Origin of the sequence: Methanogenium sp. S4BF (assembly GCF_029633965.1) — an archaeon.
GTDB lineage: Archaea > Halobacteriota > Methanomicrobia > Methanomicrobiales > Methanomicrobiaceae > Methanogenium.
This window is the reverse complement of sequence record NZ_CP091277.1, coordinates 979,449-1,094,791: the sequence shown is the minus strand read 5'-3', so window position 1 is coordinate 1,094,791 and position 115,343 is coordinate 979,449. Positions and strand designations below refer to the sequence as shown.

105 protein-coding genes, 6 tRNA genes and 3 rRNA genes (1 of these 114 only partly in view) are annotated in these 115,343 nt (G+C 49.2%); 69 read left to right on the top strand and 45 right to left on the bottom strand.

Annotation, left to right across the window (positions count from 1 at the left end; translation table 11 throughout):
* Positions 1-21: 21 nt before the first annotated feature.
* Genes L1S32_RS05370 through L1S32_RS05330 form a run of 9 tightly spaced genes read left to right on the top strand, consistent with a single transcriptional unit; the run spans position 22 to position 4,075 of the window.
* Positions 22-663: an RNase P subunit p30 family protein gene (locus tag L1S32_RS05370; RefSeq protein ID WP_278156786.1), complete on the top strand. Its 642-nt coding sequence runs from the start codon at positions 22-24 to the stop codon at positions 661-663.
* On the top strand, positions 660-1,142 hold the full coding sequence (locus L1S32_RS05365; protein ID WP_278156784.1) for an Rpp14/Pop5 family protein: 483 nt from the start codon (positions 660-662) through the stop codon (positions 1,140-1,142). The genes L1S32_RS05370 and L1S32_RS05365 overlap by 4 nt, the downstream gene beginning before the upstream one ends.
* Positions 1,142-1,885 carry an archaeal proteasome endopeptidase complex subunit alpha gene (gene psmA, locus L1S32_RS05360; protein ID WP_278156782.1) on the top strand — a complete coding sequence of 248 codons (744 nt, stop codon included), beginning with the start codon at positions 1,142-1,144 and terminating at the stop codon, positions 1,883-1,885. The genes L1S32_RS05365 and psmA overlap by 1 nt, the downstream gene beginning before the upstream one ends.
* Before the next feature lie 16 nt (positions 1,886-1,901).
* A complete protein-coding gene (locus L1S32_RS05355) occupies positions 1,902-2,603 on the top strand; it encodes a ribosome assembly factor SBDS (protein WP_278156780.1) in 702 nt (233 codons plus the stop codon).
* Positions 2,604-2,650: 47 nt separating this feature from the next.
* A complete protein-coding gene (locus L1S32_RS05350; RefSeq protein ID WP_278156778.1) occupies positions 2,651-2,941 on the top strand; it encodes a 50S ribosomal protein L37ae in 291 nt (96 codons plus the stop codon).
* 10 nt (positions 2,942-2,951) lie between these two features.
* Complete coding sequence (locus L1S32_RS05345; RefSeq protein WP_165074561.1) at positions 2,952-3,083, top strand: DNA-directed RNA polymerase subunit P; 132 nt, start codon at positions 2,952-2,954, stop codon at positions 3,081-3,083.
* On the top strand, positions 3,080-3,526 hold the full coding sequence (locus L1S32_RS05340; RefSeq protein ID WP_278156774.1) for a hypothetical protein: 447 nt from the start codon (positions 3,080-3,082) through the stop codon (positions 3,524-3,526). Before L1S32_RS05345 ends, L1S32_RS05340 begins: the two co-directional genes overlap by 4 nt.
* Positions 3,498-3,716, top strand: coding sequence for a KEOPS complex subunit Pcc1 (locus L1S32_RS05335; protein WP_278156772.1), 219 nt, complete (start codon positions 3,498-3,500; stop codon positions 3,714-3,716). Before L1S32_RS05340 ends, L1S32_RS05335 begins: the two co-directional genes overlap by 29 nt.
* The gene (locus L1S32_RS05330; RefSeq protein ID WP_278156770.1) at positions 3,713-4,075 is read left to right on the top strand and encodes a prefoldin subunit beta; all 363 of its coding nucleotides are present in this window, start codon (positions 3,713-3,715) and stop codon (positions 4,073-4,075) included. The genes L1S32_RS05335 and L1S32_RS05330 overlap by 4 nt, the downstream gene beginning before the upstream one ends.
* On the opposite strand, the gene L1S32_RS05325 is transcribed toward L1S32_RS05330, so the two are convergent.
* Positions 4,076-5,608, bottom strand: coding sequence for a 2-isopropylmalate synthase (locus L1S32_RS05325; RefSeq protein WP_278157053.1), 1,533 nt, complete (start codon positions 5,606-5,608; stop codon positions 4,076-4,078).
* A 163-nt stretch (positions 5,609-5,771) separates the two neighbouring features.
* Here L1S32_RS05325 and L1S32_RS05320 point away from each other — a divergent pair.
* Both L1S32_RS05320 and L1S32_RS05315 read left to right on the top strand, forming a co-directional pair.
* A tRNA-Tyr gene (locus tag L1S32_RS05320) sits at positions 5,772-5,878 on the top strand.
* Positions 5,879-5,901: 23 nt separating this feature from the next.
* Positions 5,902-5,974, top strand: a tRNA-Asp gene (locus L1S32_RS05315).
* 455 nt (positions 5,975-6,429) lie between these two features.
* Here L1S32_RS05315 and L1S32_RS05310 read toward each other — a convergent pair.
* On the bottom strand, positions 6,430-8,142 hold the full coding sequence (locus L1S32_RS05310) for a hypothetical protein (protein ID WP_278156768.1): 1,713 nt from the start codon (positions 8,140-8,142) through the stop codon (positions 6,430-6,432).
* A 132-nt stretch (positions 8,143-8,274) separates the two neighbouring features.
* Here L1S32_RS05310 and L1S32_RS05305 point away from each other — a divergent pair, with 132 nt between their 5' ends.
* Entirely contained in the window at positions 8,275-8,850 is a 576-nt protein-coding gene (locus L1S32_RS05305) for a HEAT repeat domain-containing protein (protein WP_278156766.1), read from the top strand.
* Between the two features lie 9 nt (positions 8,851-8,859).
* Complete coding sequence (locus tag L1S32_RS05300) at positions 8,860-9,399, top strand: hypothetical protein (RefSeq protein WP_278156764.1); 540 nt, start codon at positions 8,860-8,862, stop codon at positions 9,397-9,399.
* On the opposite strand, the gene surE is transcribed toward L1S32_RS05300, so the two are convergent.
* A complete protein-coding gene (surE, locus tag L1S32_RS05295; protein ID WP_278156762.1) occupies positions 9,381-10,172 on the bottom strand; it encodes a 5'/3'-nucleotidase SurE in 792 nt (263 codons plus the stop codon). The two genes, L1S32_RS05300 and surE, sit on opposite strands and share 19 nt — an antisense overlap.
* Positions 10,173-10,257: 85 nt before the next feature.
* Between surE and L1S32_RS05290 the strand changes: the two genes are divergently transcribed.
* Together L1S32_RS05290 and L1S32_RS05285 are read left to right on the top strand one after the other, a co-directional pair.
* Entirely contained in the window at positions 10,258-11,142 is an 885-nt protein-coding gene (locus L1S32_RS05290; RefSeq protein WP_278156761.1) for an ATP-grasp domain-containing protein, read from the top strand.
* Positions 11,139-12,071, top strand: a complete 933-nt coding sequence (locus L1S32_RS05285; protein ID WP_278156760.1) for a hydantoinase/oxoprolinase family protein — start codon at positions 11,139-11,141, stop codon at positions 12,069-12,071. Before L1S32_RS05290 ends, L1S32_RS05285 begins: the two co-directional genes overlap by 4 nt.
* 77 nt (positions 12,072-12,148) lie before the next feature.
* Here the strand turns inward: L1S32_RS05285 and L1S32_RS05280 are convergent, their stop codons facing one another.
* Positions 12,149-12,748, bottom strand: coding sequence for a hypothetical protein (locus L1S32_RS05280; RefSeq protein ID WP_278156758.1), 600 nt, complete (start codon positions 12,746-12,748; stop codon positions 12,149-12,151).
* Positions 12,749-12,912: 164 nt separating this feature from the next.
* Between L1S32_RS05280 and L1S32_RS05275 the strand changes: the two genes are divergently transcribed.
* Positions 12,913-13,092: a hypothetical protein gene (locus L1S32_RS05275; RefSeq protein ID WP_278156756.1), complete on the top strand. Its 180-nt coding sequence runs from the start codon at positions 12,913-12,915 to the stop codon at positions 13,090-13,092.
* Entirely contained in the window at positions 13,092-14,270 is a 1,179-nt protein-coding gene (gene pscS, locus L1S32_RS05270; protein WP_278156754.1) for an O-phospho-L-seryl-tRNA:Cys-tRNA synthase, read from the top strand. Before L1S32_RS05275 ends, pscS begins: the two co-directional genes overlap by 1 nt.
* Before the next feature lie 200 nt (positions 14,271-14,470).
* On the opposite strand, the gene L1S32_RS05265 is transcribed toward pscS, so the two are convergent.
* Positions 14,471-15,682, bottom strand: a complete 1,212-nt coding sequence (locus tag L1S32_RS05265) for a THUMP domain-containing protein (protein WP_278156752.1) — start codon at positions 15,680-15,682, stop codon at positions 14,471-14,473.
* Positions 15,683-15,832: 150 nt separating this feature from the next.
* Between L1S32_RS05265 and L1S32_RS05260 the strand changes: the two genes are divergently transcribed.
* Together L1S32_RS05260 and L1S32_RS05255 are read left to right on the top strand one after the other, a co-directional pair.
* On the top strand, positions 15,833-16,459 hold the full coding sequence (locus tag L1S32_RS05260; RefSeq protein WP_278156750.1) for a DUF2150 family protein: 627 nt from the start codon (positions 15,833-15,835) through the stop codon (positions 16,457-16,459).
* Positions 16,456-16,911, top strand: coding sequence for a DUF5814 domain-containing protein (locus tag L1S32_RS05255; protein ID WP_278156748.1), 456 nt, complete (start codon positions 16,456-16,458; stop codon positions 16,909-16,911). The genes L1S32_RS05260 and L1S32_RS05255 overlap by 4 nt, the downstream gene beginning before the upstream one ends.
* A 429-nt stretch (positions 16,912-17,340) precedes the next feature.
* On the opposite strand, the gene L1S32_RS05250 is transcribed toward L1S32_RS05255, so the two are convergent.
* From L1S32_RS05250 to L1S32_RS05235, 4 genes are read right to left on the bottom strand one after another with little or no spacing between them, the layout of a single operon-like run.
* Positions 17,341-18,429, bottom strand: coding sequence for a DNA topoisomerase IV subunit A (locus L1S32_RS05250; RefSeq protein ID WP_278156746.1), 1,089 nt, complete (start codon positions 18,427-18,429; stop codon positions 17,341-17,343).
* Positions 18,416-20,224: a DNA topoisomerase VI subunit B gene (locus tag L1S32_RS05245; RefSeq protein ID WP_278156744.1), complete on the bottom strand. Its 1,809-nt coding sequence runs from the start codon at positions 20,222-20,224 to the stop codon at positions 18,416-18,418. The genes L1S32_RS05250 and L1S32_RS05245 overlap by 14 nt, the downstream gene beginning before the upstream one ends.
* Positions 20,215-21,444, bottom strand: coding sequence for a histidine--tRNA ligase (gene hisS, locus L1S32_RS05240; RefSeq protein ID WP_278156742.1), 1,230 nt, complete (start codon positions 21,442-21,444; stop codon positions 20,215-20,217). Before hisS ends, L1S32_RS05245 begins: the two co-directional genes overlap by 10 nt.
* A 4-nt stretch (positions 21,445-21,448) precedes the next feature.
* On the bottom strand, positions 21,449-21,793 hold the full coding sequence (locus L1S32_RS05235) for an ABC transporter permease (RefSeq protein WP_278156740.1): 345 nt from the start codon (positions 21,791-21,793) through the stop codon (positions 21,449-21,451).
* A gap of 46 nt (positions 21,794-21,839) precedes the next feature.
* Between L1S32_RS05235 and larB the strand changes: the two genes are divergently transcribed.
* From larB to L1S32_RS05215, 4 genes are all read left to right on the top strand, one after another.
* Positions 21,840-22,622, top strand: coding sequence for a nickel pincer cofactor biosynthesis protein LarB (gene larB / locus L1S32_RS05230; RefSeq protein WP_278156738.1), 783 nt, complete (start codon positions 21,840-21,842; stop codon positions 22,620-22,622).
* Positions 22,609-23,124: a nicotinamide-nucleotide adenylyltransferase gene (locus L1S32_RS05225; RefSeq protein WP_278156735.1), complete on the top strand. Its 516-nt coding sequence runs from the start codon at positions 22,609-22,611 to the stop codon at positions 23,122-23,124. Before larB ends, L1S32_RS05225 begins: the two co-directional genes overlap by 14 nt.
* 65 nt (positions 23,125-23,189) lie before the next feature.
* The gene (locus L1S32_RS05220) at positions 23,190-24,488 is read left to right on the top strand and encodes a hypothetical protein (RefSeq protein ID WP_278156733.1); all 1,299 of its coding nucleotides are present in this window, start codon (positions 23,190-23,192) and stop codon (positions 24,486-24,488) included.
* A gap of 44 nt (positions 24,489-24,532) precedes the next feature.
* A complete protein-coding gene (locus L1S32_RS05215) occupies positions 24,533-25,879 on the top strand; it encodes an MATE family efflux transporter (RefSeq protein WP_278156731.1) in 1,347 nt (448 codons plus the stop codon).
* Positions 25,880-25,891: 12 nt separating this feature from the next.
* Here L1S32_RS05215 and L1S32_RS05210 read toward each other — a convergent pair whose 3' ends face one another.
* Positions 25,892-26,212 (bottom strand): hypothetical protein, encoded by a 321-nt coding sequence (locus L1S32_RS05210; protein WP_278156729.1) that lies wholly within the window; start codon positions 26,210-26,212, stop codon positions 25,892-25,894.
* A 130-nt stretch (positions 26,213-26,342) separates the two neighbouring features.
* Positions 26,343-27,509 (bottom strand): redox-regulated ATPase YchF, encoded by a 1,167-nt coding sequence (locus L1S32_RS05205; RefSeq protein WP_278156727.1) that lies wholly within the window; start codon positions 27,507-27,509, stop codon positions 26,343-26,345.
* A 117-nt stretch (positions 27,510-27,626) separates the two neighbouring features.
* On the opposite strand from L1S32_RS05205, the gene L1S32_RS05200 reads away from it, so the two are divergent.
* Together L1S32_RS05200 and L1S32_RS05195 are read left to right on the top strand one after the other, a co-directional pair.
* Positions 27,627-28,217 carry a pyruvate kinase alpha/beta domain-containing protein gene (locus tag L1S32_RS05200; protein WP_278156724.1) on the top strand — a complete coding sequence of 197 codons (591 nt, stop codon included), beginning with the start codon at positions 27,627-27,629 and terminating at the stop codon, positions 28,215-28,217.
* Positions 28,218-28,262: 45 nt separating this feature from the next.
* Complete coding sequence (locus L1S32_RS05195) at positions 28,263-29,078, top strand: hypothetical protein (protein ID WP_278156722.1); 816 nt, start codon at positions 28,263-28,265, stop codon at positions 29,076-29,078.
* A gap of 329 nt (positions 29,079-29,407) precedes the next feature.
* Here the strand turns inward: L1S32_RS05195 and L1S32_RS05190 are convergent, their stop codons facing one another.
* Positions 29,408-30,613, bottom strand: a complete 1,206-nt coding sequence (locus L1S32_RS05190; protein WP_278156720.1) for a TIGR00297 family protein — start codon at positions 30,611-30,613, stop codon at positions 29,408-29,410.
* A gap of 159 nt (positions 30,614-30,772) precedes the next feature.
* Between L1S32_RS05190 and L1S32_RS05185 the strand changes: the two genes are divergently transcribed.
* Positions 30,773-33,373 carry a valine--tRNA ligase gene (locus tag L1S32_RS05185; protein ID WP_278156718.1) on the top strand — a complete coding sequence of 867 codons (2,601 nt, stop codon included), beginning with the start codon at positions 30,773-30,775 and terminating at the stop codon, positions 33,371-33,373.
* Here the strand turns inward: L1S32_RS05185 and tmk are convergent.
* Positions 33,351-33,950, bottom strand: coding sequence for a dTMP kinase (gene tmk, locus L1S32_RS05180; protein ID WP_278156716.1), 600 nt, complete (start codon positions 33,948-33,950; stop codon positions 33,351-33,353). The two genes, L1S32_RS05185 and tmk, sit on opposite strands and share 23 nt — an antisense overlap.
* Before the next feature lie 162 nt (positions 33,951-34,112).
* Here tmk and L1S32_RS05175 point away from each other — a divergent pair, with 162 nt between their 5' ends.
* The 4 genes from L1S32_RS05175 to L1S32_RS05160 are packed head-to-tail and all read left to right on the top strand — an operon-like array spanning position 34,113 to position 37,314.
* Positions 34,113-34,799 carry a (5-formylfuran-3-yl)methyl phosphate synthase gene (locus tag L1S32_RS05175; RefSeq protein WP_278156714.1) on the top strand — a complete coding sequence of 229 codons (687 nt, stop codon included), beginning with the start codon at positions 34,113-34,115 and terminating at the stop codon, positions 34,797-34,799.
* Between the two features lie 5 nt (positions 34,800-34,804).
* Positions 34,805-36,271: an IMP dehydrogenase gene (gene guaB / locus L1S32_RS05170; protein ID WP_278156712.1), complete on the top strand. Its 1,467-nt coding sequence runs from the start codon at positions 34,805-34,807 to the stop codon at positions 36,269-36,271.
* Positions 36,272-36,314: 43 nt separating this feature from the next.
* A complete protein-coding gene (locus L1S32_RS05165) occupies positions 36,315-36,944 on the top strand; it encodes an ArsR family transcriptional regulator (RefSeq protein WP_278156710.1) in 630 nt (209 codons plus the stop codon).
* Positions 36,922-37,314 carry a CS domain-containing protein gene (locus tag L1S32_RS05160; protein WP_278156708.1) on the top strand — a complete coding sequence of 131 codons (393 nt, stop codon included), beginning with the start codon at positions 36,922-36,924 and terminating at the stop codon, positions 37,312-37,314. Before L1S32_RS05165 ends, L1S32_RS05160 begins: the two co-directional genes overlap by 23 nt.
* A gap of 19 nt (positions 37,315-37,333) precedes the next feature.
* Here the strand turns inward: L1S32_RS05160 and L1S32_RS05155 are convergent, their stop codons facing one another.
* Together L1S32_RS05155 and L1S32_RS05150 are read right to left on the bottom strand one after the other, a co-directional pair.
* Positions 37,334-38,320 (bottom strand): mechanosensitive ion channel family protein, encoded by a 987-nt coding sequence (locus tag L1S32_RS05155; protein ID WP_278156706.1) that lies wholly within the window; start codon positions 38,318-38,320, stop codon positions 37,334-37,336.
* Between the two features lie 3 nt (positions 38,321-38,323).
* Complete coding sequence (locus tag L1S32_RS05150; RefSeq protein WP_278156704.1) at positions 38,324-39,031, bottom strand: DUF432 domain-containing protein; 708 nt, start codon at positions 39,029-39,031, stop codon at positions 38,324-38,326.
* 120 nt (positions 39,032-39,151) lie between these two features.
* Here L1S32_RS05150 and L1S32_RS05145 point away from each other — a divergent pair, with 120 nt between their 5' ends.
* The 7 genes from L1S32_RS05145 to ppcA all read left to right on the top strand — a co-directional run bounded on the left by L1S32_RS05145 (position 39,152) and on the right by ppcA (position 47,380).
* Positions 39,152-39,589: a NusA-like transcription termination signal-binding factor gene (locus tag L1S32_RS05145; protein ID WP_278156702.1), complete on the top strand. Its 438-nt coding sequence runs from the start codon at positions 39,152-39,154 to the stop codon at positions 39,587-39,589.
* 13 nt (positions 39,590-39,602) lie between these two features.
* The gene (gene hisE, locus L1S32_RS05140) at positions 39,603-39,881 is read left to right on the top strand and encodes a phosphoribosyl-ATP diphosphatase (RefSeq protein ID WP_347403375.1); all 279 of its coding nucleotides are present in this window, start codon (positions 39,603-39,605) and stop codon (positions 39,879-39,881) included.
* Positions 39,882-40,435: 554 nt separating this feature from the next.
* A 16S ribosomal RNA gene (locus L1S32_RS05135) occupies positions 40,436-41,903 on the top strand.
* Positions 41,904-41,962: 59 nt separating this feature from the next.
* A tRNA-Ala gene (locus L1S32_RS05130) sits at positions 41,963-42,035 on the top strand.
* A gap of 173 nt (positions 42,036-42,208) precedes the next feature.
* A 23S ribosomal RNA gene (locus L1S32_RS05125) occupies positions 42,209-45,128 on the top strand.
* A gap of 65 nt (positions 45,129-45,193) precedes the next feature.
* Positions 45,194-45,315: ribosomal RNA gene (gene rrf / locus L1S32_RS05120) — 5S ribosomal RNA — on the top strand.
* The 16S, 23S and 5S rRNA genes sit together here with 1 tRNA gene alongside, the layout of an rRNA operon.
* 589 nt (positions 45,316-45,904) lie before the next feature.
* Entirely contained in the window at positions 45,905-47,380 is a 1,476-nt protein-coding gene (ppcA, locus tag L1S32_RS05115; RefSeq protein WP_347403371.1) for a phosphoenolpyruvate carboxylase, read from the top strand.
* A gap of 684 nt (positions 47,381-48,064) precedes the next feature.
* Here the strand turns inward: ppcA and L1S32_RS05110 are convergent.
* The 9 genes from L1S32_RS05110 to L1S32_RS05070 form a co-directional block, all read right to left on the bottom strand.
* The gene (locus L1S32_RS05110; RefSeq protein WP_278156700.1) at positions 48,065-49,300 is read right to left on the bottom strand and encodes a Coenzyme F420 hydrogenase/dehydrogenase, beta subunit C-terminal domain; all 1,236 of its coding nucleotides are present in this window, start codon (positions 49,298-49,300) and stop codon (positions 48,065-48,067) included.
* Positions 49,301-49,302: 2 nt separating this feature from the next.
* Complete coding sequence (gene fdhF / locus L1S32_RS05105) at positions 49,303-51,369, bottom strand: formate dehydrogenase subunit alpha (RefSeq protein ID WP_278157046.1); 2,067 nt, start codon at positions 51,367-51,369, stop codon at positions 49,303-49,305.
* 267 nt (positions 51,370-51,636) lie between these two features.
* Positions 51,637-51,972, bottom strand: a complete 336-nt coding sequence (locus L1S32_RS05100; protein ID WP_278156699.1) for a hypothetical protein — start codon at positions 51,970-51,972, stop codon at positions 51,637-51,639.
* A gap of 145 nt (positions 51,973-52,117) precedes the next feature.
* Positions 52,118-52,618 carry a nucleotide-binding protein gene (locus L1S32_RS05095; protein WP_278156697.1) on the bottom strand — a complete coding sequence of 167 codons (501 nt, stop codon included), beginning with the start codon at positions 52,616-52,618 and terminating at the stop codon, positions 52,118-52,120.
* A gap of 8 nt (positions 52,619-52,626) precedes the next feature.
* A complete protein-coding gene (locus L1S32_RS05090) occupies positions 52,627-53,493 on the bottom strand; it encodes a formate/nitrite transporter family protein (protein WP_278156695.1) in 867 nt (288 codons plus the stop codon).
* Positions 53,494-53,660: 167 nt separating this feature from the next.
* Positions 53,661-54,602, bottom strand: a complete 942-nt coding sequence (locus tag L1S32_RS05085) for an IS5 family transposase (RefSeq protein WP_278156677.1) — start codon at positions 54,600-54,602, stop codon at positions 53,661-53,663.
* 400 nt (positions 54,603-55,002) lie between these two features.
* Complete coding sequence (locus tag L1S32_RS05080) at positions 55,003-55,587, bottom strand: carbonic anhydrase (RefSeq protein WP_278156693.1); 585 nt, start codon at positions 55,585-55,587, stop codon at positions 55,003-55,005.
* A gap of 129 nt (positions 55,588-55,716) precedes the next feature.
* Positions 55,717-58,128, bottom strand: coding sequence for a heavy metal translocating P-type ATPase (locus L1S32_RS05075; protein WP_347403370.1), 2,412 nt, complete (start codon positions 58,126-58,128; stop codon positions 55,717-55,719).
* Positions 58,129-58,222: 94 nt separating this feature from the next.
* Complete coding sequence (locus L1S32_RS05070; protein WP_278156691.1) at positions 58,223-58,459, bottom strand: heavy metal-associated domain-containing protein; 237 nt, start codon at positions 58,457-58,459, stop codon at positions 58,223-58,225.
* 120 nt (positions 58,460-58,579) lie between these two features.
* On the opposite strand from L1S32_RS05070, the gene L1S32_RS05065 reads away from it, so the two are divergent.
* Entirely contained in the window at positions 58,580-59,791 is a 1,212-nt protein-coding gene (locus tag L1S32_RS05065; protein ID WP_278156689.1) for a YcaO-related McrA-glycine thioamidation protein, read from the top strand.
* Positions 59,792-59,812: 21 nt separating this feature from the next.
* Here the strand turns inward: L1S32_RS05065 and L1S32_RS05060 are convergent, their stop codons facing one another.
* Positions 59,813-60,415, bottom strand: a complete 603-nt coding sequence (locus L1S32_RS05060) for a hypothetical protein (RefSeq protein WP_278156687.1) — start codon at positions 60,413-60,415, stop codon at positions 59,813-59,815.
* Positions 60,416-60,694: 279 nt separating this feature from the next.
* Between L1S32_RS05060 and L1S32_RS05055 the strand changes: the two genes are divergently transcribed.
* Positions 60,695-61,873 (top strand): hypothetical protein, encoded by a 1,179-nt coding sequence (locus L1S32_RS05055; RefSeq protein WP_278156685.1) that lies wholly within the window; start codon positions 60,695-60,697, stop codon positions 61,871-61,873.
* 526 nt (positions 61,874-62,399) lie between these two features.
* Here L1S32_RS05055 and L1S32_RS05050 read toward each other — a convergent pair.
* Both L1S32_RS05050 and L1S32_RS05045 read right to left on the bottom strand, forming a co-directional pair.
* Entirely contained in the window at positions 62,400-63,254 is an 855-nt protein-coding gene (locus tag L1S32_RS05050; RefSeq protein WP_278156683.1) for an alpha/beta hydrolase, read from the bottom strand.
* A 155-nt stretch (positions 63,255-63,409) separates the two neighbouring features.
* On the bottom strand, positions 63,410-63,652 hold the full coding sequence (locus L1S32_RS05045; RefSeq protein ID WP_278156681.1) for a hypothetical protein: 243 nt from the start codon (positions 63,650-63,652) through the stop codon (positions 63,410-63,412).
* A gap of 254 nt (positions 63,653-63,906) precedes the next feature.
* Between L1S32_RS05045 and L1S32_RS05040 the strand changes: the two genes are divergently transcribed.
* Positions 63,907-64,311, top strand: a complete 405-nt coding sequence (locus tag L1S32_RS05040) for a HEAT repeat domain-containing protein (RefSeq protein ID WP_278156679.1) — start codon at positions 63,907-63,909, stop codon at positions 64,309-64,311.
* A gap of 436 nt (positions 64,312-64,747) precedes the next feature.
* On the opposite strand, the gene L1S32_RS05035 is transcribed toward L1S32_RS05040, so the two are convergent.
* The 3 genes from L1S32_RS05035 to L1S32_RS05025 form a co-directional block, all read right to left on the bottom strand.
* Positions 64,748-65,689 carry an IS5 family transposase gene (locus L1S32_RS05035; RefSeq protein WP_278156677.1) on the bottom strand — a complete coding sequence of 314 codons (942 nt, stop codon included), beginning with the start codon at positions 65,687-65,689 and terminating at the stop codon, positions 64,748-64,750.
* A 276-nt stretch (positions 65,690-65,965) separates the two neighbouring features.
* A tRNA-Thr gene (locus tag L1S32_RS05030) sits at positions 65,966-66,037 on the bottom strand.
* 70 nt (positions 66,038-66,107) lie between these two features.
* Positions 66,108-66,269 (bottom strand): hypothetical protein, encoded by a 162-nt coding sequence (locus tag L1S32_RS05025; RefSeq protein ID WP_278156675.1) that lies wholly within the window; start codon positions 66,267-66,269, stop codon positions 66,108-66,110.
* 69 nt (positions 66,270-66,338) lie between these two features.
* Between L1S32_RS05025 and mmp10 the strand changes: the two genes are divergently transcribed.
* The gene (gene mmp10, locus L1S32_RS05020) at positions 66,339-67,574 is read left to right on the top strand and encodes a methyl coenzyme M reductase-arginine methyltransferase Mmp10 (RefSeq protein ID WP_278156674.1); all 1,236 of its coding nucleotides are present in this window, start codon (positions 66,339-66,341) and stop codon (positions 67,572-67,574) included.
* 25 nt (positions 67,575-67,599) lie between these two features.
* Here mmp10 and L1S32_RS05015 read toward each other — a convergent pair whose 3' ends face one another.
* Positions 67,600-67,830 carry a hypothetical protein gene (locus L1S32_RS05015; RefSeq protein ID WP_278156672.1) on the bottom strand — a complete coding sequence of 77 codons (231 nt, stop codon included), beginning with the start codon at positions 67,828-67,830 and terminating at the stop codon, positions 67,600-67,602.
* 108 nt (positions 67,831-67,938) lie between these two features.
* Here L1S32_RS05015 and L1S32_RS05010 point away from each other — a divergent pair, with 108 nt between their 5' ends.
* The 8 genes from L1S32_RS05010 to L1S32_RS04975 all read left to right on the top strand — a co-directional run bounded on the left by L1S32_RS05010 (position 67,939) and on the right by L1S32_RS04975 (position 76,170).
* Entirely contained in the window at positions 67,939-68,601 is a 663-nt protein-coding gene (locus L1S32_RS05010) for an SOS response-associated peptidase (RefSeq protein WP_278156670.1), read from the top strand.
* 57 nt (positions 68,602-68,658) lie between these two features.
* Complete coding sequence (locus tag L1S32_RS05005; RefSeq protein WP_278156668.1) at positions 68,659-69,849, top strand: PLP-dependent aminotransferase family protein; 1,191 nt, start codon at positions 68,659-68,661, stop codon at positions 69,847-69,849.
* A 109-nt stretch (positions 69,850-69,958) separates the two neighbouring features.
* Complete coding sequence (locus L1S32_RS05000; RefSeq protein WP_278156666.1) at positions 69,959-71,647, top strand: cache domain-containing protein; 1,689 nt, start codon at positions 69,959-69,961, stop codon at positions 71,645-71,647.
* A gap of 243 nt (positions 71,648-71,890) precedes the next feature.
* Positions 71,891-72,397, top strand: a complete 507-nt coding sequence (locus L1S32_RS04995; protein WP_278156664.1) for a hypothetical protein — start codon at positions 71,891-71,893, stop codon at positions 72,395-72,397.
* Positions 72,369-72,857 (top strand): hypothetical protein, encoded by a 489-nt coding sequence (locus L1S32_RS04990; RefSeq protein ID WP_278156662.1) that lies wholly within the window; start codon positions 72,369-72,371, stop codon positions 72,855-72,857. Before L1S32_RS04995 ends, L1S32_RS04990 begins: the two co-directional genes overlap by 29 nt.
* Before the next feature lie 399 nt (positions 72,858-73,256).
* Positions 73,257-75,032: an SLC13 family permease gene (locus tag L1S32_RS04985; protein WP_278156660.1), complete on the top strand. Its 1,776-nt coding sequence runs from the start codon at positions 73,257-73,259 to the stop codon at positions 75,030-75,032.
* Positions 75,033-75,283: 251 nt separating this feature from the next.
* The gene (locus L1S32_RS04980) at positions 75,284-75,436 is read left to right on the top strand and encodes a hypothetical protein (protein ID WP_278156658.1); all 153 of its coding nucleotides are present in this window, start codon (positions 75,284-75,286) and stop codon (positions 75,434-75,436) included.
* A gap of 167 nt (positions 75,437-75,603) precedes the next feature.
* Positions 75,604-76,170, top strand: a complete 567-nt coding sequence (locus tag L1S32_RS04975) for a tyrosine-type recombinase/integrase (RefSeq protein ID WP_278156657.1) — start codon at positions 75,604-75,606, stop codon at positions 76,168-76,170.
* Between the two features lie 246 nt (positions 76,171-76,416).
* On the opposite strand, the gene L1S32_RS04970 is transcribed toward L1S32_RS04975, so the two are convergent.
* From L1S32_RS04970 to L1S32_RS04960, 3 genes are all read right to left on the bottom strand, one after another.
* Entirely contained in the window at positions 76,417-86,328 is a 9,912-nt protein-coding gene (locus L1S32_RS04970; protein ID WP_278156655.1) for a kelch repeat-containing protein, read from the bottom strand.
* 1,726 nt (positions 86,329-88,054) lie between these two features.
* A tRNA-Thr gene (locus L1S32_RS04965) sits at positions 88,055-88,126 on the bottom strand.
* A gap of 151 nt (positions 88,127-88,277) precedes the next feature.
* Positions 88,278-88,574, bottom strand: a complete 297-nt coding sequence (locus L1S32_RS04960) for a DUF3467 domain-containing protein (RefSeq protein ID WP_278156653.1) — start codon at positions 88,572-88,574, stop codon at positions 88,278-88,280.
* Positions 88,575-88,633: 59 nt separating this feature from the next.
* Here L1S32_RS04960 and L1S32_RS04955 point away from each other — a divergent pair, with 59 nt between their 5' ends.
* Positions 88,634-89,311: a Dna2/Cas4 domain-containing protein gene (locus L1S32_RS04955; protein ID WP_278156651.1), complete on the top strand. Its 678-nt coding sequence runs from the start codon at positions 88,634-88,636 to the stop codon at positions 89,309-89,311.
* Between the two features lie 68 nt (positions 89,312-89,379).
* On the opposite strand, the gene L1S32_RS04950 is transcribed toward L1S32_RS04955, so the two are convergent.
* The 3 genes from L1S32_RS04950 to L1S32_RS04940 are packed head-to-tail and all read right to left on the bottom strand — an operon-like array spanning position 89,380 to position 91,565.
* Positions 89,380-90,306, bottom strand: coding sequence for a nucleotidyltransferase domain-containing protein (locus L1S32_RS04950; RefSeq protein ID WP_278156649.1), 927 nt, complete (start codon positions 90,304-90,306; stop codon positions 89,380-89,382).
* Between the two features lie 6 nt (positions 90,307-90,312).
* Positions 90,313-90,888, bottom strand: a complete 576-nt coding sequence (locus L1S32_RS04945) for an L-threonylcarbamoyladenylate synthase (RefSeq protein ID WP_278156647.1) — start codon at positions 90,886-90,888, stop codon at positions 90,313-90,315.
* Complete coding sequence (locus L1S32_RS04940) at positions 90,888-91,565, bottom strand: DUF5612 domain-containing protein (RefSeq protein WP_278156645.1); 678 nt, start codon at positions 91,563-91,565, stop codon at positions 90,888-90,890. The genes L1S32_RS04945 and L1S32_RS04940 overlap by 1 nt, the downstream gene beginning before the upstream one ends.
* A 398-nt stretch (positions 91,566-91,963) precedes the next feature.
* On the opposite strand from L1S32_RS04940, the gene L1S32_RS04935 reads away from it, so the two are divergent.
* Positions 91,964-92,764 (top strand): ABC transporter substrate-binding protein, encoded by an 801-nt coding sequence (locus L1S32_RS04935; RefSeq protein ID WP_278156643.1) that lies wholly within the window; start codon positions 91,964-91,966, stop codon positions 92,762-92,764.
* Between the two features lie 126 nt (positions 92,765-92,890).
* Entirely contained in the window at positions 92,891-93,973 is a 1,083-nt protein-coding gene (locus L1S32_RS04930; protein WP_278156641.1) for a DMT family transporter, read from the top strand.
* A 118-nt stretch (positions 93,974-94,091) separates the two neighbouring features.
* On the opposite strand, the gene L1S32_RS04925 is transcribed toward L1S32_RS04930, so the two are convergent.
* Positions 94,092-94,162: transfer RNA gene (locus tag L1S32_RS04925), tRNA-Gly, on the bottom strand.
* Positions 94,163-94,520: 358 nt separating this feature from the next.
* On the opposite strand from L1S32_RS04925, the gene L1S32_RS04920 reads away from it, so the two are divergent.
* The 5 genes from L1S32_RS04920 to L1S32_RS04900 are packed head-to-tail and all read left to right on the top strand — an operon-like array spanning position 94,521 to position 97,303.
* On the top strand, positions 94,521-94,979 hold the full coding sequence (locus L1S32_RS04920) for a 30S ribosomal protein S15 (RefSeq protein ID WP_278156639.1): 459 nt from the start codon (positions 94,521-94,523) through the stop codon (positions 94,977-94,979).
* Positions 94,980-94,988: 9 nt separating this feature from the next.
* Positions 94,989-96,203 (top strand): DHH family phosphoesterase, encoded by a 1,215-nt coding sequence (locus tag L1S32_RS04915; RefSeq protein WP_278156637.1) that lies wholly within the window; start codon positions 94,989-94,991, stop codon positions 96,201-96,203.
* Entirely contained in the window at positions 96,167-96,427 is a 261-nt protein-coding gene (locus L1S32_RS04910) for a KEOPS complex subunit Pcc1 (protein ID WP_347403369.1), read from the top strand. Before L1S32_RS04915 ends, L1S32_RS04910 begins: the two co-directional genes overlap by 37 nt.
* Positions 96,406-96,564 (top strand): hypothetical protein, encoded by a 159-nt coding sequence (locus L1S32_RS04905; RefSeq protein ID WP_278157129.1) that lies wholly within the window; start codon positions 96,406-96,408, stop codon positions 96,562-96,564. The genes L1S32_RS04910 and L1S32_RS04905 overlap by 22 nt, the downstream gene beginning before the upstream one ends.
* Before the next feature lie 28 nt (positions 96,565-96,592).
* Positions 96,593-97,303 carry a 30S ribosomal protein S3ae gene (locus tag L1S32_RS04900; RefSeq protein ID WP_347403368.1) on the top strand — a complete coding sequence of 237 codons (711 nt, stop codon included), beginning with the start codon at positions 96,593-96,595 and terminating at the stop codon, positions 97,301-97,303.
* Between the two features lie 475 nt (positions 97,304-97,778).
* Here L1S32_RS04900 and L1S32_RS04895 read toward each other — a convergent pair whose 3' ends face one another.
* Positions 97,779-98,369: a hypothetical protein gene (locus tag L1S32_RS04895; protein WP_278156635.1), complete on the bottom strand. Its 591-nt coding sequence runs from the start codon at positions 98,367-98,369 to the stop codon at positions 97,779-97,781.
* A gap of 189 nt (positions 98,370-98,558) precedes the next feature.
* On the opposite strand from L1S32_RS04895, the gene L1S32_RS04890 reads away from it, so the two are divergent.
* From L1S32_RS04890 to L1S32_RS04880, 3 genes are all read left to right on the top strand, one after another.
* On the top strand, positions 98,559-99,407 hold the full coding sequence (locus L1S32_RS04890; RefSeq protein ID WP_278156633.1) for a polymer-forming cytoskeletal protein: 849 nt from the start codon (positions 98,559-98,561) through the stop codon (positions 99,405-99,407).
* Positions 99,401-100,234: a hypothetical protein gene (locus tag L1S32_RS04885; protein WP_278156631.1), complete on the top strand. Its 834-nt coding sequence runs from the start codon at positions 99,401-99,403 to the stop codon at positions 100,232-100,234. The genes L1S32_RS04890 and L1S32_RS04885 overlap by 7 nt, the downstream gene beginning before the upstream one ends.
* A gap of 269 nt (positions 100,235-100,503) precedes the next feature.
* Complete coding sequence (locus tag L1S32_RS04880) at positions 100,504-103,134, top strand: U32 family peptidase (RefSeq protein WP_278156629.1); 2,631 nt, start codon at positions 100,504-100,506, stop codon at positions 103,132-103,134.
* A gap of 4 nt (positions 103,135-103,138) precedes the next feature.
* On the opposite strand, the gene L1S32_RS04875 is transcribed toward L1S32_RS04880, so the two are convergent.
* From L1S32_RS04875 to fdhD, 3 genes are read right to left on the bottom strand one after another with little or no spacing between them, the layout of a single operon-like run.
* Positions 103,139-103,426 carry a DUF1894 domain-containing protein gene (locus L1S32_RS04875; protein WP_278156627.1) on the bottom strand — a complete coding sequence of 96 codons (288 nt, stop codon included), beginning with the start codon at positions 103,424-103,426 and terminating at the stop codon, positions 103,139-103,141.
* The gene (locus L1S32_RS04870; protein WP_278156625.1) at positions 103,414-103,905 is read right to left on the bottom strand and encodes a DUF1890 family protein; all 492 of its coding nucleotides are present in this window, start codon (positions 103,903-103,905) and stop codon (positions 103,414-103,416) included. Before L1S32_RS04870 ends, L1S32_RS04875 begins: the two co-directional genes overlap by 13 nt.
* Positions 103,906-103,921: 16 nt before the next feature.
* Positions 103,922-104,662, bottom strand: a complete 741-nt coding sequence (gene fdhD, locus L1S32_RS04865) for a formate dehydrogenase accessory sulfurtransferase FdhD (RefSeq protein ID WP_278156623.1) — start codon at positions 104,660-104,662, stop codon at positions 103,922-103,924.
* 110 nt (positions 104,663-104,772) lie between these two features.
* Between fdhD and L1S32_RS04860 the strand changes: the two genes are divergently transcribed.
* From L1S32_RS04860 to L1S32_RS04840, 5 genes are all read left to right on the top strand, one after another.
* The gene (locus tag L1S32_RS04860) at positions 104,773-105,921 is read left to right on the top strand and encodes an LL-diaminopimelate aminotransferase (RefSeq protein WP_278157041.1); all 1,149 of its coding nucleotides are present in this window, start codon (positions 104,773-104,775) and stop codon (positions 105,919-105,921) included.
* Positions 105,918-107,225: a diaminopimelate decarboxylase gene (gene lysA, locus L1S32_RS04855; protein ID WP_278156621.1), complete on the top strand. Its 1,308-nt coding sequence runs from the start codon at positions 105,918-105,920 to the stop codon at positions 107,223-107,225. The genes L1S32_RS04860 and lysA overlap by 4 nt, the downstream gene beginning before the upstream one ends.
* Before the next feature lie 15 nt (positions 107,226-107,240).
* Positions 107,241-108,527 carry a hypothetical protein gene (locus L1S32_RS04850; protein WP_347403367.1) on the top strand — a complete coding sequence of 429 codons (1,287 nt, stop codon included), beginning with the start codon at positions 107,241-107,243 and terminating at the stop codon, positions 108,525-108,527.
* Between the two features lie 90 nt (positions 108,528-108,617).
* Positions 108,618-109,592 carry a DNA repair and recombination protein RadA gene (radA, locus tag L1S32_RS04845; protein WP_278156619.1) on the top strand — a complete coding sequence of 325 codons (975 nt, stop codon included), beginning with the start codon at positions 108,618-108,620 and terminating at the stop codon, positions 109,590-109,592.
* A gap of 16 nt (positions 109,593-109,608) precedes the next feature.
* Entirely contained in the window at positions 109,609-110,322 is a 714-nt protein-coding gene (locus tag L1S32_RS04840; RefSeq protein WP_278156617.1) for a phosphoglycolate phosphatase, read from the top strand.
* Here L1S32_RS04840 and L1S32_RS04835 read toward each other — a convergent pair.
* On the bottom strand, positions 110,311-110,562 hold the full coding sequence (locus tag L1S32_RS04835; protein ID WP_278156615.1) for a PRC-barrel domain-containing protein: 252 nt from the start codon (positions 110,560-110,562) through the stop codon (positions 110,311-110,313). The two genes, L1S32_RS04840 and L1S32_RS04835, sit on opposite strands and share 12 nt — an antisense overlap.
* 102 nt (positions 110,563-110,664) lie before the next feature.
* Positions 110,665-111,543 (bottom strand): CBS domain-containing protein, encoded by an 879-nt coding sequence (locus L1S32_RS04830; RefSeq protein WP_278156613.1) that lies wholly within the window; start codon positions 111,541-111,543, stop codon positions 110,665-110,667.
* A gap of 48 nt (positions 111,544-111,591) precedes the next feature.
* Between L1S32_RS04830 and L1S32_RS04825 the strand changes: the two genes are divergently transcribed.
* Positions 111,592-112,554, top strand: a complete 963-nt coding sequence (locus L1S32_RS04825; protein WP_278156611.1) for a GTPase — start codon at positions 111,592-111,594, stop codon at positions 112,552-112,554.
* Here the strand turns inward: L1S32_RS04825 and L1S32_RS04820 are convergent.
* Positions 112,502-113,413, bottom strand: coding sequence for a presenilin family intramembrane aspartyl protease PSH (locus L1S32_RS04820; RefSeq protein WP_278156608.1), 912 nt, complete (start codon positions 113,411-113,413; stop codon positions 112,502-112,504). The genes L1S32_RS04825 and L1S32_RS04820 overlap by 53 nt on opposite strands.
* Before the next feature lie 129 nt (positions 113,414-113,542).
* On the opposite strand from L1S32_RS04820, the gene L1S32_RS04815 reads away from it, so the two are divergent.
* The 3 genes in view from L1S32_RS04815 to cofG are tightly spaced (at most 55 nt apart) and all read left to right on the top strand, a layout consistent with a single transcriptional unit that may run on beyond the window.
* Positions 113,543-113,857, top strand: coding sequence for a hypothetical protein (locus L1S32_RS04815; RefSeq protein WP_278156606.1), 315 nt, complete (start codon positions 113,543-113,545; stop codon positions 113,855-113,857).
* A 25-nt stretch (positions 113,858-113,882) separates the two neighbouring features.
* Complete coding sequence (gene fen / locus L1S32_RS04810; protein ID WP_278156604.1) at positions 113,883-114,884, top strand: flap endonuclease-1; 1,002 nt, start codon at positions 113,883-113,885, stop codon at positions 114,882-114,884.
* A gap of 55 nt (positions 114,885-114,939) precedes the next feature.
* Positions 114,940-115,343, top strand: partial view of a 7,8-didemethyl-8-hydroxy-5-deazariboflavin synthase subunit CofG gene (gene cofG / locus L1S32_RS04805; protein ID WP_278157037.1) — the 5' end (the start) only. The gene runs 610 nt beyond the window's last position; 404 of the gene's 1,014 nt are visible here — the first part of the coding sequence; the start codon lies at positions 114,940-114,942; the stop codon falls past the right edge of the window.

The window sequence follows — 115,343 nt, the reverse complement described above, 5'->3', positions numbered from 1 at the left end:
TCTGCCGCAGGGGCGTTTTTGATGAAGACTGCTGATGCATGTATCTATCCATACCCGGCCGGGGATGTCTCTCTCCGGAGAGTTGCCGATGAGCTTGAGCTGCGGGGTTTTACCGGAGCAATTGCTGTTGGCATTCCTGCGGGCTGTACGGTTGGAACTGTCCGCTTCCTCTCGGGAGCCGAGATTGCAGCGAATTCCGTCAAGTCCTGCAGGGATGCACTCCGGAATGCGCCAAAGACTGATGTTGTGATGGTGCATGCCGGTGATGCCGCTTTCAACCGGGCGATTCTGGGGAACATCTCTTTCCATATCCTCCGCGGCATCCAGCATACGGACAAGCGGGCGTTTGATCATGTAAGTGCCCGGATGGCTGCTGACCGGGGTATTGCTGTGGATATTGATCTCTCACGTATCATCTCAGAATCCGGCCCGCGAAGACAGCGGGCACTTGAACGGTACCGGGAAATCAGTCGTCTGTCCCGGAAATACGGGTTTATGCTGACGCTCTCATCTGGTGCGCGTTCCCTCACCGGGCTGCGGTCTGTCCGTGCGTTTACCCTTCTGGGAGCGGTTGCGGGGCTTGATGAAAGCCAGATTCGTGAGGCTCTCGCCACCCCTGCAGCACTGATGTCACCTCCCCGGTCTGTGGAGGTTCTGGAATGAAACCCCTCCCACCGACACAGCGGCCGGACTGGCGCTATATTGCTGCTGAGATGGTGCCGCAGTGGTGTCCGGCCTCAGCACGGGATATGCATTATGCCATTCTGGGGTGTGAGGCCTCCCTGTTTGGGGACAGCACAGCCGCGTCAATGCGCACCAGTGTAATCTCCTGTGACGGCGGTGTGGTCATCGTCCGCTGTATCCGGGGGACGGAACGGGATGTGGAGACCGTTCTTGCAACTGTGACTGAGGCAGGGGGTGCCCGGGTGGCACTGCACCCGTTTGCCACCTCCGGTACCATCCATGGACTAAAGAAAAAGATCCGGCCCGGTTCGTTGCCTTCTGATGAAGGAAGTTGTAAAATCGGCGAAAATACCTACCGAATTCTCAGGATTTCAGGTCAAAAGGTTGATTTAGTTCAACAGGGTATTAAACAAACAACAGCACTGTACTTAAATACAGATGATTTGGAGGATTTCTGATGCAGCCAATGCAGGCACAAATGGGATATGACAGGGCAATTACTGTGTTCAGCCCTGACGGCAGACTGTACCAGGTAGAGTATGCCCGTGAAGCAGTAAAGAGGGGGACAACCGCCGTCGGCATCAAATGCAAAGACGGAGTTGTTCTCATTGTGGATAAGCGGGTCAGCTCCCGTCTCCTTGAACAGACATCCATTGAGAAGATATTCAAGATTGACGGTCACGTTGCTGTCGCTTCCTCGGGTCTTGTCGGGGATGCACGGGCACTTGTGGACCGGGCGCGGGTGGAATGCCAGATTAATCGTGTCTCATATAATGAGTCAATCGATATCGAGACGCTCTCAAAGAAACTCTGCGATCATATGCAGACATATACACAGTTTGGCGGCGCCCGTCCGTACGGCACTGCTCTTCTGATTGCAGGTGTGAGTGATGGTATCCCCCGCCTCTTTGAGACTGATCCGTCCGGCACCCTGCTGGAATACAAGGCAACGGGAATCGGCACCGGCCGTCCGGCTGTGATGAAGGTGTTTGATGAGAAGTACAGCGATGAGATGGGATGTGCTGAATCCATTCAGCTTGGCCTTGAGGCTTTGTATGCTGCAACGGAAGGCAAATTTGACGTGGACAATGTGGAGATTGGCATCATACCTCTCGAAACCGGCATGTTCAGAAAGATGACCAAATCCGAAGTCAGTGAATATACCACCACGTTTGAGCCGGTGCAGGCTACAGAAGAGTAGGCGGTGAACCTAAGATATGATTCCGCTTGAACAGGCAGTTGTTGCACGGCTTGAGAGCCATGGAGAACGGTTTGAGATCCTCGTTGATCCTGAGATGGCCGCTGATATCCGGCATGGGGGGGATACTCCGATAGAGGATGCTGTGGCAGCACTCTTTGTCTTTGAAAACTCCTCAAAAGCTGAAAAATCACCCGATGAGATGCTGAAAAAGGTGTTCGATACGGTTGATTTTGAGACCATTGCCGAGCGTATTATCCGGAAAGGGGAGATACACCTCACCGCTGAACAGCGGAAGCGGATGACCGAGGATAAGCGGAATCAGATTGTGACATTCATCTCCCGGAATGCCATCAACCCACAGACAAAACTTCCCCATCCGCGCAAGCGCATTGAGATGGCAATGGAAGAGGCGAAGGTCAATGTGGACCCGTTCAAACATGTTGATGAACAGGTAAAGGATGTCGTAAAGGCATTGCGTCCTTTAATTCCGATTAAATTCGCTGAAATGAAATTTGCTGTAAAAATTCCTGCTGATTTTGCGCCAAAGGCGTATGGGGAAATTCACACAGCAACAACCGTTGAGCGGGAACAATGGCAGAATGACGGATCATGGATCTGTGTTGTGCGCATCCCTGCGGGTATCCAGGAGGAATTCTACTCCCTCATCAATCGTCTTACAAAAGGTGATGGTGATGTGAAGATTCTTGATCAGGATTAATAAAGGTTGAGAGTAAATATATACAGACATATCAGGGGCAATATTACATGGCTAAAAAGAGAAACCAGAGAGCAAAAGGACGTATTACAGGTAGTGCAGGCAGATTCGGTCCACGCTATGGAAGATTTATCAGAAAGCGTGTAAACGAAGTCGAGACCATTTCACGCGCGAAGCATGTCTGTCCGCGCTGTGACACGCAGGCTGTTGCCCGCAAGGGTACCGGCATCTGGGAGTGCCGCAAGTGTGGCTTCAAGTTTGCCGGTGGTGCATATGTGCCGCAGACACCAAACCTGAAGGTTGCACTTCGTACCATTGAACGTTCATTGATCAAGGAGTAGTGACTCCGTCGTGTCTGGATACAAGTGTGCCCGGTGCAAGCAGAAGGTCGAGGTGGACGTCAATGTCCGTTGTCCCTATTGTGGCCACCGAATTCTCTTTAAAGAGCGTGGGGCAGGGATAAAATCCCTCAAGGCCCGATGAAGCTTGTTACAACGTCACGGAAACCGGCTCCGGAACTGAGGACTCTGGGAAAGGATCTTGCATTTGCACTGGGGGGAAAATATTCCCCCCGTGGAAAAGCAGGGGTTGATGAAGTATTATCCTGGGGAGATACCGTTTTGGTAATCTCACGAAGGGGGAGAAAGACTCTGATTGAGACGTATTCCTCCGATGATCTCGTATCGGCAATCTTTCTCTCAGGATTTTCCGTTTCCCGCCGGGATGTACCTCTTGAAAGGGGACTTCGTACCGGCAATGAGAGGGTGTATAATGAACTGGCAGAATGCCTGGATATCACCCTTGTCGATGCCGGTGTGAATGAAATCCTGTTCCACGGAACACAGGGGAAGGGATATGTCCTCAGAATCGCAGAGAAACCACAGGGAACACAGGGCAGTGTTTCGCATCAGGACAGCGCGTCCTGATGTGGTGTATGCAGCTGCACTTCCTGAGATGGGGGATATGGGGCGTTCATGCGCCTCGCTCTTTCGGGAAGCAGATGGGAGGCTCCTTCTGTCTGTGGAAGGGGGGGATCTCTCCTCACTCAGGGCGGCAGTGAATTCATATCTTCGGATAATTATGATTGCAGAAGAGATGCAGGAAGTATTGAAATGAATGCAGTTTCACCTAAAATTCAGAATCAGATCGCAATGATCCAGCAGGTCCAGCAGCAGCTCGGGACCGTTATTCAGCAGAAAGCACAGTTTGAGATGATGGCAAAAGAGACTCGCAAGGCAGAAGCTGAGCTTGGCGGCATCTCTGATGACTCCGATGTATATGTGACCATCGGGACTGTGATGATGAAGCAGGATCGCGAGAAGGTCCTGGCTGATCTGGCAGAGAAGACTGAGACATTTGAACTCAGAATAAAATCACTTGAGAAGCAGGAAAAAGCTCTTACTACAAAGTTTGAGCAGCTCCAGGCTCAGATAAAGGGTGCGCTCGAAGGTGCCGGAGCACCTTCAGCAAACTGATCATTCCTCTTTTTTCAGTCTGTACACGAGATTAAGGGCATTTATCATCGCTTCTGCTGATGCAAGGACTATATCGTCCGATGAAGCACCTGCATCATACACCCTGCCTTTGCTGTCCTCGACAGCAATTGATACATGGCCGATGGCGTCACTCCCTCCGGAGATGGCGGATACTGAAAACTCCTTTAATGTTAGTTGTTCCGGGACAATTCCGACGACTGCTTTCATGGCAGCGTCTACCGGTCCGTTTCCAATTCTGCAGCAGGTGGTTTCCTTCCCTTCCACACTTGCCCTGACGGTGGCGGTTGCCATCACATGATTTCCGTTGATAATGGTGATGTCATGGAGGATGACGGTCTTTTCGATACCTGCCTCGCCGATTATTGTCTCTGCAATCTCAAAGAGATCGTTTTCCGTTACTTTTCTGCCGCGGTTTGAGATGTCCTTGACCCGTACGACAATCTCATCCAGTTCACTTTCTTTTGCAATGATATGTGCATCAGAGAGCATCTGTGCGACAGCATGGCGGCCGACATGTTTGCCCAGTCTCAGCCTTCTGCGGTGTCCGACCATCTCCGGCGTCATAATGCCGGGTTCGAAGGTGCTTGCTTCCGAGAGGACTCCCTGTGAATGGATGCCGCTTTCATGGGCAAAGGCATTGTCTCCCACGACGGGCTGTGTGGGGCCTACAGAGATGCCTGAGAAGCGTGAAACCATCCGTGAGGTCTCAACCAGTCTTTCCGTGCTGATCCCTGTTCTGATGCCGTATATCGACTCCAGTGCCATTACTGTCTGTGCGATATCAGCATTGCCCGCACGTTCGCCGATCCCGTTGACCGTCACCTGCACCTGGGATGCTCCCGCCTCAACGGCTGAAACGGTATTGGCGACTGCCATGCCGAAGTCATTGTGGCAGTGCACATCTATCGGGCAGGCGATGGTCTCATGCAGTGAGGATACGAGTGCTCTCATAGATGACGGGGAAGCTACTCCTACGGTGTCGGGGACGTTGATGATCGTTGCCCCTGCGTTCACTGCCGTCCGGTATGCTTCAGTGAGTTCGGTTATCCCGGTACGTGTCGCATCCATCGCCGAGAACATCACCTGGTCTGCATGACTGCGGGCAAACCGGATCATTGACTCTGTGATGGAAATGACCTCTTCGTGGGTTTTTTTGATGGTGTGCACTCGCTGCACTTCTGAGGTCGGAATAAAGACATGGATCATGTCCACTCCGCAGTCGGCACATGCCTCTATGTCTGATTGCGTTGCCCGTGCGAGACCGCAGATGATGCTCTCCAGTCCCTCTGATACGATATCTTTTACAAACCCTTTCTCATCAGCAGACGATGCAGGAAATCCTGCCTCGATGACGTGGACGCCGATGTCTGAAAGCTGATGGGCGATGCTAATCTTTTCATCACGGGTAAATGACACGCCTGGTGTCTGTTCACCATCCCTGAGGGTGGTGTCAAAAACGGTTACTCTATTCTGATTGCGTTTCTGATCGCCGAAGAAGGCGACCTGCCGCATCTCCTGCGACTGTCCTGGTCTCGTATTGTTTCTGAGACATGATCTAACCATATGTCCGGCGCGGATATAATGGTTGGTGCTGGTGCGTAGACCTCGTTTCAGAAGCAAATCACAAACTTTAAGTCAAACAGAGTCCTATATTGTAGAGCACCACGGCGCAATGCCCGCCTTAACTCAGACTGGTAGAGTGCGCGGCTGTAGTTTAGTTTGCCGGTTGACGGTAACTGCGCGGCTACCGCGATGTCCCCGGTTCGACTCCGGGAGGCGGGACTTGTCCTTTGTGTGTGCGAAATGCCCAGGTAGTGTAGGGGCCTATCATGCAGCCCTGTCACGGCTGCGACACGGATTCGAATTCCGTCCTGGGCGTAACCGTTTTTTGGTACGTTCTGTAAATCAGTGTCTGTTTTTCTCCCTGTCGGGTTGGTCTGTCCACATTGTTTTGCTCTGATGATTCCGTTATTTCCTGTTTGGATACGGGAACGATGCCCGATGCAGGATTACGTGATGATACGGGGATTCGAGAACCCCGGGTGCCCGCGGTCTTTTTTATCTGAAAGGATATCTCTCTGCCTCTCTGTTATCATTTTAGGTAACGCCTCCCGTCAAAGACCGTATCAGGAGAGGGCAAAACAATTTGAAAAGGATTCAACCTGGTCCTTTTCAGGTGATCATTTGTCATTGGCCCCTTTGAATCCAGCTCTTTCTTCATGCTTAGGGTGTATGGCAGGGGAGCTGAAACTCCTGTGACTGACCGCTGCTGCTATGCTTCCTTCAGGAGTGCAGGTTTAAGGTAGAAAAAAAAGGTGTCACTGATTGGGTGGTTAATACGGCACCATGTGCCATACTGCTACTTCACTGCCAAGGTCAAGCTTCAGGTATGCCTTTGCGGGATCAAAGTCCTGTGGGACCAGGAAGATCAGCACACCCTCAAATTCTCCCTTTCGGTCCAGTTTCACCGAGTAGTAAGGGTAACCAATCGGGTCGATATAGGTTGTTTCATCCAGCGTCCGCCCGACATATGGCGAGGGCGTGAGGTCTGAGTACTCCTCTCCATTGTAGATGATGGCGAAATCCTTCGTTGCTGGTGTGGTTATGCGTGAGGATCCACTTCCGCGGTATCCGAGGTGGTGGAACTCCACAACAGGGAATATATACTTGTATCCATATCCTGCAACATTTCTCTCTTTATTCCCGTCCTGTATCAGGGTGTACATATTGGTACAGCTGAATGAACTGAGCTTGGCTGAGATATCGTTTCTCTTACTGCTGTCCTGGTATTCGTAATTTTCATACATATATTTCGCATCGGGGAAGATACGCCCGTTGGGCAGATCAAAAACATCCGTTTCGATGGTTTCCATATCCAGTGCAGCAAGTGCATCGTTATTGTTTGCAAAACCCTGCTGGACATAGTTATTACCTGTTTTGACGGGTTCAGTCTCGGTAAATGTCGCACCATACCAGAAATAGGTCCCTGCATATTGATAATTTCTCATGCCTTCCAGGAAATTGTCTGCCACGTCCGTGTACTGGGGGGGGATCGGAATCTGTGTTATCTCATCTTCAATCTCTGCTGCACGGTTTATCATATCTTTTGAGGCATCTGCCATCCCGCGGAAATCTGAATCAGCTGAATACGTGGAAATTAACTGGATCTGATTCTGCATCTCAGTACTGTATCGCCCGAGAAGGTCTTTTAGGTCATCTTTGGATATGTAGAGTTTGTATTCGTCGGTCACGCCACCAGATGCTGCTGCATCTGAGGAGAGGCTATTGATTCCCCTGGACGCCGGAAGGGCCGTGTCGATGTTTTCATAAGGGGCAATATCTGCGGATTTGTCTATGGTCACTGCGGACCAGGCAGACAGGGGCAGATATGTATCTTCTGTCCAGTCTCTGCTGAATGCTTCTGCTTCCTTAGCAGTGAGGGATACCTGAAACCGCGGTGACTGTTTGCCGTCAGTCATATAGGAGATAGTAACATATCCGGTATCCTTGCCTGTTGTGCTGCCGTATATTTCATATGCAATGACGGAGGCATCAGTCAGATGTCCCCAGTAGGTGTTTTCCAGCACACCCGGTGAACTGTTATAGACTATCGATGCCTTTACTCCTTTCTCCCGGCCAAGGAATGAGGGTTCTGCAAAATCAGGGTCTGTCAGCAGGTCAAACGTTTCAATCTTATAGGTTTCCATCCCTGCTCCTGCTCCGGAAAAATGTTCTGCTGCCTCGAGGAATGAATTTAAGACAGCTTCCTCATACTCTGAAGAATTTCCGTTCCCATTGGACAGGACTGTCCCTTCCACCTTGGGGATCCGCTGAATATCCTCTGCGGTAATCTCAACTTCTGCAGGCCGTGTCAGATTTGAGATGATGTAAGAAATCGGTTCACCTGGATCTGATGAAATTTCTTCATTGGTAGAATTATTAAACAGTGCAATCCCTGCTTTGCCCTCGATCGCAAGACCCAAAAAGATGAGGACTGCAATCACTGCAAATATTGCACCAATCTGCGTTAATTTTTGCCCGTTCATTTGCGACACTCCAGTATATAGTATTCGGGTGACCTCTGGATAATATTGGGGAAATAAATATATAGGGATGATGTTTGTCCCTACAGGAACCAAGGTCTTTTGTCCGTAATTGATCAAATGGTATCTGTATACATGATTCCGGAAATGCCTGTCGGCACTCTCATAGCAGATCTGCTCTCTGAAGATGATACTCTCAGGATATCGGCTGAATCCACTTTGAAGGATTTATCTCCCGAAGCAGTGCTCCCGGAGATTTCTGCTCTGCTGCGTTCACATGAAAAACGCATCCGAAATCGGGGGATGGAACTATTCTGTTGCATGGGGTGTGTGTCTGTCCCCTCACTTTCTGTGCTCCTCAGCGATGATGAATGGACGGTCCGCTACCGTGCTGCAGAATCCCTTGGCATTATCGGGGGCGATGCCGCATGTGCCCTTCTTGTACCCGTCCTGCAGGACGAAAGGGACCATGTGAGATATATGGCCGCAAAAGGCTTGGGTCTCTCGGCATACATACAATCTGCTGATGCGGTGGCATGCCTCCTGAACGATGAGAATGAGTTTGTTCGTGCATCGGCCGCCCGTGCCCTGGGGCTGATGAATCTTGCGGCATATGCACCCGCCATTGAATGTGCACTGGCGTGTGAAGAATACGAAAAGACCCGTGATGTGATGGCAGAGGCTCTGGTATGTCTTGGCAGGACAAGATAGGCGTGTTGTATGAGTCCTGAATCACCTGAAATGCGTGGGTGGGTCCTTGCGGGTCTTACTGGCCTGATCCTTTGTGTGCCTGTATCTGTCTATGTCATCGGGTCGATGCTGGGTGCCGGGGTGCAGTTTCCTCTCTTCCGGTACCAGAATACATATATGGGTACGAATGTTATCACGATCGTTCGTGACCTTCAGTATGTACTGGAAGGGACTATATCCGGCAGAAGTGCGCTGATGCCCGTATTTTGGGCTGCAGGAATTTTTTCAGGGATTGCCGGGCTTGTATCTGTAGCCGTCGGGCCCCGGATGCATGGGCTCTATTCTCCCCGCAGGGGTGGAATCTGTATCATGGGTGCCGGATTACTTTATCTCGTAGCTCTCATTGCCCAATATGGGCCCACCTTTTCATCGAGCGGAGGGTTTGCTGTCCCTGTCGGTGTCCCGGTGATCGCCGCGGCAGGCTGGCTTGTATGGTCAGGCACCCTCTTCCCGGATGCCGGTGAAACAGATGAATGTGGACCTGAAAAATCTCAGGACAATTCATCATAAAACAGTTTTTCAAGGCCGGTTTTTCCTGAATACGCGGTGCAGTCCAAGGTGATGGGAGTGATTGAAATGCGTCCCTCATGGACCGCGTGGACGTCAGTGCCCTCCTCCGCATCCGAACAGAGGGGTCCGTTGATCCAGTAATACGGGCGTCCCCGCGGGTCGGCGCGTTCTTCGACACCGGTAAAGAAGAGTTTCTCTGCAAGATGGGTGATCTCGTATCCGCCTTTGACCCTCGCCGGGATATTAACGTTTATGACATCCGTGCTCTGGGGGAACCCGTCTTTCAGGAGCCGTGTGCAGATGTCTGTGATTGCCGTTTTTGCGGCTCCAAAATTCTGTTCGGAATACCGCGGGTCGTCGAATTTCTTACCCTGATCCTCTACTTCCAGAGAGAAGGCAATGGACGGGACACCCTGGTTGGATGCCTCCAGTGCTGCCCCGACGGTTCCTGATGTCATGATGGATTCATAGGAGAGGTTTTCCCCGATATTGATGCCGCTTACTACCAGATCAGGCTTCAGGTTGAGTGAATAGATACCAATGATCACTGCATCTGTCGGTTTTCCGCCGACTGAGTAGGCCTCAGTGGTGTGCATCGGTATTTTTGTGACCCTGATTGGTTCAAAGATTGATATGGAGCGCCCGACTGCACTCTGCTGGGTTGAGGGGGCCACAACGGTTACATCTGCAAAAGGGGTGAGTGCATCATAGGCTGCCCACAGGCCTTCTGATGTGACACCATCATCGTTTGTGAGGAGTATTTTTGGTCTCATTTGTCTGGATGAAAATGAGGTATTGTGGCTACAAAAAGAGATCGATCGGCACTCTCTTCTTTTCCGGGGACGCATACTGTATACAATGCTGGCACTTCTCGCAGAGTATACGGTATTTCATAATCCTGCACTTGCACCGGAAGGAAATGCAATGCTCTCTGTCTTAAAAGAGAGTTTTCTCCGGTCGGGATATGACGTGATAACCCCGGAATCCGGGGATTTTGAAGCAGAGCTCAGGCGCCTCTCCCCGCTTGCCGATGTGGGGCTCGTTATTGCGCCGGACCATCTGCTCGGAAAATATTCAAAGATTATTGAAGAAAACTGCCATACCATCGGCTGCGGCAGCCTCAACTGCGCTCTTTGCTCAAATAAGCCGCATGCAGGAGCTATTCTTACTGCACAGGGTATTGCTGTGCCAAAGGATGTCACAGAAGGTATCCGTGTGATAAAGGAAAAGAAGGGGGCCGGTGCTCTGAATATGCGTATTGCCGATGAAGAGCCCGGACCCGGTGAATTTGGTCAGGAGTTCATCGAAGGCGAGCACATGAGTGTAAGCCTTGTCATAGGCCGGTATGTGGGGGATGCATGCTCATTCTACAGCGGGCGTCCACCGCTGGTACTTTCCCTGAACCGCCAGTATATCCGTTTTGATGACGGGCTGGTGGTTTTTGAGGGCGGTGAGGTTGGCGTGGATCATCCCCGCAGGGATGAGATCATTGCAACGGCAATTAAAGCGGCCACGGTCCTTGGCTGTCAGGGCTATGCAGGTGTTGATGTAATCGTTGGTGATCAGGTCTACGTCGTTGATGTCAATCCCCGGCCCACTTCAAGTCTGACCGGTATCGCTGCGGTGATGGAAGAGGAGATCGCTGACATACTTGTGGCTGCATCGAAAGGGGATGTACCCGAATCTGTCCGTCTCACGGGAAAGGCACGGTATGACAAGAACGGGACGGTGACGGTGCTGTGATCGGCATTGATGTTGGTGGAGCAAACCTGAAGATCGTGGACGGGGATGACGTCATCATTCATTACTGCCCCCTCTGGCAGGAATCGCCGATTACAAAACTGCTGAAGCCCTATGCGGGGCGAAAGGCTGCGGTGGTGATGAGCGGGGAGCTTGCGGATGGCTTTTCCTCCAAGGAGGCAGGTATTGCCTTTATCGTCAATGCGGTCCGTGCTGCCATCCCGGATGCCCGGTTCTACGGGACTGACGGGGCGTTTCATACCGAACCCTGCATGTCTCTTGCGGCAGCCAACTGGCTGGCATCAGCAGATTATCTGCGGACCCGATTCCCTGAATCGGTCTTTGTCGATATGGGAAGCACCACAACAGACATCATTCCCCTCTCGCCGTTTGACCGCCTGTTATCCCTGCGTGATCTCGACAGACTGCAGCAGGGTATGCTGGTCTATACCGGCCTGCTGCGGGCACCTGTCGCATCGCTGTTGCGGGAGGTCTGTCTGGACGGAGGTGCCACACGCACACTGGTCGCAAACGAACTCTTTGCCATCAGCGCTGATGTACATCTCGTGATGGGGCATATCAGCAAGGTCAATTATGCAGTGCCCACACCGGATGGTGCGGGTGTCATGATTACCGAGTCTTTGCAGCGGCTTTCACGGATGGTCTGTTCCGATCTTTCAGAGATCGGGGAGGAGAATGCGCGTGCAGTGGCTGCTGCATTCTGGGATGAACAGCGGTCAGTTATTGAAGCGGAGATCATGCGCGTCTCAGGCAGTGGGACAATGCCGGATCTGATCTGTGCCGGCATCGGGTCAGCACTTCTTGCAGAGACATTTGGCGGCAGAAATCTGTCGGATATCTTTGGGATTATGACGGATGCATTTCCCGCATTTGCTGTGCGGGAGGTGGCAAAACGAGACGCAGAAGCCTGAGCATTCTTCTGCTTGCAGGCTCGCTTGCGGTTACCCTGGGGTGTTATATCGCTGGATATCCGTTTTTCTTCTTTCTCTTATTTATTCCGCTGATTCCGTTTGCCACTCCCTCCCATCGAAAAAAGAAATGCCCGTGCTGCGGGTGGGAGACCACCGGGGCCGAAGACTTCTGCCCCTGGGACGGATCCGCTCTCCTTCCCCCTGAATGACTGTTCGTTCATGTTAAGGATGGAGATCGGAATCGGCACGCCATACATCTCAATTACATCGGGTGGCGGAAATGAGCGCTGTGCATAATTTCTGAGTGTCCCCCTGTCAACCACAATTTCAAGAGCTGCAAGGATACGGGCGGCATGATGATAGGGGTGTTTTTCAATGAGGGCATTGCAGAGATCAACGATGGGTATTCCCAATCGTGTATCAGGATAAAACGGCGATTCTGCATAACAGAGTCTTCCGCATTGCTCGCAATGATAGCGTTTTACAAATACATGGACCGTCTTTTTTCCATTTTTGGTTCGGATAGTTGCAAACCGTTTGCGGCGCATGTCATGCCCCTTCACCGGTCCGCCGCAGTATGAACAGGCATCAAGACTGGTAAAGGTAATGCCTTCAACTGACAGTATCGCTGATGAGACGAGATCTCTGAGCATTGAAGGGATCTGAACCGTGCGCATCTACACTTATCTCCTGTCGGGATAATTACCTGCAAATATTTCTTAAGGGTATGCATTTTCTTTCTCCGGTAAGGGAGTGTCTATGATTTCAGGCATGTAAAGTGGGCTTTCTTTTCTGTCTGGTTTATTATGCATTAAAAAAAGAGGAATAGGCAGGTTAGCTGATGTCAAGACGTGCGGTAGATGCCCTGTTTCAGGCGCTGTATCTTCTCACAGATATCCGATTTATTCTGCGGGAGACAGCACCTGTCCACGAACTCGATGATGAGCAGAAGGTTCGTGCCGGAAAGGCGATTGAAAAACTGAAAAAACAGGTGACAATTCTTGAGGAGGAACTGATCTGATGAAATGCACCGCTGATATTGATACCCGTGATGTGGAAGAACTCTATATTAATATCGACCCCATCCAGGCAGGCGGCCGTCTGACCATTGATGCTCAGAAGGCGGCAATGGCATATTCAGACGGATATTCGGTCTGCGACAACTGCAGAAAACCGTTCCGCCTGGACTACATCAATAAACCTCCGATAGCAGAGTTTCACCGTGACTGTGCAGAATGGCTGAACATGGATGCGGTCCGGCTTGTTCCCGGTGCCCGGCGCGGATTTCAGGCTGTGGCAAGTTCAATGGTTGAGAAAGGTGACCCGGTCCTCCTGACGGCCCTTTCGCATTATACGGAATTTGTCTCACTGGAACAGGCGGGTGCTGATATTCATGAGATCCCAAAGGATGAATACAATCACATCACTGCCGATAACGCTGCAGCACGGATTGAGGAAGTTACCCGTATGGCCGGAAAGGCGCCATCCATTCTCTTTGTCGAGCATGTGGATTACCAGTACGGCAATATCCATGAGATCGCGGAAATCGCAAAGGTGGCGCACCAGTACGACATCCCGGTGCTTTTAAACGGTGCATACAGTGTTGGTATCATGCCCGTGGATGGAAAGGCACTGGGTGTGGACTTTGTCATTGGATCGGGCCATAAGAGTATGGCTGCACCCGCCCCGTCAGGACTGGTTGCGACAACCAGCGAGTATGCTGACATTGTCTTCCGGACGACACAGGCGAAAGGTGACATCACCGGGCGGACGTTTGGCATCAAGGAAGTGGAGATGATGGGATGCACGCTGATGGGCGTAACCGTAGTCGGGCTCATGGCCTCATTTCCTGCGGTAAAAGAGCGTGTCCTTCACTGGGATCATGAAGTGGAGAACAGCAACCGTGTTGTTGATGCACTCTGCTCCATTGAGGGCACCTCTGCAGAGAGTGACATGCCGCGTGAACATACGCTCACGAGAATCAATACGGTGGATTCCTTTGACCGGGTGGCTGAAACCCACAAGAAAAAGGGATACTTCCTCTCACAGGAGCTCAAGAAGAAGGGGGTCATTGGCGTTATCCCCGGGTCCACCCGTGTCTGGAAGTTTAATACCTATGGGCTGAACGATGCACAGATATCTCATCTGTGCCGTGTATTTCAGGAGATTGCCCGTGAAAACGGGCTCACGGTCTCATAATTTCCTGTTGTGACTAAATGGGGGATTCAGAAGGAGAATCCACCTCCCAAATCTATGAACTCTTCATTTCTCCTTCTTTTGGTTTCCGTTAAAATTCCCGTTTTGTCCTGAGGGTGTCCGGCGAAAAAGAGATGGTTCTTTTTGTTGATTGGGATTGAAAATCCGGAAATCAGCAAATAATATCAGCAAATAGGGTGTCTTTAAATCGACGAATCCTCGATGATTTTTCCATTGTATGCCTGCACTACTGTGGCATGCGCAAGGGCTTCTTTAAGGATTTCATCGAGTGCAATGCAGGATTCATCCTCACGTATCTCATCAGGCTTTGCCGCAGTGGAGGGATGCTTAGGTACGACGGCGCACCCGAGATCTCCTGCATTGTCCCGGAATGTTCCGATCATCCGGGCACGAAGGACGATCTCTTCTTTATCATAGGTCAGAAGCGGACGCAGAAGTGGTATCGATTGTGGCACCACATCCTGTATCACGCCGAGGTTTACCAGTGTCTGGGTTGCTACCTGGCCGATGTTGTCACCCGTCATGATGGCGGCCACTTCTTCCCGGAGGGCAAATGCTGCGGCCGCACGAAGCATAAATCGTTTGCAGAGGATACAGCGGGTTCTGAGTATGCCGGACGCAACAAGTGCATCGTAGAATGGCTCAAGGGGGACAACGGTCATCCGGACTGTCCGTCCCGGGCACCAGGCAGAGAGGGCTGCAAGGTTCTTTTCTGTGGTATGGCGGACATCTGCTCCGGCATACCGGCCGCCGTCACAGTGGAAGAAGACAGGGACGCATCCGCGGCGCATCATCATCCAGGTGGCAACCGGAGAGTCCAGTCCTGCAGAGAGGAGGGAGAGAAACTTTCCCTGGGTGCCGAGAGGCAGTCCCCCTGGTCCGGGTATCTGGCTGTCATATACGATTCCCCCGAATGTCCGTGCTTCAGCAAACACCTCGTAGTCAGGTGATGTCAGATCGACACGGATGCCGGGGCAGCGTTCAAAGATCCGTGCGCCCGTTGAGGCTCCCAGCTCCTGGCTGGAAAATCCTTCCATACCGGAGCGTTTTGCGCGGACCGCAAATGACATGCCGGGGGTGAGCTTCTCTGCTGCAAGCCGGGCGGCGGTCTCCTCGATTATTTCCCGGTCCGGTGGTGTCAGGATGCACCTGCTGACCCCGACAATGCCAAATACCCGTGATGCGGCCTGCGCAATCCGGTCAGGTTCATCGCCCCTGATGATGATTCTCCCCCTGTGCTGTTCAACAGAACATTCCATGCCTTCTGCTTCAATTGCTGCTGTCAGGTTTCGTGTCAGGGTATTGATATAGTATTTCATAACTGGTTCGCTCTTTAAAAAAAGCTCACCAAAACGCACCATTACAGCCTCGTGTATCTCCATACTTCCTTCCATTCTTCATCTCCCTGCTTTCTGCAGGCCGGCAATAACCGGAGGATACATTGGTACCGACGGGTAAAGTAGATTGTCACCCTCCCGGAGGGGGAGATGAGAAAGGGCAACGCGAAAACACTAATAGCGCAGATATACAATTGAGTACTTACTATGGCGAAGAGTAAAAAGGAGAAAGTGGAGCCACAGTCAGTCCTGTATTATTTTTATACACAGGAGCGATGGGATAACTGGATTAAGACGCTTGAGGAGATGAGTTTTGACTATGACGAGGATTCAGAGGATATGCCGGAAGGCCTGCAGTCGCTCAATAATTTTACCGAAGATATTAATGTCTCTGTCCTGAAAATAATCAAGCTCTTCATCCTTGGCAATTATAACGGGGAAACGGCCAAACAGAAGATTGAGGAAGTTGAGGAGATTGTCATGGGGCCGCTGCCGGATAGTGACATTGCTGATATCATCTCCGGTGTCCAGATGCGCTTTTTGGTGCTCTTTGCTGCATGTAAGACAGTCATTGACGGCACTGCTGACGGTGATATAAAAGACCTTGTCAAATACGGAAAGACGCTTGGGGATGACCAGGCGGAAGAGGCTCTGAAGACGGCTGCGACAATAGGCGCACTCGTCATCCAGGGTGGTTCGTGCTGTGGGAAGTATCTCCGTGGAGATATCGATGAACCCCTGCTCTTTGACGACTGGCTGATTGAGGTGGATGATATGGGCAATGCACTCAAGAGCCTCAAGAACTTTGAAGAGCAGTTTGGAGAAGGTATTTGATCGCCGCAAAGGCCAGATTCCGGTTTTCAAAAAAGCTTCAGAATATTGCAGGATATCGTGTCCCTGATTTTGCCTTCAACGGGGCATTCATGGATATCCTGGTTTCATCTCTGGACTATGACTCTCTGGACCGTACCATGCGGTCACAGATCATTCAGTTTTATAAGGATTTTCTTGAATGCGGGTGCAGGGAATCGCCCCAGTGCGGATGTCCGGAGAGGAAATTTGCCTTAAAAATTCTCGAACTCCGCAGCCTTGGGCTTGACCACCGGCAGATCAGTGAGGTGCTGGTGGATGATTATGGCGTGGAGATTTACCCTGCCGATATCCTGAGTTTTCTGGAAGATAGTGTGCATACCCTTGAAGCTATCCGTGACGTGGCACGGATTGAAGGGAAAGAGGCCCTTCTGCAGAAAACGATTGATGCAATTGCTGAGATTGAGGGGAAGTGAAGGTATTCCTCTCTGTGATAACACAGGCGATTCCGATGAAATGGATGGGTATGCCATTGATGACGCCTGTGAATCACCGGTGATAATCCTCTGGATGCAATTAATATCTCCGAATAGGCTACTCTGTTCCGAATGACGGTATGGTGCCGGTAAAGACAGACACCGGGTATACTGATGGCAGTAATCACTGTTCGGAATTCTGATTGAGAATCATCATCATTTTTTTTTGCATTTACCCTTCATTCAAAGCACGATCATTTCATCAGCAATTGATATGCATGGCAATTGAAAGAAAATTGAGAACGTGACTGAGGTACTTTATCCCTTTGCATGCAACGGCACACGGGAAGCATCCTGTCGGTTTAGTGCCCCAATCATTATTTTGGATGGATGGGGATTTTTATAAAAATAAATTTTCCTGAGCCATCCTCAGATAATCCCCATTTCTCCCAGTCTTGACGGGAGATACTCTTTGGTGACAAAGTCCAGTCCCCTGCTTGCAAATGCCTGCTGTTCTGATTTCAGGCCCATGTCGAGCTGAAGTTTGATCTGTTTTTTCCAGTAGTCGGTATCAAACCTCGGGTCGGTGAGTTCTGCTTTCAGGGCAGCGATATCTCCTTCGGTGAGCTTATCTGACGGCAGGTTATAGTCACTGATATCACTTGGCTGGACGCCGATGAACTGTGCGGTTGGTGTGACCAGCAGGTCTGACATATGTGCTGCCTTGATTGACCCATAAGCGATGCTTGCAAATATGCGGTATGACCAGGGATCACCATCCGTAAAGACCACAACAGGGATGCCAAGCTCATTATTTATCCGTCTGAGCATGCGCCGTGTGGAGCGTGCGGGCTGTCCCTTGAGATGCAGGAGTATGGCGTTATGCTCTTCATCAAACCCGTTTTCCATTAACCGGGCGTACATACCACCTGTCTCCATGGCGATGACAAAGGAGGCGTCATGATCAAGGAATTCGATATTCTCCACATTTGATGGGATCGGGTATCCTGCCTCTCCCACATCCTCCTGGCAATGAATATCCCGGTTTCCGCGTCTGGTCTGTTCCCGGAGACGCAGTGGTCCGTAAATTGATGCACCATCCTCCTCCGGGCGCAGGTGAAACGCCTCCCGTGAGAGTTCGGTGACAATCTCCAGATCCTCCACCAGCATGTTGCTCTCATCCTGTGCCGCAAACTTCGCCCGCTTCCATCCTTCTGAGATGTAATACATCTCCCTGAGCGTTGATGAGCGGGACTCGATGAGCTGCTGCTTCAGAAACCCGACGACATATGCCATCTTCAGGATATGCAGAGCGCTCTTTGCGGAATTTGCCGTCCGTGTTGTTCCTTTGTCCCCGTACTTCCAGACCTCGCTCGTTGCATTGTACTCAATGTTCGCTTTTGTCCGTGTAGGAAGTGTGATTGAGGGCACGCGTCCCTCAGTCATCTGCCCGTACCAGTCTGCAGCGATTGATACCAGCCGTTCCTGTGTAATTCTGTCCTTTTCAGTATTCGCCATCGAGGTCCACCACCACTTTCATCTTCTCATCCACACCACGGATATCAATAGAGCCCTGGCCTTTTCCGGGATAGGCGGCCTTCCACACAGAATCCGGTTCTATGGTAGTCCTCCAGACCGCATTGAATTCTGTCCCGATGGTATCGATGAAATCCGGCTTTGGCACTGCCTCTTCCGGGTTGTCTTCAGAGAGGCTGTACACCATCACCTCTATCGGGTTCCGGGTGTAGTTTACAACCGAGATCCCGACGATCCCGTCTTCTGTCTTCTTCTTTGCCACAACCCTGCGCATGATCTGCCCCTCAATCGGTGAGATATCAGGTGTGGGGAGTTCAACGATTTCTGCGACCTTCTCTGCAATCTCCGGGATGATGGAGCAGACCGCACGTGCACGGTCTTCTGCTATTTTATTCCTGTCCCGTTTGCTGATGAAGTTCTTCAGTTCCCTGCCCAGGTCCTGCAGGGCGAGGGTAATCTCCTTTTCTATCTCAGGGATGGCTGCTATTGCATCCTTTGATTCAGAGGTGAAGGGCACATTTGTCGAGGCTACATGGACCAGCAGGAGGATGGGGCCAACCGGGAGGGACTGCTGGGAGAGGTTATATGCCCGCCAGTTTATCCCTGTGACTGCCGTAGTTACGGCACAGGCGCCCTGCTGGTATAACAGCGGCACCCGGTTTGCAAACCTCAGGAGCTGGGCCTGCCCCTCCTGTTCGAGTTTGCCACCATACCCGATTGCCGCTTCCACGATGAACGGGTGGCCGGAGAATACCTGTGACTTTCTGGTCCGTGCCTTCACAAAATCAAGACTAAACTCTTTTTCCAGTCCCTGCACGATCATCTCTTCGCCTATCGGAGAGAGGCAGATGGATGCAGGGGGCGGGGGTACAGCCACCTCCTGCATGGCAGCCAGGAGCTCCTTGAGCTGTTCTGCGCTGAGTCCTTTTGCCTTTCGGGTATCCTTAATTCCCGCTATCCCCAGCATCTGCTCTGCACTCTTCGTGCCAACGCGTGAGAATCCGTTCACGAGGAAGTCATGGACATTGTCCGTCGACAGGGCGGCCATTCTCTTCAGGGTACCAAATTCAATGCCATGCGGGTGCGGCGCAATGGCCTGCGGGGGGACTATTACCTCATCACTGACCCGTTCAAATGAAAACCATTCACCATCGATATCAGCCTGAATCCGAGCATGCGGATTTACCACTGCTGTATACTTCAGGTAATCGATGAGCCGGCGTTTGGCAGCAAGCGTGCCGGTGAATTCAAGCTCGATCCTGGTGCCGTGTGTCCGGTCCCAGTCACACTCCTCCTTTCGGATGATCTCCGGCTCATTCTTCTCTGTCCGGATCATCAGATCAAAGATATAGGCGGGTTTGTCTGCACCGGTTCGTGAGATGACACGCGCCGGGACGCCGGTTGTCAGCTGGGCGAAGAGGACTGCCGCTGATATTCCGATGCCCTGCTGCCCCCTGCTCTGGCGTATCTGATGAAAGCGAGAGCCATAGAGAAGTTTTCCGAAGACGTACGGCACATTGTCCGGGACAATCCCCGGCCCGTTATCCTCAACGGTTATCCGGAGTGTCTCCTTGGTGAGTTTTGTGATGGACACCCAGATGTCGGGCAGGACTTCTGCCTCTTCACAGGCATCAAGGGAATTGTCCACTGCCTCTTTGATGGTGGTGATGATCCCGCGTGTGGGTGAATCAAATCCAAGCAGATGTTTGTTTTTTTCAAAGAACTCTGCAACACTGATGCTCTTCTGCTGTGATGCCAGCGTTTCGGCTATTGCCACCCCTGGCTCACCCCGTGTATCGCCTCAGCAACACCGCATTCTCTCTGGTTTCCTGACTGCATATTCCTGAGGGTCAGTGTGCCGCCGGCCATCTCCCGCTCGCCTGTGAGAACAGCGTACCGGGCAGTCTTTGCCGCATGCTTCATCTGTGCGCCGATGCCGCGGTTCAGCAGGTTCATCTCCGTCCTGAACCCGGCATCCCGGAACTGCCGTGAGAGGGAGAATGCGTATTCGCGTGCCTCTGCAGTATACAGAACAGCGACCACGGTGTCCTCAGGGACAGGCACCTCTCCGAGAGAAACCATTACCCGGTCAAATCCGATGCCGAATCCGCATGAGCCGACATCGTCGCCGCCAAAGAGGTGAGCAAGGCGGTATGCACCGCCGCCGATGATCTGGTTTTCCGCCCCGAGGTTTTCTGCAAATCCTTCAAAGACCATGCCGGTGTAGTAATCCAGCCCGCGGACGATGCCATAGTTCTGGCGGAATGCGGTGCCTTCGGTCTCCAGCACATTGACCATTGACTCAATGCGTTCCTGTTCGGGAATAGATCCGGTGATAGCAAAGACTTCATCTGTCGTCTTTGCCTCAAGCAGGCCTTTCAGGGAATATTCGAGGTCCTCCAGGTGCCATGAATCGAGGGTCTCTTCCAGTCCTTCCATGTTCTTCTTATCCAGAAGGGCCATGATTATTCTCTTCCGCTCTTCGGGTACATCCCGGAGAATGGCCCGCATCGGGGAGAGATGGCCGACATGAAGGTCATAGGTGACACCTGCTGCCCGCAGGATGTCATCTGCGAGAAGGATAACTTCAGCATCTCCTTCAGCTGTGTCAGCACCGATGAGCTCTGCACCAAACTGCCAGAACTGACGGTAACGCCCTTTTTGGGGGCGTTCATACCGGTAGCAGTCAGAGAGATAACACCAGCGCAGAGGCTTTGCAAGCACCTTTGCTTCATTCACATACATCCGCAGGACAGCGGCGGTGCCTTCGGGACGCAGTGCCAGTGCCCGCCCGCCTTTGTCTTCGAAGGTATACATTTCATTGACGATCCCCTCCCCTGAACGGATGGTGTAGAGCTCCTGCGTCTCAAATGTGGGTGTACAGACTTCACGATACCCCCACCGGCGTGCTGCCTCCCGCATCTTCATCTCGGTATTCCTGCGGAATTCCATCTCGTCGGGAAGAAAGTCCCGTGTGCCTCGCGGTCGCTGTATCATATATCTATTTCTCTCCTTTTTTTGGGGTTTTACTCCCGGATTTCTTAACCGGCACTGTTCCCAGCAAGCGGTCTGTTGCGGTGGCATCAGGGCCAAAGAGCTTCGTCCTTTTCACTCTTCCCTGCAGGTATAATGCGATGAGAACAATGCCTAATCCAAGAAATTCGGCTTCCTGGTATGCAAAATAGATCCCCATCGACGCTAATGCAGTGAAGAGCACCCCCATATACGCAGCCTTCCGGTACGTCTGGTCACCGGTCCGGTAAAAAATCCGTGCATCACGCAGCCAGAGGAATGCCACCCCGAGGACTCCGAAGATGGTTACATAGAGAAGGTATGTTGATGCCATGCAATACGTAGTTATTTCACGTATACCAATATGATAATTATCAGCCATGAATCCGCATCCGACACTCAGGGATGTTCTGAACGCCTATAAATCAGGAGATATTTCTCTCAGTGATTGTGAAGAAGAGATCCAGGGCTTTCAGATAGAAGCACTTGGAGAGATTGCAAGGATTGATACCGGTCGCACGGTACGGTGCGGAATGCCTGAAGTTGTGCTGGGGGAAGGGAAGGACCGTAACCATCTGATAGAGATTATTCTCACACTGGTCCGGAAAACCGGGAAGTGTATTGCTACCCGGGTGCCGGAAGATGTCAGTGATGAGATCGGGAGGGCTGCAGCAGACGAAGGGTTTTCCTGTACATACCATCCTGCAGCACGGGCACTGGTGGCCTCCCGCCTTCCGTGCCCGTCCCTGCATGGGGGCACAGTCGGAATCGTCACTGCCGGCACATCAGATATCAGAGTGGCAGAGGAGGCCCGGATAATTGCAGAGGAGATGGGATGCCGGGTAATTACCGCATATGATGTCGGAGCTGCAGGGATACACCGCCTCTTTCCTGCACTCAGGATGATGCAGAGTGCAGATGCCTATATTGTCGCCGCCGGGAGGGAAGGGACCCTGCCTGCCGTGGTTGCGGGGCTTGTCAGCCGTCCGGTTATAGGTGTGCCGGTCTCTACCGGATACGGGTATATGGGAAAGGGGGAGGCCGCGCTTGGCAGTATGCTGCAGTCCTGTTCGGTGATTGCTGTCGTTAATATTGATGCCGGGTTTACGGCGGGTGCGTTTGCCGCACAGATTGCACGGGGGGCACAGAATGGAAAAGATTAGGGGGTTTTACATTGGCCGCTTCCAGCCATATCACTATGGTCACCAGTCGGTGATTATGCATATCGCAGAAGAGGTGGATGAGATTGTCATTGGCATCGGCAGTGCCCAGCTGAGCCATACCCCTAATAATCCCTTTACCGCCGGTGAACGTGTCCTGATGATCACCCGTGCACTGGAGAAGTCTCTTTCTCTGCCGTTCTATGTAATACCCATTGAGGATATCCAGCGAAACGCACTCTGGGTCTCACATGCACGGGCCATATCACCTCCCTTTAATGCGGTGTATTCATCAAATCCTCTCGTAGTCCGCCTCTTTAGCGAGAGCGGTACCGACGTCATATCGCCGGAGATGTACAAACGGAAGAATTACAGCGGGACAGAGATCCGCAGGCGCATGCTGGCAGAGGAAGACTGGCGGTCACTTGTCCCGCCTGAGGTGGCTGATGTTATTGATGAAACGGATGGTGTCCGACGCCTGCATGATGTGTCCGGGAGTGACTGATCTGCATAGATGTCGGCTGTGATTTGTGAATGAGAGATCAATAGCGAAAAATTGTGGAGAGGAAGATGGGTTTTCTTGACAAACTACTGGGGCGCAGTGTAGAACCGGAAGAGACTGAATTTGTATTTGGAGAGATTCCTGCATGGCTCGCAGAGAAAGAACGCGCCATTCACGAAGAGGCAGACAATGTGGTCCGTGAATCACGCCCCCGTGTATGTGCGGCACTTCGTGAGATGCAGGAGACGGTTGATGCACTGAAAGGTGCTAAACCTGATGAGAATGTTGTTCTCCATCCCAAACTGCTCCGGGTGGTTGAACAGGGCGTGCCCCGCTATGCAGCGGCGATGGAGAAGACACTTGCCCTTTCGGTTTCAGAAGTTCCCGGAGAATATTATGATGACTGTATTGAACTGATCTCACAGATCGCAAAGAACACCAAAGGGCCCGGCCGTTATATTGCAAATGTGTTTCCTGCACAGATGAAGGAGATCCGGCTTCAGACCGATGTTATCGGACGTGAAATAAATGCTCTCTCAGGTGTCCTTTCACAGTCACGGGAACAGTCGGCTTGGGTCGATGCGGCGGCTGAGACGCATGCGCTCCTGCTGACAAATCAGAATCAGCTGCGCGAAGTCCAGCATACTGCTTCCCATATGGCAGAGGAAAACGAGGCACTTGCTGCAGAGCTTTCTGCCCTGAAACATGATCTTCAGGCACTCATGGAGGGGTCTGAAGCGATGGAGTATGATGAACTCATAGCACGGCAGGCAGTCTGCGGGGGTAAATTGCATGAGGCAGATGCCGACTATAAACGGATACTTTCCCGGTCTGCAAATGTATTCAGAAAGGCTGTCCATATCTGTGAGCTTTCCGGCGATACAGAGACACTTGAACTCCTGAAGACGGTCAGAAACGGACTCGAATCACCCTCATCTGCTGAACGGGCACGGGGGCTTGCTGCCTATCCGTCCCTCTTCCCCCGGCTTGCCCGGATGATCAGTGAGAGTGATACCCTCATTAAAAACAAGGATGAACAGGCGTTGTTCTCTGAACAGGATGCATTTCTTATTCCCCTGACTGAAGCCATCGCACGGACAGAAGATCTGCATGCGGAGAGTGCCGCGGTGGCAGATGCCCTGGGTGATCTTTTGTATGTCGGAAAAAAAGCGGGAATGGAAGAGAAAATCAAAAAGCTGAATGAACAAATTGTTCGGAATGCTGCCCAAATCAACGATATTCAGGACATCACAGATGAGATCCGTGCTTCAGCACCAGAGATGGCGGAAAGTCTCAGGCTGAACCTTGAACATCTTGCAGGGGAGGGCGTTCATGTCAGCCTCATTCAGGTGCCGGATTTCTCCTGATTTCCGGGATGAATCCATGTCCGAACTCACCCGGTACACAGGATATGAGATCCGTTGATCTGACAAAAGGCCCGATTACCCGCTCTCTTCTCACCATAGCAGCACCCATCGTGGCAGGCAATATCCTCCAGTCCCTGGTGGAGGTGGCCGACCTCTTCTTTGTCGGACGGCTCAGTCCCGCGGCGATCGGTGGTGTGGGTCTTTCAATCTCAGTTATTTTTGTTCTGATGACACTGATTATCGGGCTTTCCGGAGGGACAACTGCATTTGTCTCCCGGTATTATGGGGAAGGAAATTTTCCATATGCCGGGCGTGTGCTTATTCAGGCACTCATTCTTGGTGTCATCTTTTCTGCGGCAATATCTCTGGTTGGGGTTATCTTCGCCGATGAGATGCTGTCCCTTTTCGGGGCGCCGGAGGAGGTGGTAACAGAGGGTGCCGCTTATCTGAGGGTGCTTTCTCTTGGTATTGTGACACTTGTTGAATTCTGGATTGTGTCAACCTTCTTCCAGAGTATTGGTGACACAAAAACACCGCTTCTCATCATTCTGGCCATTAACGTGCTCAACATCATTCTCAATCCTGTCCTCATATTCGGGATAGGAATTGCACCGGCGATGGGGGTTTCCGGTGCCGCGGCGGCGACTGTCATTACCCGGGCTATAGGGCTTGGGATTGGCGTTTTTTTGCTCTTGCACCGTCTGAATCCGCAAATGGAGTTTACCCGTCAGGCAGAACCGGATCTCTTCCTGATGCGCCGCATCCTTAGGGTGGCAGTGCCGAATATGGTCCAGTCAGGGGTGAGGAGTGTGAGCTATCTCATCATGTACATCATTATCGCGTCATACGGGACCCTCGCCCTCTCAGCATTTGGGATTGTCAGCCGTATTGAGATGCTTGCACTAATGCCGGGGTTTGGCATCGCAACCGCAGCAGCGGTGATGGTCGGACAGAATCTCGGTGCAGGAAACCCGGACCGGTCAGAAGCATCTGCATGGAGGGCGCTTGAATTATATGGTGTTTTTATGGCCGCAATTACCTTGGTATTCCTGGTGTTTGGTGCAGGTTTTACCGAATTCTTTGATCCGAGCGGTCTGTCGAATGCATATGCAGTTTCGTATTTCCTTATCGTATCGCCATTTTATGTGTTGATTGCTGTTGCGATTGTCCTCTCGTTTGCCCTGAACGGCGCAGGTGATACGAGAAAACCGATGTATGCAACTATTCTCTCATATTTTTTAATACAGGTACCGCTTGCGCTTATTGTCCCCGAATATACCGGGACAGGCATCGTGGGTGTGTGGTATGCAATGTCGATTGGTATTCTGGTTCAGGCCGTTGCACTCTACCTGATGTTTCGGTCCGGAAAATGGAGACAGATTAAGATTTAGGGTCCTTGTGTGTCAGAGGGAATTAAAACTGATGTCGCCTATTTCATCGGCGATTCCGGCCACTTCCTGTGCTCCGAATGCCGTCATCACGGATGTGAGGTCGATGTCGATTGCTGCCTCGCACATATAATCAATGATATCAATGGAGAGTTCACGCTTCTGTTTGGATTTTTTAATCTGATCCACAAGGAATGTGATCCGCTCAGGCGGTTCCATCCGGAGTTTTGCCGTACTGACAACGCACATGAAGATCCGTGTCATGTTTCGGTCAGGTCCGGTGATCGTCTCGAAGAAATTTTTGATCACCTGAGCCTGATAGATCTCTCCGCCCATAATTAAGAGAATCTTTTGACTGATGGGTTATATATGTTGTGGAAAAACGAGCGCGTATCAGATGGTTCAGGCACTGGCTGATGAGAAATCAGGATGTGATTTCTTACAAAAAAGAGTAAATTGGGCTTCTCTATTTGGTTGAGACGATTTTGATGACGTCCCCGGTATGCAGTTCGTGTGTCTCTTTGATCCTCATCTTTGTCTTTGCATCAACCGCATACAAAAATCCGTCCCCGATATCGGAGTGTACCTGGTATGCGAGGTCATGAGGTGTTGAGCCACGTTTCATAAGGAATGCATCCGGCAGTATCCTGCCCTGCCCGTCACAGTATTTGTTCTCATCTACTACCGGATAGACAACGATCATATCCAGGAGATCAAAGACGGATCCGTTGATCGCCTGCTGAACGCCTGTTCCACCGAATGTGTCCATAACAGCCTGAATGGCCATGAGACCTTTCTTCTGGGCATCGCTGAGGTTTGACTCCGGTGGGATGGTGAAGGTGGGGTCTCCGGGCAGATAGGTGATGAACTTGCCTTCTGCTGCCTTTCTGAGTGCCAGTTCACTTGCTGCAGAGGCAAATGAGATGCCGGTCGCCTTCAGCTGGCTGCGCATCTCCTCAGATGCGAGATCAGCCTTGTTTGCCACCACGACCATCGGCTTGCTCAGGGGGACAAGGATGGAGCAGAATTTGATCAGTTCTTCTCTGGAGCAGGTCTTCAGGTCAATTTCTGCCTCGCGTTCGGCATCGCGGACATGCTCATAGGTAATTTTGAGGCCTGCCAGTGCCTCGGCGATGGCATCAAGGATGTCAAAGTTCCGCTGCTGGGTTGAACGCTGCATCTTTGCCCAGTTCTTATCAAGAATCCCATAGATCCACATGGACATCTCGTATTCAATGAATCCGATATCCTCGCGGGGGTCGTGAGAACCCGCATCAACCGGGTTTCCTTCACTGTCTGTATTGCCACTTCCGTCAATGATGTGGATTATGGCATCCGCTTCCCTCAGGTGGTCCAGAAACTGGTTGCCCAGTCCCCTGCCCTGATGTGCATCAGGCACCAGCCCAGCGACATCAATCAGTGCCACCGGGATGAACCGGACACCGTTTGTGCAGTGGCCGCACTGGATGCCCAGTTCCTGGCACGCGCATGGAACACGCAGATAGGCAACGCCTGTATTCGCGTCAATCGTTGTAAACGGATAATTTGCAATCTCCACAGGTGCGAGTGTGGATGCGGTAAAAAACGTTGATTTTCCACAATTTGGTTTTCCTGCAATAGCAATTGTCAGCATTATAGTTCTCCTCTCATTTTCAATATTGATGCATATCTCCGGCAATCCTGGTGCCTTTGTATATGGTATCTGATTGTCGTACCAGAGTATAAATGATAAGATGCAAAAAACGTTATCATGAGTTTTTCTGAAAAAACGGTATTTTACTTTGATCGGCCGGGAAAAGATAATTCACACGACGCAGCGGATATTGCAGTGAAGCGTGCACAGGATCTGGGAATATCCACTATTGTTGTCGCAAGCACTACCGGAGAAACGGCGAAGATATTCGCCGGGGCAATGAAAGGCACCGGAATCCACCTTGTTGTGGTGACTCATGTGGTCGGGTTCCGGGAGCCGGGGGTCTGGGAATTTGATACGGGACTCCTGCCGTATTTCAAAGAGCAGGGTGCAGATGTGATCACGGGGACGCATGTCCTGTCGGGCCTTGAACGCGCATTATCGGCAAACCCGAAGGTCGGCGGCGGATCGCGTACCGATGCTGTTGCAGAGACCCTTCGGCGGACGATTGCGATCGGGCTGAAGGTGGCTGTAGAGTGTACACTTATTGCCGCGGATCAGGGCAAAGTTCCGGTTGACAGGGAAGTGATTGCAGTGGGCGGCACGGCACAGGGTGCTGATACGGTATGTGTGGTGCTCCCGGCAAATACTGCCAGGTACTTTGACCTGCAGGTTCGTGAGATAGTTGCTATGCCCCGGAACCGCTGATACACCATGGTTCTTCATTCACTCAGAGAAACATTCAGCTGTCTCATGCGATATCCCCTTCTCCTGTTGTCAGGAGTCTGGGCCGGATGTGTTGTCGCAGCTCTTGAATACTGCATCTTTAATGGTTTGAATTTCTATGCGGAAGCTATCGGCTTCTTTGGAGGTATCGCCCTCCCGTTTTTTGTGGGGGCATCCTATGAAATAATACACCGGAATGACGGGTCACTCTCTGCATATGCTTCGGGTGGTCTTTCCCGGTATTTTGCGATCCTGCTTCCGGGAGCATTTGTGGCATTCTTTGGCGCTCTTGGAGTTTTCATTCTCACTCTCATCTTTACGGCATTCGGAGGTGGGCAGGATGATATCCTGATGGCTATAGGTGTATTCTGGGTTTTTATCCCTCTGGTGTTCTTCTTTTTCTTTTATGACACCGCAGCGGTTCTGGAAGAGAAGAAGGTCTTTGCATCCCTGCTAAGGAGCGTAGCATTTGTTCGTTCCCGCCCCTTCGAGGTTATTGCATTCTATTGCGCCTGTTTTATCCTTCTCTTAGTGCTGTTTGTGGTCGGCGCCTTCATTGGTTCACTGGTCCTTGCAGGTTCAATGGTCTTTGATCCGTCGCTCGACATAAACACTCTTCTGAATATGACTGCAGAAGAGCAGCAGGCTCTGATTGGAAAGGATGGGGTGGATCTTGTCATTGTCCTGTATGCAGTGGTGACTGGCCTGTTTACTGCCATTCTTCTTCCGTTTAAGGCCGTTTTTTACCGGCGTCATGTGCAGGGCGTCGCTGAAAGGCAGCAGGAGGCGATGATGCAGGAAGGGGTCTATGATGAGAAGGGACGCTGGTACAAATACTCCTGATTATTCTCTTTTTTATTTTGGATTTAATCGTCCTTATCCGGGTGAATACGGGTTTTTTATGCATCTGCTGTTCAGGAAACTATTTTGTCGTACCCCCGTGTTTAACCGGGGAAACGTTTCGAACGCGATAACAATCAATCGCTAAAACGTCACTGCACGAGTATTGTTCGTTCTCTTCAGTGAGAAGCAGGGATAAAAGGATCAGGTTCTTTCTGACTGAGAGCGGAACAGGGGGGTGGTATCATCCGTTCCCGTGACGGGGTAATGTGCTCTTTGAACGAGATAGAGTCCGTGATGGTTTCCGGGTATTTGTCGGTGAAATTCGTATGTTAAAAAGAAATAAGTGCATAATACACTGCGACTGCAAAGATTCCGGAGAGCAGGGTGGCGAGGAAATTTGTCCCTGCATTTCCGATGATGTGTTTGTTTTCATATAACGCACCGATGAGACTGTCGATGTTTGTCCCGAAAAATCCGGACAGTATGGTCACTGCGACGAGTGTCAGGTCTGCAACATTCAGTACATATGCAACCATGGCGATGATGACTGCACCGGCAATGGCTGCGAGTTCTCCAACCATTGTAACACCCCCGTTTGTTCCCCGGGGTACCTCCCTGAATGTGGTGATGAGGCGCGGGGTCTTCCCCACGACGCCAACCTCGCTTGCAAGGGTGTCTGAGGTGGCGCAGGCGACACTTCCCAGAAAAAGTGCGATATACAGGGGATCTCCGGTAACTCCATAGAGGATGGCCCCGCAGAGTGAGACCAGTCCGTTTGCGAATACATTGAAGTATCCACGCACACCTCCATGTGATTCTGCCACACCAAGTGCTGTCTTTTTTTCAAACCGGTATTTTGTGGTGCCTGCTCCGAGAATAAAGAAGGTGAGCATAATGAGGAACCAGCGCACATCGGTGAAGACGATGAGAAGAATGCCCATCAGTGCTCCTGAAAAAAGACCTGATATATCGGCTGCCTTCAGCTTATACGAGAAGAAGGCAAAGCCGAATCCGATTATGACAGCGGTGATGAGGATGGTTGTCTCCACATGGTAGTCGATGTCAAAGAAGAGGAGCATCGTCATCGCAACGCCCAGTGTCTCAATGAAGATGCTGTCCTTACGATCGCGCAGAATCGAATGGAGCATCAGGGCGACTATTACCCCGGTGACAGCCACAAACGGGGCGGTATAGCCGGAATACATCATAACCATAAATGCACTGATGAATGCGGCGATTGTAAAGGGGATGTATCCTTTTGCACCCTGTCCTGCAATACGGTAGGCAGCTTCGCCGATAATGACGATGGCAAATGTGGTGGAAAATACGACAAGCGGTATGAGTTCCAGACCATAGAGCGCTGCAATCGCTGCGATAGACACTGATGTGTAGCGGGATTTTTTAATGAGAATGAAGAGTGCACAGATGAGCACAACAAAGAGCGAGAGAAGCCAGGGGGGCGAGATATAGGGAGCGATGATGATGCATATCAGCGCAAGAGCCGATGCTGCCCACATCCCTGTATCCCGTTCCATTGCTTTTATTTTTGTGATTCATGGTTAATTGGTTTATGCTTATGCATGCCGATTTCCTGAACAATCACCGTTGTTTGCAGACAAAACAGTGGATCCGATCGCCTGTGACTCCCGGATCTCCGATTACTATTAAGAGAAAAAACAACCAATATTCTCGAAATGTCGCCATCAACGGAAATACCGAAGACGTATGATCCCAATTCTGTGGAAGAGCGCTGGCTGCAGGAATGGAAGGATGAGGACAATTATTTTGATCCTGTCTCAACGAAACCCCAGTTTATCATCGATACACCTCCCCCCTATCCGACAGGCAACTTCCATATAGGAAACGGGTTTAACTGGTGTTATATCGATTTTATCGCGCGGTATAAGCGGATGCGCGGATATAATGTCATGTTCCCCCAGGGGTGGGATTGCCACGGTCTTCCCACCGAGGTGAAGGTGGAAGAGATCCATGGTATTACCAAAAATGATGTACCCCGTGATACGTTCAGGCAGATGTGCCGTGATTTGACGATTCAGAATATTGAGAAGATGCGCGCGACGATGCGGCGGTGCGGATTCTCAACAGACTGGAGCAATGAATACATCACGATGATGCCGGAATACTACCGGAAGACTCAGATATCATTTCTCAGAATGCTCAAGGCAGGCGACATATACCAGAGTGAACACCCGGTAAATTTCTGTACGCGATGTGAGACGGCCATTGCATTTGCCGAAGTGACCTATGATGACCGGACTACGCTCCTGAACTTCTTTGACTTCGATGGAGTAGAGATTGCCACCTCCCGTCCCGAACTTCTTGCAGCCTGTGTTGCCGTTGCTGTTCATCCGGAAGATGAACGGTATACAGGAACTGCAGGCAAGACCCTGACTGTACCGCTCTTTGGGCATGATGTGCCGGTTATTACCGATACTGCGGTTGATCCGGAATTTGGCAGCGGTGCGGTGATGATCTGTACATTCGGTGACAAGCAGGATGTGCACTGGTGGAAGCAGCATAATCTTGACCTGAGAAAGGCGATTGACCTCTCCGGCAGAATGACAGCCATTGCCGCCCCCTATGACGGCCTGACCTCAAAGGAATGCCGTGAGAGGATCCTTGCAGATATGAAGGAGCAGGGCATTCTCAACCGGCAGGAAAGTCTGGAACAGCGTGTCGGCACATGCTGGCGCTGCAAGACGCCGATTGAGATCCTCAGTGAACGCCAGTGGTTTGTAAAGATTCACAATGAAGGAATAATCAAAGCGGCCAAAGAGATCATGTGGACGCCTGAACACATGTATACCCGTCTGGAAAACTGGGCATCACAGATGGAATGGGACTGGTGCATCTCACGTCAGCGAGTCTTTGCCACCCCGATTCCGGTCTGGTTCTGTGATGGATGCGGTGCGACGGTCCTTCCGGAAGAGGCAGACCTTCCGGTTGACCCGACCTCATCGTCCCCGAAGCATGCCTGCCCTGTCTGCGGCGGGACATCGTTTACCGGCGAGGCTGATGTACTCGATACCTGGATGGACTCTTCCATCTCTGTCTTAAACGTCACCGGCTGGGACGGCGGGGATATTCCTGAGCGCTTCCCCGCACAGATCCGCCCGCAGGGCCATGATATCATTCGGACGTGGGCATTCTATACCATTCTGCGTTCCCTTGCCCTGACCGGTTCAAAACCATGGAATGAGATTCTTGTGAACGGTATGGTGCTTGGTGAAGACGGCTTTAAGATGAGCAAGAGCCGTGACAATATCATTCCTCCGGAGGACATCCTCAAGGATTACGGAGCAGATGCGTTCCGCCAGTGGAGTGCCATCGGTGCGGCAACGGGATCAGATATCGTCTTTTCCTGGAATGATGTGGTTGCCGGGTCACGGTTCCAGACCAAACTCTGGAATATCGCACGCTTTGTGTTGATGCAGGCAGGGGACTCGGGTGCTCTCACTGAAGATTCCGTGACGGTTCTTGCCGACCGGTGGCTGATGTGCCGTCTTTCTGCAACGGTTGCAGAGGTGACCGGGGCAATGGAGGCCTATCAGTTTGACCGTGCCATCCGTGGCATCCGTGAGTTCTCCCGTGATGTCTTTGCAGACAACTATATTGAACTGGTGAAAGGCAGGCTGTACGAAGACGAAGGGCCTGCACGTGACAGTGCTCTGTATACTCTGCGAACGGCCCTTGCAACCATCTGCAGGTTGTTTGCACCGATTACCCCGTTCTTCTCTGAAGAGTGCTATTCCTATCTGAACGACGGGAGTGTGCATGCCGCGGGATGGCCCGACCTCTCATTCGTCGATGCGGATGCAGACCGTAATGGCGCTCTGCTTGCTGAAGTGGTCTCTGAAGTGCGCAGGTTCAAGCATGACAATGGTATGGCACTCAATGCCCCTCTCGGTCAGGTCTTTGTGTATGCGGATGAGGCGATTGAAGATGCCGGTGATGCATCCCGTGCCCTGAATGCGACGGTGACCTGGACTACTGAGAAACCACAGCTTGAACAGGTGATTTCTGATGTAAACTTTGCAATGGGTGTCATCGGACCTGTTCTGAGAAACAAAGCCCGTGGGTTTATGGATGCGGTGCGTGCCCTCTCTGAAGAAGAACTCCGCAATGGTGTGTCGCATGTGACTGTTGACGGAGAAGAGGTGGCAGTCCCGGAGGGTGCCTTTGAACCGGTCTATGCCTACCGTGTTGCTGGAGCGGAAGTGGATGTGCTGACCCTGAATGAAGGGGTCATTATCACTGTTTCACGAACTGCCTGATACTTTCGGCAACAAAACTTCCAATCTTCTCTTTTTCAAGCATTGCATCAATGATAACGAATCGTTCCGGGTCACGTTCTGCAGCCATCAGGTAATTCTTCTGAACACGGGAGAGAATGTCTGCTTTTTCAAAGTGTTCCGTGTCGTCGCGATCGTCAGAAAGCCGTTTCATTGCGTTGTCCACAGGAATGGTCAGGAGATAGGTGCGGTCAGGGACAATGGTCCACCCCCGGTGGATTGCATCCAGCCAGCCCCGGGCATCCGGCAGAATGGCATTCAGAGTGACAGACTGGTAGGCGAAGCGAGAATCACTGTACCGGTCAGATATGACCAGTTTTCCTTCAGAAAGTGCCGGGCGAATTACTTCCCGGATATGCGCGGCATGGTCGGCCGTGAAAAGGAGTGCCTCTGCAACGGGGTCTATCTCTTCTGCGATTCCTCTTCTGACCTGTTTTCCAATCCATGTGGATGTCGGCTCCCGGGTAATGACGGGCTTCAGGTCTCTCAGTGTTTCACTGAGATTTCTGATTAATGTCGATTTGCCGGTCCCGTCTATCCCTTCTATTGTAATCAGCATTGTGTATCCTTCCTGCCTGTATCCGGCACTAAATGTTGTGGTACTGCTCTCCGCGTGCCCCATATCCATTCTGAAGAAATAACCGGAAAATCAGGGGCCAAATCTCTCTGTCCGGATATGATCATACGTAATCACTATTATGAGGAGTATCCAAAAATAAGTATGGAACTATTAGTCAGCCCCAGCAGTATTGAGGAGGCACGCAGTGCCCTCGCTGCTGATATCATCGATGTGAAGAAACCGTCAGAAGGTTCACTCGGTGCCAATTTTCCATGGGTTATTCATGCAATAAAGGAGATGACAGACAAACCTGTCAGTGCTGCAATCGGTGATTTTAGCTTTCTTCCGGGCGGCGCCTCACAGGCTGCGTATGGTGCAGCATGTGCCGGTGCGGACTATGTCAAGGTCGGTCTGAAATTTGACGGCGCTGATCGTGCAGCAGAGTTGATTGAGGCTGTTGCAAAAGCCGTGCACTGGCAATTCCCCGAAAAGACTGTTGTTATTGCAGCCTATGCAGATTATGAACGAATGGGTACTATTTCTCCAATAGAGATGGCCCCCCTTGTGGCAGAGAATGGTGCTGATATTGCCATGATCGACACAGGTATTAAGGATGGGAAGAGCCTCTTTGATTTTATGGACGAATCTGTTCTCGGAGAATTTACGGATATTAACCGCAGTCTGAAGCAGAAGACTGCTCTTGCAGGTTCCCTGAAGTTTGATGACCTTGCAGCCCTGCGCCGCATTAACCCGGAGATTATCGGTGTCCGGGGGATGGTCTGCGGCGGGGATCGCAGCAGTGTTATCAGGGAAGAACTTGTTGAAAAGGCAATGTCTCTGGTGAGGTGATCAGTATGTACGCCGGTAAACTGAATATTCCACTGGCCCTGACATTTGACGATGTTCTGCTGGTTCCTGCCGAGTCTTATGTTGAACCCTCAGAAGCTGACACCCGTTCACGGCTGACCCGAAACATCGCTCTCAATACCCCCATCATCTCGGCAGCGATGGATACAGTCACTGAATCACGGATGGCGATTGCGCTTGCCCGTGAGGGCAGTATCGGGATAATCCACCGTAATATGAGTGCAGAACGTGAAGCAGAAGAGATACGTCTTGTCAAGCAGGCTGAAGATATTATTGAGCGTGAAGTGCTGACCGTTCAGTCTGATTCCACGGTGGGTGAGGTGGACCGGATGATGCGCTACCATGATATTGGCGGTGTGCCGGTCATGGACGACGATGTGATAATCGGCATTGTCAGCCGCAGGGACCTGCGCGGCATCGTCGGAAAGCGGGGTGATGAGAATATCCGGAATGTCATGACTCGTGAACCCATCACCGCGGAGGACGGCATCGGTCTGGAGGAGGCACTTGAGAAGATGTACACCAACAAGGTGGAGCGTCTGCCGGTCACCGGTGCAGATGGGACTCTTCTGGGAATCATTACCATGCAGGACCTTCTGGAACGGCATCAGAACCCGAATGCCATCCGTGACCGGGACGGCAATCTCTGTGTTGCTGCAGCAGTCGGTCCGTTTGATTTTGAGCGTGCAGTTATGCTCGCTGAGGCAGGTGCGGATGCGCTTGCTGTCGACTGTGCACACGCTCATAACATGAATGTTGTGTCAGCTGTTCGTGATATTGTGGGGAGTGTCTCTGCAGATGTCATCGCCGGTAATATTGCAACAAAGGAGGCTGCTGAGGAGTTTGGTTCGGATGTTGATGCAATAAAGGTCGGTATCGGCCCGGGTTCGATCTGTACAACCCGTATTGTTGCAGGCGTTGGTGTGCCCCAGATTACTGCCATTGCGAATGTTGCCGAGGTAATGAATGAATACGATGTCCCGGTCATTGCAGATGGCGGCATCCGGTACAGTGGTGATATTGCAAAGGCAATTGCTGCCGGAGCGGATTCCGTGATGGTGGGAAGTCTCCTTGCAGGAACCGATGAAGCCCCGGGACGCCTCATTGCAATGAAAGGGCGGCGCTACAAACAGTACCGTGGGATGGGCTCTCTTGGAGTGATGAGCGGCGGGCAGTCAAGTGACCGTTACTTCCAGAAGAAGGATATCGGAAAGAATAAATTTGTTCCCGAGGGTGTGGAAGGGGCAATTCCCTATGTGGGGAATGTCTCTGATGTACTCTATCAGCTTTCCGGCGGTCTGAAATCTGCAATGGGATATACCGGTTCAAAGACTATTGCTGATCTCAGGCGGAACGGAAGGTTTGTGCAGATTACCTCGGCCGGATATACCGAAAGCCATCCGCATAATATCCTCATTACTGATGAGGCGCCGAATTACCGCGTTATGGAATGAACAAAATTAATTTATACTTTTTTCACATTTACTTTTGGTAAATATGATCGGTGATGATGAGGGCTCCGATCTTCTGGATATTCTTGGTAACCGCAACAGGCGGCGTATCATTGGACTTCTCCGGGAGAAGCCATGTTATGTGACTGAGATTGCCGAGCGGCTGATGCTAAACCCCAAGGCGGTGATTGACCATCTCCAGTACATGGAGCGCGCCGAGTTCCTTTCTTCACGCACTGACACGAGGAGAAGGAAATATTACTGCCTTGTCCGTGACATCAGTATCGAGATAAAAGTTGCAGAACCTCCCGTCATGATGCAGCAGGAGTTCTCCTCCCATGAGCTGTTTCTGCAATCAGTGTTGAATCTTCGTTCTCTGTTGGATGCCCGTAATCGTCACATTGAAACACTGGAGTATCTTGAGAGTGACCTGGATGCAGCTTTGGATGATCTTGTGTCTACGAGCAAAGAAATATTAGCTGGGGAAACAGAAATCAATCTTATAACCGCACTATGTAACAGTGATCTGTCTGTTTCTGAAATTCAAAGAATAACAGATATCCCTGTCTCCCTTATCGAGCATTCACTTGCGCGGCTTGAGGGAGGGGGGATTGTAACGCGTCATGGACAAAAATATTCGGTGCGTGAAATAAATGGCAAAAGAACCAAACGATGACGTCTTCAGAAATCTGGCAAAAGCAATGGAGGAGATGATACGAAACATGCCGGGTGATGAACCTCCGCGGTTTATCGGCTGTACAATTATTTCAGGTTCAGGTGATGACGGACGTATCTTCCATTTGGATGACTTCGAAGATGACTTCGATTATGATATCGTGGAGGATTCGGGGTATTTTTATATCACCCTGGAATTGTCCGGCGAAGAATCCTCAGCACCCTCTGTAGAATTCCTGGATCAGGAAGTGCGGGTGACTATAGATGGCCGTGAATTTGAAGTGCCTCTTTCTTCTCCGATTCATAAGGAAGAAAGCAGATTTGGCATAAAAAACGGCGTTATGGATATTATCTGCCGAAAACTGAATTAGACTCTTTAATTCAGTATCTTTATTCTTTTTGAGATTCATACGAGCCATTATATTCGGTGCTCTTGTATGGGTGGCTTTTCCCTGGTTCATACCCGGATGGTTTGCATTCCTTTCGGTCTTTTGGTATGGCGTGGTCCGTATCGGGGATGGGTTTGGGGGGGGCGTTCTCTTCGTCAGTCGGGTTAACCCATATTGTGCGCTGGGGGAATGGTATCTCCATCCCTTCAGCTTCAATTGCGCACTTAATCTTCCAGAGCATGGTTGTTCTGATGTCCCACCAGACCTCTGATGGTGCCCACATGCGTGTTTTGATTATCACTCCGTCTGATGCCAGTTCATCCACATAGACGGATGGTCCCGGATTTTTCAGACAGAATGGTTCCTCTTCGATGAGTGTCTCAATTATCTGTATCGCGCGGGCTGCATCATCCTGATAGCGGATTTCTACATTGTATTCAAACCGGCGGGCGGTATTTGCCACAAAATTGGTGATTGTCGTGGTGAATATCTTTTCATTTGGTATCCGGACATAGATGCCCTCAAAGGTCTTTCCGATGGTGGAAAAGATCCGGATGTCCTCAACGATGATGTGTGTGTCTTCGATGAGCACATTGTCTCCAAATTTCAGGGGTTGCTCAAAGATGAGGAAGATGCCTGAGATAAGATTCGCAAATACGCTCTGTGCTGCAAATCCAATGATGATACCGACGACTCCTCCTGCAACGAAGAGGCCGGAGAGGTCCACTGCGAGGTAAGGGAGGGCTATTAAAAATCCGACGGAAAAAATCAGCCAGTATGCTGCTTTACTTATGAGGTTCAGGTCATTTTTCCGGATACGGTCTTTGAGAAACCTGGTGAGGTTGAGGGAAATGATCTTGGCAATTATGACTGCAAGAATGAGGATGATTACGAACCAGAGGAGATCGCCCACGGTGGTTTCTCCATAAACCGGGGCCGCAAATATGGATGATTCATATATGATTGTGGTATTGATGATGTCAGTCACTGGTCAATACCCCCATTCCATAAGATAGGTATTTTTTATTGAAGGTATGCTGCGGGTGTGATAAATTTCGATTGCCTTCTGGAAATCTGATGCGGCCGGGTTGCGGATAAATTCAGTTTCTGCATTTGTTGGTGTGAGTATTTTCATGCGTGCAAGCATGGATACATATGGGCCGTAATAGATCTTCATGCTGTATCCATCAAGGACGGTTCTGCTGATATTGGCCCATTCCAGGGTTTTATTCTCGATCTCCAGGCGAAGAATGCCGGTACAGTACCGGTCGGATTCCGGTGGGGAAGAATAAATGTCACTTGCATAATATTTGGTAATGACTCCTCCTCCCGAAGGGCCGTATAGTGAGTATTTCTGGGGGCAGAAAGAGAAGATATCTACTGCCTCCATTTTTTTATTTCCGAAGACGATTACTCCGATTTCAATCGGAAACAGAAGATAAATGACTTTAGTTCCTTCCGGTTCGATGAGGACGGGGGTGAATTCAATCTCGAGATACTGGGTGATCTGTTTTGGAAGATTTACTGGTTCAATCGGGTTAACGGCAACAACGGCACTCTCTGTTGTCAGGAGCGTTTTCTGTTCCTTTTTTCCATCTGCGATTTGTCGGATATATCTGAAAAAATCTCCGTCTTCTGTAATGGAGAGTGTGATGGTATCGTCAGAATATTCAAATGGGATTTCGTATCTCCCGTACATAGAATAACTGTTTTGATGCGAAATAATAAACTTTCTGCGGATTTTGGCTGGAACCATATAATTTTGGATGAAACAAGTGGTTATATGGTATCATAGGAAAAATACTACAACGACTGACTGATGCATAATGTCATAGGCTTTAAAGAGCGCAGATATATTGAAGAGCTTCGTATTCTTACAAAATCGATTGCAATCGACTGTATCGTAGATGATGGGTTTGACCGGATCATCTATGTGGTGAAAAAAGGAGATATGGGCCTTGCAATTGGCAAAAACGGGGATAATATACGTCGGATGCAGAGGGTTCTCGGAAGGCGTATTGAGATGGTTGAGGAGGGCGGATCTTTTGATGAATTCGTCAGAAATACTCTCCGGCCGATTGATGTGCTGAAGACGGAAGCAGATCCTGATACCGAAAGAACCCGGATTGTGATTAAAAAGAAGGGTGATCTGGGTATTGCAATCGGCAGAGGGGGTTGTAACGTGGAAAAAGTGCGCCTGCTGTGCCGCCGTATGTATAATGCAGAGGTCACAGATATTGTAGCAGAGGGTGAGTAATGTGGATGCTGGTGTGATTGTTGAAGTGTGGGATACGATTAATAGGAGGATGGAGGAGCGCCCGGAAGGGTCCTATGTTGTTTCCATTCTCACTCACCGGAAGGGGGTAGACAAGGCCCTTGAAAAGGTGGGGGAAGAGGCGACTGAATTTATTCTCGCAGCGAAAAACGGCTCCTCTGAACGGACGGTTGAAGAGGCTGCTGATCTGTTGTTCCACATTCTGCTGGCCCTGCGTGCTTCAGGTGAGGATCTCGGTGATGTGCTTGAGGAACTTTCCCGGCGACGCAATTGAGTTCTCTAGAATTTACACGTATTTTTTGTCCGGAATCTGATTCATTTTTCTATTCTTTGTAACCTGTCTGCGCGGTTTGGTATATTCTGTATGAAATTCTGTGCAAACGGCAGTGATGTCATGTGGTTAGTGGGGGAATTGGGGTAAATTCTGTAAAAATATCAGAATCTTTATATCTCGTCGGATACCATGTTGTTAGGTCGATTGTTTGAGATATTCGGGGGCTGAACTGCCTTTGTTTGATCTGCTGACAATAAAAATATCCAAGGAATACAATCTCTGGAGTCCTCCGGCAATCCGCCGGCTGCTGCAGGGATTTAACACAGGATTCCAATCGGAAATGCAAGGGTTTATAATCCTTCAATTCCTATATTGTAGTCCGAGATTTTGATGGAGGACCAAAATCGCTCGAATGGGAGTGTTGGTTCTGACGTTGGCACTGGCAATGCGGAAATTTGTTTAGTAACCGCTAATATCCTTTAAAAAATAAGCCGAAAGTAAGTGTGCTTTGATGAGTAAAACTGAGGTATCAGTTTGCCTACTTCAAGAAATTAATTCTGGTTGATCCTGCCAGAGGTCACTGCTATCGGGGTTCGATTAAGCCATGCGAGTCGAGAGGGTTCAGACCCTCGGCGGACTGCTCAGTAACACGTGGATAACCTGCCCTAAGGTGGAGGATAACCCCGGGAAACTGGGGATAATACTCCATAGATTAGAGATACTGGAATGTTCTTTAGTCGAAAGTTCCGGCGCCTTAGGATGGATCTGCGGTCGATTAGGTTGTTGTTGGGGTAACGGCCCAACAAGCCTGTAATCGATACGGGTTGTGGGAGCAAGAGCCCGGAGATGGAATCTGAGACACGATTCCAGGCCCTACGGGGCGCAGCAGGCGCGAAAACTTTACAATGCAGGAAACTGTGATAAGGGAACCCCGAGTGCCCGTATACGCGGGCTGTCCAGGTGTCTAAAAAGCATCTGAAGAAAGGGCCGGGCAAGACCGGTGCCAGCCGCCGCGGTAATACCGGCGGCTCGAGTGGTGGCCACTATTATTGGGCTTAAAGCGTCCGTAGCTGGACCGATAAGTCTCTTGGGAAATCCGCCGGCTTAACCGGCGGGCGTCTAAGAGATACTGTTGGTCTAGGGACCGGGAGAGGTGAGAGGTACTCCGGGGGTAGGAGTGAAATCCTGTAATCCCCGGGGGACCACCGATGGCGAAGGCATCTCACCAGAACGGCTCCGACAGTGAGGGACGAAAGCTGGGGGAGCGAACCGGATTAGATACCCGGGTAGTCCCAGCCGTAAACTATGCGCGTTAGGTGTACTGGTGACCACGAGTCACCGGGGTGCCGAAGGGAAACCGTGAAACGTGCCGCCTGGGAAGTACGGTCGCAAGGCTGAAACTTAAAGGAATTGGCGGGGGAGCACCACAACGGGTGGAGCCTGCGGTTTAATTGGACTCAACGCCGGAAAGCTCACCGGATAGGACAGCGGAATGATAACCGGGCTGAAGACTCTGTTTGACCAGCTGAGAGGAGGTGCATGGCCGTCGTCAGTTCGTACTGTGAAGCATCCTGTTAAGTCAGGCAACGAGCGAGACCCACGCCAACAGTTGCTAGCTTGTTCTCCGGAACGAAGAGGACACTGTTGGGACCGCCTCTGCTAAAGAGGAGGAAGGAATGGGCAACGGTAGGTCAGCATGCCCCGAATTATCCGGGCTACACGCGGGCTACAATGGGCAGGACAATGGGTATCGACACCGAAAGGTGAAGGCAATCTCTTAAACCTGTCCTAAGTTCGGATTGTGGGCTGTAACTCGCCCACATGAAGCTGGAATCCGTAGTAATCGCGTTTCAACATAGCGCGGTGAATGCGTCCCTGCTCCTTGCACACACCGCCCGTCAAACCATCCGAGTGAGGTTTGGATGAGCCTGTGGTTTTTGCCGCAGTCGAATCTAGGTTTCGCAAGGAGGGTTAAGTCGTAACAAGGTAGCCGTAGGGGAATCTGCGGCTGGATCACCTCCTAAAGAACTGGGTAAGCGGTTATTAAACAAAACGTAAAATTGTCGGTGTCAACAGGATATGGGCTTATAGCTCAGCTGGAAGAGCGCGGCGTTTGCAACGCCGAGGCCAGGGGTTCAAATCCCCTTAAGTCCATTGCCTGGTAATCAGAGTGGTTAGTAATAACCATTTAATCTGAAACACCAGGCTCCCATGCACCCGGAGACGTGAGTCATCGGGGAAGGGCCGAGAGTCTAACCGACTCTTTGAGGCTGTGTAAAGGTGTGCACATTGGACGTTAAATGAGTTTTAACGGACACAATCAAAAAAGACAAGCTGATACAAACCTGTCAGTGGATGGCTCGGTTCGAGTGCCGATGAAGGGCGTGCCAAGCTGCGATAAGCTCCGGGTAGGCGCATGGAACCTATGATCCGGAGATTCCCTAATGGGACCTCCTGCTTCTTTAAGAAGCGATCCGTAAGGATTGGGAACCCCCCGAATTGAAACATCTCAGTAGGGGGAGGAAGAGAAATCAAACGAGATGTCGTGAGTAAAAGCGATCGAAAACGACAGAGTTCAAACCGAATCCCTTCGGGGACATGTGGTGTTGTGAGCCTTCCGTTTAATCAAACATCCGAAGCGGAAATATTTCTGGAACGGTTTGCCACAGAGGGTGATAGCCCCGTACGCATACCGATGTTTGATGAGGAAGTGTCTCGAGTAGTGCGGGTTGGAATTCTCGCATGAACCTGGGGGTCATCAACCTCCAAAACTAAATACTCCTCGAAACCGATAGCGCATTAGTAGCGTGAGCGAAAGCTGAAAAGTAACCCTGGAAAGGTGGTTAAAAGTGCCTGAAACTGATAGGTGATAGTGTGTTATGGCATGCAAGGATCTTTACATCGAAAGAACCCGTCGCGAGGCGGTTGTATGAGGTGTACTGCCGGTGTCATAACGTACGTTTTGAAGAACGGGCCAGAGAGTTTATTCTGTTGGCGAGGTTAACCGGTAAGGGAAGCCGAAGCGAAAGCGACAAGTCCGTAGTTTCGACATGGGACGACGTATTAATAGTGCGTGTAGTCGACAGGATAAGACCCGAAGCCCAGTGATCTATGCGTGGGCAGGCTGAAGGGTGACGAAAGTTGCGTGGAGGGCCGTAGCGGTATTGATATGCAAATCATTCGTGTGACCTGCGTATAGGGGTGAAAGGCCAATCGAACTGGGCATCAGCTGGTTCCTCTCGAAACATGCCGTAGCATGACCTGGCTGGAGATAGACGGTGAGGTAGAGCACTGATTGGAGGAGTTGGGGAAGAAATTCCTCACCTTCCTGTCAAACTCCGAATTCCCCGTCGTCGTAGAAGGCTGGAAGTCCGCATTACGGGGTAAGCTTGTAATGCGTAAGGGAGACAACCCAGACTGTGGTTAATGTCCCTCAGTGTAGGTTAAGTGTCAACACTAAAAGATGTCCTAGGCCAAAGACAACTGGAAGGTGAGCTTAGAAGCAGCTACCCTTTAAAAAGTGCGTAACAGCTTACCAGTCGAGGTTTAGGGCGCTGAAAATGGACGGGGCTAAAACCTACCACAGATACCACAGACCACCGCAAGGTGATGGCGTAGAGAGGCGCTCTGCATGGGCGGAAGCAGGGGCGTAAGTTCCTGTGGACCGTGTAGAATTGAGAATTCTGGCATTAGTAGAAGCATAGTTAGGTGAGAATCCTAACCGCCGAAGGGGCTAGGTTTCCTCGGCAATGTTCGTCAGCCGAGGGTTAGTCGGTCCTAAGTTATACCGTAACTCGAGTATAGCGAAAGGGAAACAGGTTAATATTCCTGTACCATCTGATTGTAGTCTTCGGACCCCGACGTTTCTGGATATGCTTTGCAGGGCTGTCGCCCTGTCTAATCGTATAAGCTCTCGGAGAACCGTAATGGTGAGAATTGAGTGAAAGCGTGATGGAGTAATAAAGCAAATTCCTGGAACCCGTGAAAAGGGAATCAGATGTCCGTACCGAGATCTGACACAGGTGCCCCTAGCTGAGTAGGCTAAGGCGTGTCGGTTTAATTGTGTTTAGGGAATTCGGCAAAATGGCCCCGTAACTTTGGAATAAGGGGTGCCTGCCCGGAGATCGGGCAGGTCGCAGTGACCAGGGGGCTCCGACTGTCTAATAACAACATAGCAGACTGCAACTCCGTAAGGACTAGTATAGTCTGTGATTCCTGCCCAGTGCAGGTATCTGAAAACCGGGTTCAACCGGACGAAGGACCTGTAAACGGCGGGGGTAACTATGACCCTCTTAAGGTAGCGTAGTACCTTGTCGCTTAATTGGCGACTTGCATGAATGGATTAACGAGAGCCCTACTGTCCCAAACACAAGTCCGTTGAACATTTTATCCTAGTGCAAAGGCTAGGGACTCCAAATGGGAAGTGAAGACCCCGTGGAGCTTTACTGCAGCCTGTCGTTGTGTTACGGTATTCATTGCGCAGAGTAGATGGGAGATGTCGATCCAGCCCTCGTGGGGGCTGGTTAGTCACCAATGAGACACCATCCTTTGTATACTGTAACACTAACTCCTTGTGAGGACATCGGTAGGTAGGCAGTTTGGGTGGGGCGCCACACCCTCGAAAAGATATCAAGGGTGCCCCAAGGTCAACTCATGTGAGTCAGAAACTCACAGAAGAGTGTCAAGAGCAAAAGTTGGCCTGACGTGAACACGCATAGCAAGTGTTCACGAGAGGAAACTCGGGTCTAACGAACCAATACGCGCTTTTGATGAGTGCTATTGACGACAGAAAAGCTACCCCGGGGATAATTGAGTCGTCGCCGGCAAGAGCACATATCGACCCGGCGGCTTGCTACCTCGATGTCGGTTCTTTCCATCCTGGCTGTGCAGCAGCAGCCAAGGGTGAGGTTGTTCGCCTATTAAAGGGGATCGTGAGCTGGGTTTAGACCGTCGTGAGACAGGTCGGTTACTATCTATTTGGAGTGTTAGAGGTCTGAGGGTAAGACGGAAATAGTACGAGAGGAACTTTCCGTCGTCGCCACTGGTAGATCGGTTGTCCGACAGGGCAGTGCCGAGTGGCTACGCGATAATGGATAAAAGCTGAAAGCATCTAAGCTTGAAACCAGACCTAAAAAGAGACCTCGTCTGAGGGCATGGATAAAAGATCCGTTTGATAGGCTCGGGATGTACGCACGAAGGTAACGACGTGTTCAGTCCACGAGTACTAACGCCCGAATCAGCTAACACTGATTTACGTGCTCCGTTAAAACTCAGACGAAATCCAGTGTGCACACACGATACACAGCTTCTGTATTTGCGGCCATAGCAGCGGGGCAACACCCGGACCCATACCGAACCCGGAAGTTAAGCCCGTTCACGTAGTATGCTGTACTGAGTTACGCGAGTGCTCGGGAACCATACTTCGCTGCAAATGCTCTGCAAAAAATGAAAATCTGTTCTGTAACTGTTATACCTGAGAGCCGAGGCTCTGCGGTTGATTCTTATCTGTAAACTGGTTCTAAGGGGTTATTCTGTTCTGTATATACGATACAAAAGAGCGTGAGTGCCCGGGAAGGATTGCTGTACCGCAGATGACTGCATGTGATTATTCTATTCGGGAATGGGTATACAAAGGAGCGTGAGCTCTCGTCCCGTCTATTTGTACAGTTATGCTTGGAATGAATATTCTGTCCCATTAGCGGTAAACCATGAAAGTCCGTACGCATATCATCCATGGTTGATATTTCAGAGAGGTTCATTTTTGTTCTGTGATAGCTTTAATTGACGGGGGCCAAATCTCCTTCTCAGAAATCTCCGTCATTGGGCAAATCTCTCTCCATTCCGGTGCTTTCCTGATGTGTGCTATTCTTTGCATCCGGTGAAAAATCTGAGTGAAAATTGTGGCAATACTGCAGACATTCTGGTCTTCCCCACATAACGAAAAAGCAGCATCGGTGTGCACATCTGGCGTCAACCAAGAAAATAATTATGGTTGACAACAAAGTACATTGGTGAATGTTGAGATGAAAGATCACCTCCACTGTAATGTACCAAAAACGATGAGTACCCAGCATCCGGACAATGTTAACACACCGTTTTTTTGCTATTCTTCTCTGATGGGTGGGGAAGATGAGGTGCTTGAGGCGTATTATGCCTATTCTCATCTGCACTGCAGGGAACAGATGTGGGATTGTGAAGGAAAAGAAGTGGACAATTTTGTCGTCAAGAAACTGCTTTCCCGGTATGAATCATATTTTCTGCAAAATCAGCTGGGGAAAGACATCTTCTTAACCTTACGACTGCCCAATCCCGAAGTTGAAAGGGCTGAAGCAAAAATTCTTCTGGAAACGCTTGAGAGTATTCCCCGTTCATTTGACCTGGCACACCTTTTTTACAAAAATGGAACCGCCCCCATCTTTGAAGTCATACTCCCGATGACCACCTCATATGTCTCTATTGACAATATCTACCAATATTACTGTGATTATGTAATCGGAAAGCAGCATGGCAGACTTGGAGGGCGCGATGTCACCATCGCGGATTGGATCGGTGAATTCAAACCCGAGAGAATTAATGTAATTCCGCTCTTTGAAAACAGGGAAGGGATGCTGAAATCCGGGGAAATGGTTAAAAGATATATTGAAAATAAGAATCTTGACTATCAGAGAGTATTTTTTGCCCGTTCCGATCCTGCGATAAATTACGGAAATATCGGTGCAGTAATCCTGAATAAAATTGCACTTATGCAAATGGGGGATGTATCTGAAACGTCAGGAATTCCCATATATCCGATAATTGGTGTAGGTTCAGCCCCTTTCAGGGGAAACCTGAGGCCGGATAACATTGAGCATGTCTTAAAAGAATATCCCGGAGTCCATACATTCACAATCCAGTCTGCCTTTAAATACGACTATCCTCCGGATCTTGTTCGTGAAGGAATCAGAAAACTTGAGGCAAGAGAGATTGGCACCTCACAGGTGGTTGATGTAAAACGGTGCCTGTCCCTTTTTGATACGTGCTCGGCAGAATACCATACCAGACTGACTGAACTGTCACCTGTGATAAACAAAGTGGCAGAATATATCCCGGGAAGAAGACGCAGAAAGCTGCATATCGGTCTTTTTGGATACTCAAGAAATCATGGGGAACTGAATCTTCCCCGTGCTATTACCTTCACTGCTGCCTGCTATTCCATCGGTGTGCCCCCGGAAATACTGGGGATTTCTGCACTCTCTGATAAAGAGTATGATTACCTGAATGAAATATATCTGAATTTCACAGAAGACCTTACCGACGCAGTGAGGTATCTGAATCCCGATTCCCCGTATCTTCCAAAAGCGGATTTCGAATATGCAACAGATATACTCGGTGATTTTGAGACGGATGCTGAGCATAAGGACGCAACGGATATGATAATCAGGAATATTTCTGAAAATAAGCTGCATGATTCGAAGTCAGATATTCTCAGGGCTGCAGAAAGAAGGAAATTTTTGGGGTAATACCTCAGTTTTCAATATTTCCCCATCTTCGTGAGCGACCTGCCAGACATTTTCCTGTGGATTATAAGAGATTTTCCTCGATGATTTTCAATATGTCAGAGAGAGATGATCGATTATCCTGTAAAACAGATCATCATGGTGTGTTCGGAAAGAATCATTCGGTATTCAACGAATAATACCTTCTGCCGGTAATTCAGTTCTCATCTCATATTGTTCAGGGTCGATGCAGCCAATTCCGCGGAGAATCCTTATTGTACTTATTCTCATAAATTCTTAGGTCATTTTCGTTTACTGTGGGTTTTTTCATTGATTGATACCGGGGTTTTGGTATTGTACAATAGGAATTATTTTGTGCAATGGTGGCATTGATACGGACTGGAATTGTGATGCAGGAACAACACTCGGTTTTCTATCGCGGCTCAGGCCGCCGCCGTTACCGTTCATACACTATGAATACCCTGGATACTGTACTCACACCGGGGACGCCCCAAAATCATCTGGCGACGGCTGTTGTAGCCTTTGCAGCCCGAAGATACAGACGCCGGCTGATGGTTATGGCTATAGCTTATAACCTGCTTACGCGCGGCAGATGCGATGATCCTGAGAACTCATTCAGATAATGAAGCATGTGTGCGATAACACACTGTTATCCTGATTAATATTCAGGCAAAAAAAGGGGATGTTTCAGAATATGTTGTAGATCTGATCGTCGCCTGTGTCTGAAAGACGCTTGCGCTCTGCAGGTTCTTCAACAAGTGCAAGGACCGGAAGATCCATGTTTACACCGGGCACGAACCCGAACATCTTCTCCATCTCGACCTGCAGGGAGTGCATGAAGAGTGCATTTGGAATGTCCATTGCACAGAGTTCCTGGCACTGTCCACAGTTCACACAGGAGTCAGATATGTGGCTGAACCTGATGAGGTGGAACATGAAGGGTGGTGGAACCTGTCCCGGGGTAACCAGATGTGGTTTCCTGGTGGAGCACTCGACACAGTAGCAGATTGGACAGTTCTCAATACACTGGTAACATTTGATACAGCGTGAGGTCTCGTCCATGATGAACTTCAGGCGGTCTTCGCTCTCGCCAAGTGCGCCGAACTGTGCGGCACGGTACTTGTCAGCGAGTTTGAACATTGCATTCTCGACCTTGCCGCGAATCTCAATGCCCTTGGGGATAGGTGCTGCAGTTTCAATGGCACCGGCTTTTACAGCACCCTCGAGAAGTGCTGCTCCCTTGTCGCTGCATACTTCTACGAATGTTGCCTTGCCTGCTTTGTCACCAATGACTCCCCAGTTACCACATGCGAGATCACACTGGCGGGGAACCTTTGTTTTACAGCGCTGGCAGTTTGCACGACGTCCGTAGCCCTCTTCCTCGAGTTCATCGATGGAAATGCCTTTGTGTTCGCCGTTTTTGTCAACGACAATGAACTGGCCTTTGTCAATCTCTTCTTTGACGATTGAGTCTGGGTCCATATCGAACTTGTCGGCAATCATTTTCCGTGCCTCTACCGGAGAGACAGACCCACCACAGTTGAGACCGATCATCACGACGTTGTCGAGGTTAATCTGGTTTCTCTTGGCAAGTTCGTACATTGCCTTTGCATCACAGCCCTTGAGCGTGATTGCAATCTTCTCGTTCTTTGCACCGTCAAGATATTTCTTGATCAGCTTTGGAAGCAGAAGTGTACCACAGTGGAGTGATCCTGCTGTCTCGATGAGCTCAGCGGGGTCTTTGATGAGGACAGGGGTTGCGTCATAGACGTCATATCCCTTCTTCACTGCGAGGACTGCATCGACAGTGCCGCTTTCAAGAGCGTACTTGAGAAGTGCTGTGACTGCACCGCCACACTCTCCTTTCTCAAGGACCGCTGCATCGCTTGCGGACGCATATACCATATCGCCTTTAGCTACCATTTTCAGGCCTCCTGAATCTTCTCAATCTTCATAGCACAGGCCTTGAACTCCGGAATCTTGGCGATTGGGTCAAGAGCATTGTTGGTGAGCCTGTTTGCTGCACACTCCGCAAAGTGGAATGGCATGAACATGACACCTTTCATGATGTCTTCGGTGACCATTGCCGGGATCTCGATTTCGCCACGACGGGTGATTGCCCTGACCATTTCCTTGTCTTTGATGCCAAGTTCTTTTGCATCTTCAGGGTTGATCTCAACCCAGCCGGTCGGAACTTCATGGTGAAGGGTTGAAGAACGGCGGGTCATTGAACCGGTGTGCCAGTGGAACAGACAGCGGCCGGTGGTGAGGATGTATGGATACTCTTCATCCGGAACTTCTGCCGGAGGCTTGTATTCACAGACATGCATGATACCCATGCCATCGGGGTGCGAGAACTTGCCGATGTGCAGGATAGGTGTGCCGGGGTGGTCTTCAGTGGGGCATGGCCAGTGGAGTGCCTCGGGTTTGTTGAGACGCTCGTAGTTCATTCCATGATAGGAGGGGGTAAGACCTGCCATCTCGTTGAAGATCTCTTCAGCAGATTCCCAGGCGAACTGGTCAGGGTAGCCCATTGCGGCACCGACTTCTGCGATGATCTTCCAGTCGACCTTTGACTGGCCGGGTGGCTCCTGTGCCTTTCTCCACATCTGAACACGACGTTCGGTGGATGTCTGGGTACCGTCCTTCTCTGCATAACAGGTAGCCGGAAGAACAACATCTGCAAGCTGAGCGGTTTCGGTCAGGAAGATATCCTGGACAACAAGGAATTCGAGTGCATGGAATGCATGCTCAACGTGGGTGAGGTCAGGGTCTGAGATTAACGGGTTCTCACCCATGATGTACATTGCCTTGAGTTCACCGGGCTTATCGGTGAGAACATCCATCATGGTCGTGACTTCATATCCGTTTGCTGGTGCACAGATGCCGTCGGGGAATCCCCATCCGTCTTCGAATTTCTTGTGTGCGACGGGGTCAATTACCTTCTGGTATCCGGTAAAGACCACAGGAAGTGCGCCCATGTCACATGCTCCCTGCACATTGTTCTGTCCACGCAGTGCGTTCACACCGGCTCCGGCCTTGCCGAGGTTTCCGGTCAGCATCTGAATGTTTGCGACGGACTTCACATTGTCGACACCGACAGTGTGCTGAGTGATACCCATCGAGTAGAGAATACATGCAGATTCAGCGTTTGCAAACCATTCGCTGGCCTGCTTCAGCTGTTCCGCAGGGATACCGGAGATCTTGGAGACATTTTCAAGAGAGTATTTCTCCTGCATAACCTCTGCCTTAAGTTCTTCAAAGCCCTTTACGCGGGATGCGATGAATTCCTTGTCTTCCCATCCGTTGCGGATGATTTCCTGCATCATAGCGTTCAGGATTGCAACATCGGAACCTGAGCGGAACTGCATGTAGAGATCTGCCTGCTTTCCAGTACAGGTGTAACGGGGGTCTGCGTAGATGATCTTTGCACCATTCATCTTAGCCTGCATAACACGGCGGCCGATGAGGGGGTGCTGCTCGAAGGTGTTGGACCCGAGAATAAAGACGCACTTGGACTCGGCGATGTCACCAATGGAGTTGGTCATTGCACCGGATCCGAATGATGCAGCAAGACCTGCAACCGTCGATGCGTGGCAGAGACGGGCACAGTGGTCGATGTGACGGGTCTTGAAAGCACCGCGTGCAAGTTTCATCAGGGCGTAGTTCTCCTCATTGGAGGTACGTGCTGAAGAAAGACATGCGATCTCATCGGGTTTGTATCCTTTGAATTTATCTGCGATGAGCTTGTAGGCTTCATCCCAGGTGGCTTCCTCGAATTTACCGTCCTTTTTAATGAGCGGCACGGTAAGCCGGTCTTCCCGGTTCACGAACTCGTGGGCATAGGTTCCTTTCGGACACAATTTGCCTTCATTGACGGGGGAGCGGTGATACGGAGCGGTATCAACGACCTTGCCGTCTTTGACCACGAGATTGAATGAACATCCTGTCCCACAGTATGGGCAGGTTGTCTGAACGAATTTCATGTCCATGATCATTACCTCGAACATGTTCATTTTTATACTCACTGCATATAAATGTAATTAATAAATTTGGGATTATTGGTGGAATTTGAGATCTGTGGTCTTTGTTGTTGAATTGGGCTGTTATTTACTGTTAATTGATTTTGCTGCATGTTAATCTGTGGGAATTTACTTTTCAAGGTCTCTTCAGACAGGGGCGCATATTGCATCAGGAACCTGTTGGGGTGCTGCCCCACAAAAAAATGAAATATTTGATCTTAGGGGAGGCTGACATTTCTAGCTGTAGTTTTTCTCAAGACGAACCGCAATAATTGTAATTGTTGCCGCAAAGAGAATTTGCATTATTGGGCCGGTAGTGAATTCACTCCATGGGTTGAAGATAATAATTGCAAAAAGCGGCACCAAGAGGGAGACCAAATCACGTTTTGGTTTAAGAAGGGCGATTCCGCAGAGGATGAAAGAACTGATGATGCATCCCCATACTCCGACAGAACCCGACAATATATTCACTGGTAAGATAATTCCAATAACAATTCCTGCGAAGGCGATAACAGGAACTGATAACCAGGCATATTCTGGCAATTTATTTACTGATGGAGTATTGTTTGTCATAGTAATCTCCGGTATGGATTTCCAAAGAAGAATTAGTCGTTTTGATAATTAAGAAGAGTGGGTTTACGATTTACCAGATGTTGGTTTGTTTCCGGTATGCAAAATGTGAAAATGGTCCCTTAACCGGGTTGGGTTAGGTTTTGGTTTAATTGTTACTTTTCTTGCGGATGGAAACAGCGTTTATCACCGGATCACCGACGACCACGTACCGTTTGATCACCTGACCAAGAACAACAACAACATCATCTTTTTTAACATCCTCTTTAGGCGTCGTGAACATCTTCACAGACATTTCACCGCTTTTGTCAGCCACGAGATACTGCGGGCGGTTAAGCGACTTAAAGAGGACACGTTCAACTACCCCTTCAATCCTGACAATCTTACCGATATCATTCGGACGGATGCTGGCCAGTCTGACTGTCACTGCCTCTGCCTCGTAATAGGGAATCAGATCGTCGTACTGGCTCTGGCTCATGTAGTTCAGTGCTGATGGAATTACAAGGAGCATTACCAGAACAGGAACTGCCCAGAGAAGGGAGCCATAATCCCCTGTGAGGATTACATATGCGATTAAAATAAGGGTAAGGGCTGTTACAAGTCCAATCTGAACGATTGAAACCCTTACCGTTGTTCCTTTGATTTTCATTGTTTCGATTATTCTGCGAGGATGTCTTTCTTGAATGAGATCCAATAAAGAACACCGACAAAGACCAGACCACCAACAATGTTACCGATAGTGACGATGATGATGTTGTTTGTCCACATGGTAACCCAGTTCAGGTTAGCGAGTTTTGGGCCGAGGCCTGCTACCTGATCTGCTGTCAGGGCCGGCATGGTAAGGATACCTGCAGGAATGAAGTACATGTTTGCGACACAGTGCTCGAATCCGGAGGCAACGAAAGCCATGATCGGGAACCAGATACCAACAATCTTACCGATTGCGTCATCTGCACAGATACCGAGAAGAATTGCAAGGTTAACGAGCCAGTTACAACAAACAGCTTTACAGAATGCGGACCAGAGTGCAAATCCACCAATGTAGCTTGTCTTTCCCATTGCAATGCTTACTGCGGTGACACCGAATGCGGTTGCGGTTGCAGTGCCTGTTGCAGAGATTGAGACCAGGGGGCCTACGGACATAAGATATGCAAATACAAGTGAACCAATCAGGTTGCCTATGTAGACCCATACCCATAGATTAAGGACTGCTGCCCAGCTGATTTTGTGCTTAAACGCTGCCATTGGGGCAAACATTGCGTCACCAGTGAAGAGTTCTGCACCGGTAAGGACGATGATAATAAGTCCTACAGGGAACACTGCACCGAGAACTAATTTTGCGACACCTGCTCCAAGGAATGCTGCTGTGCCTGTTACACAGACAGTTGCGAGCGCTGCACCCATTGCGATGTATGCGCCTGCCATGAAACCACGCAGGAGCATATTCCAGGCCGGAAGGGCACACTTGCCCTTGCCTGCATCTCCAACTTTGGAGATGATAGATACTGGGGGATGGAATACCATTTTTCTTTCACCTCATTTGGCTTGAATTACCAAATAACACACAACTACCTATAGAGGATTACTTTTATCCCCATTTTTCGAACAACAATATCACAATAAATGCCTAAATAGAGGGAAATTGTCTCACATAGTCATTCATAATTAGGCAATTTCAGATGGCTATCGCTCTAAAGACTCTGTTTTTCAATCGTTCTCAACTGATAGAGATTGTATGAAAATGCAGAAAACATATTCTTCACCCTTACTCTGCCCAATTCTGTCACTCTCACAGTTCCAGAAGTAAATACTGATTTTATGACAGCAAATGGTCTTTCTCCTTTTGTCCTTTTTCGACTGATTCTCTCATTTCGGAGTTTGTCCCGTATACCAATGGGATGGCCTCTGGCCCCCCTCTTCATGGTTGCATCGTATCCTTTGCATTTTGCTCCCTGATACCCTCTATCGCGATACACTACTTCACCTTCTTCAGACAAGTCTATCTGGCTGTCGTGAACGGATGCAGTTGTTGTGCATACCCTTCGGATCAAATCATATTCTCTGTCAATGATGGCATGCAATTTGAATCCAAAATGAGATGTCCCTCCTTTTTTTGTCCAGGTTCCATCTTTACTTCTCCTGGTCTTTGCCTCCTCTCCCCGAGGAGTATCAGAAGATGCATGCCCGGGATCCGAATGGATGAAGGTTGCATCCTGAATCATCCCTTTCTTTATTGTGAGACCTTTTGCATCCAGCTGACGCTGAAGTTCGTTCCAGATATCTTTGTCTTTTCCGGATAAAGAGAGCCTTTCACGAAAAGCCCAGATCGTGGAACGATCAGGGATTTTATCCGGAAATCCCAGAAACTGACGAAAGGATATTCGGTCATTCGCTTGTCGTTCAAGTTCTGGATCCGACAAACCATGCCATTGTTGCAGAATAAGCATCTTTAACATCAGAATTTCGTCAAGATTAGGGCGACCACCCTTTTCGGTGTTATTCGAATAGAGACCTGTAAGGAAGGGGCGGAACGCTTCCCAGTCGATCAATTTCTCAACTTCTCCTAGCTTATCACCCAATTCAGCAATACGCTCGTATTCATACCTAATTGCAAAATTAGTGAAATTACTCATCAATTAGTGATCGAAAGAGGTGTATAAAGTACTTCTGGTTGGGTGGGGTTTTTAGAAATTCTCTATAATTTATAGGTGATTTAGACTCTCGTATGAGCATATTTATTGCTTTCGATAAATTTCCATTGAAACAAAGAGGATTTTGGCAATCTCTCGATACAGCTCTTAAATCATGTTAATCAGAATCTATTTACTATTGGGGGTGTAAAATGACATATATTAACTGCCAAATATCATCACGCGGATTTTTCAACTATTTTTTGGAAATTAAAGGATGATGCCCACACATTAATGAAAAAAAACAAATCTTTCATGGTTAATTCAAAATTAAGGTCCGAAATTTAACTGTAACAAAAAAATAGATGGAATTGTGTTTATTCCCACAGGTAATGCGCGGATATCAGACGATCTTTTCCAGCTTTCCGCTGTCAAGATCATAGAAAAATCCATGAAGCTGTATTTTGCCCTCTTCTTCTGCCCCCTTTACCGAGGAGTAGGATCTGAGGTTTTCCAGCTGAAGTCTGATGTTTTCCAGTTCAATCTCTTTTTTCCGGGCAGCAAGGTCAGCACATTCTTCAGGAGTACCAAATTCTCCTTCGACTGTCTGTTTCACTTCCTCTGAATGTTTCAGCCATCCATGGATATATTCTTCATGCGACATGTCTGCATCAAGTGCTTTCATGGCGCCACAGTCTGAATGACCGCAGATAATGATATACTTCACCTTCAGATGTCCGACTGCATATTCGAGGACACATCCGAGGTTTGGATCGTTTTTTGCGACAATGTTGCCGATGTTCCGGTGCACAAAGATGTCGCCCATCTTTGCAGAGACAATGCGTTCCGGGTTTACCCGGGAGTCTGAACAGGCAATCCAGAGGGATTCCGGACTCTGTCCTGTTGCAAGTTTCTGGTAATGCTCATTGTCTTTCCGGAAATCGTTTTCGATAAATGCACGGTTCCCTTCGATAAATTTCTCAACCACGTTATCACACCTCTGTGATAACTGGTAAATAGTCCCGCAGGAATATTTCAGCATTCTGGTTTTATGTTTGCGATAATTAAACCTTGATTTGCGGATGAAATAAAAATTGAGGCGAATATTGGGTTATTACTATCTCCTGTGGTGAAGGGCTTTCTTCACTGTGGCCGGGGGAGTATAACGTTTTAGCAGAAGAGAGAGTGATATCACGGTAACTGAACTGAGTGCCATTGCAAACCCTGCAAACTCGGGACGGAACGTGATGCCATACAGGGGGTAGAGCACCCCGGCAGCAATTGGAATTAAGGCTGAATTGTAGGCAAACGCCCAGAATAGGTTCAGTTTGATTCTTCCCATTACCTTCCTTCCCAGCTGTACGGCCGCTGCGACATCAAGAGGATCGCTCTGGACAAGGACGATATCGCCGCTTTCAATAGCGACATCAGTGCCGCTTCCGATGGCAATGCCGATGTCTGCTGCCGCAAGCGCGGGTGCGTCATTTATGCCGTCACCAACAAATGCGATGCGCTTGCCTTTGGCCTGCATCGCCTGAATGATGTTGGACTTCTCATCCGGCAGCACTTCTGCTTCCTTAAAGTCAATCCCCAGCTGCTTTGCCACTGTTGCAGCAGTCCTTTCATTGTCTCCCGTAACCATTCCGATGTCAAGGCCCAATCTGTGAAGTTCTTCAACAGCCGCCGCCGATGTGTCCCTGACACTGTCTGATATCCCGATTATACCTCCAATGGCGCCGCCCGATGCGACACCGATTGCTGTTTCCCCACGTGCCTGTATCGCTTCAAATGCATCTACAACGGGAGGAATCAGTCCGATTCCCTGTTCTGACAGAAACGTTCTGCTTCCGATTAGGATCGACTTTCCCCCCGCTTCTGCTTTCACGCCTCTGCCGCTCACTGCCTGAAATTCAGTGCATTCCATGGCTGTGATCCCTTTATTTTCGGCATAGGAAACAACTGCTGATGCAAGCGGGTGTTCTGACCGGGCTTCAACACCGGATGCGACTGCAAGAAATTCCTGTTCTGTCTGACCGAACAGCACGGTTTCTGTTACCACCGGTATCCCCCGCGTAAGGGTGCCTGTCTTGTCGAATATGATGGTGGTAATTTTCTGTGACAACTCGAGAACCTCACTGTTTTTGATGAGAATCCCCAGTTCTGCGCCTCTTCCGACACCAACGGTGATGGCAGTCGGTGTGGCAAGGCCAAGGGCGCAGGGACAGGCGATGACGAGAATGGAGATGAGGACCGTGAGGGAAAACAGGCCGGTTGCTCCCAGTGCGAAGTACCAGACTCCGGCGGCAGTTATTGCTATCGTAAGGACCATCGGGATAAACCATGTGATTGCGGTATCGGCATATTTCTGGACGGATGGCTTTGTGGCCTGCGCAGTCTCCACCAGCCGGATTATCTGGGCGAGATAGGTCTCTTTTCCGACACGGGTGGCAGTAAAGGTGATGGAACCGGTGGTGTTGATCGTGCCGCCGGTAACGGTAGCGCCGTGTTCTTTGTAGACCGGCACCGGTTCACCGCTGATCATCGATTCATCGATATACGACTCGCCGGAAAGAATTTCTCCATCAACGGGGATCTTTCCGCCGGGTTTGACAAGGATGACATCTCCGGGTGTAAGCTCTTCCACCGGCACCTCATATTCTTCTTTTCCCCGGATGACGAGGGCGGTCTTTGCCTGCAGTTCGACCAGTTTTCTGATGGCATCGGTTGTCCTGCCTTTCGCCCGTGCCTCCAGGTACCTGCCGAGAGTGAGGAAGGCAGCGAGCATGATGGCAGTTTCGTAAAAGAGGAAATCACTGGTGAGGACAATACCAAAGGTGCCGAATACACTTGACCCATAGGCGACGCCAATACCCATCGCATACATGACATCCATTGTGAGGGAATAGTTTTTGAGCGCCCCCCATGCAGCCCGGAAGATTGGGTATGCAAGATAGATGAAGAAGGGAGTGGATATGGCAAACATGAAATACGTCATCGAAATGGGCAGCATTATGCCGGAGAGCATGATGGCCATCAGGGACAATGATACTGCAAATCCGATGAGGGTCCGGTTGCGGAGATTATGGATCTCACGGGTTCGCTGTATCTCTTCCTGGTTTCCCAGCTCATCTCCCTCATATCCGAGGAATTCATACCCGGCACTGACAATTACCTCTTTTATCCTGGATATGCTCACAGTATCAGGGTCATAACCGACAACGGCACGGTTGGTGGTGAGATTTACCTCCGCCGAGTAGACGCCGTCAAGCGACATGAGTGCCTTTTCGACGGTCCGGACACAGGTGGCACAGTGAATGCCCCCGAGACGAATCCGGACGGTATCGCGCAGAACACCATAGCCGGCACTGGTTACTGCGGCATCGAGTTCGTGGACGGTGGTTTTATCCGCGTTATACCGTACAACTGCCTTCTCGGTAGCAAGGCTGACGGAGACTTCATAGACACCATCCACGGCATGGAGTGCCTTTTCCACGGTCGCAACACAGGTCGCACAATGCATCCCTGTCACCCGGATGACTGCGGTCGCCCCTCTGGTATCTGGTTCACTTCTGCTGATGGATATCCCTCCTGAAAATGAGACTCCCTGTCTGTGTCCTGCTGTTTCAGATTCCTATGCCATAGCCGGCCTTTTCTACTGCCTTTTTCATTTCGTCCGGTTTTGCCGTTGCCGGGTCATAGGTGACAACTGCTTCTTTCTTTTCGAGGCTTACATCAGCATTTTCCACGCCTGGAACAGACTCAAGCGCTGCTTTTACCGCAGCGACGCACCCGCCGCACATCATTCCGGTAATGGAAAGGCGGATGATCGTATTCTGCTTTTTTTCTGTCATTTGTTTCATCCCATTGATCGATGAAAGCCCTCCGGGGAATAAATAAGTATGGTCTCATCCGGGATTCCGGAAGGTGTCATTCTGAAAGAAAACTGTATTATCCGGGTCTGTCCTATAGTTTCATTATTCATGAAATTGTCATCCTGTGTCAAAGGGTACTCTGTGGAGACACACCGGACTGTTTCACCGGAAGATACGCTGAAGCGCATAGATCCTCTGGTGCCTCTGACAGGTGTAACTCAGGTGGAAGACATCACTGATGTTGACCGGCTGGGCATCCCGGTGTTTACCTGCAGACGCTCCGGAAAAAACGGGAAAGAGTTCGTGCACAACGGCAAAGGGGCGACCCCTGTTGCCGCACGTGTCTCTGCCATTATGGAACTGATTGAACGGTTCTCAGCTGAACCGGATGGCCGGGATTTAATTTCGGGGTCATATAGCGAGCTTTCCGGTGAGTATCCCATGCTCTCCCCTGAAGAGATGATCCTGCCCGGATATACGGATCCGGATGCTGCTATCTCATGGGTGTGGGCATATGACATCATCCGGGATGAACCGATTCTTGTACCGGCCCATGAGGTGTTCCATCCTCTTGATTCATCATACGGGAATTTTATCCGGACGCATACGAACGGCATTGCGTCCGGAAACACGCTGGAGGAGGCAATATTCCATGCACTTGCCGAACTTGTGGAACGTGATGCATGGTCACTTGCGGAGGTCACACGGAATGCCGGGCCGGTTGTCGTGGACATCACCGATGAGCGGTGTCTTCAGGTCATAGAATCGTTCCGGGAGGCCGGTGTCGAGGTGATTGTCCGTGATATCACCAGTGACATCCGGATGCCGACGATTGTTGCCATATGTGACGATGTGAAGCTCAAAGACCCGGCCCTGCTCTGCACGGGGGCGGGAACACATGTCTGCCCGGAGATTGCGGTGCTCCGTGCCCTGACAGAGGTGGCACAGAGTCGTGCCACCCAGCTCTATGTGGACGGCACAAAGCCGACGGGGGCTGACATGCGGCGTGTGATGGGATACGATCGCACCAAGCGGATGAACAAAATGTGGTTTGCGAACGATGCTGAGTCTTCCTATGGGGATATCGGGGCCTTCCGGAGTGATAATTTCCTCACGGATATTGAATATGTCCTGGATGAACTGAAGAAAGCAGGCCTTGACCGTTGTATCGTGGCAGATATTACCCGTGAAGAGATCGGCGTGCCGGTGGTCCGGGTAATAGTGCCCGGTCTTGAGGTGCTTACGATGGACCCGGATCGTATCGGGCAGCGCTGCCGGGATGCCGCCAACAACGGGTATGAACCTGGTGTATGGGAATAAAACCCGGTATATTTTTTTCTATTATCTGGTGAATTCAATTCCGACAGGATAGTTTACAATAAATTTATTCCAGAAGTCACTGGTTCCTGACAGCTTAGCGTTGATATATATAATGAGTGTCTCCGGGTTCTCCGTCTCCCTGAACGGGTGCATCAGGAAATCAAATCTGACCGTTCCTTTTCCCTGCATACCCATGTCTGGGATGTCCAGTACGCTGATCAATCTCCCCGCTTCGGTAGCGGTGTGATATGATATCATCGGGTAAGGATCCCCTTCCGGTGCTTTCAGGAAGATGTCACCATACGAAAATCCCTGTTTGCCGTGTGGCGGGTGGATGCTGATTTTCAGGCTTTCAATCCTGGTATTTTCCGGGTGGGTCAGTACGACCATCAGGGTGATGGTGCTGTTATCCGAATCCGCTCCTGGCGTTGCACGCACAGAGAGCGTCACAATATCTTCATCCTTGTGTGAGAAGGTGACGTGTTTCTCATTATCCTGTGTATCTTCCCGGGAATCATTCAGCGTTGTCCGGGACAGGCCGGTGGTGGCGGCAAATGCGATGAAGAGGACGATTGCTGCACAAATGAAAAGAAGTTTCAGTATCTGTTTTGTCTTTTCATCCATTGTGCTTTGTTTTCTTAGCGCTGATATAAACCTGATCCCCCGTTGTTAACAGATAGTATTGATCCTAAAAATTGTATGCCCGTATTTCTCCTGCAGGGATTGCAGGGGCACATGTTCTCCCCTATTTGGTAATGGACGTCTGATAATAATTGGTTTTGTCAGGTATCTTACTTTATTTCCAGAGCAACACATTTTTCTTTCATCAACCCGGAGATGGAGCTATTGGATTGATTTCCTGCATAAACGTGTGAGATATCTCTGACATTGGTGGGTGGTTGTATGGATCTTTCACAGAAAAGAACGATTAATGGGTTGTTTTTTGCCGGTATTCTGGGTTTTACGATTTGTTTTTGTTTCACTTTCGGGTGTATCGGTGGTGGCTATGACGATATGCCCCCCATTCCTCAGCCCAATGATATTCAGGTCACGAAGACGGGTGGGGATGGTGCTATTGAGTGGATCACTGTCCTTGATACATCTACATCTGAATATGAAGGGTTTGAAGACGTGATTGAAACTTCAGACGGCAGATTTGCCATAGTTTGTATTGACTACGGGCTTGACACCCGCATACAGAAGCTTGTCTTCATTAATGGGGAGGGAACGGTTGAATCGGTGACGATATTTGAAAATGACACATTCAACTCATGGAATTCTGAGATTGCAGCCCTCTCCGGGGGGAGTGTCTCTATCTTCGATGGGGAGGGTGATTTTGTTGTTATTGATTCCGATGGGATGATTGTGACAGAGACTACTCTTTGTGATACATTTCCCTCTGTCTGGCCCTATGTGGCTGTGTCATCCTGTCCGGGTGACCGCACGCTCGCCGGGTGGGGGGAATACTGTGCTGTTATTGAGAAAAACGGTGAAGTTGTGTGGAAACAGTCATATGGCGACCCTGAACACGTGGCTCGCCATCCGGTGCTGGGACTCAGAAACGGAGATTCCATGGTGCTCTTTCCGGAAAGCACCAATCCTGAAGGTTTCATGAAGTCAGACATTCTTCATCTTTTCAGGCTTGACGGTGGTGGAAATATTGTCTGGGACTATGCATTCCCCGGTGATGACAGTGGAATATGGAAGACGGGTGTAGAATGGTCGCTTCGGGAGACGGATGACGGGAATCTGGCTCTTTTGACGACCGCAGAGATAACAGAATCCGTTATCTTCGGGGACCACAGGTCTGTCGTGTATACACTGCGGATGTTAGATGGAGAAACCGGAGCCCTGATCTCAGAGAAATCAACCGGCGAACATGGACGGTTTGACAATGTAGTGCTTTATACTGATGGTTCTGTGGATACCTTTGCGGTATCAGATGGTGCATTCATTCTTTCCAGATATAATAACAATTTACAGAAGATTTCAGCAGATATCAGGCTTAGGGGAGAATCTGATATTCAGCATGATGTGATTGCAACAGCGGACGGCGGCTATCTGATTGTGAGTATTGTGTAAGGCAGATATGCAGTGGTGATTTTTCCGGCAATAATATGAACAAAATGTATGTCCATTTTGCTCCCCGATTTCCCACCTCGTGGGTTAAATGGGGTGGGGAAAAGTGTCTACACAGAAGCCCTGTATGGATCGATCTTAGTCAGGACAGCCTATACGTCCTCCCAAAATATCCACGAATTATGGTCGCACTTTTGTCCGCAATTTATCGTGTTTTTTGTAAATTATTAGCATTGCAGCCGTATTTTTTCCGACAGAAAAATGCCTCAAAAAATACGTCCATTTATCCCCGGAATTCCCCCGAACAAGGAATCAAAGAACGTGGGAATGGGATGAAATTAAGTGGCTGATTGCCAGGCATGTGCATGGGTTTTAGGGTGTGGTCTACGGGACGAAAGAGGGTGCAGGGCTGAACAGGTTTAATTGCCGCCGGTTCGTTCTCCTGATTATTACTTTGGAAGTATTTTTACAGGGCCTGAATGCTGTCAGCCATTGCCAAAAGTTCAGATGGGTACTATTTTCGAAAAAGTTATGCAGGAGATTCGTCCATCTCCAGGAAGGTTGTCACAATGGTTGCGTATTCCACCGGTGCATAGGATGACCCTGCATGGGGGATGCCCTTGAATCGGACAAGCCATGAGCCGTTAATCTGGCCTGCAATATCGACTGCTACTGACTGGGGAGTGAGATCATCGGCGGTGCCGGTGATGAGCATGACGTCGTTTGTGATGGTCGACAGGTTTTGATAGACTCCGGCCCATTCGAGGTTCGCAACTGCTTCTTTTCGCACTCCGTCAGGGACATCTGTGTTTTCTGCGGATGCTTCAAGAAGGCCGTGCAGTTTCTCTGTCTCCGGAATGGTCGCACTGTATGTGGCAGACGAGAGGACTGCCTTTCTCACCTTCTCCGGGTGATCTATGAGAAGCTGTTGTGACACTGTCGATCCCATCGAGACGCCATAGGTATTTATGCTGTCATATCCGAGTGCCGTGATAAGCCCTGCAGCATCGTCTGCAAGCTGTTCAATCGTAAACTGTGCATCGGTGTCGGTGCTCTCTCCCATGCCCCGATGGTCATACATATAGACATGATAGTTCTTTGAAAGAATGCCCACAAAAGTGGTATTCCAATGTTCCATTGTCGCGCCGAATCCGATGAGCATGAAGAGGGGTTCGGTGTTTTCCGTGCCAAATTCGCGGTATCCAAGGGTGACACCGTTTACCTCGCTATACTGGACGGGTGTGTCCTCATATGAGATCGCGGGGACGGGTGTTTCTGTGGGTATTGCTGTTGGTTCCGTTGTGACAGGTGTCGTACAGCCGCATGCGAAGAGGATGCAGAGTGCCAGTGCAAGAGTCATTGCGGTGATTGCCGTTTTTTTCATGGGATATGTCTCCGTATTTAATCCATTTGCGTTTGCTACGGAAGTATTCTTTGCTTTTTCGAGTGCCACTATTCGCAGGAATGATAGAATGGGGGAATGGATGGCTGGTAAATGAATTTCTGTCTCTCTTTTCTCCCGGCATATTAGTACCGATTTTATGACGAGTATTTCGCAAAAACAAATACAATTCCTGCGATGACAACACCTGACAGTATGAGGACTGGCATGATGTCATCAAGAACCAGGGAGATGGTGTGGGCGTACCCATGGGAAACATATTGATACTCATCCGCGGGTGAGTCGAAGGATGCATGGGCAATCAGATCCCCGAGTATGAATAAAACAATGATGGCGAGAATCGTCAGGAGCCATGCATTCTGGTCTTTCTGCTTGATCATATGTTCATCTTCAGGTAAATGGTGATCTTCAGGTAAATGGTGTCGTCTGCGACAGGATACAGCGTTTCTACTGTTGAGCGGGATTATATGTTTTGTGGGGCGGCTGCCGGACGCTCAGGGTGCAGTCTGCTGTAATACAGGATATGTGTTACGGGGCCGCTATCGCACCAACTCTTTTTATGAATGACTGTAAGAGTAAACAACATCCATCGCCCGCAGGGTTTGAAGGAGATATATGAGAGGAGGGAACGGGTATGGAAGACCTGAAGATGAGAAGGGAGCTGACAGCGGATCTCCTCAGTCGCCTTGTTCATCCGGAAGAGGATGTCCGGGAGGCTGCGGCGGAGGCACTGGCAGTGAGCACAGAAGACGAAGACTGGCGGGCAAACGAGCTCATCCGGCAGGGTGGCATTGAGGTGATTGCTGATCTTCTTGATGACCCAAATCCGCATATCAGGGGTGCAGCCCTTGACATCATCATTGCCGTTGCTTCTACCGGCGATGAGGAATCACTCATTGGCAATGGTGTGATTGCACGGCTCGATCCGATGCTTGATACCGATGATCCGGTGATACTGAATAAGGTGGTGAAGGCCCTCTGGCTTCTTGTGCCTGAGGTTGAGGATGTCGTGATGACAAAGCCGCAGGATGAGTACTGAGGGTGAAGGGTTTTTTCCTCCGTTAATACGGGCAGATTTGTTCCGGATAGGGTAAACCCATATGTACAGCACTGATCTTTGAGGTTTCCGAAGTATTGACTGTCCATTTTCTGGGGAATTGTTCAATTATTTTGGACCGGTTGGGTATGTCACCTGAAAAAAAAATAGCTGGACTGTTTTTTCCCCTGACTCCGGGAGTTATCATCATTGTTGATTTGGTTCTCTGTTTCCTGCATTTGAATGACAGGGTTTTTAAAATCGCTTAACAGAAATTCAATTATAAAAAATTATATGCGCCAAAAAGAATCCATAATTGTCAATAGAGGATTACTTTTATCCCCATTTTTCGAACAACAATATCACAATAAATGCCTAAATAGAGGGAAATTGTCTCACATAGTCATTCATAATTAGGCAATTTCAGATGGCTATCGCTCTAAAGACTCTGTTTTTCAATCGTTCTCAACTGATAGAGATTGTATGAAAATGCAGAAAACATATTCTTCACCCTTACTCTGCCCAATTCTGTCACTCTCACAGTTCCAGAAGTAAATACTGATTTTATGACAGCAAATGGTCTTTCTCCTTTTGTCCTTTTTCGACTGATTCTCTCATTTCGGAGTTTGTCCCGTATACCAATGGGATGGCCTCTGGCCCCCCTCTTCATGGTTGCATCGTATCCTTTGCATTTTGCTCCCTGATACCCTCTATCGCGATACACTACTTCACCTTCTTCAGACAAGTCTATCTGGCTGTCGTGAACGGATGCAGTTGTTGTGCATACCCTTCGGATCAAATCATATTCTCTGTCAATGATGGCATGCAATTTGAATCCAAAATGAGATGTCCCTCCTTTTTTTGTCCAGGTTCCATCTTTACTTCTCCTGGTCTTTGCCTCCTCTCCCCGAGGAGTATCAGAAGATGCATGCCCGGGATCCGAATGGATGAAGGTTGCATCCTGAATCATCCCTTTCTTTATTGTGAGACCTTTTGCATCCAGCTGACGCTGAAGTTCGTTCCAGATATCTTTGTCTTTTCCGGATAAAGAGAGCCTTTCACGAAAAGCCCAGATCGTGGAACGATCAGGGATTTTATCCGGAAATCCCAGAAACTGACGAAAGGATATTCGGTCATTCGCTTGTCGTTCAAGTTCTGGATCCGACAAACCATGCCATTGTTGCAGAATAAGCATCTTTAACATCAGAATTTCGTCAAGATTAGGGCGACCACCCTTTTCGGTGTTATTCGAATAGAGACCTGTAAGGAAGGGGCGGAACGCTTCCCAGTCGATCAATTTCTCAACTTCTCCTAGCTTATCACCCAATTCAGCAATACGCTCGTATTCATACCTAATTGCAAAATTAGTGAAATTACTCATCAATTAGTGATCGAAAGAGGTGTATAAAGTACTTCTGGTTGGGTGGGGTTTTTAGAAATTCTCAATAGATAATTGTCCTATTTTTCACTGCAGTAATCATTCATTTTCATTGATTACAGGGTCTGTTTACCGATTCAAATGCTTCTGGTTTCACTCCGCGAATGGGTGTCTTTGGTCAGGTGAACAGAATCTGATTACTTCCAGAGTGGCAGGTATTATCTCTCCCTCTGAAAAGAGGATCACAATTTCTGAAGAATAAATGCTAAAAATAAACCAAGCCTCAGGAGGGAGTTGAACCCCCGACCTGCTGATTACAAATCAGCCGCTATGCCACTAAGCCACTGAGGCGCTTTACTCTATTGGTGCTCCGGGGTAAAAAATGTGGCGATCTGATTTGATCCATTTTCACCTTTCTTCATCATTTTGCATTTTTTATTAATCCTGTCTCCTCCTCAACGTGTTCCTCTTTTGATAGACAGGACTTCATTCCCTTTAACCTCTGCCTGCCCTCCTTCACCCATGATCTTTCTGCCAGCTCACGCGGAGGCTTCAGAAATGTCACTCCTGCTTTCAGGTCCATTTACGCAGTCGTTCTTCCGCCATTATTCCAAATCCCTTTATCCCGTCAGGGTCAGAATAGTACATAATCATGGCACACCTGACTGTAGATATCGGAGGGAGGCCCGGTCTGGACTGCCGGGGATTCTGTAAATACTGTTACTTTAAGGGGGTCCGCGAGGACGAGGAACCCGAACCCCTGGGCTGTAAATACTGCATGCCCTTTTCAGTCGGGTGTGACTACTGCACCAATTTTGTCCGTGAACGCTACACCGGATTCAAAGATCTCCGTGATGTGGCAGATGATGTGCTCGGCAATCTGCAGCTGATGGGCGGCAACCTGGACCGGATTACCATATCCGGGGGTGGAGACCCGTCCTGCTATCCGGCATTCGAAGACCTGATGGATCTCTTAGGCAGTATGGAGGTGCCCATCCATATCGGATATACCAGCGGGAAAGGGTTCGATGACCCCGCATTTGCCGACCGGATGGTGGAGCAGGGCCTCTCTGAAGTTTCATTCACCGTCTTCTCGGTAAATCCGGAACTCCGTCGTGAATGGATGAAAGATCCGACACCGGAGGCATCCTTGGCTGTACTCGGAAAACTCTGCCAGAAAATTGATGTCTATGCCGCCGCGCTGGTCATACCCGGTGTCAATGACGGCGAGGAGCTGGAACGAACCTGCCAATGGCTGGAGGAGAAGGGTGCAAAGGGCCTCATTCTCATGCGGTTTGCGAACCGGGAGGATCAGGGGCTTATTCTGAAAAATGCGCCAATTGTGAAGGGACAGCGAGTACAGACCGTATCTGCCTTCCGTGACATGGTCACTGATCTGAATGCACGCTATAATCTGCGCATCAATGGCACGCCTCTCTGGGATCCGACCCTCGGGTCACCGTTTGCCATCCTGGATGAATCTGACCTCCTCGAAAAACTCCCCCGGGTGCGGAAACGGGCAAGCATTATTTCCGGTGCCATCGCCGCCCGTTATGTGCAGGAAGTGCTTGATGCCTGTGGTAACCAGTCCTGGGTGCACAGCCCGAAAAAAGAGATTTCATGCCTCATCACCCGTGATGACCTGAAAGAGATTGACCTCTCTTCGCTAGGAAAAGTCGTCATCATACCGGGCCGGTCATTCGTCCATGAGATGGAGGCCGCAGAAATACTTTCGGCAGATGGGGTAATACGAACAATAATCCGTGGGCCTGATACCCTCACGGCCGATGCGGAGACTTCCATGGGCATGACTCGTGATGAGGTGCTCCAGATGGAGATTGATGGTTTCTCCTCTCTTATTCACCTCATCAACCAGAATGGGGAATAACCCCTTTTATCGGGGTATCTCTCTTTTATCTGCACTTCTGATTGTAGAGTTCTGCGCAGTGCTCAATCTCTGAGAGAATCTCTTCTCCTATCAGGCCTTTTACTGTTTGTGCAAAGGGAATCAGCTCAATTGGTCCGTTTTGTAATGTGCAGGCGACTCCACCGTCTTTCCCTGGGTGGACATCGTATATGCGGCCGTTTTCAAAGGTCACGAGGAGGCCGTCATTGGTATATTCTATCTTTGCAGATCCTGTCATCTCTTATTCACCTTGTATAAACCAGAGGTTTGGTTTCGGATGGCTTAATCTCTCTTTTCAGATGCACAAGGAGTATTTATATGCCTGTTTAACACCTATCACCATGCCATGTGCATGCGTTATACCCTTACCCACACCGAAGAGTTCGTTTCTGCCTTTGGGATCTCATGCGGTGAGATTGAGGGTCGCTATAATATTGCACCGACACAGGACGCACCTGTTCTTGTGGCAGAGGGGGGTGCCATTGTCTGCATCACTGCCCGGTGGGGTCTGGTTCCTGCATGGAAGAAAGATGGTGAGTGTGGTGAATGGCTCGCAAATGCGCGTGCAGAGACACTTGCTGAGAAGGCCGCCTTCTTTGACCTCGTGCAGCACTCACGCTGTATCATTCCTGCTTCCGGGTTTTATGAGTGGAAGAGGGAGCGCGGAATCTCCTATCCATTTTACTTCACCATCCCGTCCCGGCCGCTCTTTGGGATGGCTGGTCTCTGCGACTGGTGGACCGATCCGGAGTCCGGAATCCTGAAAGCCACCTTTACCATCATCACCTGTCCTTCAAATGACCTTGTTGCACGGATCCATAACCGCATGCCTGTCATATTGGAGGAAGATGATGTGACACCATGGCTTGCAGGGCCATATGTCCCGGATGTTTTACAGCCATATCCGGACGCGCGGATGGCGATCCTGCAGGTGTCGCAGGCGGTCAATAATCCCGCACACGAAGGTGCTGACTGCATCCTGGAAGCGGGAAAAAGCGACTGGTGGTAATCCTTTTTTTGATCAAATGAATATGGTTTTTCTCCCTGACCGGTACATACTATTCCAATGAACCATCGGTACTCGGAGAGGATCTGCTCAACACAGAAGTCCTTTATCCGTGAAATACTGAAGGTCACTGCAGACCCGGAGATCATTTCCTTTGCAGGCGGCCTTCCCAATCCTAATCTCATCGATGATGAGGGGATACAGAATGCGGCAGCAGCACTGCTGAAAGAGGATGGCAAAACAGCGCTCCAGTACTCGACGACGGAAGGATATCTCCCTCTGCGGGAGTGGATTGCGGAACGGTATCGTACCCGGTATGGCCTTTCGGTCGATGCGGATAATATCCTGATCACGAACGGATCCCAGCAGTGCCTGGACCTTGTCGGGAAGGTGTACCTCAACAAAGGTGATTCGGTCATTGTTGAAGACCCCGGATATCTGGGTGCCATCCAGTCATTCTCCATGTTCCAGCCGGAATTTCTCCCGGTCCCCCTGAATGAGGAAGGGCCGGATCTAAAGCGCCTCACGGCGGTGCTGGAGAACGCATCCCCGAAGTTTATGTATGGGATTCCAAATTCACAGAACCCTTCAGGAATCACCTATTCAGAGACGCGGCGAAAGGAACTCGCAGCACTTCTCTGTGCCCATGAGATGCCGTTTGTGGAAGATGATGCATATGGGGAACTGCAGTTTGATGGTGTGGCGAGAAAGCCGGTCAGTGCATATATGGACGGCGAGGGTATCCTGACAGGGTCGTTTTCCAAGATATTCTCGCCCGGTATGCGGATGGGATGGGTGTGTGCTCCTGAAGAGGTCATGGAGAAGATTCTCATCGCAAAGCAGGCATCTGACCTGCACTCAAACTACCTGAGCCAGCGTATCCTTGCAAAATATCTTGAGGAAAATGATATTGATGCCCATATCGTCGGCCTGAACGAAGAGTACCGGAAGCGTGCCGAATGGATGGTCTCCCGGATGGAGGAGTGCTTCCCGGACGATGTGCACTTCACCCGGCCAACCGGTGGAATGTTTGTATGGCTGACCCTTCCGGAAGGTGTATCTTCGACCCGTCTCTTTGATGCCGCCCTGAAGCGGAAGGTTGCAATTCTGCCGGGCACGCCGTTCTATGCAGATGGCGGCGGGGAGTCTACTGCACGGATCAACTTCTCCAATTCAGATGAAGAGCAGATCATGACAGGCATCGGGATTGTTGCCGATGTTCTGGAAGAGATCCGTATCACCTCCCAATAATACATTATTTCTGGCTATCCCGTACAGCATATGCCGATGTTTCCGTGATCGGTAGCGTCTGCGCTCGATTCGTATCATTTAATAATGGCTGATGAACCATTTTCCACCAATGGTTAACCGAATCAATATTCTTGTTATTGTAGGGCTGTGCCTCTGTTTGCTCTCAGCAGGGTGCACCACCTCATCTGACGAACCGCCTGTCGTGCCGGAGGATGCGGAGATGACTGCCCTTCTGGAACGTGCGGATACAGAAATCTCTGCCGGCCTTTCTCAGTTGCAGGAGAGCAATGCAGAGAGTGCAAAAAAATTATCCGAAACCGGCATTACAGGTGATGCGGCGGCAAACGTGCTTCAGGAGAAACTTTCCGGGACCTCGCCCTATGTCATTTCGTCACTGGTGATTGATACAGAGGGTGTTGTCACGGCAGCAGCACCGGTGCACTACGAACCAATCGTTGGCACCGATCTTGGCTACCAGCCCGAGGTGCAGTATGCAAATGAGGTGAAAGAACCGGTCTTGAGCGGGATATTCATGCTGGAGGAAGGCTTTGCAGGGATTTCGCTCAGCTATCCGGTATTTTCCGGTGATACCTATCTGGGATACACGGACCTGACCTTCCGCCCGGAGATATTTTTGCGCCAGTATTTCCGTCCCCTCACCGAAGAGACGGGATACGAGTTCATGGTGCTGCAGACAGATGGCACTATTCTCTATGAGACCAATGAAGAGGAAGTTGCGAAGAATACCTTCACGGATCCCCTCTACCAGTCAACAGAGATTCCCAAACTGGCAGAGAAGGTTGTTGCAGAGTCATCGGGCCGGGGAGAATATACTTTCTGGGATGTGGACTGGAAGAGGGAAGCGGGCCGTGAGATCTTTTGGTCAACAGTTTTCTTTGACGGGACAGAATGGAGGGTGGCAGTCATTCGTGACCTTGATGGTGCTTTTTCCCCGACACCGGCTCCCACTCCGCGTTCTGACGAAGTGCTTGATGAGGATATTTCCTCAATGACATCCTTTGTCGAAGATGCGGCAGCATTTGGACTGCAGAATGGCAGAACTGCAGCCCTTGCAGTCTTCAATGATCCGAAAGGTGAGTTCATTGACGGGGAGCTCTACATCTTTGCCTACGATATGAACGCTACGACGCTTGCCCACCCGTATCAACCGGGCATTATCGGTGAAAACCGCATGGCCAACGCGGATGAAAACGGGCTTGAAACGTTGAAGAATTTTGTGGACCTTGCGGCCCGTGGTGGCGGGTACCTGTACTATGTCTTCCCAAATCCGTCTGAGGGCTACCGGAAACAGCTGAAACTGGTCGCCATCAGGCCGGTTGATGATACATGGTTTGTGGGTTCCGGCATTTATATTCCGGAGATGAATGTCACGCTGAATCAGACGGCAATTGACACTCTTGTTGCCCGGGTGAAAGAAGCACAGGCCTTTGCCCTGACATCATCTGCATATAGTAAAGAAGAAGGGATATTCCCGTCGATGAACGAGAAATTCGGGACCGGCGCAGATTATGTCTTTGCCTATGATATGAACGGCACATGCCTCAATCTCCCCTTCCAGCCGGAGATGACGGGAATGGATCGCCTAGACTTCACTGATGCATATGGGGTTGAAGCAGTGAAACTGGAGATTGACGCCGCGCAGCGGGGAGGCGGATATGTGTATGTGGTTTATGAGAATCCCGATACGGGCATTGAGGAGCTTAAATTCTGTTATGTCGCTCCGGTGACAGATGAGTGGTTTGTTGGGTCGGGGATTTATGCAGGTGTTGTTGGCTGAATGATTGTCATTTTTTCCGGCATAATGGCATGTGTTTCTGTTATGAAAGGGACATTTCTTTCGGGTTTTGGAAATCCCCTTCCCTTTTTTGGTAAAATTATGCCTTCGAAATCTTTATCATAGACGTTCCAGATTATTTTCTTTAAACTGTTTTGGGTGTGGTGCATGCTAAGTAAAAGTCCATTTTTAATTATTTTCCTGATGCTATCTCTGATCTGTGCCGCGTGATGTACGCAGTCTGATGTGAGTACTTCAGCCGCAGTTTCTTCCGGGGGAGAAGGGCAGGCTGATGGATCCGGCAGTGGCAGTGTTGCTTCTGCTGCTCCGGTTGCAACACAGGTGCCTGCGGTCGTAGCAAATCCATTTCCTGATGCACTGAATGCTGATCAGCGATGGTACTATGACAGCGACACAGGGAAGAGTTATGATGAGAAATCGTCCAAGGCTAACCTCTGCATCCAGGCAGAAGGCTACAAAGAACTTCAGAGTTATCAGTTATATGATACAAAAACCAGTGAAAAACTCTGGGTGGATCCTGCATCGGGGAAGAAATTCTATCTGGTAAGCGTCACGATAACCGTTATCGGCGGATACTGCACAAACGAATATACGCCGTATCCGGAAAAATTCTCAGTTATCGCCGACGGGGTTACTTATCTCCCCATGAAGGTCATCTCCGATGAATGGGGTGTAGTAATCAAGGCATATAGTCCTGATGACTATGACTACGACCATCGCTCTCTCCCATGATGCAGACCTTTCAGAACGATATGCCCTGAAAAATGTCGGGGACATCTATGTCCGGACAAATCTCTACAAGGCAGGAAAAGAGAAGGAATTCTACAATGCATGGGTGATGTATGAAGTCCCTGAGTCGTTCAACAAAGCCAATGCGTATTTTATGGCAGATCTTGGCGATTCATTGCCGGTCTGGAAGATGCATGACCTTCTCGTTGAAGTCGGGGTGCAGAAAAGCTCACTTGGCGGAAAAATAACCGTATCCTATGCAGGTGGGCCAAACTCAAATGTGGTGAATGACGTTGATGTTATTGTCACAAAGCCTGACGGGACGGTGATTACCGAGAAGATTCAGCCGGTCATTGGTGAGAGTGTGGAAATAACAGGAATCAAAGGGGAGAAAGATCATGTTGTGGTCGTGGTCAAATCCTATTCCGGTGAAGGTTTCACAAAATTCGATGAATATCTCTGATTTTCATCGTTTTCATTTTTGAGGCTCCCCTACAGCGACTTAGGGGAGTGATAATCTATGTGTGAGGATCGTCAAAGGGGGAATGTATCGGTGTATATCGGAGGGGGGACGTTTTACAGCAGGCCGGATGGGGGCGGTTCATTTCACCTCACTGTTGCTGAAGGTATGATCACTTTCAGGCAGGTGCCGCAATGGCCGCATGTGTTTCCCTCCGTGTATGAATTATGCCCCTACAATGACCCACGTATAAGTCATGATCATCCCCCACTTACCTGGGTGACGTTCTTTCAGGTATTCACCATTTCGCCGACTTTTTATCAGGAATTCGTCATTCCGTGACCCTAAGGAAGGTATATCTTCTTCATCATCCCCCAGTATGATAAGGAACACTGATCGCCGATGTTTGATATGCTCATTGTCTTTGGAACCCTCATCCTTGCGCTTATTCTCTTTGCCACAGGCAAGGTGCGTTATGACATCGTAGCCCTGATAGCGCTTCTGATTGTCACCATAACGGGCATCGTCAACCCGGTGGATGCCTTCCTCGGGTTTGGCCATCCGGCGGTTATCACCGTTGCAGCTGTTCTGATTCTCAGCAAGGGCCTTCAGAACTCCGGTCTTATTGATATTCTGACCCGGTGGGTTGCCCGGGTTGGGGATGGAGAGGTGCGGCAGGTCTTCTCGCTTACCGGTATCGTTGCCATTCTCTCAGGATTTATGAATAATATCGGGGCACTGGCCCTGATGATGCCGGTTGCCATCAGGACTGCCCGGAAGAGCGGGAGGCCCCCTTCCTACCTTTTGATGCCTATAGCATTTGGGTCCCTCCTCGGTGGGATGACAACCCTCATCGGGACTCCCCCCAATATCATCATCGCCAGCTATCGTGCCCAGAGCGGGGGCGACCCATTCCTGATCTTTGACTTTGCCTATGTCGGGGTGGGGGTAGCCATCTGCGGAATCCTCTTCATCTCGTTTTTCGGATGGAGGCTGATCCCGTCCCGGCAGAGTCCTGCCTCAAAAGAAGAGCTCTTTGCAGTCAGGGATTACCTCACTGAAGTCAGGGTTCCGGAGAACTCAAAACTTGCAGGAAAGATGATCTTTGATATCAGTACCGCCACCGAGGCAGAGGTTGTTGTTGTCGGGCTGATTAGAAATACACGAAAGATCGTCGCACCGTCAGTTTACGAGACAATTCTGGAGAATGACATTCTTATTATCAGGGCAGATTCAAAAGACCTGCAGACCCTCCTTGATGCCACCCGCCTTGAACTCGTAGGGAAAGCAGAGATATCGGAGGAGATGATCGGATCCGACACTGTCGGAATAATTGAGGCCATTGTAAAACCGGATTCACCGATTCTGGACAGGACCGCGTATTCAGCAAATCTTCGCTGGATTCATGGCATCAACCTCCTTGCCGTAGCACGGGAGGGAGGGCGTCTTCGTAACAGGCTCAACCAGATTCGGTTCCGTCCTGGTGACATCCTTCTTCTCCAGGGTAAGAAAGATGCCCTCCAGACAGCTCTTCCAAAAATCGGGTGCCTCCCGCTTGCTGAACGGGGTCTTCGGATTGGGGGGCAGAAGACTATACTGCTTGCTTTGGGAATCTTCGGAACGGCCCTTGGAATATCGGCCCTTGGAATTATGCCGGTCCAGATCACCTTCAGTGCCGCGGTCGTTTTGATGATTCTTACCTCAATAGTCTCTCTGCGTGATGCGTATGATAGTGTGGAATGGCCGATTATCATTCTTCTTGGTGCAATGATACCTGTCGGTCAGGCGCTTGAAACAAGTGGCGGAGCAGCACTTATCGCCGGGAGTATCGTTACAGGCGCATCCATCTTCCCGCCGGAAGCGACGCTTGTCCTCCTTTTAATAATCACCATGTTCCTCTCGGATCTGGTGAACAACGCAGCCTCTGCGGTTCTGATGGCTCCGATTGCATTAGGGATCGCGTATGACCTTGGTGCATCCATCGATCCGTTTCTGATGGCGGTTGCGATTGGGGCATCCTGTGCCTTTCTCACTCCGATCGGACACCAGTCCAATACGCTAGTCATGGGGCCGGGTGGGTATCTCTTTACCGACTACTGGAGGATGGGGGCAGTCCTCGAAGTGATCATTGTCATCGTCTCAATCCCGCTCCTCCTCCTCTTCTGGCCGATGTACTGATACCGGACTGCTCGTCTGTGCATCACACATCGTTCCGGATGAGGTGACTAGATAAGAGCAGTGTTCGGTTCTGTGCGTCCTTCGGGTAGAGGAATATTGAAATCTCCCGGGGGGTTTGGCAGACGCATTCAATTGTCCGCAGGAAACTCAGGATGGTTCCTGCATCAGGGTATCATTCAGTTTGGTCAGTATCACGATAATTGTCGTCAACGTTTTGGAGTGAATGTGCATACCTGGATCTGAAAAACACTATGTCAATAGCTGATGGTGTGACCTTTCAGCAGATGGATATCTTCTCTGATGTATGGGACGTTGAGGTCAGGGATATTCTGGTTCTGATTGTGATTGTCCCAACCGCAGCAACCCGTTCGTTCGGCATTTCATTCATATCCGGAATCTCATAAGGTATGTCGTTGAAATCTTTCATAAATTCAGACAATGTTACCGTTTTGTCCTAAAACGGTAACTTGCATTCAATAACCCTGAGTTCTTAGCGGTCCTCATTGGTCTCTCCCTATTTTTCAACAGGTTCGTTCAGTGTTATATTTACCATAATAACAAAAGGGTTACTATGTCACTGTTAAAAGCAGACACACGAATTCTCACGCCATGGGAATATTCCAAAATTCGAAATGAAATGAAGAGACAGCAGAAGATCTATTTTGATGGTCTAATGTTTACAGGAATGAGATATGAAGAATTTCTACGCTTTCTGGACAAACCCGAATGGTTCAACTTGGAACGCTCAGTTATTCATCTCCCTCGTGAGGCATCGTTGAAGAAGAAACGGAAACAACCTGAACGATATTTTCAATTGTCAAACTATGCCCTTCCCATCATTGAACGACTCTATGATCAGGAACTTCCGAGATTGACCCGACAGGGATGGAGAAAGATCCTTCTCAAAGCAGCCAGTGGGGCTGATATTTCAACAGATGGCATCACACCTAAGATGACACGTAAGACATGGGAATCATGGTTAGTGTGCTGCTATCCAGCTCTGACGATGCAGATTGCACTGTCACAGGGCCATACTAACATTACAGCTATGAATCACTACCTGAACCTTTCATTCAGCCCATCTGAAAAAGAAGAGATGAAGAAGTATGTCAATGGATTTGGTGGGGTTTCTATTTGATAGGTGCAGACATTTCCTTAACATATTTATTTCATTCAAAATCATTCACAATGGCCTGAAGGTGTTATCATCTCCTGTATCTGTTTTATGTAATGAACACAATTAAACGCTAACTATCAATTCGAGACCTTACTGGTTGGTCCGATGGTGATGGGTTGAGTGGGAATAACGAAGGGTGAATTTGAGATTTATATTCATTGGATATTGACGATTTGCCATTACTTTCAAAAAAGTGAATGAAATAGACTATACTTTCACCACAAACCATGCGTCCCGCAGTCCCACATTATATTGGGCAATGAACATCGCATCACCGATATCGATGGCACCGTTCCGGTGGACATCGGCTCGTTCAAATTCGTCCGTATTTATCTCTGGGACATCCATAATCCCAACAACCGTTTTGAGCACACGCAGTGTGTCAGCCTGATTCACCGCTCCGTCATCATTGGCGTCTCCAAAAAGGAGCGGTGCAACCCTGATGTAGTCAGTCTTGGCACAGGTATCTTCACCGCCATTAACCGAGAGAGTTACTGTATATGTGCCAGATTCTGGGTAGATATGTACCGGGTTTTGTTCAGATGAGGTTGAGTTATCGCCGAATGTCCAGTTCCAGTTAGTAGTATCACTGGTCGAGGCGTCGGTAAATTGGACCGTAAGTGGGGCAGGACCGAACGTGCGTGCGCTGGCGAAAATCGCGGTTGCTGTAATTGGACTAACTGATACGTAGTCAATTTTTGTGGTTTTACTGCTGCTGCCTGCATTTGTTGCAATGAGTGTCACGGTATAGTTCCCAGGTATCGAGTATGTGTGAACAGGATTCTGTTCCAATGAGCCAGCGGTTGTCAAACGCAACACATCGTTCTTATAACCGGCACTATAGCCACCCAGTAGCACAACACTGGAATCGGGTAGAGCAACACTGGTGTGACCATATCTTTGTGCCAGATTAGCGCTTGTGGCAACCTGCGTCCATGTTGCCCCCATATCCGCCGATCGCCACGTGTCACTATTCACGCCATATCCTCCCTCCAGGATGATGCTGCCATCGGGAAGAACAGCACTGCTATGATCTTTTCGTGCCGTCCACTTGGCATCGGAGGTCATTCGTGTCCATGTTTCCCCCTTGTCCGTTGAACGCCAGACATCATTCTGAGAGCCGCCGCTGGAATAACCACCCATCAGGACAATGCTTCCGTCAGGAAGCACAACGCTGGTATGGCCATATCGTCCTGACCACTCAGCATTGGCTGCCATTTGTGTCCATGTTTCCCCCTTGTCCGTTGAACGCCAGACATCATTCAGATAACTGGCATCATTACCACCCATTATGACAATGCTACCATCTGGCAGAACAACGGTGCTATGATCATAACGTTCTGACCAATCGGCATCAGCAGTAACGTGCGTCCATGATGCCCCATTATCCGTCGACCGCCAAACGTCATTCAGAGAGCCACCGCTGGAATAACCACCCATCAGGATGATGCTGCCATCAGGAAGCACGACATTGCTATGAGAAGAACGGGCAGACCAACTAGCATGGGCATTTGTTCGGGTCCAAGTTGTACCTGTATCTGTCGACCGCCACACATCATTCAGATAACTGCCGTCATAACCACCCACCAGAACAATGCTCCCGTCAGGAAGTGTAACACAGCTATGATCTTTTCGTGCCTGCCAATCGGTGCAACCTGAAATCTTGGACCAGGGAGCTGTAAACTCCTCATCACCGAAATACCATGTCCAACAGGTAGGATCGCCAGTCGATTCATCAGTGAAAGGAACCGTAAGTGGCACCAAACCTGACTGGGGCATGCCATTGAAAGCAGCGGTAACAGATGGGTGTATTTTCTGATTCACTGAAATGTAATCACTTTTTGCGATTTTATTGCTGCCACCTGCATTTGTTGCAATGAGTGAAACAGTATAGTTCCCTGGTGTTGAATAGGTGTGAACAGGATTCTGTTCTGACGATCCCACGGTCGTCAAACGCAACACATCGTTCTTATAACCACCGCTATAGCCTCCTATCAGGACAACACTGGAATCGGGTAGAGCAACACTGGTGTGGCCATATCTTTGTGACAGGTCAGCGCTCGTGGCAACCTGCGTCCATGTTGCCCCCATATTCGTCGACCGCCACGTGTCACCATTCACAGCATATCCTCCCTCCAGTATGATGCTGCCATCGGGGAGTACAACACTGCAATGATCTTTTCGTACCGTCCACCTGGCATCGGAGGTCATTCGCGTCCATGTTGCACCCTTGTCCATTGAACGCCATACGTCATTCAGAGAACCACCGCTGCCGGAACCTCCCATCAGGACGATGCTACCATCGGGTAGCACAACGCTGCTATGAGAAGAACGGGCAGACCAATCTGCGTTGCCAGTCATCTGTATCCATGTTTTCCCTTTATCCGTTGACCGCCAAACGTCATTCAGATAACCGCTGCTGCCAGAACCACCCATCAGGACAATGCTGCCATCTGGCAGCACAACGCTGGTATGATCTTTTCGTGCTGACCACTCAGCATCGGCGGTAAGGTGCGTCCACGTTGCTCCCTTGTCAGTTGACCGCCACACATCATTCAGATAAACGCCATCATTGCCACCCATCAGGACGATGCTGCCGTCGGGCAGCGCAACGCTGCTATGAGAAGAACGGGCAGACCAAGCGGTTTTGGCAGTTATTCGAGTCCATGTTATACCAGCATCCGTCGATTGCCAAACATCATTCAGACTGCCGCTGCCACTAGAACCACCCATCAGGACAATGCTACCGTCATTGGGTAATACAACACTGCTATGATCTTTTCGTGCTGACCATTCGGTATCTGCGGAAATCTCTGACCATGGTTCTGTGAACTCTTCATCACCGAAATACCATGCCCAATTGGTAGGGTTTCCTGCTGATTCATCAGTGAACGATACATTAAGTGGGCTAGAACCTGATGTTGGAGTGCCGGTGAAAGCAGCGTTGGCAGGTGGGATAACTGTCGGCTTCACTGATACGTAGTCACTTTTTGTGATTTTGCTGCTCCCACCAGCGTTTGTTGTAATGATTGAAACAGTATAGTTCCCTGGTGTCGAGTAGGTGTGAACCGGATTCTGTTCAGATGAACCAGCGGTCGTCAAACGCAACACATTATTCTTATACCCCCCGCTATAGCCACCTAATAACAGGATACTACAGTCGGGCAAAGCAACGCTGGTGTGGCCATATCTTTGTGACAGGTCAGCGCTCGTGGCAACCTGCGTCCATGTTGCCCCCATATTCGTCGACCGCCAGGTGTCACCATTCACATTATAGCCACCCACTAAGATGATGCTCCCGTCAGGTAATGCAGCGCTACTATGATCTTTTCGTGCATTCCAAGCAGCATCTGCGGTCATTCGTGTCCATGTTGCTCCCATATCCACTGATCGCCATACGTCATTCAGATATGTACCATCATAACCGCCCACTAAGATGATGCTCCCGTCAGGAAGCACAACACTGCTATGACCATATCGTCCTGACCACTCAGCATCAGCTGTCATTTGGGTCCATGTTGAACCTTTGTCTGTGGACCTCCAAACGTCATTCAGAGAGCCACAGCTGGAATAACCACCCATCAGAACAATGCTGTCATCCGGTAGCACAACGCTGCTATGCTCTTTTCGTGTTGACCACCTGGCATCGGCGGTAAGGTGCATCCATGTCACCCCCGTATCTGTCGATCGCCACACGTCATTCAGATAACTGCCATCATAACCACCCATCAGGACTATGCTGCCGTCGGACGTCACGACACTACTGTGAGAAGAACGGGCAGACCAAGCGGCATCAGCTGTCATGCGATTCCACGTTGCACCGCCATCTGTTGTTCGCCAAACGTCATCCAGAGAGCCACCGCTGGAATAACCACCCATCAGAACAATGCTCCCACTTGGAAGAACAACACTGCTATGATCTATTCGTGCCGGCCAATCGGCACTACCGGTAATCTCTGTCCATGGTGCTGTAAACTCCTCATCACCAAAGTACCATGCCCAGCTGGTGGGATCACCTGTCGATGCATCTGTGAAAGATACATTGAGTGGTGTAAGACCTGAAGTGGGTGTGCCGGTGAAAGAAGCGGTGGTAGGTGGATGAATTGCCGGGCTAACTGATACATAGTCATTCTTTGTGATTTTACCGCTGCCACCTGCGTTTGTTGCAATGAGTGACACCGTGTAGGTGCCGGGTGTTGAATAGGTGTGAACCGGATTCTGTTCTGAAGAACCAGCGGTCTTCAAATTCAAGACATCGTTCTTGTACCCACCGCTATAGCCACCCATCATGACAACACTACAATCAGGCAGAGCAACACTGGTATGACTATATCGTGTCATTTTAGCATTAGTGGCAACTCGCGTCCATGTTGCCCCCATATCCGTCGACCGCCACGTGTTATCACCTGATATTACGATGCTCCCATCGGGAAGTGCAGCACTGCTTTGATCTTTTAATGATGTCCACTTGGCATCGGCAGTCATTCGTTTCCATGTTGCCCCTTGATCTGTTGACCGCCACACATCATTTCCACTGCCGCCCATGAGGACGATGCTTCCATCGTGCAGTACAACACTACTATGGCCACTCCGTGCCGACCACTCAGCATTGGCAGTCATCTGTGTCCATGTTGTTCCATGATCTGTTGAACGCCACACATCATTCAGAGAGCCACTACTGCCAGAACCTCCCATGAGGACGATGCTTCCGTCAGGAAGCACAACGCTGCTATGATCTTTTCGAGCAGACCATTCGGCATCGGCGGTGAGATGCATCCATGTTTTTCCCTTGTCCGTTGATCGCCACACGTCATTCAGATAATTTCCATCATAACCGCCCATCAGGACAATGCTTCCGTCGGATAGCGCAACGCTGCTATGTGCATATCGTTTGGACCAACCAGCATTTGGACTCATTCGTTTCCATGTTGTACCGAAATCCATCGATCGCCACACATCATTCAGAGAGCCACTACTGCCAGACCCCCCCATGAGGACGATGCTCCTATCAGGGAGTAAGGCACTGCTGTGCTCTTTCCGTGCCGACCACTCGGTATCGGCGGTAGTCTCTGACCATGGTTCTGTGAACTCTTCATCACCGAAATACCATGCCCAATCGGTAGGATTTCCTGCTGATTCATCGGTGAATGAAACATTTAGTGGGCTAGAACCTGTTGTGGATATGCCGGTGAATGCAGCGGTGGAAGGCGGGATAATTGTCGAACTCACTGATATGTAGCCACTCTTTGTGACTTTGCTGCTGCCATCAGCATTTGCTGCAATGAGTGACACGGTATAGGTCCCTGGTGTCGAGTAGGTGTGGACGGGATTTTGTTCAGATGAACCAGCGGTCGTCAACCGCAACACATCATTCTTGTATCCACTGCTATAGCCACCGAATAACAGAACACTACAGTCGGATAGAGCAACAGTAGAGTGGCCATATCTTTGTGCCAGGTCAGCGCTCGTGGCAACCCGTGTCCATGTTGCCCCCATATCCGTCGACCGCCATGTGTCACTAGTTACACCAGATCCACCTACAAGGATGATGCTCCCATCGGAGAGTGCAACACTGGTATGATCTGTTCTTGCCGACCACTCAGCATAGGAGGTCATTTGAGTCCATGTTGCCCCCATATCTGTTGATCGCCACACGTCATTCTTATTGCTACCACCCATCAGGACGATGCTGCCATCTGGCAGAACAATGCTGCTATGGCCACTCCGTGCCGACCACTCAGCATTCGCAGTCATTTGTGTCCATGATGAACCCTTATCTGCTGATCGCCATACGTCATTCTTATAACTGTTACTGCTATAACCACCCATCAGGACAATGCTGCCGTCAGCCATTGCAACACTGCTATGGTCCTTTCGTTCCGACCATTCGGCATCAGCGGTAACGTGCATCCATGTTGCCCCCTTATCCGTCGACCTCCAGACATCATTCAGAGAGCCCCCACTGCCATAACCCCCCATAAGGACAATGCTGCCGTCTGGCAGTATGACACTACTATGAGAAGACCGTGCCGACCAAGGTGCATTGGTGACAACGCTTTTCCATGTGGTACCATTATCCGCCGATTGCCACACATCATTCAGATAACTGCCGCCATAACCACCCATAAGAACAATGCCACCATCGTGCAGTGCAACGCTGGTATGATCTTTTCGTGCCGACCATACTGAACTGCCGGCAATCTCTGACCATGGTGCTGTAAATTCCTCATCACCGAAATACCATGCCCAAGTTGTGGGGTTTCTAGTTGATTTATCTGTGAAAGATACATTGAGTTGTGTAGGACCTGACGTGGGTGTGCCGGTGAAAGAAGCTGTGGGAGGCGGATGAATCGTCGGGCTAACTGATACATATCCACTCTTTAAAATTTTACTGCTGCCTCCTGCATTTGTTGCAATGAGTGATACCGTATAGTTTCCCGGTGTTGAGTAGGTGTGGACAGGATTTTGTTCTGTTGACCCGGCAGTCATCAGCTGCCATACATCATTCTTATATCCTCCGTAAGATCCACCCATTAGCACAACACTACAGTCAGGCAGAACCACACTGGTGTGACAAGTTCTTACCAGATTACCGCTTGTAGCTATTTGCGTCCATGTTGCCCCCATATCTGTAGATCGCCACGTGGCACTACCAATCATGACAATGCTCCCATCGGGAAGTGCAACACTGGAATGACTATTTCCTGGAGTAAAAGGGGTCACGGAGGTTATTTTTGTCCATGTTTCCCCTTTATCCGTTGATCGCCATATATCATTCAGAGAGACTCCACTGCTAGAACCCCCCATCAGGATGATGCTACCATCGGGAAGCGCAACGCTGCTTTGACCAGATCGTGCCTCCCACTCGGCATTCGCAGTCATTTGTGTCCATGTTGTCCCCTTATCTGTTGATCTCCACACATCATTCAGACAACTGCCATCATAACCACCCATAAGGACAATGCTGCCATCCTGGAGCACAACGCTGCTATGATCTTTTCGTGCAGCCCACTCGGCATCGGCAGTAACATGCATCCATGTTGTCCCATTATCCGTTGACCGCCAGACATCATTCAGATAACTGCTATCAAAACCACCCATAAGGACAATACAGCCGTCGGGTAGTATAACGCTGCTATGAGAAGAACGTGCAGACCAACCGGCATTGGTTGTTACGCGTTTCCACGTTGTACCAGTATCCATCGACCGCCAGACATCATTCAGAGAGCCACTACTGTCAGAACCCCCCATCAGGATGATGCTCCTGTCAGGAAGCAAAACGCTGCTATGATCTTTTCGTGCCGACCAATCGGCGTTCTCAGTGATCTCAGACCATGGGGCTGTAAACTCCTCGTCACCGAAAAACCATGCCCAGCAGGTTGGATCGCCGGTTGATTCATCTGTGAATGATACATTAAGAGGGCTGGAACCTGATGTTGGCGTTCCGGTGAAAGCAGCGTTTGGAGAGGGATAGATTACTGGAGTGACTGATACATAGTCACTCCTTGTGATTTTGCTGCTGCCGCCTGCATTGGTTGCAATGAGTGATACCGTATAGTTCCCTGATGTGGAATAGGTGTGAACAGGGTTATGTTCTGATGAACCGGCGATCGTCAAGCGCAATACATCATTCTTATATCCTCCGCTAAGACCACCCATTAGTAAAACACTGCAGTCGGGCAAAGCAACGCTGGTGTGATCATATCTTTGTGCCAGTTCATCGCTTGTGGCAACCTGCGTCCATGTTACTCCCATATCCGTCGATCGCCATGTGTCACTATTAATTCCAGATTGACACACGATGATGATGCTATCATCGGGCAATACAACGCTGCTATGACCTGAATAAGCTGCCCACTTGGCATTGGAAGTCATTTGTGTCCATGTTTTCCCCTTATCCGTTGACCGCCACACATCATGACCACCACTGCCATAACCCCCCATCAGGATGATACTGCCGTCCAGCATCACAACACTGCTATGACCATATCGTGCCGACCACTCAGCATTGGCAGTCATTTGGGTCCAGGTTGTCCCCTTATCCACCGAACGCCAAACGTCATTCATATAGCTGCTGCTGCCATAACCACCCATAAGGACAATGCTGCCATCGGGCAGTGCAACACTGCTAAAGTCTTTTCGTGCCGACCACTCGGCATCGGCGGTAACATGCATCCAGGTCATGCCGTTATCTGTCGAACGCCACACGTCATTCAGATAACTGTTGTCATTGTAATAGCCCCCCTCAGTTCTAAAACCCCCCATGAGGACGATGCTGCCATCCGGCAGCACCACTGTGCTATGTTCTTTTCTTCCTGACCAACCGGCATGGTCTGTCGTTTGTGTCCATGTTGAACCGTTATCGGTCGATCGCCATACATCATTCATACAACTGCCGTAATAACCGCCATAATTGGGGTCATAACCACCCATCAATACAATGCTGCCATCGGGAAGCACAGCACTGCTATGACCCGAACGTGCTGACCATCCGGCACTGGGGGTAATCTCTGACCATGGTACTGTAAATTCCTCATCACCGAAATGCCAAGTCCAACGGGTGGGGTCACCGGTTGATGCATCGGTGAACGGGACAGTAAGCGGGACAGAACCTGATGAGGGCGTGCCGGTGAAAGAAGCGAATGCCAGCGGGTGAATTGTCGGACTCACTGATATGTAGTCGCTTTTTATGACTGTACTGCTGCCACCTGCATTTGTTGCAGTGAGCGACACCATATAGGTGCCGGGTGTCGAATAGGTATGAACCGGATTCTGTTCTGATGAACCGGCGATTGTCAATCGCAGCACATCATTATTACTGTCACCGCCCATCAGGATAATGCTACAATCTGGCAAGGCAACACTGGTGTGGTCATATCGGTGTAGTTTAGCGCTTGTGGCAACCTCTGTCCACGTTGCCCCCATATCCGTTGAGCGCCAAACAGCGTCAGATATATAACCGCGGTTATAACCACCCATCAGAACAATGCTGCCATCTGGCAATGCAACGCTACTATGATATGTTCGTGCTGTCCACTTGGCATCGGAGGTTATTCGTGTCCATGTTGCACCCATATCCACCGAACACCATACGTCATTCATGTAGTCACTGTGTTTACCACCCATCAGAACAATGCTGCCATTGGGGAGAACAACACTGCTATGACCAGATCTTACCTCCCACTCAGCATTGTCAGTCATTTGTGTCCATGTTGCTCCCTTATCTGTCGACCGCCATACGTCATTCTTGTAGCCGTTTGCATCATAACCACCCATTAGGACAATGCTGCCATCGGGGAGCACAACACTGCTATGATCCTTTCGTGCTGTCCACTCAGCACTAGCAGTCATTTGTGTCCATGTTGCACCCTGATCTGTTGATAGACACACATCATCCTTGTAACCGCTACTGCTATAACCACCCATCAGGACAATGCTACCATCAGGGAGCACAACACTGCTATGATCACTGCGTCCATACCACTCAGCATTGGCAGTTATTTGCGTCCATGTTGCACCTTGATCTGTCGACCGCCACACGTCATTCAAATAGCCGTAATAGCTACCGCCATAACCACCCATTAGGACAATGCTACTGTCGGGAAGGAAGACACTGCTATGTCCACGACGTCCTAACCACTCAGCACTGGCAGTTACCTCTGACCAAGGCGTAGTAAACTCCTCATCACCGAAAAACCAGGCCCAATATGTGGGTTCACCGGTCGATTCATCAGTGAAATGGACAGTGAGAGGAACAGTCCCTGATGTAGGTGCACCGGTGAATTCTGCGGCAATATTCTCTGTATTTCCATCAAAATATTCAATTTGACCACTTTCAAAAAAATGGTCATTATTTTCCTTGATTATGGAAACTGAGCCTTCCTGCTGCACAACCATATTGGCTCCCCAGAATGAAGAATTGCCAGAGGTATTTTCTTCGGGATATGGAACCTGAGATATAAGGGTTGGATTATTTTTAGTGTCAGGAGTGACTTCGGTTTCCACCAGAGATCCATTGTCCTTTTCAAGCACATCCCCATTTGTTAGTTCAATCCTGTCGCCAGTAGTACTCATTCTCACAGAATCGATCTGTGTTTCTTCAGCTCCAACACCTGGCACTATGGTTCCCACCATTAGGATACACAGCAGAACAAATATGAGGAAGGCAGATCTACCCGATGAACGGACCCATAATTGAGATCCGATTTTATCTTTTTCAAATTTTTTCATAAAAACATCACTCCTCGGAATTCGTTTTATATGATACATTTCCCTAGACATTACTTCAAACAAAAAGAAAATCAGGCTTTATTATTGCATAGATTTCATTAGATTCATTATAAATCTCATAATCTCTAGAATCAAAGATTACCGTAATCAACATAAATTTGGCCAACAGAAGAAGAATCTGTTTTATCGTCATCGTATAACACAACATTTGGATGCCACAATGGATTGACGCTACCGCTACCCAAAACGAGAACTAGTTTTTAACTGAGATTACTGAATGGTATAACCAGTTATACTGATGTATCAATAATCGTCTCATTCTGGAAAGCCAGTTGGTAATGTCTCATGGGGCAGCCAATATATATGCAATGGATCGATGGCTGGCATAAACATTCCGTTTTTGTTGGATATTTTGCAATTACATTATATAATGAGAAATTTGAATTAAAAACCCTAAAATCAAGTGAGAAACCAATTTAAAGATGAATAATGGTCTCTAAAAATGACATTTCATCCCTTAGAAAGCAAGCATCATAAATCATGAATCAGGTTTCAGGCCACTTCACCGGCGCAAACTCCAGGACAGGGATGAACTCTATGTCGAACTGTATCCGCCCAAAAACAGAAAAATAGCAATAAGCAGCTAAAACTCATGTGGCAAATCGATATTGATAGCTTCAATCAGGATATCCGGCGTATGGGGAATCCTTCCATTACTATTCTAAAGAGATCTACCTTCCTCCATGTGAAATTCACACCCTGCTCTCCTATGGGCAGAGCGTGCCCATGGCTTGGACAGAGGGAACAATCCAACCCCATGGGGCCGTCGTGTCATCACAACGGTCATCGGGCAATGTATTATTAAGCTATATCTCAAGCATGAAAGGCCGCAACCGTTCAACCTGCTCATAGGTCTCTTCGCTTTTTTGGGTTTTCTATAAGGGTTTTTTGGTATTATTAAAAATCACGGGCATTTCACTATCAGGTATCGTAACAGGGGGGTGGACATCCCAATTCGCAATGCAAGAGGGAGAAAAATAATCTTCATCTGTCTGATTCTGATCAGATATGCTCCCCAATTCCCCATGCTCCTGTCTAAAAATTTTCACAAAAACACTCCCTTCTCTTACACACCCTCGTGTAATGTACATATTTGTACAAAGAAAAGGTCCATTTAATCGCGTAAATTTTTTGGGCGAGATCAGAGACCAATACCCTCGCGCTCATGATGAAATGACTCTACCGAATGATATCAGTTTATTTCCGATTTTGAGTGGTTCCAAAATTATGTGGTTTGATCACTGCCGCATCCTATCTTTCGTTTTTGATTTTACCGCTGTACTACAGTTGATCTTGCGACACAACTTGTTCACACGATGTGAAAAAATGCCGTATTGTTGCTTAATATTGATATATGTGTCAAATATGCCGATATTTTGATCAAATACAAAGCCGCCCGGAATATAAACAAACATGATGTTTCTGAAAACTGTGTGTTGCCAGGAAAAGATCCATTCTCCTGCAATAGTTTCAAATATGATTGGATATACTAGTATTGTTAAGGGTTGACGAACAAAAAATAAGGCCAAATCTGGCTCCATACCCCGATTCGGGAAGCCGTTGGAGGGATTTGAACCCCCGACCTGCTGATTACGAATCAGCCGCTATACCTCTAAGCCACAACGGCACTCTGTTTGGAACAACCGGCAAACCAGTAACAGGATATTATTGGATTTACCAGATGCCTACTGTATTTGACGCTGGAAAATAATAAATGTGGTGTTTCAATATGGATTTTTAGAATGAAATTGGTGTGATATGGATGTTTGTGTGTCTGATCAGGAGTACCCGCGAATCGTAACATTCGGGTCTTCCTGCTTTTCCGGATTCTCTGTCTTGATTTCATTGAATTTGCCCTCGAAATCCTGCACACTCTTCTGAAGCACCTGTGCGAAATTTTTGGCGTGTTTCGGGCTGATTGAGACAATTGCTTTGGCACGGGCCTGATTTGTTCCCGGAAGTTCGTGAAGGAAGACGAACGTAAACTCATCGTCTTTATAGGCAACCTGAATCCGGTTCGCATAGACCGGATCCAGATCATTTGGAATATTCACTGCAATTTCCCTCTTTGTCATACCATTATTTATATGCGGCTTGCCAGATAATCCTTTGTTTATTCAGGATCTGTTGATTTATGCGGGAGAAAAGCATCTCATCTGTGGTTGCGTGCCATGCCTGCCCTGTACGATATGAACTGATGAAATCACTCGAACAGGCTGAACCCGAACGGTATACTGTTGCAAAACAACTGTCGTATGCACTGGGCCATCCGCTGGATGCCGCCGCCCTCTGGGAAGATATCCGGCTGGTTTCTCCTGAAATCAGTGATGACTGGAAACAGGTGCTCGAAACCTGGGTGAATGCCTGCAAAGAGCATGAATGGGAACCCGCAGATGAATATGATGTGCGTGTGTCATCCGAACGGCTGGGGGTCGGGGGAACGCTTGACCGTATTCTCTCCGGCAGCCCCCCACGGTGTGCCGTCATGCGGATGACAGAGGCTCCGGAAGCAGGTGTCTGGGGCGCAGATCGCATCCGTGCGGCATGCCTGATGATCTGTATTGAAGAAACGCTGGGCTTCTCTCCTTCTGAAATCACCTTTGAATACTTGGCCTCCGGCATCTCCCGTGCCTGTGTCCCGGAACCCCGTGACCGCCGCCGGGCTCTTCAGGCGATACGTACCGCAGAGACAATTGACAAAGGGGTGGTTCCCCGAAAACCACGGAATGCACCCTGCGAAGGATGTTTCATCGCTGATGCCTGCACGGTATCCGGACCAAAAAAACTAAGTGATTTCTTTAGAAATGAGTGATTCAAAAGGATTTCTGACAGCGATTGATAAATGATTCAAAGGACTTCACGTCCCAAAAAGGGAATGATTCAAAGGCTTTCCATGAGCGTCTTTGAGATGATATACTCACCCTTTGCTTCCCGTGTGGTACCAACAATCAGCCACTTTGTATCGCCATGCTCTTCGACCACACCGGTTGCTTCGATGACTTCTCCTTTGAGGGCCTGACCGCTATAGGTATGGGTAAAGGACAGCACCCTGCTGATCTCCTCATGGTCGACAAAATATACCGCAGGGTTATCAAAGGCGAGCGATGAATCCGTAACGGTTGCTTCAATCGTTGCTTTGCCGCAGACCTTACCCTTGGGAACACCGGCTGAGCCTATCTGTTCATAGGAACGGGTATAGAGGAGGTCAAAGTATGTGCCTTCAATCTCTCCCCTGTTCCATTTCCTCTTTTCATGGGCAAGGAATGTTTCGTAATCAATTTCCGGAACACGCTTGGTATAGACTTTTTGCCACATCTCTTCTGAGAGGCCGGAGACTTCTCCTGCTTCCACACTTCTTTTGAGATTCTCCTGTGCGGTAAACCATGCAGAACCATAGACGACCATATCGATGTCTGACGATTCGTTTCCCAGACCGCACAGAAGAGAGCCGGTGCAGCCGATCTTTTCGATTGATACGTTAAATACCGGGAGGAGCTGCATCACCTGCTCATTCGTTGCAGCCACATGGAGTATCTCTTCTTCGGGTTTAATGACCCGTGCAATATCAGTATGGGGGATGCGGTGGACGGTATCGAGGTACTCAGGTTTATGCTCTGCAAGATAGGCAAATGCATCTTCAAAATCCATTTTTTTATATTTCGTACCTTCAGGGCCTGTCCGCTCCCCGTTGTCATCGGGCACATACCGGAGAATACAGCCAACCCGCTCCGTGTTGTCATATGCTGCTACTGCGTATATTCGTCCATCGGTATCTTCGATAAAATCGCGTAATCGTATTGGTTTCATCCCTGTTCACTCCAGTGTTCTGAGAAAAGCAGCAATCCTTTCAATGTCATCCCCCGGACGCAGTATTCTTCGCGCCGCGAGATCAACCACCGTACTTGGCGTACCGGAGAGTTCCCCTCCTTCAATGAAGAGGTCATACGGCACATTAACCTGTTCTTTTGAGACTGGCGCCATCGTCCCGGAAAGATTGGCACTGGTGGCAGTGATGGGGGCATCCAGTTCTGCAATGATATCGCATGTTATTTTGTTCTGAGGCATCCGTATTCCAATCATCCCCGTTCCTCCGGAGAGAACGGGTGGCAGACAGCTTTTTACCGGGAGAACGACCGTTACCGGGCCCGGGAGAAATGTTCTGATAAACTCCCATGCTTCATCTGATATCTCAGCGATTGCATACATCATATCTTCATCAGAAACAGCAACAGAGATTGGTTTTCCCACGGGTCTTTGCTTTACTTCATAGACGCGGTGTACAGCATAGTCAGAAAGTGCGTCAGCACCCAGACCATATACGGTCTCCGTTGGATAGACAATCAGTCCGTCACGACGGAGTACCGTGACAGCATCAGATACAACACTCATCAAAATCTTCTCCCATGTACGCGGTATATATCAAAAACAGCTTTGGAACTGACATGCATAACGGCAAGCACTCCCGCCTGGATTGGGTCTGTTACCACAAGATCTGCATGTTCCGGGACACTCCCGACCATGGAAAGGGATATGACCGGAATTCCCATTTTTTGAATCTTGATGACAGATTCTGTTATTTTCCCGCCCATGATGCTGCCCGCAAGGACAAGCACCGAGGCACGGGGCAGCCGTGATACAGCTTCAACCGCGACCGAAAGATCTTCTTCACCGACAAGGGGAATCGTATCGACTGATATCCGCTCCCCTCTGATATTATGACGGTCGGCCTCATTTACTGCACCAAGCGCAACCTGTGCAACCTGTGCGCCGCCACCCAGTATGATGACGCGTTTTCCATAAATCTTTGAAAATGGCTGGTGCCTCTCTACCGAGTGTACCTCGGATATCTCTGAGAGTTCGATGATCAGAGATTCAGTATCCTCAATTCCTTCAAATTCAAAATACAGTGTTGAGAGATCTTTCTTTTGTCCTGAAGAGATGATTGACTGCTGGGTTGTCAGAATATTTGCACCGTGCCGTGCCATCACGCAGGCGACATCACGCAATAATCCGTGTCGGTTTTCAGATAATATACTCAGAGCATTTGGGATGCCTGTTTGATTCATAGATGGACCACCGTCATATCCGGGAATTATGGATTATGACTGTACATGGTTTGGTGTTTGGGAAATAAATGATTTCTTGCAAAGGGTTGTCAGGGCTTTATGAAAATTACCTATGCTCTGTTGGCCGCAAAAAAAAGGAGTATCTGATCACCGGGAATTTTGGATTCGGAAATCGCCATGAAGAATGAAAACATCCGGGCAATAATGTATTCATCATCGTAGGGAAGGGGTTGGACCGTTTGAAGTACCTTTTCTGCTCTCTCCGGAGTTTCTGAATATTTTTTATCGTGTATCTGTGATTGTGATAATTGAGTTGGCTGAACATGTTTTAATTGTTAAGTTCTGTTTCATAGGTTCAAGTAAAAACAATTATTGGATCTATACACTAAACCCCAGATATGAATAAACGATTACTTTCAGTTCTTGTAATCAGCATGGCATTGCTGTGTGTGGCATTTGCAGGATGCACCAGTTCACAGGCGACATCCGGCGATGCGCAGGGTGGCGTGGAAGAAAAGACCGTATACTCTGTAGGCATTGATGTCCCGTATCCTCCATTCTCTGAGATGGACAAAAATGGCAACCCAATCGGGTTCGATGTTGATTCCATAAAATGGATCGCGGAAAACCAGGGTTTTGAGGTGAAGTTCGAGGTTGTTGCATGGGACGGCATCATTCCTGCGCTCCAGGCAGGCCAGATTGATATGGTGTACTCCGGTATGACCATTACCGACGAGCGCCGTGAGAAAGTAAACTTCAGTATTCCATACTGGACAGTAAACCAGCTTGTTGTTGCACAGCCCGGGTCAGGTATCACTCTTGCTGATGTAAAAGAAGGAAAGGCCATCGTTGGTACGCAGAGTGGATGTACGGCAGCAATGTGGATGGAAGAGAATCTGGTTGATACCGGTATGATGCCAAAGGAAAACCTGAAAGTCTATCCTGACACTCCAAAAGCGGTTGACGATCTTACGACCGGTAGAATTGATGCTGTCATGTATGATGATCTCTCACTGAAAGATATCATTGCAGGCCGTGATGTTGAGAAAATTGGCTTTATCGAAACCAATGAACAGTTTGGTATTGCAGTCCGGAAAGATGACAATGAGCTTCTTGAAAAACTGAATGCCGGCCTTACGAATCTGATGGCTGACCCATACTGGGAAGAACTCAAGATTCAGTATGACATGGTTGTCTGAGTTTCAGGACTACGATTTTTCGTAACCGGAACTCCTTTTTTTTGGCCGGTCAATTTTTCGGGCTTCCCTGTTTTTGTACTGAAGGATTAATGGCGGGAGGGCACATACCTGTATGACATTATTCAGTTGATAGCAAAAAACAGGCTTCCGGTTCTCTATGCTGTGCTTGCAGCAGCGCTGTTCGGGTCATCAGCACCCGCAGCAAAAATACTGCTCACAGAGATTAGTCCGGTCACTCTCGCAGCCCTGTTCTATCTGGGAAGCGGGGGTGGTCTCTTAGTGTACATGTGGCTTGTACGCCTGTCCGGAGGGGACCGGCACACCATTGAAGCATCACTGACCCGATCTGATCTCCCCTCTGTTGCAGGGATTGTTCTTTTCGGGGGGATACTGGCACCAATGGTGCTCATGGTTTCGCTGCAGTATACTCCTTCAGCCACTGCCTCACTCCTGTTAAATTTTGAACCGGTGGCAACAACGATTATTGCAGTACTGTTTTTTCATGAAGCCGTTGACAAACGAATCGCATTCGCCCTCGGCCTGATTACGACCTCATGCATTATTCTGTCCTATGATCCTACTGCTGCATGGGGTTTTTCCATTGCTGCGCTGGGTATTCTTCTGACGTGCACATTCTGGTCTCTTGATAATAATATTTCACGGAATGTTTCTGCAAAGGATCCCATTCCTGTTGTTGCAATAAAGGGAGTCATTGCCGGTGTTGTGATGATACTGATTGCGTATATCCTGGGAGAAGCATCGCCGTCCCCCTCTCTTGCCGTCATTGCGATGTGTATAGGGTTTTTCAGTTATGGGGGCATTACCAGCGTGCTCTTTTTGTGGGCATTACGGGGCATTGGCACTGCGCGTACAGGAGCGATTCTGGCGGTTTCACCCTTTTTCGGGGTCGTTATATCTCTGTTTATATTTCCGGACCCGCTTGCTCCGGCGTTTTTCATCGCACTGCCGGTGATGGCCATCGGCGCCTACCTGCTCATGACTGAACACCATTCGCATTCCCACTGCCATCCGGCGGAATTCCATGAGCACCGTCACGATCATGAGGATCTGCATCATGACCATACCCACATGGGGTTTGAACCGCCCATATCATCATCCGGCGAACACTGTCATCCCCATCAGCATGAAGAATTGATTCATGAGCATCCGCATAAACCGGATATCCATCACCGGCATGCCCATAAGTGAAGGAATAAAAGGCCCGTCACCGGGCATTGCCCATCCTGCTTTTTTGGTTACCGATGATGCTTCTTAGTGAATATGAAGCAAAGAATGATTGCGGAAAAGAATACTGTCGAAAAACTGATGCGACTGCCGGGATTCGAACCCGAGATAGAGGCTTGGGAAGCCACTGTCATACCACTAGACTACAGTCGCAAATTATAGTTGTGTGCAGGTCTTTATTAGATTTCATTCCCTCATAAATCTTCGTTTTGTAAGGGTGGATAATTGACGCTGCTGCATGTGGTAGTGATTGTGGCGGTGGTTTTTGCCTGCGATACCCTTAATATCTGAACGGCTAATAATAATGGAGCACAGAACCGTTATGGTAGTGCTGACTACGGTAAGTCCGACGTGCCCTATGGCATGGCCGCGTATGCGGCTTTGGGATTACAGAGAAGTTAGTTTCTGACTTTTTTGAGGACTTTACCTACCAAATCTTCCGTATCTATCGCTTCCGGGTATGGCGAAATTTCGTTATTCCGGAACATAAATTAACCAAGGTGGTGAACAAGTGGCACGAATGCATGCAAGGCGAAGGGGCAAATCCGGCTCCGTCCGCCCACACCGCTCCGAAGCACCGGGGTGGTCAAATACTGACAACGAAGAGATTGTGAAAATTGTCGTGGAACTCAGGAAGACAGGAATGTCTTCAGCAGAGATTGGCCTTGTCCTTCGTGACAAACATGGCGTTCCCTCTGTAAAACTTGCGACCGGAAAGAGAATCGAAGAGGTTCTTGCAGACAACGGTCTTGGATCTGAGATTCCTGAAGACCTTCGCAATCTTATTACAAAGGCGCTCGGAATGCGCAAGCACCTGAGTGAGAATAAGAAAGATGTCCACAACAAGCGTCAGCTTCAGCTCACTGAAGCAAAAGTACGCAGACTCGGCAAATACTACGTTAAAAACGGAAAAATGCCGGAAGGATGGACATACAAACCTGATACTGCAGAATTCCTGCTGTCAAGATAATAGAGATATATGTCTGTCGAATCCGCTGCTGTTCATCTCGCAGAACACCTTCGTGAGAAGGAGTATGTTGAGATTTATGGGCACCATGACGCTGATGGGATCGCTGCCGCATCCATAATGGTTCATGCCCTCATACGTGAGGACATCCAGGTACGGCTCCGTATTCTGCCACGCATTTATCCCCATGATATCAGCAGCGGTAATGCCACCGTTCTTTGTGATTTTGGTTCTGGTTTTTCCGACCTCTCTGATGATGTAATGGTCATTGACCATCACATTCCCCGTTTTGAAGGGGAGTTTCATGTCAACCCCCGCCTCGAAGGAGTCGATGGAGAAAATGAACTCTCTGCTTCAGGTGCTGCATATACGGTAGCACAGCACATTGGCGATAACCGTGATCTGGCCGGACTGGCGCTTCTTGGAATGATTGGAGACCGCCAGTTAATTCAGGGTCCGAATCAGGATATCGTTAATGAGGGGATTGCAAATAATTTCCTTTCCCCTGGAAAAGGTATCCCCCTTTTCGGCCGCGACCTCAACGAACAGCTGTTCACAGCCTTAAATCCCATGCTTCATGGGATATCAGGTGAAGAGGAGACTGTCCGGTCACTCATCGAGTCATATACCGTTCGGAATGAAACCGATATCGGACATCTTCTTTCAGATGTAATACTGAAGATATCTCCGTATCAGAATGCTGATTCGATGGTGTCGCTCTGGGGTGATACCTGGCATCTTGAGCGTGGGGCCGTAAAGGATGCACATTCACTGGCAGGTATTGTTGATGGATGTGGAAAATCAGGGAAGGGTGTTCTTGGCGCTGCATTATGTCTTCGTTCCCATGAATATCTCGATGATGCATGGGAAACGGCACGTGCATACCGACTGAGGGTGATCGCAGCCGCGCGGAATGCACAACCGCTCAAAGACAATCCATTTTTGTATGAAATTGCTGATGCAGATGCAATAAGCGGAGTTGCGGATGCATTTTCATTTGATGGATTGCTGAATCATCCGGTTGCGGTGATGGCACCACAGGATGATTTCTACTCCGTATCGGCACGGTGTCCGCAGGGTGCTGAAAAAGACCTTGCAGCCATTCTCTCGAATCTGGCAACGGAATGCGGAGGCAGTGGCGGTGGGCATTATTCGCGCGGAGGTGCGAGGATCCCCCGTGAGAAGGTTGAATGCTTTACCGCCGGATTCCGGGAGGCATGTGCATGACGATGCGTATTGAAGGTATTGTATGCACACCGCATGCAGACCCTGAATGTGTGGCACGAGCGCTCTCATCTGATAACCTTTCCAATATGACGACAACTGCTTCGGGTGGAATGGTCAGAACTGAAATTCAAACCGATCGCTTGCGATCACTGGTAGCTTCGTTAGACGACTATCTTATGAATCTTGGAATTGCGGAGGACATATGCGATTACGTTACTCAGTAGGCGCTGAGCTGTTCTCCAAAACGGAGATTATGACGGAGGCATCCGGCGTCATTGATGCTGTGTTTACTGAAAGCCTGTCCGAAACATATCCGGAAAAATTATACCGGGAAACAGGGGACTCATTGACGTTCCTCTGACGACACTAAAAAATTAGGAGAGAATTACATGGCAAAACGAAAAAAACAGGTCGGAAGACGAGTAGAAGGCTGGAAAGCCAAGAGCTGGTACAAAGTATATGCACCAGAGTACTTCGAACGTGCATATCTTGGTGAAACTATTGCAGGTGACTCACAGAAGGTTATCGGCAGGGTCATGAGGACAACTCTGGGTGAAATGACCTCTGACTATTCCAAGCAGAACATTAAGATGAACTTTAAAGTCACCAATGTCGGCGGAGACTCTGCATACACAGAGTTTGTCGGACACGAAGTGACCAAGGATTATCTGCGTGCAATGGTCAAGCGCCGGACATCACGTATTGATTCACTGGTACTTCTGACAACAAAAGAAGGCAGGAAGATCCGTGTGACCACAACATGTTTCACCATTTCCCGTGCAGACATGAGCCAGGCAAAGGCAATCCGGTCGACAATCACACAGTATCTCATCGCAAAATCATCTTCGGTGACATATGATCAGTTTGTCCGTGATATGGTACTGGGCGAACTCTCACGTGAGATATTCAAGATTGTCAAGAAGATCTATCCCACACGCCGTGTTGAGGTAATCAAATCGAAGGGCGAGGAGAAAGCAACCGGCACACCCCGTGCTGTTGTGGAAGTTCCCGCTCCTGAAACTGCACCCGCTGTCCCCGAAGAGGAGACCGCAGCTGAACCTGACGTTCCTGCAGAAGATGTGCAGGAAGAAGAGAACTAAGTCTCTCTTCATTTTTTTCAGAGACCTGAGAAATCATTTTCGTTCGCTGCAGTGAGAACTCTGCAGGCATTGGAGCAGATTATTTTTTTAATCACGCATTGGTTTGTGGTTAACGTTTCTCCCGGATGCAAAAACAGTCCTGTCCTCTTATCCGCAGAACGGTGTTTGTTCAACGCGGACGGTTAAATTGAGGTATTGTGAGAGTTCGTCATATAGGCATCCCGTCACTGCCTAAACTGTTTATTGTGTTCACTTCATTTCGTAATTGCCGTACTGAAAGCACTGTACTATTCCTGACTCTCGTTATCCGGCAAGGAAAAGAGGGCGGCAGATGTTGAAATATAATCTGAGGAGACGGTTTCCTGTTTTTTGTGATCAGGACTGCGGGAATAGCTCTTCCATAATGGATTGAAACGATGTCCAGTAGTTCACTAATTTACCTCCATAATAAAGTTCACCCCTCGCTTCAACAGTCTCAAAATTCTAAACCGGCAGCCGTAAAACAGGGATTTCTGTAAATGGCCTCTACACATTTCCTGACATATTCGACCATTTTGATGCCTTTTTTTACCGGAAACACGGCAAGTGTCAGTCGGTCTCCTTTCTGGATGATGTACAGAGACACATATGAATAGAATGAGGTTGTTGATTTCTTTGGTCTGCTGCGGATAACGTAATCTGCGTTTGTATCGTCGATATTTCCATAATATGGATCGTTTGTCAAATCGATTGAAACCTGGTATTTTTTCTCTTCCCTGAGGAAAGAGGCTGCAACAGATGTGAGAATTCTTTGATTCACATTCTCCAGAGTTGGCAAATCAAGTTTCGAGAGGTGATATCTGATTGATGTCTCACACGGTACCTTCTGAGCAATATTTCCAATAGAGTGAATGGACAGACGGTTCACTGACATTCCAATAATGGTCTGAAAAAGAGTTTTTTGGCCTAGTTGGCCGTTAATGGGGATTTCAAGATTACGGTTCAATGCGTTTACGGCAAGATCAGAACATTCTTTTGATTTGAGAGTACGTACAGTATTGCGGGCGCTTCTGTGATATTTAGCCATATTGCGGCGCCCGCAGGGTATATAGATCTTTTCTTTTTGTTGACGTTACTTTGCCAGATTCACATTGGCTAAAAATTTAGAGAACTACTGATGTCAGGGGTGCCTGTCATTTGCGGATCGCATTTTCAAAGATGATTACGAAGACTCATATGGATACGGCGAGTAAGTTTCTTCAGAAGGCGGCGTAGTATGGAGAAAGGTGGACAGGATTGGTTTGAACAATGTATCCTTCCGGATAATACTGAACTCCAGGAACATACACTCAAAACAGACAGAATAATTGTCATCGGGGATCGGTGCAAAATTGACTATGGTCTTGAAGGCAATGAAATTGTTGTATGTGAATTCAGTACGATAAATGGGGACATTCATGCCGGAGGGGATGTGCGAATTGATAATTTCTGTGAAATCCGGGGGGATGTGTATGCAACGGAAGATGCATATCTTGGTGAAGGGGTTAAAATCAAAGGGCGCCTGATTGTAAACGGCGACTTGGATATTGGGGATAACGTCCAGATTGAGAAGGGCTTTGAAGCGAAGGGATGGATATCCATACGCAATCCGCTCCCTGTTTTGACATATATCGTATTGTACCTTGTCACCCTCCTTGGAATCGAAAAGGAGGAAGAAATCTCTGAAATTATGCAGAAGCTCTTTGGGTATGATGAGGATGAGGTAACTGCAATTCCGTTGATGATACCTTCGAATTCAATTCTGGATATGGAAACGTTCGCGGTGCCCAAATCGATGTCAATCGGTTCAGACTGTCGTCTTCACGGAAATATCCGTGCAGGATCTGTCTCCATTGATACCGGCAATACCATCTTTGGCAGTCTGCGTGCAGAAGGTAACATTACGGTGGCACCGAATAATGAGATTCATGGGAATATCCATTCTGCCGGGGATGTTGTTATTTGTGAGGGTGTGCATGTGCTTGGGGATATTCAATGCTCGAATCTGACACTGAATGAAGAAGCCCGTCTGGATGGAACGATTAAGGCACCATTGGGTGTACGGATTGTGAGGGAGAAATGTTGATTGATGATATTTTTAATCTGCCCGGAATACAGTGTATTGAACCGGTGTTTGCTGAGCTTACGGAAGATTATTACACGGAAGAAATGCTCTCCATTCCTGCAGAAGAAGCGCGTCTGCTGATTGATGAGAATGAGTATCCCATTGCGCTTGCACTGCGGGAAAAGACGTCCTGGTTAGCAGGCAGTTTTGTCTGCCGGCCTCCGTCCCGGGCTGTTCTTTCCAAATTTGAAGAGTCCGGCGGTGATATCTACCAGGAGAATGCATCCCTGTATCTTGATGGTCTCAGGGAGTATTTCAGCCTGAAATTGCTCTCTGAAGTCCCACAGGCGACCGAAGATACCCGGCCGGAACGAAAGGGGATGGTTGCTTCACTGATAACAGATACCTGGGGCTCGCTGGATGGCGCAACCTGTATCGACTGCTGCTGCGGGTCCGGGGTGATCTCAGAGGCGATACGGGACTGTGGCGGTAACCCCTGTGGGTATGACAATGACCCCGCTCTGATTGCCCTTGGGCTGCATAGTAAGCGCCTGTATCCCCGTCAGGTGATGCATATCGACGCGTCACGTGCAACAGACTATATTGCACCGGTCAGGTATGGTGTGGGGTGCATGCTTGGAGATATCACCGCGTTTAATGCGGGTATGTGGGAAAATATTGTTTCTGAGCTTCTGGTTTTATCAGAACAAACGGTGATTACAACGGCAACCGAACCTGAAATTCAACGTGTAAAGGAATGGTGTTCATCGCAGGGGAGGACGTGTGAGATCATTGAAAATGACCGGGACCCGATATACGACCGGTGGGTTTGTATTTCATCTCTTTGAATCTGATCACTGTCCCCCTTTTTCCCTCCTCTTCCCGGACGGTCTGGCCTGTCTGTGTCATGGTACCGAATGACGTATGTAATCCCCCTGTTCATGATACAGCATTAAATGTGTTTTCTGTGCGTATTCGGCTATGGCAAACCTGCATTATGGGAGGCTTTGCCCTATTGCAGGGCATTGAAGCAGACCATTCACCCATATCAGGATGATATGGTGTGATGGTTTATGCCTCCCCGGAGTCAATCACATACATAGATCTGAGGCCTCTCATGCATTCGACTGTCGTACCTGAACTTCTCGCACCAGCCGGTTCCCCTGATGCGCTTATCGCTGCTGTTTCAGCGGGTGCTGATGCGGTTTATCTGGGGGGGGCACAGTATGGGGCCCGAAAAAACGCTGTTAATTTTGGAAAATCTGAAATGGAATGGGCCCTCCGGTACTGCCATACACGTGGAGTCCTTGTATATGTGACACTAAACACCCTGCTTTCTGATTCTGAGATGCAGGATGCGGTGATGTATGCATCCTGGCTGTATGAGCTGGGTGTCGATGCGGTGATTGTACAGGATGTGGGGCTGGCAGACATCCTTCACCGGTATATTCCAACGCTCCCGTTGCATGCCTCGACGCAGATGACCATTCTTTCAAAAGATGGGCTGAAGTGGGTGCAGACTCTTGGCTGTTCGCGCGTTGTGCTTCCGCGTGAACTCACCCTGCATGAAGTTTCAGAGATATATGGCAGTCCAGATGACCACTATCCTGAACCGGAAGTGTTTGTCCACGGTGCACTCTGTTATGCCTATTCCGGCCAGTGCCTGCTCTCATCCCTTATTGGAGGCAGGAGCGGAAACCGTGGTTCATGTGCACAACCATGCCGCAGGGAATATACGCTGCTTTCCGGGGATACTGACGAATGGGGTCTTCCGGTAACAGAATCCCTCAGAACCGTACAGACACACTATCTTCTCTCCCCGCGGGATCTCTGCACATATCCGAAGATCACTGAAATACTCGATTCTCCTGTGGTATCACTGAAAATTGAAGGGAGGATGAAGTCGCCGGAATATGTTGCTGCTGTTGTGTATGTCTATCGAAAAGCGCTTGACGAGCGGTTAAAAGATTCATTCGTTCCTTCTGATTCTGATCTGCTCACTCTTCGTGCAGCATTTAACCGCGAATTCACGGCGGGCTATCTTCTGGATGGAAAGGACGGCACCGTTATGGGGCCGGAAGCACCCGGAAACAGGGGTGTGCATATCGGGTCTGTCTGTTCCTACGATGCACGCAAAAAGATGGCAGAGATCTCTCTGGACACATCATATTCTCCGGAATCCGGTGATGGATTATCGTTTTCTGACGGGACGCCCGGATTCTTCGGAGGGGCTGTTCTCAGCAATGCTCCTGCAGTACGCAACAGGAAATTTCAGATGCGCGTCCCCATGTCTGTCCGGCCGGGTAATCAGGTATTCCTGACAAAAAGCGGGAGAGGTTCTGAATACGCAGCCGGTCTGCTCAGAAAAAATGCATCCCAGATGATTCCGGTCGACCTCACACTTACATTTGAAGATGCGATACCCGTACTGACCGGCACGTCCTTTTCCCGGACCGGAGAGGTTTCTGTATCCCTGAAAGCTGACTTCTCCTTTTCACCAGCACAGAACCGTCCTGTTTCCCGTGAAAATATTGCAGACCTGTTGTCCCGGACAGGCGATACGGCATATTACGTGCGTTCTTTTTCGTCAGACTATTCCGGTGATTTATTCGCACCTATTCGTGAGATAACGAGATTCAGGCGGGAATTTTTCATCGCCCTTGAAGACGCTGCCGTCCGATCATTTCTGCCGGAACAACCAGCGGCGGATGCTCTCCGGGCCGCTCTTTCGCATGAACCTGCTGTTTTGAAAACCGGGATGTCCCGGATACCGGGTACTGTCCCGGTTGTGCCGGAAATATCCGTCTATGCCTCAGACTGTGATACCGTGCGTGGAGCACTTGCGGCCGGTTGCCACCGGATCTATTTTGAACCTCAGGGAAGGCATGATATATCCTGTGTATGCGATTATTCTGAAGAGTGGGCCCAGTGGATCCGTTCACAGATTGCTCAGGCAGCGTCATTCTGCAATAAAGCCGGCGTTGATCTTATATGGAAATGGCCGCATATCACCCGGCAGAGATTCCTGGATGCTGCATGCGGCATCATTCCTTCACTGGATGAACTGGGGGCCAAAGGTATCATGGCGGAAAATATCAGTGCACGTGCGGCTGTCAGGCATGCCTCGCCTGACATACCTCTTTATGGCGGAATGGGACTGAACATTTTTAACAGTCATTCTGCCCGGATATTAGGTGATGGCTGTGTTTCTGTCACTCTGTCTCCTGAAATATCCTTTGATGCAATCGGAAAACTGGTGTCCCGGCTGATTTCAGAAGAAGGGAACTGTCCGATTCCGGAGTGCATCATCCATGGCCCCACAGAACTTGCCGTGAGTGAGGACTGCATCATCGCAACAGCATATGGCAGGTGTCTGCACTGCAGTGGCCGTCTTGGCGACAGACGATGGTATGGCATACGGGATGTGAAGAGGCATATCTTTCCGGTAACCATCGATGACGAATGCCGGACGCACATCTGGAATTCCCGTGAAACCTGTCTTATTGATCATCTGGATCAGGTGGTTGATGCGGGTATCAGCCATGTTGCTCTCGATTGCCGCATCAGAAACGGACGGTATGCGGAATCGGTTGTACGTGCATACAAAAGAGCATTTGAATTGCTCTTTTCCGGAAAAAGCATGAAAGGAAGTGAGATACAGGGACTAAAAGACCGGTTGCAAACGGTTGCATCCGGTGGAATTACCAGCGGTCATTTTCTGAAAGGTGTGGAAGACAAAGAGGAATAAAACATCAATATTTGATGTTTTTTGCTTTTCTTCGCACCAGATCTGCTTCTGCTGCATCGCTGACACGGAGGAGGAAGGTTCCGTGACAGGGTTTCGTAAAGGGAAATGTAATGATATCCCCGTCTATGCCAATCCGTACCGGCGGTATTCCGATGATTGCCTTATCGAAGAGTTTGAATCCCGGATTGACTTCATATATTTCCGGACAGTTTTTGGTAATGTAATCGGCGGCCTCTTTAAACGAGATGTGTTTATCAATGATTTCATAGTTGAGTTGTTCTATGCATCCCATGATACTACCTCATCAATTTTTTTCTTTAGTGGTAAGGGATTATGGCTGCCCTGGGCTGAGATGGCCATACATCCAATCTCTGTAAGTTCTTTCATACGAACCTCTGTTTCACCGCCGAATACGACTGCGATTACGGTTCCTGATGAAATAGCCTGCACGGTAGCTGTGTAGGCCACCCCCGCCTCGTTATGTACAAACACAAATGAAACGTCTGTGTCAAAGGTTTCATCTGCCAGATCGTCAATCACGGTGTCAATATTCCGTATCCCTTCGGGACCCCCTGTGTAAATCTTATCTATATCAGCAATTTCGAGCAATGCGCGTGCTGCTTTGGTGCCCCCGATTGTGACCTTCACCTCTTTTTTGTGCAGTATTGCGCTCAGGTACAGTGCTGCACTTGTCTGAATGGGTATCTGAGGGCAGCCGAGCAGTATTAATGCTGTATCCGGTTTTTCCTGAATTATTTTTTTTTCATTCATCTGATTTTCCGTCCATTTATAATAACATCTCATTTATCCCTGAAATCCGCTCCGGGTGCGCAAATATCGTGAACCTTCTCTCCCGTGAAAAATTGATAAGGGTAATTCCGACCTTCTCCGCGAGTGCAATCCCTTTATTTGTCGGTGCTGCCCGTGAGATGAGGATTGGTATTCCTGCATTTGCTACTTTTCCCACCATTCCTGAAGGTTGTCTTCCTGTACAGCCGATGTAACAGAGCGTTCGGTCTGCCCGCTGTAATTCAGCTGCTCCCACGACTTTATCCACCGTGTTATGGCGCCCGATATCACAGCTTTTTGCGAATAGTGTACCTTCCTGTAAGAGAACAGAACAGTGCACCCCCCCTGTCTTCAGCCAGGTGTCTGACAATATTTCCGCAGTTGCTGCATAGACTTCTTCGGGTGGAATACTGAGCGATGATGTGACGATGCGGGGTTCAGTCTGATAGATGCCATGCCCTCCGCCTGTCCGCATCTCAAGGGTTGCATCTCTTCGTGCATCCGCTTCAATCCAAATGTCCGTGCCCTCCACGGTCACTGATTCAACAGCATCAGAGAGTCCTTCACAGATGACAAACCCTGCACCAAGTTCTCTGAGCATGTCATTACTTGCCACCTGATCCAGGATGTGGGTATTATTCAGATACAGGGAAAACCGATCTTCCCGTATCACATCATCGGTAATTCTTTGGGGTACGCCATCCTCAACCCGTATTCCGGGATAACTGTCTGTAAACATCTGAACCTTACCTGTCTCGAATATCTGTTATAGACCGCAATAAAATATAGAGATTACATTGGTTGGCATGAGTGCCCTTATATTGATTTGTTGCCTTATATGAATGGATGATGTACGCACACCGTTTGGACAATCTTCCGCCCTATCTCTTTGCCCGCATTGATGCAATGAAGGCAGAAAAAAGGGCGCAGGGTGTTGACGTAATTGATTTGGGGGTTGGAGATCCGGATCTTCCGACACCATCGCACATAATTGAAGCACTTGTTGAAGCAGCGCGTAATCCGGCAACCCACCATTATCCTGACTATACGGGTATGCTCTCGTACCGTGAAGCTGTAGCAGCCTGGTACAGGGGCCGGTTTGGAGTTGAACTGGATCCAAAGCGTGAAGTGCTGGCACTGATAGGTTCAAAGGAAGGTATTGCACATATTCCCGAGGCGTTTGTAAACCCGGGCGACTATGTGCTGGTACCGGACCCCGGATATCCTGTATATAAAACATCTACGCTCTTTGCAGAAGGAAAAACCTGGCAGATGCCCCTGAATGAAGACAATGCCTTCCTTCCTGACCTCAGTGCAATTCCGACAGATGTCTGTGCAAAAAGCAGGCTGATGTTTCTGAATTATCCAAACAATCCGACCGGTGCGGTTGCATCCCTCTCATTCTTTGAGGAAGCTGTCGAATTTGCCAAAGAACATGACATCATCGTTGTGCATGACAATGCCTATTCTGAAATTTCTTTTGATGGCTACAAAGCACCGTCATTTCTGGAGGCAGACGGGGCAATGGACGTTGGAATTGAGATGCATTCCCTTTCGAAAACATACAACATGACGGGATGGCGCATTGGTATGGCGGCAGGATCCGCAGATATCATTGCAGGTCTCGGGCGCGTTAAGACCAATGTGGATTCCGGTGCGTTTGATGCCATTCAGATCGCTGCAATAGAAGCGTTGACTTCATCACAGGAGTGCATTGCACAGTCATGTGCGGTATATGAGGAACGACGCGATACCCTCGTTTCCGGTCTGCGCGGGTTGGGATTTGATGTAACATCACCCAAAGCGACATTCTACGTGTGGCTTAAGGTTGATAACTCCATGGAATTTGCAGCGAAAATGCTGAACGAAGCCGGAATTGTCGTCACACCCGGTACCGGATTCGGGGATGCAGGAGAGGGTTATGTACGGTTTGCAATAACCCGTTCTGTTGAAAGAATAGAGGAAGCACTGGAGCGGATGCGCGGAGTGTTTGCATGACGTACCCTCCGCACATTTCTGATAAGGATGGACATCTCTCTATCGGGTCGCATGATACCACGGCCCTCGCGGAAAAATATGGCACGCCGTTATACGTCACTGATGAACAGCGCATCCGAAATAATTTCAGGGCTTATCATGATGCGCTGACAGGCTATTATGATAAAGTGCAGGTGCTGTATGCAGCGAAGGCAAACGGAAATCTTGCTGTTCTGAAAGTATTCGCCTCCCTTGGTGCAGGCGCGGATGTATTCTCTGCCGGTGAACTTCATCTGGCTCTTGCCGCCGGGATGAATCCGGAACATCTTCTCTTTAATGGAAGTTCAAAAACAGAAGCGGATCATTCCCTTGCGCTTGAAAAGAAGATTCGTGTCTCTCTTGACTCTGTGGATGAGCTGCACCAGCTCAGCAGACTTGCGCAGGAGGCCGGAGTGACAGCAGAGGTTTCATTCAGGGTTAATCCTGCAATGGATGTCCCTACGCACCCCAAAATTGCAACCGGCCTTGCGACAAGCAAATTTGGTATTCCTGCCGGAGAAATCCTGTCTGCGTATCAGGCAGCAATGGATGCAGAGAATATTCTGCCTGTTGGTCTCCACTGTCATATCGGATCACAGATTCTTGAGGTTGAGCCCTTCGCAAAGGAAGCTGAAGTCCTCATCTCAGTGGCTCGTGATATTACCGATATCGGGGTGAAATTACGCTTTATGGATGTGGGCGGCGGCCTTGGTATTCCGTATCATCGTGGTACCGACCCTGTGCCAACACCTGCAGAGTATGCGGATGCTGTCATGCCGGTATTTTTGGATGGCATCGATTCCATCGGCATCAAACCGGAATTCTGGGTTGAACCGGGGAGATACCTGATGGCAGATTCAACCGTTCTTTTAACACGGGTGAATTCAGTCAAACGCTCTCACAAGACGTTTGTGAATGTCGATGCCGGATTTAACCTGCTTCTGCGCCCTGCGATGTATGATTCATATCATGAGGTGGTTGTCGCCAACAAGACGGGGCCGGAATATTCTGCGGATGTGAAGAGGTCTCCGGTAACCGTAACAGGACCCATCTGTGAAACCGGTGATATCATCGCACATGACAGACTTCTTCCGCCGGTTGAATCAGGGGACCTTATTGCAATACTTGATACAGGGGCGTACGGGTTTTCGATGTCATCACAGTATAACAGCCGGCCCCGCTGTGCAGAAGTAATGGTAAATGATTCGCTTGAAGGGCTAATGCGCCGCGCCGAATCCATTATCGACATAAAAAATACCATGAAAGATCTCCCGTGGCAGAAGTGAGGGAGTAACCAATTTTTGAGATATATGCGGGCATATTATTCCCTTGTTGACGATCTGTTTTCATTTGAAACATTTCAGGCGCTGGTTGAGGAGGTTTGTGAGGATTCCGGGAACGTCTTTGATGAACGGACATCAGGCATGATTGTACTGCGCCGTGCCGGAAGAAAGCACCAGAAAATTGCCCGCCTGGCGGAAAACTCCACCCATGTTCATTTCTTTTCGAAAGTCCTCCAAAAAGGGGAGATCCGTACGTTTACCCGTGATGACGGGTCTCCCGGTGCGGTAACGAAGATTGAGGTAGGAGATGACAGTGGGGAAGTCTCCCTTGTTTTTTGGGATGAACGCGTTTCTGTAGTAGAGGAGATCGGCACCGGTGATGTGATAGAGGTTGTCGGCAAGGTCGAATCACTACATGAAGTGCGGGTCATTGATCTGCAGAAAACGGTCTGTGATATTCCAACCCGAAATGACTCTGAAGGCTTTGCCGGGAATCCTCATGATGGGGATACGATTGATGCGACGATTGTAGCAATCGGGGATGTCAGTACATTTACCCGCCGTGATGGAAATGAGGGAAAACGGGTTGATGTCGCAATTGCGGATGAAACCGGAGTTGGTGTTCTTGTTGTATGGAATCCTGATATGCTCGAGGGATTTGTGCCCGGTGACGGGATTCATGCTTCAGGATTGCGCAGGAACCTGCGCAGTGCAGGAAGAGAGTATTCAGCCGGATCCCATGCGGCAATAGGGAAGGCGAATGTCAGCTATCCACCGCTCTATACGTTGGTGTCCGCCCTTCAGCCGGACACTACGGTATCTGTTTCCGGAACGATTTTTTGCATTCAGAGCGCACGGGAGTTTACAACCCGGAAAGGGACCCAGTCCTGGGTATGCAATGCGGAATTCAGGGATGAAAGTGGGACGATGCATCTGGTCCTCTGGGGGGACAATGCCAGAGATCCACCTGCGGAGGGTGACACCATTTCACTCTTTAATGCGTCCTGCAGAACGGACCGGAGAGGGAATCCGGAAATTCATGCCAGCTGGGGGTGTCTTCTGATCAGTGATTCTCTGCCCAAAAGCGAGACTGTGTCCATATCAGGGATGATTATCGAAACGGTGAGAGGAAGGTGCATTGATGATGGACAGCAGTGCCTTCTCATTGATACCGATCTGCCTTTCGGAACGGAATACTGCGTGGAAGGGATAAAAACGGGGGACCGACTTTCAATAGGCTCGTATTCAGAGTATATTCGTTCCGCAGATTTGTTGAAAGAACGTATCCGGTCAATCAATGAATAATTTTTACTTTCACTCCCCGCACGGACGACCTTCTTAACGTGTCAGAAAAATTGTTTATCTGTATAGATACAATTGAGAGGTACAGAGAATATGGCAGAACTTGAAATTGAAGATCTCCCTGGAGTCGGACCAACAACCGCTGATAAACTCAGGGACGGCGGATATACGACGATTGAAGGCATTGCAACAGCATCGTATGCTGACCTTGCCGAAGCAGCAGAGATCGGTGAGGCCACAGCAAAGAAGATGATCCGTGAAGCACGGAAGATGGCTGACATTGGTGGATTCAAGACCGGAACTGCTGTGCTTGAGGAGCGAAAAGAAGTCCGGAAACTGAAAAGTCTGGTTCCGGATTTTGATGAGTTGCTGGGGGGCGGCCTTGAAACAAAATCGATAACAGAATTTTACGGTGAGTTTGGATCCGGAAAGAGTCAGATCTCACATCAGATGGCCGTGAATGCACAGCTTCCGGAAGAATATGGTGGCCTGAATGCATCCTGCATTTACATTGATACGGAAAATACATTCCGCCCTGAACGAATTGAACAGATGGTGAACGGGCTGGACCTTGATATTGAAGTGCCTCCCATAGAGCAGTTTCTGGAACGGATTCACGTGGCAAAAGGATACACCTCTGATCACCAGATGCTTCTGGTTGACAGTGCACGTGAACTGGCGGGAGAGCTGCGCGAGACTGAACATCCGGTCCGGCTGTTTATAGTTGACTCGCTGACGGCTCATTTCCGTGCAGAATACTCCGGCCGGGGAACACTGTCTGTCCGGCAGCAGAAACTAAACAAGCACATGTACGATCTTGCCAAACTGGCAGAAGAACATAATGCGGTTGTTCTCGTTACGAACCAGGTGCAGTCGAACCCGGCTGTCTTCTTCGGAGACCCGACGAAACCGGTTGGTGGAAATATTGTTGGGCATGCATCAAAGTTCAGAATTTATCTTCGGAAAAGTAAGGGCGGCAAACGCGTTGCAAAATTAGTCGACAGCCCAAGTCTCCCTGATGGTGAAGCAGCATTCCTTGTGGATGAAACCGGAATGAAACCGCTCTGATAAAAATGAAAATAATATGAATACATCTTTTTCCTGTGATATCACAGCAGTTATTACCGATCTTGATGGCACACTGACTGATAAACGCAGGCGTATCAGCACTGATGCGATTGAGTGCATCAGGACACTGACAGATTCGGGCATTCCTGTTATTCTTGCAAGCGGCAACACGCTCTGTTCAATGACAATTCTCGCCAAGATGATTGGAACCGATGGAACAGTCATCTGTGAAAACGGCGGTACATACCGGATTGGATTCGATGGTGAGGAGCACATTATCGGCGATCTGTCAGCATGCAGGAGAGCATTCTCATTCCTCCAGCAGCATTATGAAGAACAGGGAGAGGTGCTGCAGTTGTACAGTCCCGAATATCGCCTTGCAGACGTTGCATTTGCACGTACTGTTGATCCGGCTGATGTCCGGATGCTGCTCTCGGATTTTCCCGTGCGTGTACTGGATACGGGGTTTGCCATCCATCTGCAGACTGAAGGGGTGACGAAAGGTACGGCGTTTTTAAAGATTTGTGAGGTGATTGGCAGATCCCCTCAGGAATTCCTGGCAGTCGGCGATTCTCAGAATGATATAGAAATGATTCAGGCAGCTGGGTGTGGTGCGGTTGTGCGCAACTGCAGTGAAGATATCTGCAATGCCGCAGACTATGTGTCCGGAAAAATGTATGGTGAAGGGTTTGTTGATGCGGTAAAAAATGTGTTCCCTTTACTTTTTTGACATGAACCGGTCAACAACGATATAATCCCTGATATCTTTTACCGCTTCAAATGGAATGAAGAGCTTATCATCCTCAGTTTTGTAATTTGACGTGTCAAATCCGGACTCTGGTTTAACAACAAGATCCGTAACTTCCCCCGATTTATAATCTGCCATTATATTGCGTATCGTTCCGATAACAACACCATCTGTACTCATCACTTTTTTTTTGGAGAGTGTCCGGGAAAATGTCAGTTTCATATACAAAAAGAGAGGGTATTCAAGTATATAAATTATTGCAAATTCCTTTAATTGTCCTTCTTTTTAACTTTTAACCTATATTGGAGGTTGATTAATATATTTTTAGAGGGAGGGGAATACACGAATGATGTCGGACTGTGTGAGAATCCCGATGGGTTTTCCATCCTGAACTACGACGAGCCTTCCGATATTCTCCTGTTTAAACCGTCCGATGACTTCATACAGGTTGATGCTTGGTGGAGCTGTCACAACATTGCGTGTCATCACATCAGTAATGCAGTTTGAGAGGGATTTGCCATTTGCAATACCATCTGCAATATCGGTAAGGGTTACGATGCCCCGTATCTCTCCGTTTTCTGTCACGGGTGCACCATGTATTTTTGCCTCGGAAAAAATTCGGAACGCGTCTGCAAATGTTGCGCAGACCTCGATGCAGATAACCGGAGATGACATATAATACTCGATTTGCTTTTTCGGGAGAGAGATCATTTCGGTGATCGTGATGAGAAGTGACTGTGATACTTCGTCTTTTCCGTAGATCTCTCCGCGCACAAGAAGTTTATTCACCGGTGATGGTCCGATGGTAATCGCATCCCCGATATCGAAGAGACGAACACTTCCAATTAGTTTAACAACGGCCTGGCAGATATCCGGGTGACACAGGGTGGTAAAATCGATTTCAGATACATTGACACTTGGCACCAGTTCTTCATCTTTTCGTATCGGGACAAGGGATTCATTTGCATAATCGGCAATATTGAGCTCCCGGTATGCCCGTGATGTAGGTGTATAGCCGCCTTTCGGTCCTGGCACTCCGTCAACAAGACCCAGTGCCCGGAGGGCCTGCATCTGATTTCGGACGGTCCCCGGGTTTCGTTTAAGGACTTCAGCAATTCCCTCGCCTTTTATTGCTGAAGAACTCTCATGATACAGCGTTATCAATGTGATCAGAATATCCTTCTGGATGGGTGACAGTTCCATATTAATTAATTGCTTCGTAATTGCTAATAATAGTGGGTTGTACAACAGATGGAATATGAGAAAATACCGACAATACTAACTGCAGATGAAATGCTTGACCGGGCTTTCCGTAAGCCTGCTCTGGTCAAACGTGAGAAACGTAACAAGAAACGTGCTGATGAAGAATTCATCCGTTCCGTATCCAAATCACTCAGCGATAAACTTATTGACACCGTTAAACGCTTTCCGACAATTGAGAACCTTCCGGTATTTTATCAGGAAATGACCGATCTCCTCTTTGGGATCGACAGAATGCGGCGATCACTCGGTGCATTATCATGGGCCGCCGGTCAGGTAATGACCATTGGAAATGAATACGCATGGCAGATTCGTAAATCGGAACAGTCTTCTGATATTCGCAAACAGGGAACCGCACGAATTGCTTCTGTTATTCACCAGATCGATGATGAACTCCATTTCCTCAATGAAGCACGCAACACTCTCCGAAAGCTTCCCGATGTCAGGGATGACTTCACCATTGTTGTCGCAGGATTCCCGAATGTGGGGAAATCTTCGTTTATCCGGCATGTATCATCAGCTGAACCTGAAGTAGCAGAATACGCGTTTACGACAAAACAGATTGTTGTGGGACATTGTGAAATCGGAAGAGAACGGATTCAGATTGTTGACACCCCTGGCATTCTTGACCGGCCGGCTCATGAACGGAATTATATTGAGCATCAGGCCCTCTCTGCAATCACGAATATCGCAGATGTTATCCTTTTCATCATCGATGCGAGTGAAGTGTGTGGATATCCGATTGATGAACAGCTGAACCTTCTTGAAGAGATCCGGCGGATGATTGATATTGTGCCGATTGAGGTAGTGGTAAACAAATCCGACCTGAAATCCCTTGATGGCTATCAAAACATGTCAACAGCATCCGGAGAAGGAATAGAGGAGGTTGTTGATCTGCTCCTTACATACCGGGAATCCAGCCCCAGCTCCCCGTTAATGCACATAGAAGAATAAACCCGGCGATCGCTCCCCCGTTTAACAGAGGGAGGCCTGCCTGGGGTTTTCCCCCTGATACAAACCATAACAGGGCTGCCAGACCAATGATGGTTCCGGCCATGGCACCGATGGTTGGCAGGGTTATGCCAAATATGGCCGGTGCGCCGGCCAGGAAAGCAAAGGAAGAAACGACCAGTATATTTGGCATGATGAGATCTCCCATTCCCATAATATACGCTCCTCTCTCCTCTTTTTTATCTTTTATTCCGATTCCTTCTTTGATGTATGAATAACTCCGTGATTTTGGGACCACAACCAGAATCGGCGTTTTCATCTCTATGACACTTTCAGCCAGATCAACCATATGCTTTGTTCGGTAAACCGAGATCGCATCGTAGACCGCAAGCAGTACCAGAAGAATCAGAACCGGCATGATGGTAAGGGATATACCAAATATTGCTGCAGCGCCTCCTGATATCAAAACACCAAGAATATCAATGACATACCATTCCGGGTAGGCATACAGGAGGGCCCCTGATATAACAGTGGCAATGATGGTAAGCGACCATGCGGCAAGGGTGTTTTCCAAGAGAAAGAGAAAGAGTGCACTGTAGATGTATCCAAAGATAAAGAGAATCGAAAAGCCGATAATCGCCTTAATTGCAAAATCCTTGCCGCGCTTTATGAGCCAGAGGAGGACACCCGTGAATATGAGGAGGATGACAATAAAGTAGAGGGGATTTGTCGCGGATCCGGGATCTTCGAATGCCTCATAACCCGCGCCAAGCATCAGTGGTGTGAGGGAAAGGGAAATAAGCTGTACAGCAACCATCAGAACTCCCATCCCGATGAACGGAGCAATTTGTCTCGTATTCATTGATGGGTGAATATTTACCCTGATTGGTTAAAAAGAGTATTTGCGAAATCAAAAATACCTGATCTCCAGTATTGTGTGTACCAAATCGATATAGGTAATTTAATTAGTGCCGTGCAGATATCAAATATCATGGATATTCAGGAATCTATTGTCGATATCATACTGGCGATTGTTCTTATCATATCGACACTGGTTCTGATCCTGCGGGTATGGCAGGATCTGATACTTGCTGTTGCAGCAACGCTGATGATGGCATCGCTGGGGGGACTGTTTCTTTCTCTTGGGGCAAAGATCAGAAATCTTGATCAGAATGTCATTGCCAGAGAGCGGACGATGCGCATGAATCTTGATGAACTGAATCTGATGGTATGCAACAAATGCGATACTATGATCTCAGAAGTCCATCAGATTGTCGGGGAACTCTCCCGCAGAGTTTACCGTTAGAAAAACACATACTATTTTGGTTTTTATGGGCGTTGCACTACGGGAAGTTCTGGCAGATTACAAAGTGCCGGTGGGGTGGGATTCTCTCTCCGGTACTGCAGCGATAGATGGGAATAATGCGCTATATCAGTTTTTGACCATTATCAGACAGCCGGACGGAACTCCGCTGATGAACAGTGAAGGGAAGGTTACATCGCATCTCTCTGGCCTTTTTTTCCGGACTGCGCGTTTCCTTGAATACGGGCTGAAACCGGTGTATATTTTTGATGGAAAACCACCTGATCTGAAATCGTCAACCATCGCAAAAAGACGGGAATTGCGTGATAGAGCGGGAACTGCATGGGTGCAGGCCAAAGAGGAGGGGGATATTGCCGAGTCCTATAAACAGGCACGCGCTGCTTCCCGTATCGATGAATGGGTGATATCCAGTTCTAAGGAGCTTCTGAGTGTGATGGGCATTCCATTTGTGGATGCTCCCAGTGAGGGTGAGGCACAGGCTGCCTATATGGTGCAGAAGGGTGATCTGGATTTTTCTGTCTCACAGGATTATGATTCACTTTTATTCGGTGTGCCGGTTCTGGTGAGAAATCTGGCTGTCAGTGGCAAACGGAAGTTTCGGGGACGAACGGTTGTTGTTGAGCCGGAAAAACTGTACTTATCAAAGATTCTTGAGGGCCTGAAGATATCACGGGAGAACCTGATTGAAATGAGCATCCTTATCGGGACCGATTTCAATGAAGGAATTAAAGGGATTGGCCCAAAAACAGCACTGAAAATTGTACAGAACGATGCATTCCGGAAAACTCTGGAGGAAAAAGCACCGGACTTTGATCCGCGGCCGGTGATGGAATTTTTCCGTTCCCCGCCGGTGACGGATGCCTATACTATTTCATGGGAAAAACCCGATGAATCCGCCGTCCGTGACCTGCTCTGTTCACGGTATGAATTTTCAGAAGAGCGGGTCGATGCAGTCCTCACAAAGATGCGCACAACGGCTGGTCAGAAGAGACTTGACCAGTGGTTCTGACTTTTTTTCTGCATTTTCCGAAGGTTGAATATGTTGCATGCAGATATGTATATTCATGCAGCGGCGTGTGGTAACATTTTCACGCAATGCGTTTCTTCCCCTGACTACAGTCTGTTGTAATTCATGCGGATACTGCTGTTTCAAAAAGCCACCTCAGACGGGATGCGTTATGTCTCCTGATGCTGTCCGTGATATTTTGCAGCACAGCGCCCGTATGGGGTGCACGGAAGCATTGTTTACCTTTGGGGAACGTCCGGGTGAAGTCCCTGGATTTGCTCCGTATCTGTCAGAGATTGGTTACACTGATTTTCTTGAATACTGTTACGATATGTGTACAGAAGCGCTTGCCATGGGCATGCTCCCGCATACGAATGCAGGGATTCTCACTGAAGAAGAGATGATACGCCTGCGTGAGGTGAATGCGAGTATGGGCCTCATGCTTGAGACAACAGCTGACAT

Coding starts and splice junctions, on each gene's coding strand:
- L1S32_RS04895 (WP_278156635.1), bottom strand. CDS start 98,369: ATGGCTAAATATCACAGAAGCGCCCGCAATACTGTACGTACTCTCAAA.
- L1S32_RS05210 (WP_278156729.1), bottom strand. CDS start 26,212: ATGGGCGGAGAGATCTATCAGGCTCAGGTGATCAAAAATTTCTTCGAG.
- fdhF (WP_278157046.1), bottom strand. CDS start 51,369: ATGGACATGAAATTCGTTCAGACAACCTGCCCATACTGTGGGACAGGA.
- L1S32_RS05275 (WP_278156756.1), top strand. CDS start 12,913: ATGTCAAGACGTGCGGTAGATGCCCTGTTTCAGGCGCTGTATCTTCTC.
- hisS (WP_278156742.1), bottom strand. CDS start 21,444: ATGATACAGCGACCGCGAGGCACACGGGACTTTCTTCCCGACGAGATG.
- L1S32_RS05300 (WP_278156764.1), top strand. CDS start 8,860: ATGAGTCCTGAATCACCTGAAATGCGTGGGTGGGTCCTTGCGGGTCTT.
- psmA (WP_278156782.1), top strand. CDS start 1,142: ATGCAGCCAATGCAGGCACAAATGGGATATGACAGGGCAATTACTGTG.
- L1S32_RS05260 (WP_278156750.1), top strand. CDS start 15,833: ATGGCGAAGAGTAAAAAGGAGAAAGTGGAGCCACAGTCAGTCCTGTAT.
- L1S32_RS05040 (WP_278156679.1), top strand. CDS start 63,907: ATGGAAGACCTGAAGATGAGAAGGGAGCTGACAGCGGATCTCCTCAGT.
- surE (WP_278156762.1), bottom strand. CDS start 10,172: ATGAGACCAAAAATACTCCTCACAAACGATGATGGTGTCACATCAGAA.
- L1S32_RS05330 (WP_278156770.1), top strand. CDS start 3,713: ATGAATGCAGTTTCACCTAAAATTCAGAATCAGATCGCAATGATCCAG.
- guaB (WP_278156712.1), top strand. CDS start 34,805: ATGTACGCCGGTAAACTGAATATTCCACTGGCCCTGACATTTGACGAT.
- larB (WP_278156738.1), top strand. CDS start 21,840: ATGAATCCGCATCCGACACTCAGGGATGTTCTGAACGCCTATAAATCA.
- L1S32_RS05110 (WP_278156700.1), bottom strand. CDS start 49,300: ATGGTAGCTAAAGGCGATATGGTATATGCGTCCGCAAGCGATGCAGCG.
- radA (WP_278156619.1), top strand. CDS start 108,618: ATGGCAGAACTTGAAATTGAAGATCTCCCTGGAGTCGGACCAACAACC.
- L1S32_RS04955 (WP_278156651.1), top strand. CDS start 88,634: ATGCGGGAGAAAAGCATCTCATCTGTGGTTGCGTGCCATGCCTGCCCT.
- L1S32_RS05160 (WP_278156708.1), top strand. CDS start 36,922: ATGGCAAAAGAACCAAACGATGACGTCTTCAGAAATCTGGCAAAAGCA.
- L1S32_RS04825 (WP_278156611.1), top strand. CDS start 111,592: ATGGAATATGAGAAAATACCGACAATACTAACTGCAGATGAAATGCTT.
- L1S32_RS05000 (WP_278156666.1), top strand. CDS start 69,959: ATGGTTAACCGAATCAATATTCTTGTTATTGTAGGGCTGTGCCTCTGT.
- L1S32_RS05185 (WP_278156718.1), top strand. CDS start 30,773: ATGTCGCCATCAACGGAAATACCGAAGACGTATGATCCCAATTCTGTG.
- pscS (WP_278156754.1), top strand. CDS start 13,092: ATGAAATGCACCGCTGATATTGATACCCGTGATGTGGAAGAACTCTAT.
- L1S32_RS05055 (WP_278156685.1), top strand. CDS start 60,695: ATGGATCTTTCACAGAAAAGAACGATTAATGGGTTGTTTTTTGCCGGT.
- L1S32_RS04905 (WP_278157129.1), top strand. CDS start 96,406: ATGCGATTACGTTACTCAGTAGGCGCTGAGCTGTTCTCCAAAACGGAG.
- L1S32_RS05290 (WP_278156761.1), top strand. CDS start 10,258: ATGCTGGCACTTCTCGCAGAGTATACGGTATTTCATAATCCTGCACTT.
- L1S32_RS05095 (WP_278156697.1), bottom strand. CDS start 52,618: ATGAAAATCAAAGGAACAACGGTAAGGGTTTCAATCGTTCAGATTGGA.
- L1S32_RS05225 (WP_278156735.1), top strand. CDS start 22,609: ATGGAAAAGATTAGGGGGTTTTACATTGGCCGCTTCCAGCCATATCAC.
- L1S32_RS05235 (WP_278156740.1), bottom strand. CDS start 21,793: ATGGCATCAACATACCTTCTCTATGTAACCATCTTCGGAGTCCTCGGG.
- L1S32_RS05045 (WP_278156681.1), bottom strand. CDS start 63,652: ATGATCAAGCAGAAAGACCAGAATGCATGGCTCCTGACGATTCTCGCC.
- L1S32_RS04940 (WP_278156645.1), bottom strand. CDS start 91,565: ATGAATCAAACAGGCATCCCAAATGCTCTGAGTATATTATCTGAAAAC.
- L1S32_RS05090 (WP_278156695.1), bottom strand. CDS start 53,493: ATGGTATTCCATCCCCCAGTATCTATCATCTCCAAAGTTGGAGATGCA.
- L1S32_RS05350 (WP_278156778.1), top strand. CDS start 2,651: ATGGCTAAAAAGAGAAACCAGAGAGCAAAAGGACGTATTACAGGTAGT.
- L1S32_RS04840 (WP_278156617.1), top strand. CDS start 109,609: ATGAATACATCTTTTTCCTGTGATATCACAGCAGTTATTACCGATCTT.
- L1S32_RS04860 (WP_278157041.1), top strand. CDS start 104,773: ATGTACGCACACCGTTTGGACAATCTTCCGCCCTATCTCTTTGCCCGC.
- L1S32_RS04950 (WP_278156649.1), bottom strand. CDS start 90,306: ATGAAACCAATACGATTACGCGATTTTATCGAAGATACCGATGGACGA.
- L1S32_RS05265 (WP_278156752.1), bottom strand. CDS start 15,682: ATGGAAGGAAGTATGGAGATACACGAGGCTGTAATGGTGCGTTTTGGT.
- L1S32_RS04870 (WP_278156625.1), bottom strand. CDS start 103,905: ATGAATGAAAAAAAAATAATTCAGGAAAAACCGGATACAGCATTAATA.
- L1S32_RS05195 (WP_278156722.1), top strand. CDS start 28,263: ATGCGATATCCCCTTCTCCTGTTGTCAGGAGTCTGGGCCGGATGTGTT.
- L1S32_RS05220 (WP_278156733.1), top strand. CDS start 23,190: ATGGGTTTTCTTGACAAACTACTGGGGCGCAGTGTAGAACCGGAAGAG.
- L1S32_RS05280 (WP_278156758.1), bottom strand. CDS start 12,748: ATGCGCACGGTTCAGATCCCTTCAATGCTCAGAGATCTCGTCTCATCA.
- tmk (WP_278156716.1), bottom strand. CDS start 33,950: ATGCTGATTACAATAGAAGGGATAGACGGGACCGGCAAATCGACATTA.
- L1S32_RS05150 (WP_278156704.1), bottom strand. CDS start 39,031: ATGTACGGGAGATACGAAATCCCATTTGAATATTCTGACGATACCATC.
- L1S32_RS04830 (WP_278156613.1), bottom strand. CDS start 111,543: ATGGAACTGTCACCCATCCAGAAGGATATTCTGATCACATTGATAACG.
- L1S32_RS05325 (WP_278157053.1), bottom strand. CDS start 5,608: ATGCGGCAGGTCGCCTTCTTCGGCGATCAGAAACGCAATCAGAATAGA.
- L1S32_RS05005 (WP_278156668.1), top strand. CDS start 68,659: ATGAACCATCGGTACTCGGAGAGGATCTGCTCAACACAGAAGTCCTTT.
- L1S32_RS05215 (WP_278156731.1), top strand. CDS start 24,533: ATGAGATCCGTTGATCTGACAAAAGGCCCGATTACCCGCTCTCTTCTC.
- L1S32_RS05015 (WP_278156672.1), bottom strand. CDS start 67,830: ATGACAGGATCTGCAAAGATAGAATATACCAATGACGGCCTCCTCGTG.
- L1S32_RS05065 (WP_278156689.1), top strand. CDS start 58,580: ATGAAATTGTCATCCTGTGTCAAAGGGTACTCTGTGGAGACACACCGG.
- L1S32_RS04985 (WP_278156660.1), top strand. CDS start 73,257: ATGTTTGATATGCTCATTGTCTTTGGAACCCTCATCCTTGCGCTTATT.
- L1S32_RS05010 (WP_278156670.1), top strand. CDS start 67,939: ATGTGCATGCGTTATACCCTTACCCACACCGAAGAGTTCGTTTCTGCC.
- L1S32_RS05370 (WP_278156786.1), top strand. CDS start 22: ATGAAGACTGCTGATGCATGTATCTATCCATACCCGGCCGGGGATGTC.
- L1S32_RS04815 (WP_278156606.1), top strand. CDS start 113,543: ATGGATATTCAGGAATCTATTGTCGATATCATACTGGCGATTGTTCTT.
- L1S32_RS04990 (WP_278156662.1), top strand. CDS start 72,369: ATGACTACGACCATCGCTCTCTCCCATGATGCAGACCTTTCAGAACGA.
- L1S32_RS05365 (WP_278156784.1), top strand. CDS start 660: ATGAAACCCCTCCCACCGACACAGCGGCCGGACTGGCGCTATATTGCT.
- L1S32_RS05060 (WP_278156687.1), bottom strand. CDS start 60,415: ATGGATGAAAAGACAAAACAGATACTGAAACTTCTTTTCATTTGTGCA.
- fen (WP_278156604.1), top strand. CDS start 113,883: ATGGGCGTTGCACTACGGGAAGTTCTGGCAGATTACAAAGTGCCGGTG.
- L1S32_RS05340 (WP_278156774.1), top strand. CDS start 3,080: ATGAAGCTTGTTACAACGTCACGGAAACCGGCTCCGGAACTGAGGACT.
- L1S32_RS04975 (WP_278156657.1), top strand. CDS start 75,604: ATGTCACTGTTAAAAGCAGACACACGAATTCTCACGCCATGGGAATAT.
- L1S32_RS05025 (WP_278156675.1), bottom strand. CDS start 66,269: ATGGACCTGAAAGCAGGAGTGACATTTCTGAAGCCTCCGCGTGAGCTG.
- L1S32_RS04935 (WP_278156643.1), top strand. CDS start 91,964: ATGAATAAACGATTACTTTCAGTTCTTGTAATCAGCATGGCATTGCTG.
- L1S32_RS05085 (WP_278156677.1), bottom strand. CDS start 54,602: ATGAGTAATTTCACTAATTTTGCAATTAGGTATGAATACGAGCGTATT.
- L1S32_RS05175 (WP_278156714.1), top strand. CDS start 34,113: ATGGAACTATTAGTCAGCCCCAGCAGTATTGAGGAGGCACGCAGTGCC.
- L1S32_RS05310 (WP_278156768.1), bottom strand. CDS start 8,142: ATGAACGGGCAAAAATTAACGCAGATTGGTGCAATATTTGCAGTGATT.
- L1S32_RS04945 (WP_278156647.1), bottom strand. CDS start 90,888: ATGAGTGTTGTATCTGATGCTGTCACGGTACTCCGTCGTGACGGACTG.
- L1S32_RS05205 (WP_278156727.1), bottom strand. CDS start 27,509: ATGCTGACAATTGCTATTGCAGGAAAACCAAATTGTGGAAAATCAACG.
- L1S32_RS04835 (WP_278156615.1), bottom strand. CDS start 110,562: ATGAAACTGACATTTTCCCGGACACTCTCCAAAAAAAAAGTGATGAGT.
- L1S32_RS04915 (WP_278156637.1), top strand. CDS start 94,989: ATGTCTGTCGAATCCGCTGCTGTTCATCTCGCAGAACACCTTCGTGAG.
- L1S32_RS04910 (WP_347403369.1), top strand. CDS start 96,167: ATGCTTTACCGCCGGATTCCGGGAGGCATGTGCATGACGATGCGTATT.
- L1S32_RS05250 (WP_278156746.1), bottom strand. CDS start 18,429: ATGGCGAATACTGAAAAGGACAGAATTACACAGGAACGGCTGGTATCA.
- L1S32_RS04960 (WP_278156653.1), bottom strand. CDS start 88,574: ATGACAAAGAGGGAAATTGCAGTGAATATTCCAAATGATCTGGATCCG.
- L1S32_RS05355 (WP_278156780.1), top strand. CDS start 1,902: ATGATTCCGCTTGAACAGGCAGTTGTTGCACGGCTTGAGAGCCATGGA.
- lysA (WP_278156621.1), top strand. CDS start 105,918: ATGACGTACCCTCCGCACATTTCTGATAAGGATGGACATCTCTCTATC.
- L1S32_RS05145 (WP_278156702.1), top strand. CDS start 39,152: ATGCATAATGTCATAGGCTTTAAAGAGCGCAGATATATTGAAGAGCTT.
- L1S32_RS05165 (WP_278156710.1), top strand. CDS start 36,315: ATGATCGGTGATGATGAGGGCTCCGATCTTCTGGATATTCTTGGTAAC.
- L1S32_RS05035 (WP_278156677.1), bottom strand. CDS start 65,689: ATGAGTAATTTCACTAATTTTGCAATTAGGTATGAATACGAGCGTATT.
- L1S32_RS05100 (WP_278156699.1), bottom strand. CDS start 51,972: ATGACAAACAATACTCCATCAGTAAATAAATTGCCAGAATATGCCTGG.
- L1S32_RS04885 (WP_278156631.1), top strand. CDS start 99,401: ATGTTGATTGATGATATTTTTAATCTGCCCGGAATACAGTGTATTGAA.
- L1S32_RS05190 (WP_278156720.1), bottom strand. CDS start 30,613: ATGGAACGGGATACAGGGATGTGGGCAGCATCGGCTCTTGCGCTGATA.
- L1S32_RS05070 (WP_278156691.1), bottom strand. CDS start 58,459: ATGAAACAAATGACAGAAAAAAAGCAGAATACGATCATCCGCCTTTCC.
- L1S32_RS05050 (WP_278156683.1), bottom strand. CDS start 63,254: ATGAAAAAAACGGCAATCACCGCAATGACTCTTGCACTGGCACTCTGC.
- L1S32_RS04900 (WP_347403368.1), top strand. CDS start 96,593: ATGGCAAAACGAAAAAAACAGGTCGGAAGACGAGTAGAAGGCTGGAAA.
- L1S32_RS04820 (WP_278156608.1), bottom strand. CDS start 113,413: ATGAATACGAGACAAATTGCTCCGTTCATCGGGATGGGAGTTCTGATG.
- L1S32_RS05200 (WP_278156724.1), top strand. CDS start 27,627: ATGAGTTTTTCTGAAAAAACGGTATTTTACTTTGATCGGCCGGGAAAA.
- fdhD (WP_278156623.1), bottom strand. CDS start 104,662: ATGTTTACAGACAGTTATCCCGGAATACGGGTTGAGGATGGCGTACCC.
- L1S32_RS04880 (WP_278156629.1), top strand. CDS start 100,504: ATGCATTCGACTGTCGTACCTGAACTTCTCGCACCAGCCGGTTCCCCT.
- L1S32_RS05305 (WP_278156766.1), top strand. CDS start 8,275: ATGATTCCGGAAATGCCTGTCGGCACTCTCATAGCAGATCTGCTCTCT.
- L1S32_RS04875 (WP_278156627.1), bottom strand. CDS start 103,426: ATGGGATGCATAGAACAACTCAACTATGAAATCATTGATAAACACATC.
- L1S32_RS04980 (WP_278156658.1), top strand. CDS start 75,284: ATGTCAATAGCTGATGGTGTGACCTTTCAGCAGATGGATATCTTCTCT.
- L1S32_RS04890 (WP_278156633.1), top strand. CDS start 98,559: ATGGAGAAAGGTGGACAGGATTGGTTTGAACAATGTATCCTTCCGGAT.
- mmp10 (WP_278156674.1), top strand. CDS start 66,339: ATGGCACACCTGACTGTAGATATCGGAGGGAGGCCCGGTCTGGACTGC.
- ppcA (WP_347403371.1), top strand. CDS start 45,905: ATGAAAGATCACCTCCACTGTAATGTACCAAAAACGATGAGTACCCAG.